This is a genomic window from Pseudomonas sp. zfem001, from assembly GCF_032621725.1.
Classification (GTDB): domain Bacteria; phylum Pseudomonadota; class Gammaproteobacteria; order Pseudomonadales; family Pseudomonadaceae; genus Aquipseudomonas; species Aquipseudomonas sediminis.
Genome location: NZ_JAVYJI010000003.1, coordinates 1 through 111,371, shown reverse-complemented (window position 1 = coordinate 111,371; position 111,371 = coordinate 1). Strand labels below are relative to the sequence as shown.

The window sequence follows — 111,371 nt, the reverse complement described above, 5'->3', positions numbered from 1 at the left end:
CCAAACGACTCGATCACCTTGCCCGCCGCACCGGTGCCGGTATGGCCCTCGAGCAGTACCACGCGGGTCGAGGCGACGTTCAGGCACAGGCGCAGCAATGTAGTGATGAGGATCACCGTGGGGAACAGGGAAAAATCCAGCGGGCTCTTCGACGACACGCTGACCAACAGCACCAGGATGGCCATGGCGATGTTGAAGGTGAACAGGGCATCGAGCAGCACGGGTGGCAGCGGCAGGATGACCATGGCCAGGATCGACAGGATCAGCACCGGAATACCGATACGGCCGCTGCGGAAGGTGGGCGCGAGTTGCTGCAGTAGGTTCATGAATCAGCCCCTGTTGGCCAAGCTGTCGGGAATCGGGAGGTTGCTCGCCAGTTCTGGCTTGCTTCTGCGCCCCTGGCGCCAGGCCTTGAGCTGCAGGATGTAGGTCAGCACATGGGCCACGGCGGTATACAGCGGGGCAGGGATCTGCTGGTTGATCTGGGTGGTGAAGTAGATGGCGCGTGCCAGCGGTGGGATTTCCACCACCTCGAGCTCATGCTTCTTGGCCATCTGGCGCATGTACAGGGCGGTTTCATCGACGCCCTTGGCCAACACGAACGGCGCCGCGGCCTTCTTGGTGTCGTACTTGAGTGCCACGGCGTAGTGCGTCGGGTTGACGATGACCACGTCGGCGTTCTTGATCACCTTGCTGATCTGCCGTTGCAGCATCTGCCGTTGCAGCTGCTTGATGCGCGCCTTGACCTCGGGACGACCCTCCTGGTTCTTGTGCTCTTCCTTGCGCTCCTGCTTGGTCATGCGCATCTTCTTGAGGAAGAAGTAGCGCTGCAGCGGGATGTCGATGAAGGAAAACACCACGAAGATCAGCATCAGGCACAGGGTCAGGTTGAAGGTCAGATTCAGGGCTGCCGAGATCGCCTCGAACACGCTGCTGCGCTGCAGGGCGATCAGGTCCGGCAGGGCCGCGCGTACCAGGACATAGCCGACACCGAGCAGCACCAGCACCTTGAGGATCGACTTGAGCAATTCACTCCAGTTCTGCGCCGAGAAGATTCTTCCCAGACCAGTGATGGGATTGAGCTTGCTGAATTTCGGCGCAAAATTTTTCGCGGAAAACACCCAGCCGCCCGGTATCAACGACAGCGTCACCACCAGCACGGAGGTGAGTAGCAGGGGAGACAGCAGCTTGATGAACACCAGCATGTTGTAGCCAAGCAGGGTGTCCAGATCATCCAGGCCGATCTCGCTGTGGCCGAACTGGATGTATGACAGGCGGAAGCTGTCATTGAGCCCTTCGAGGAACAGCCCGGCGCTGAACTTGAGAATGAACAGCGTGGCGATCAGCGAGATGGTGGTCGACAGGTCCTTGGAGCGCGCAACCTGGCCGTCATCCTTGCTCTTTTTCAGTTTGTGCGCGGAGGCTTCTTCCGTTTTTTCCTGGCCGCTGTTCTGCTCAGACATCGCCGCCCTCGCGCAGAATCACGCCGATGCCGTTGAGCAGCTCGCGGGTCAGGTGCAGGTAGCTGTCGGGCAGGTTGGGCAAGGTCAGATAGATGCACAGCAGGCCCATCAGAATGCTGATGGGAAAGCCCAGGGAGAACAGGTTCATGGCCGGCGAAATGCGGTTGAGCAGGCCGAAGCAGAACTGCACCAGAGTCAGGCAGAACACCAGGGGCAAGGTGACCAGCACGGCTGCTGCCAGCACCCAGGCGAAGGCCTGCACGAAGCTCTGCGCGCCCAGGTAATGCAGGCCGTTGCCGACCGGCCAGAACAGGAAGCTCTGATACAGCACGCTGACGGTGACCAGGTGCCCGTCGATGGCGAAGAACAGCAGCACCAGCAGGATGAAGTACAGCTGGTAGATGATCGAAGACGACGACACGCCATTCACCGGGTCGTTGTAGCGCGCCATGCTCATGCCCATCTGCGTCGACACCACTTCACCGACCAGCATGAAGATGGTGAACACCAGTTGCAGGGTCAGCCCCAGCAGCACGCCGAAAGCGATCTGCTCCAGTGCTGTCATCAGCCCCTTCAGTGACAGCGGGTCGATTTCGGGCATGTCCGGCAGCGCTGCGCCAAGGGCGATGGTCAAGGCCAGAGCGAGGAGAATACGCACGCGTATCGACACCGCCTTGTGATTGAACAGCGGCGCCATGCTGAGCAGGGCAACGATGCGGCAGAACGGCCACCAGTAAGCCTGCAGGCTGGTCAGATACTGGCTGGCATGCAGCACGGGTTCGGACATGCTTCAGCCCACCAGATGACCGGCCTGCTTGAAGGTTTCGATGAACAGATCCCCCAATGTGCGCAGGATCCAGTGGCCGGCGAACAGCAGCATGGCCAGGGTGATCAGCAGGCGCGGGAGGAAGCTGAGCATCTGCTCGTTGATCTGCGTCGCTGCCTGGAAAATGCTCACCAGCAGGCCGCCGAGCAGGCTCGGTACCACCAGTACGCAGACGATGATGCCGGTGATGTAGACCGCATGAGCCACCAGCTCGGCGGCGTGTTCGGGCGTGAGCATCGCGAAGCCTCGCTAATAGGGCTGAATGCTGGTGGTGAGGGTGCCGACCAGCAGCGTCCAGCCATCGACCAGGACGAAGATCATCAATTTGAACGGCAGCGAGATCATCATCGGCGAGAGCATCATCATGCCCATCGCCATCAGTACGCTGGCCACCACCAGGTCGATCACCAGAAAGGGTACGAAGATCATGAAGCCGAGTTGAAAGGCGGTTTTCAGCTCGCTGAGCACGAAGGCTGGCAGCAGCAGGGAGAAGTCCAGCTGGGCCAGATCCTCGGGCAGCTCTTCGCCGGCCAGGGCGACCAGGGTTTCCAGTGAGTTCTTGCTGGTCTGCGCCAGCATGAACTGGCTGATGATGCGTTTGCCTTCGCCCAGGCCCTGTTCGAGGCTGATCTGGTCGGCCTCGAAAGGCACGTAGGCCTCGGTGTACATCTCTTGCCACACCGGGCGCATCACCAGCAGGGTCAGGCACAGGGCGATGCCGATCAGCACCGGGTTGGGCGGGCTTTGCTGCAGGCCGATGGCCTGGCGCAGGATGGCCAGGACGATGATGAAGCGGGTGAAGCAGGTCATCATCATCAACATCGCCGGCAGGAAGCCCAGCAGCGTCATGATCAGCAGGATCTGCAGCTTGACGCTCAGGGTCTGGCCGTCTTCGCTGTCGTTGAAGTTGAACAGGGTGATGTCGCCGCCGGCCGCCTGGGCCAGCAACGGGCAGCACAGGGCTGCCAGCAGCAGGCCGGATTGCAGCAGACGGCGCAGCATCACACGCCCAGCCCGCTGAGGCCGCTGCCCGACAACTCGACGATGCGCAGGCCGTAGTTGCCGTTCATCACCACCACCTCGGCCTTGGCGAACAGCGCGCCGTTGACCTTCACGTCCAGCGGCTCGCCGGCCAGCTTGTCGAGGGCGATCACGCTGCCGGCATCGACGTCCATCAGCTCCTTGAGGGTGATCTCGGTGGAGGCCACTTCCAGGGTGACGTTGACCGGGATTTTGCCGAAGAAGCTCAGGTCCTGCTGCGGCAGGCTGGCCGGGGTTGGCTCCGGAGCAGAGTCGCTGACGGTCTCATCGAGATTGAGGCCGGCGTCGTTGATCAGGCTGTCGAAATCGTTATCGGAAATGGGGCTGCTCATGGGGTCTTCACGCTCTCAAGAGAAGTCAGGAACAAGGAGCCGTCGTCTTCGAAGATGGCGCCGCGAAACAGCTTCTGCTGGTTGATCTGTACATCGCAGCGCTCCAGCAGGCGCATCGGCAGGGTGTCGCCGGGACGCAGGGCAAGCACTTGCGACAGAGGCATTTGCAGGCTGGCTACCACGCAGTCCAGGCGCACTGGTAACTGGCGAATCTGGTTGAGCGAGTTGCCGCCCTGAGTCATCGGTGCCGGGGACGTAAGGCGACTGGTCAGCTCATCCGCCAGTTGCGTATCCAGGTAGATGAAGATCGATGCCTGGCTGCCGGTGATGTGGCTGGTGAAGTGGAACTCCGCCACGTACTCCCAAGCTGCCTCTTCATAAGTGTTGTCGTAAGGCTCGAGCTTGCCGAAGGTCTGGCCGGCGAGAATCGAGCGGGCGAACAACTGGGTCACGTCCAGACCCAGACGCGTGCGCATACGTTGCTCAGAGGTGCTCACCGGCGGCGCTTCATGGTTGGGCAGGCAGGTGCCGCCGTAGTAACACTCCAGCGCTTCGGTCAGCAGGGCGCGGTCCATGGCGAAACCGACCTTGCCCAGCGTCGAGCGATAGAGGCACTCGGCATCTTTATTCACCTGTTCGTGAACATCGACTCGCAGCAGTTCAAGGTTGATCCGATAGTTACGTAGAAAGTAGTCACTGATAATTCGCGGGTACTTACTGGAGAGCTCGCGAATATAGTGGGGAATCTTGTGGTAATGCCGGCCAAGTTTCTGCGGTTTCAACCGGGTCAGACTGTCGGCGGGCACGCCATGAAGGACTTTTTTAATCCCGGTCATGTTGTGGGCTGTATTCCTGGTTGTAACTGCGCGTGCACCATCAAGTGCATTCGATGGGCGTGCAGAGGACGTTTTGATATGCCGGCGGGCTTAGGCAGCAGTGCCTTGGCCATGGCGTCGAATTCATCCGGGAAAAGCGCGCAGGCCCGTGATGACTAGGACAAGTCTAGGCCGAGGGAGGGCGAGAAATTAAATCAATAGATATCAAATGCTGTTTTTGATAGCGGCTTGCCGGTGTTGATAGGAAATAACAACAAGTAATTCGGCGAATTTCTGTGCGCTTGTTAACGTTCGCGCTGTGATCCGTTGCGCGTATATAGGGAGTGCAGACAAGTACTGCCTAAGTTGACCAGTACAAGCGACGGAAAGTTTCGAAAGATTAAGGGGCCAGGTGAAAAAAATCTGCCATCTACTTGGCAGTTTTAGACGCAGGGTCGAATGCCGCCGCCGGGCTCATGAAAGACATCGGGTGATTTACCTTGAAGCATTCAACTCAAACGGTAAGTTACGCCTGCGACGAGTTGTTCAATGAACAACTGGGGCAGCAACATATAGTCGTGATCGGTCAGGCCGATGCGGCCAGCGAGCGCCTGTTGACCGGTGGTTTGCTGCGCCAGGGTTTTCAGGTATGCCGCTTCGCCAGCTGTCTCGAACTGGACCCGCGGGCACTGGAAAGCGCCAGCCTGGTGCTGGTGTTCGTCAGCAGTCTGGCGGGCAACACCCTTTATGCACAGGTAGGCGCCATCCTGCGTCAGGTTGGCCGCGTCGGTGTAGTGCCAGTCGTGGAATATGCTGACCAGGAGAAGGCTGCCGCGTTGCTTGAACTCGGCTGTGTCGACTATCTCCTGGCACCGTTCAGCGAAGCCCAGCTCAGTGCGCTGCTGCGCCGTCAGGAATCGGCCAGCGCTGGCGAAGAAGGATTCGTTTCCTGCTCGCAGGCTGGGCGCCGTTTGCTGGCCATGGCCCAACGGGTGGCCATGACTCGCGCGCCCATTCTGATCACCGGCGAGACCGGCACCGGCAAGGAGCTGATGGCGCGCTACATTCACCGCTTTTCCGCGCAGGATGATGCGCCCTTCATTGCCGTGAACTGCGCGGCGATCCCCGAGCAGATGCTCGAATCCATTCTCTTCGGCCATGAAAAGGGTGCCTTCACCGGCGCAGTTAGCGCTCAGCCAGGCAAGTTCGAACTAGCCAATGGCGGCACGCTGTTGCTCGACGAGATCGGTGAACTGCCGCTGGGCCTGCAGGCCAAGCTGTTGCGCGTGTTGCAGGAGCAACGCGTCGAGCGTCTGGGCGGGCGCCGTGAAATCGCCCTGGACGTGCGCATCATCGCCGCGACCAACCGTGATCTGCAGCAGGAAGTGGCCGAGGGCCGTTTCCGCGCCGACCTGATGTTCCGTCTCGATGTCCTGCCGCTGCACATCAGCCCGCTGCGTGAGCGCAAGGAGGACGTGCTGGCCTTGGCGCGTCGCTTCATTCGCCAGTACGCGCCGCAGGACGCGCGCCACGAACTGCTCACTGAAGATGCCTGCCGCGTGCTGCTGGCGCATGACTGGCCGGGCAATGTACGCGAGCTGGAGAACTGCCTGCAGCGTGCGCTGATTCTGCGCAATGGTCTGTACATCCAGGCTCAGGACCTGGGCCTCAGCGTCCCCGTGAGCAGCGCGGCAGAACAGGCGCCGCGTCTGCAGCCGCAGGTGCTCGAGGGCGGCAAGGCAGCCTTGCGCGCGAGCGGCAAGTGGGCTGAGTACCAACATGTGATCGACACCATCCGCCGTTTCGGCGGGCACAAGACCAAGGCCGCCGAAAGCCTTGGCATGACCCCGCGCGCACTGCGCTATCGCCTCAACGCCATGCGCGAGCAGGGCGTTCAGATTCCCGTCTAGGAGAAGCAAAGGATGAATTCGATTAGCCAGGTGCAGCAAGACTTGCTGGGCCGTATGGAGCAGCTGAAGAACCTCAGCGAAGCGATGCCGATCAAGCCGGCGCAAGCCTTTGCCGCGCAGCCTGGCGAGCCTGGGTTTGCTGCTGCTTTCGACAATGCGGTACGCGCAGTGGACGCGCAGCAGCATCGTTCAGGCGAGTTGATGGCCGCCGTGGACAGCGGGCAGAGCGATGACCTGGTTGGGGCCATGATCGAGAGCCAGAAAGCCAGTGTGTCGTTCAGCGCGTTGATGCAGGTGCGCAACAAGCTATCCAGCGCGTTCGACGACATCATGAAGATGCCGCTGTAAGCGGATCGGGGGCTGACGCGTGCTGCAGACCATAAGAAGCAAGCTGCCTGAACAGGGGCTGAAACTCGATCCACGCATGACTCTGATCGGCCTCGCGCTGATCGCCGCCTTGCTGGCGGTTGGTGTGGTTTTCTACCTCTGGCGTGACCAGGGTTCGTTCCGCCCATTGTATGGCAGCGGCGAAGCCTATCCGGCCGCCGAGGTGATGCAGGTGCTCGACGGTGATGCGATCAGCTACCGCCTGCATCCGCAGAGCGGTCAGGTGCTGGTGCGCGAGGACCAGCTTGGCCGCGCGCGCATGTTGCTGGCGGCCAAGGGCGTGCAGGTCAAGGTACCGGCCGGCTATGAGCTGTTCGACAAGGATGAGCCGCTGGGCACCAGTCAGTTCGTCCAGGATGTGCGCCTCAAGCGCAGCCTGGAGGGCGAGCTGGCGCGTACGGTGATGGCGCTCAAAGGCGTGGAGGGAGCGCGGGTACACCTGGCGCTGCAGGAGAGCAGCTCTTTCGTGGTCGGCAAGCGTGAGCCGGGCAAGGCTTCGGTGATGCTGCAGCTGGCGCCTGGCTACAAGCTGGCGCCGGAACAGGTCAGCGCCATCGTCAATCTGGTGGCTGGTAGCGTGCCGCAGCTCGATGCCGGCAATGTCCAGGTAGTCGACCAGTACGGTGCACTGCTGTCGCGCGGCATCGACACGCTGGGTGGCCCGGTGCAGAACTGGCAGGTGGTCGACGACTACCAGAGCAAGGCCGTGGCCAACGCCGAGGCGGTGCTGGCGCCGGTGCTCGGCGGCGGTAACTACCGTATCAGCGTGTCCGCCGATATCGACTTCAGTCAGAAGGAAGAGACTTTCCAGTCCTACGGCGAGACGCCGCGCCTGCGCAATGAAGTGCTGCGCGACGAGAGCGTGCTCGACCAGTTGGCTCTCGGCGTCCCTGGCTCGCTGGCTAACCGGCCGCCGCAGCCTGCGCCGGAGCCGCCTGCCGATCAGGCGCAGGCGGGGGCTCAGACCGAAAATGGCAACCAGGCAGCGACCTCGCTGCGCAAGGAGTCCAATCGCCAGCTGGATTACGACCAGAGCGTCACTCACGTCAAACACGCGCCCTTCAGCCTGCGTCAGCAGAGCATCGCCGTGGTGCTCAATGCCGCCGTGGCGCCAGAGGGTGGCTGGACACCCGAGGCGCGCGAGGAGCTTGCGGCCATGGTCAAGAGTGCCGTGGGCTTCAATCAGGCGCGCGGTGATCTGCTGACGCTGAGCGTCTTCCCCTTCACCGATGCCGGTATCGGCGGTGTCGGCGGCGAACTGCTGCCCTGGTGGGAAAACGCCAAGGTGCACGATCTGGCCAAGCTCGGCGTGTTCGCCCTGATCAGCCTGCTGCTGTTGCTGATGGTGGTGCGCCCGGCGGTGCGCAGCCTGAGCCAGCGCAGCCAGCCTGGTGCGCCTGTCGCGCTCGACGGCGACGACCAGCTGGCGCTGCACGCCGAGCGCGCAGCCGAACGCCTGCTGGCGCGTGTTGGCGACGATGCACCGGGCGCTACCGTGCTCGGCGAACTCAACCCTTTGTCGGAGATTCGCCTGCCGGCGCCCGGCTCAGGCCTGGAGCTACAGATCGAACACCTGCAGATGCTGGCCAAGAACGATCCCGAGCGTGTCTCGGAAGTCATCAAACAGTGGATAGGGCGTAATGAACGAGACCTCAACCCAGCCTGACGGCCGCGGCGGCTCCACCGCCAAGGAAATGCGCCTGCGCGTGCAGAAGCGCTCGCTGAGTACCTCCGAGCAGGCCGCCATTCTCATGCTGAGCATGGGTGACGAGATTTCTGCCGGCGTGCTCAGGCACTTCTCACGCGAGGAGATCGTCAGCATCAGCCAGGCGATGGCACGCCTGTCCAACGTCAAGCAACCGATGGTTTCCGACGTCATCGGCCGCTTCTTCGAGGACTACAAGGAGCAGAGCAGCATCAAGGGCGCCTCGCGTGGCTACCTCGACGGCATGCTCAGCAAGGCGCTGGGCAGCGAAATCACCCGCTCGCTGCTCGACAGCATCTATGGCGAGGAAATCCGCGCCAAGATGGCCAAGATGGAGTGGCTCGACCCCAAGCAGTTCGCCGCGCTGATCGCCAAGGAGCACGCGCAGATGCAGGCGGTGTTCCTCGCCTTTCTACCGCCCGGCATGGCCAGCGAGGTGCTCGAATGCATGCCCAAGGAGCGTCAGGACGAGCTGCTCTATCGCATCGCCAACCTCAACGAGGTCAACAGCGACGTCATCGCCGAGCTGGAGCAGTTGATCGAGCGCAGCCTGGCCGTGCTCAGCACCCAGGGTTCGCAGGTACGCGGGGTCAAGCAGGCGGCGGACATCATGAACCGCTTCAAGGGTGATCGCGGGCAGATGTTCGAGCTGCTGCGCGCCCATGACGATCAACTGGTCGAGCGTATCGAGGATGAAATGTACGACTTCTTCATCCTCTCGCGGCAGAACCAGGACGTGCTGCAGGCGCTGCTCGAAGCCGTGCCGCTGGAAGAGTGGGTGGTCGCCCTCAAGGGTGCCGAGCCCGAACTGGTGCGTGCCATCACCGGTGCCATGCCCAAGCGCCAGGCGCAGCAGATGGAGTCGATCAACCGCCGCCAGGGCCCGGTGCCGTTGAGCCGCGTCGAGCAGGTGCGCAAGGACATCATGGCCGTGGTCCGCGAAATGTCGGCCAGTGGCGAGCTGCAGGTGCAGCTGTTCCGCGAACAGACGGTGGAATGAGATGACGGTCAAGGTGATCAGCGGCGACGCCCGCCCGTGGCGCGCCTATCGTTTTCCCCCGCGCAGCAGCCAACCCGCAATGGATTGGAGCGGCGATGCCGCTGGCCTGCAGCGGGCCATGGCCGACGGCTTTCAGCAGGGCATCGAGAAGGGCTATCAGGACGGCTTGCAGCAGGGCGAGGAGGCCGGGCGTCAGGCTGGCTTCGAGCAGGGCCGCGACGAAGGGCTGAAGCTCGGGCGAGACGAGGGTCGCAATGAGGGACGCCGTGAGTTCGAGCTGGCCGCGCAGCCGCTGCAGCAGATCAGCGAGAAGGTCGAGCAGTACCTTGGCGAGCTGGAGCACAAGCGTCGTCAGGAATTGCTGGAGCTGGTGAAGAAGGTTTCGCAACAGGTGATCCGCTGCGAACTCACGCTGCACCCGACCCAGTTGCTGGCACTGGTCGAGGAGGCGCTGACCAGCATGCCGGGCGAGCCCGAAGACGTGCAGGTATTGCTCAGCCCTGAAGAATACGCGCGGATCAAGGCGCTGGCGCCGGAGCGTGCGGCGAACTGGAAGTTGGTGGCCGACGAGCGTCTGGCGCTGGGCGAGTGCCGTGTGGTCACGCCGCAGGCCGAGGCCGACGTGGGGTGCCAGCAGCGCCTGGACGCCTGCATCGACACCCTGGCCGAACATCTGCACCTGACAGAAGCCTGAGCGGGAGCAGAACCTGATGCTCGACTACAAACTCGACGAAGCGCTGCGCTCGCTCGATGGCGTGCAACTAGCCAAGGTCGCCGGGCGTCTGGTGCGGGTCTCGGGCATGCTGCTGGAGAGCCTCGGCTGCCAGCGCAGTACCGGTCAGCGCTGTCGCGTCGAGCAGGCCGACGGCAGCCTGCTGGATGCGCAGGTGGTCGGCTTCAACCGTGATATCACCTACCTGATGCCGTTCAAGAAGCCGGTCGGCCTGGCCGCCGGCTCGCGGGTGTTCCCGGCCAAGGACGAAGCGCTGTTGCAGATCGACGAGTCCTGGTTAGGGCGCGTGGTCAACGGACTCGGCGAGCCGCTGGACGAGCGCGGCAAGCTCAGCGGGCGCGACCCATTGCCGATCGAACTGCCCAGGGTCAACCCGCTCCGACGGCGTCCGGTTGAGGCCGCGCTGGATGTCGGTGTGCGCGCCATCAATGGCCTGCTGACCCTCGGCAAAGGCCAGCGCGTCGGCCTGTTCGCCGGCTCCGGGGTGGGCAAGAGCGTACTGCTGGGGATGATCACCCGGCAGACCAAGGCCGACGTGGTGGTGGTCGGGTTGATCGGCGAGCGTGGGCGTGAGGTGCAGGAGTTCATCCTGCATTCCCTCGGCGAAGAAGGACTGCGCAAGGCCGTGGTGGTGGTGGCGCCAGCCAACGAATCACCGCTGATGCGTCTGAAGGCCACCGAGCTGTGCCACAGCATCGCCGCCTATTTTCGCGATCAGGGCCAGGACGTGCTGCTGCTGGTCGACTCGCTGACTCGCTATGCCATGGCTCAGCGCGAGATCGCCCTGGCCCTCGGTGAGCCGCCAGCCACCAAGGGCTATCCGCCCTCGGTATTCGGCATGCTGCCGGAGTTGGTGGAAAGCGCTGGCAATGGCGAGAGCGGCAGCGGCAGCCTCAGTGCCATCTATACCGTGCTGGCCGAAGGCGACGACCATCAGGACCCGATCGTCGATTGCGCGCGGGCGATTCTCGACGGCCATATCGTGCTCTCAAGGCGCCTTGCCGATGTTGGCCATTATCCGGCTATCGACATTTCCGCTTCGGTCAGCCGTTGCATGAGCCAGGTCGGTGAAGCGGCACATTTGGCGGCTGGGCGACAGTTCAAGGAGTTCTACAGCACCTTCGAGAAGATCAAGGAGCTGATCCCGCTCGGCGGCTACACGCCGGGCATGGATGCCAAGACTGACCGCGCCGTGCAACTTGCGCCCAGTCTCGAGCGCTTTCTGCGTCAGGAGGTCGGCAGCGGCGCCGAGCTCGGCGCCAGCATCGCCACCTTGCAGAGCATCATCAAATGAAAGAACAGCTGGAAGTGCTTGGTCGTCTGGCCAGCCTGCGTGGCAACCGCGTGCAGCAGATGCTCGGGCGGGTCAGCTATCAGCAGAACCTGTGTCAGCGTTATCGCAACAACATCACCGGGCTCAGTCGCTTGTGCGGTTTCAGCGTACCCATGACCACGCCGCTGCAGCGCGACAACCAGCAGCGCTACAAGGCGACGCTGTACAAGATGGTCGAACTGCAGCGCCGCGAGCTGGCGCTGGCCGAGGAGAACCTGACGCGTATTCAGGGCGAGCTGCTGGCGGCGATGCGCAGCGAGAAGGTCATCACCCAGTTTCTCGAGGGCAAGATGGGCGAGTGGCAGGATATGCTTGCCCGTCAGGAGCAGAAGATCCAGGATGGCCTGGCCGCGCAGGCCTGGTGGCGAGCCCAGGTCGGTTAATTTTGCACGACGCGTTTAAGTTCTTGTCGCGCCCGGTCGCTCTTAGGCCATAACACCACGCGAGTTGGATTCGAATCATGGAAATCAGCAGGCATCTCAAGCCCAGCCTTAACCCGGCCAGCGACGCTCCGGCACAGGTACAGAGCGCCCGTGCGCAGTCGAGCGGCAATGCCCGTGCGAGTGTCAGCCAGGAGCCGAGTCTGGAGCAGCTGCAAGACGCCTTGCGCAGCCTCCCCGAAGTCGACCTGGACAAGGTTGCCCAGCTCAAGGCGGCGCTGGCCCGTGGCGAACTGAGCAGCGATCCGGCCGCGCTGGCCGGCAGCATGCTGACCTATCACAGCGGTAGCGATGCGTGACCACCGCGCGTGAGCAACAGCTGCTGCTGGTCGTCGAGCAGGACCTGGAACAGGACTGCGCCGACTACCTGGTTCTGCGCGGGTTGATGCAGGAGCTGTATCAGCAGTTGCTCAAGCGCGACAGCCAGCAGATCGATCTGCTCAACGAGCAGATCCTGCCGCTGGTCGACCAGGCCAAGGCCCGCGCCGCACGCCGCAGCAAGGTACTGACTGCCTTTGCGCTGGGTAGCGGTCATAGCGCCATGCAGAAGTTGCTGGCGCGTTATCCCCAGAGCCAGCGCAATCACCTTGCTCACACCTGGGAGCAGCTCGGCCAACTGGCCGGCCAGTGCAAGCGCCTCAACGAGCGCAACGGCAAGCTGCTAGCCATGCACCACGAGATTCTCGAACAGCTGCTCGGCGAGCCGGGCTCGGCGCAGTTGTACGCGCCGCAGCCGTATTGAGTTGCGGCTAACGCCCCTCCCACATGGGCGATTGCCAGCATCTGAGTCGAGGGCTGCACTGTGGGAGGCCGCTTCAGCGGCGACTGCCTTCGTGTGCAAAAAGCGACTATCGCGCCGTGCTAGACTCGCGCGCTTCCGATCTGTAGTGACTTCTTGCCGTGCCTCACGCCGCTCTCGCCCATCCGCCGCGCTGGCTCACCAATGCCCAGTTGCATCCGCAGCCTTGTGCCGGTGTGCGCGACTGGCTGTTCAACGAGGATTCGCTGACCCGGCGCCTGACCGCGCTATCCGACGACGGCTTCTCGGTGACGCCGCTGCAGGAAGGCTGGCAGCGCCTGCGCAGCGATGAGTGCGCGCTGCTCGGCGTAGCCGACGGCAGCCAGGGCTGGGTGCGCGAGGTCTACCTGCGTGGCCACGGGCAAGCCTGGGTATTCGCCCGCAGCGTTGCCGCGCGCAGTGCGCTGGAAGGTTCCGGCTTGAATCTGGCCGAGCTGGGTAGTCGTTCGCTGGGCGAGCTGCTGTTCAGTGACCGGGCCTTCGATCGCGGGGAGTTGCAGGCTTGCCGCTATCCGGCGGCCTGGCTGCCGCAGGAGGTGCGCGAAGAGCGCCTGTGGGCACGGCGCTCGTGCTTCAGCCGGGGGCCGTTGGGGGTGCTGGTAGCAGAGGTGTTCCTGCCGGACTTCTGGCGGGCGGCGGGCATCGAGGCCTAGCGTTCGCATTAGCATTGTCTACTCAGGCTAATCCCTGTTGTTTGTCAGGCACATGGCGTACTGCTTCGCGAGTACGCCCTACACGCTGCATGGATGCAGGAGGTAGAGCGACGCAGGAAGCCAAAGCCGCGTAGGCTCTACGCGTTGAACCGCTTGTGGCGGTAAAGCGCCTCCCACACACGCTTCCTCGTATAATCTGCGCAACCTGCACGGAGAAGCTTCGATGTACACCCGCCTGCTGCAATCGACCACCCGCCTGCACCCGCGCGCCTGGGATTTCATTCAGTTGATGCGCCTGGACAAGCCCATCGGCATTTATCTGCTGCTGTGGCCGACCTTGTGGGCGCTGTGGGTGGCGGCCGAAGGCGTGCCGAGCGCGAAGAACCTGTTCATTTTCGTCGTCGGCGTGATCCTCATGCGGGCCGCCGGTTGCGTGATAAACGACTACGCCGACCGCAACTTCGACGGCCACGTCAGCCGTACCAAAGCGCGCCCTCTGGCCAGCGGCAAGGTCAAGCCGCGCGAGGCGCTGGTGCTGTTCGCCGTGCTGGTGGCGATGAGCTTCGTGCTGGTGTTGTTCACCAATGCCACCACCATCTGGCTGTCATTCGGCGGCCTGGCCCTGGCGGCCTGCTACCCCTTCATGAAGCGCTACACCTTCTACCCGCAGGTGGTGCTCGGCGCGGCCTTCTCCTGGGGCATGCCGATGGCCTTCACCGCTGAGACCGGCAGCCTGCCGCCGGAGGCCTGGCTGCTGTACATCGCCAACCTGCTGTGGACCGTGGCCTACGACACATACTACGCCATGGCCGACCGTGAGGACGACCTGAAGATCGGGGTGAAATCCACGGCCATCCTGTTCGGTGATGCAGACCGCCTGATCATCGCCATCCTGCAGGGGCTGGCGTTGCTCTGCCTGCTGCTGGCTGGCGCGCGCTTCGAGCTGGGCCTGTACTTCCACCTCGGTTTGCTGGTGGCCGCCGCCTGCTTCGCCTGGGAGTTCCACGTGACCCGCCGTCGCGAGCCATTGGTGTGCTTCAACGCCTTCCTGCACAACCACTGGGCGGGGCTGGCGATCTTCGTCGGGATCGTGCTGGATTACGCGTTGCGTTAAGTGCTGCCGCGCATCTGTCATATCGCTGCAATAATTCCGTTATCTAATGCGCGCAGACAGTTGAACGAACCGAGGCAGGACCATGGTTGGCAAGAATATCCTGATCGTCGATGACGAAGCACCGATCCGCGAGATGATTGCGGTGGCCCTGGAGATGGCCGGTTACGAGTGCCTGGAGGCGGAAAATACCCAGCAGGCCCACGCCGTGATCGTCGACCGCAAACCCGATCTGATCCTGCTCGACTGGATGCTACCCGGCACCAGTGGCATCGAGTTGGCGCGCCGGCTCAAGCGCGACGAGCTGACCAGCGATATCCCGATCATCATGCTCACCGCCAAGGGCGAAGAGGACAACAAGATCCAGGGTCTGGAAGTCGGCGCCGACGACTACATCACCAAGCCCTTCTCGCCGCGTGAACTGGTGGCCCGCCTCAAGGCCGTGCTGCGCCGTGCCGGCCCAAGTGATGGCGAGGCGCCGATCGAGGTTGGTGGCCTGCTGCTCGACCCGATCAGCCACCGCGTGACCATCGACGGCAAACCTGCCGAGATGGGCCCGACCGAATACCGTCTGCTGCAGTTCTTCATGACCCATCAGGAGCGCGCCTACACCCGTGGTCAACTGCTCGATCAGGTCTGGGGCGGCAACGTCTACGTCGAGGAGCGCACCGTCGACGTGCATATTCGTCGCCTGCGCAAGGCGCTCGGTGATGCCTACGAAAACCTGGTACAAACCGTGCGCGGGACTGGGTATCGTTTCTCCACCAAAGGTTGATCGCTGACGCGGTGCTTCTGCGCACTCGCTTTTCTGACAAGGATGCGCTCCATCGTGAATCAAAACTGGCGTGGCGCCGTGGTGCGTCGGCTGTTGCTGTTGATCTGTGCCTGCCTGCTGCTGGGCTTCATCACCGGCCAGTACGCCTGGGTGTTGGCTGGCGGCCTGGCCATTCATCTCGGCTGGACCCTCAGCCAGTTGCTGCGCCTGCACAAATGGCTGCGCGAGCACAAACCCGACGAACCGCCGCCGGATGGCTACGGCCTGTGGGGTGAGGTGTTCGACAGCATCTACCACCTGCAACGACGCAACCAGAAGGCGCGCGGTCGCCTGCAGGCGGTGATCGACCGGGTGCAGGAGTCCACTGCTGCCCTCAAGGACGCTGTGCTGATGCTCGACAGCCATGGCAACCTGGAATGGTGGAACCGTGCAGCGGAAACGCTGCTGGGCCTGAAAACCCCGCAGGACAGTGGCCAGCAATTGGCCAACCTGGTGCGCGACCCGCGTTTCAAGGAGTACTTCGAGCGTGGCAATTATGCCGATGCGTTGGAGATTCCTTCTCCGATCAACGATCGCCGCCGCTTGCAGTTCCATATCACCCGCTACGGTAATCGCGAGCATCTGCTGCTGGTGCGTGATGTCACCCGCCTGTATCAGCTGGAACAGATGCGCAAGGACTTCGTCGCCAACGTCTCCCACGAGCTGCGCACGCCGCTGACGGTGATCGCCGGTTATCTGGAGACGCTTCTGGACAACGTCGAAGCGATCAATCCGCGCTGGTTACGCGCATTGCAGCAGATGCAGCAACAGGGCGCGCGCATGCAGACCCTGCTCAACGATCTGCTCCTGCTAGCCAAGCTGGAGGCCACCGACTACCCGTCGGACAATCAGCCCGTGGCGGCTGACCTGATGCTGCTCTCGATCAAGAACGATGCCCAGGCATTATCGGGTGAGCACCAGCATCGCATCACCCTGGAGGCTGATCCGCACCTGAAGCTCAAAGGTAGTGAGGCAGAGCTGCGTAGCGCCTTCTCCAATCTGGTGTTCAATGCAGTGAAGTACACCCCGGCCGGTGGCGACATCCGCATTCGCTGGTGGGGCGACGAGCAGGGTGCACACCTGTCGGTCAGTGATACCGGCATGGGCATCGAGGCCAAGCACGTGCCGCGGTTGACCGAACGCTTCTATCGCGTCGATTCGAGCCGCGCCAGCAACACGGGGGGCACTGGTCTCGGCCTGGCCATCGTCAAGCATGTGCTGCTGCGTCACCGTGGCAACCTGGAGATCAGCAGTGTCCCTGGCAAGGGCAGCACCTTCACCTGCCATTTCGCCCCAGCGCAGGTGGTGCAGCGCACGCGCTGAGTGCTTGCATTCGACGCGGCGAAGCTCCAACCTCTAGCGATCTTTGGCCAATCCGAACCTTCATGGACCCCTCCACGAGTCTCCCCGCTTCTGCCTACTTCGCCGATTTCGGCCTCATGCTGTTCGCCCTGTTTCTGGTTCTGCTCAACGGCTTTTTCGTCGCCGCGGAGTTCGCCATCGTGCGTCTGCGCGCTACCAAGGTCGATGCCCTGGCCGAGGCCCACGGCTGGCGCGGGCATATTCTGCGCACCGTACACAACCAGATGGACGCCTACCTCTCGGCCTGTCAGTTGGGGATCACCTTGGCGTCGCTGGGCCTTGGCTGGGTCGGTGAGCCGGCCTTCGCCGAGCTGCTGACGCCGCTGCTGGTAGCCGTTGGCGTGGAGTCACCCAAGCTGATTCACGGCATCGCCTTCTTCACTGCGTTCTCGATCATTTCCTACCTGCACATCGTCATCGGCGAGCTGGCGCCCAAGTCCTGGGCGATTCGCAAACCGGAACTGCTGTCGTTGTGGACGGCCGCGCCGCTGTACGCCTTCTATTGGCTGATGTACCCAGCGATCTTCGTGCTCAACGCCAGCGCCAACGCCATTCTGCGTATCGCCGGGCAGGGTGAGCCGGGGCCGCACCATGAGCATCACTACAGCCGTGAAGAGCTCAAGCTGATCCTGCACTCCAGCCGTGCCACCAGCGACAACGACCAGGATTTGCGCGTGCTGGCTTCGGCGGTCGAGCTGGGCGAGCTGGAGGTGGTGGACTGGGCCAACTCGCGTGAAGACCTGATCTTCCTCGAGCTCAATGCCAGCCTGGATCAGGTGTTCACCACCTTCCGCCGCCACAAGTACAGCCGCTACCCGATCTTCGACGAGAGCAAGGGCGAGTTCGTCGGTGTGCTGCACATCAAGGACCTGCTGTTGCACCTGTCACTGCTGGAGATGTTGCCGTCGGCGCTCAAGCTGGCGGATCTGATGCACCCGCTCGAGCGCGTCAGCCGGCACATGCCGCTGTCGCAATTGCTCGAGCAGTTCCGCCAGGGCGGTGCGCACTTCGCCCTGGTCGAAGAGGCCGACGGCAAGGTGATCGGCTACCTGACCATGGAAGATGTGCTCGAAGCGCTGGTTGGCGATATTCAGGACGAACACCGCAAGGCCGAGCGCGGCATTCTTGCCTACCAGCCGGGCAAGCTGCTGGTGCGCGGCGACACGCCGCTGGCCAAGGTCGAGCGCCTGCTCGGCGTCGACCTCGACCATATCGAGGCCGAGACCCTCGCCGGGTTGATCTACGAGACGCTCAAGCGCATGCCTGATGAAGAGGAAGTGCTGGAAACCGATGGCCTGCGCATCATCGTCAAGAAGATGAAGGGCCCCAAGGTGGTCCTTGCCAAGGTGGTCAAGCTGGACTGAGTCCGCAAGGCGCCAACTGAAGGCGCCTCTCTCGGCGAAGAGGGTCAAAACGGACTGTCTATCCGGTCAACATTTCTCCCTCCGATCCAGGCCTGTTCAGGGCTTGTTCAGTTTCGAGACCGCTCGTCAGGTTTGCCGAATGACTCCCTGCATCGCAAGTCTAGGTACTTGCGTCCCACCTCCCGGTGAGCGGCGTTATCCACTCATTGCCAAGGAAATCGTCATGCAGCTGTCCAGCATAACCCCCAAAGCAACACTCGCCCTGTGCCTGGCGGGCGCCTCGCAGGCCTATGCAGACTCGGTCACCGACCCAATCTCGACCTTCGGTGTCATCGCTTCGCACAACCAGTACAAGCTCACCGTGGACGATGAAAGCGACAAGGAGCGCCTCAACCAGGGCGGCCTGTTCTACCACTTCGGTAACAAGCTGACCGGGCAGGAGGGCTTCATCTACCAGGCGGGGATCGAAGGCCAATACCGTGACAAGGACGATGTGGAATACAAGTCCGCACGCGCCGACATCGACCTCGGTCTGCGTGCCGCGCTGAGCACCAACAACTACGTCGACGTGATCGTCGGTGGCGGCTACGACTGGGGCCGTATCGAGCAGGACAACGTCGGCCCGCTCGACAGCAACGTCAAGCTGACCAGCAAGTCGCCCTTCGCCAAGGCTGGCCTCGGCTACAACTACCTGACGCCGGACTACACCCTGCGCCTGGAAGTGGGTGCGCGCTATTCCATCAACTCCGAAGCGCGCCTGAAGGTCGATGGCGACAGCGACTCCGTGGACCTCAAGGACAAGGTCAATCCCTACGGCGAGCTGACCGTGCTGTGGAACAAGGGCATCAATAGCCTGCCGATCAGCACCAGCCTGTACTACACCCAGACCCGCTATGAGCTCGACAGCAACAGTGCTGTTGCAGAGCGCAGCAAGCTCAAGCAGGAGCAAGTCGGCCTGCGTGTAGGCCTGGCGTTCTAAGCGCCTCCTGGACCGCCTGCTCTGCCAGGCGGTCCACCCTGATTGCCGCATTGCATCTTTCCCCTAACCTGCGAATGGCTGACTTAACCTCATCTGGCCAGCGCGTACCTGATCCAGTAGGGTGTCATCCCGCTATCTGGAGCGGCGGCCGGTGGGTCGTCGCGTCGTTTTCATCGTGAGGAAAGAGCGCATGAGTGCACCCGTCGTCATCATCGGCACCGGCCTGGCCGGCTACAACCTGGCCAAGGAGTGGCGCAAGCTAGACACCCAAACGCCTCTGCTGCTGATCACCGCTGACGATGGCCGTTCCTACTCCAAACCGATGCTGTCCACCGGTTTCGGCAAGAACAAGGATGCCGACGGCCTGGCCATGGCCGAGGCGGGCGCCATGGCTGAGCAGCTCAACGCGGAAATTCGCACCCATACCCGTATCACCGGAATCGACCCCGGCCACAAACGCTTGTGGATCGGTGAGGAAGCCGTGCCTTACCGCGACCTGGTACTGGCCTGGGGCGCCGAGCCTATTCGCGTCCCGGTAGAGGGTGATGCCCAGGATGCACTGTTCCCGATCAATGACCTGGAAGACTACGCGCGCTTTCGCAGCGCCGTGGCCGGCAAGCGTCGGGTATTGATCCTCGGCGCCGGGCTGATTGGTTGCGAGTTTGCCAACGACCTCAGTGCCGGCGGCTATGAGGTAGAGCTGCTGGCACCCTGCGAGCAGGTGATGCCCGGTCTGTTGCATTCGGCGGTGGCCTCTGCCGTACAAGCCGGTCTGGAGGGGCTGGGCGTACGTTTCCATCTCGGCCCGGTGCTGGCGAGTCTCGACCGCCAGGGGGATGCGTTGCAAGCCTCGCTGTCCGACGGCAGCCTGATCCAGTGCGATGCAGTGGTCTCGGCCGTCGGTCTGCGCCCGCGCACCGCGCTCGCTGCGGCAGCCGGTCTCGACATCAATCGTGGGGTGATGGTTGACCGCCAGCTGCGCACCTCGCACGCCAACATCTATGCCCTGGGTGACTGCGCCGAGGTCGATGGTCTCAACCTGCTCTACGTCATGCCGCTGATGGCGTGTGCCCGGGCCCTGGCCAAGACCCTGGCTGGTGAGCCCACGGCGGTCAGCTACGGACCGATGCCGGTGACGGTAAAGACCCCGGCATGCCCGTTGGTGGTCTCGCCACCGCCGCGTGGCAGCCAGGGCGAATGGACGGTCGAAGGCACCGGCAGCGACATCAAGGCGCTCTGCCGCGAGGCCTCTGGGGCGCTGCTTGGCTATGCGCTGACCGGCGCCGCGGTGCAGGAGAAACTGGCACTGAACAAGGAATTACCAGCGCTACTGGCATGATTGCCTGTCGTTCTGTCGGATACGCCACGAAATTGCCTGGTTAAAGTGGCGGGCGACACTGGCGCAGTGCGATGCGGCATGCCATTCTCCCAAGGGTCTGCCGCAGCGCAGAGCTGTTGCGGCGCCTTGGGCGCTGTTCTGGAAGGACAGCACGGACACAACAACAAAAAACCGTCAAAGAGGCAATTATGCGTAAACCGGAACTCGCCGCCGCCATCGCCGAAAAGGCTGATCTGACCAAGGATCAGGCCAATCGTGTACTCAACGCCGTACTGGAAGAAATCACCGGCGCACTGAACCGCAAGGACAGTGTGACCCTGGTTGGCTTCGGTACTTTCGTCCAACGCCACCGTGGCGCCCGTACTGGTAAGAACCCGCAGACCGGTCAACCGGTGAAGATCAAGGCCAGCAACACCGTCGCCTTCAAACCGGGCAAGTCCCTGAAAGACGCGGTCAACTGAGCCCGTTACCCGGAGCCGCTCGGCTCCGGGTTCCCTTGCGCAGCCACGCTGCGAAATTGGCAGATACAGCCATGCTTTAGATGGGCTGTAGTCCTGCAAGAAAACCACTACAATGCGCGGCCATCATCTTCGATCACGAGAGCCTGTGCATGAAATTCCGTTTTCTTCTGTGGATGCTGGGCCGCCTGATGGCCAAGGCCAGTCGTGAAAATCCGGCGTTCCGCCAGCAGCTCGAAGGTCGCGATATGGTCTTCCAACTGCACACCCTGGACGGCAAGGTCGCACGCCACTTTATCGTGGCTGGGCAACGTGTCACCAGCAAGCGCGGTACCGGCAAGGACCCCGCGTTCGCCATCGGTTTCAAGGATGGCGCCTACGGCTTCGCAACCATGACCGCGAAGAACAAGCAGCTGGCCTTCATGCAGGGCATCCAGAACAAGGACATCCAGATCCAGGGCAACCCGGCGCTGGTCATGTGGTTCCAGGGCCTGACCAAGTACTTGGTGCCGAAGAAGAAGACCGAGGCGCCGAAAAAGGCCGCCTGATCAGCACTGATGCGCGTCGCAGCTGGCCGCGACGCCACGCTTTGGTTAGGCTTCCAGGCACGTTCCTGTGGAAAGCCTGACCATGCGTCTTTTCCTGTTACCTCTGCTGTTGCTGGCCGCCACCACCGCACGGGCCGAGTCGGCGTCTGCCAAAACCCTGTTACCGCTGTTCGAACTCGCCGGTATCCATCTGCTCTGCGAGCAGAGCGCGCCGTTGGTGCAGCGTGGCCAGGATGAAGCCGAACAGAAGCGCATCGCTCAGTTGTTCGATGGTGAGGTTTTTTGTCTGGACCTGGCCAAACGCGTCGGGGCCCGCTTCGATGCCGTGCAGGGTGAGCAGGCTCGCGAGCGCCTCGATAGCCCGCTGGCGCAGCGCTTCACCGCTGCCGAGCGTGCCGTCGGTGACCAGCCCGAAGGCCTGGCTGAATACCGTCAGCGCCTGCAGGAACAGCCGCCACGAGGTGCGCGTCTTGACCTGGTCAAGCGTCTCGATGCGGCTGCGCGTACAACCGAACTGGCCAGCCTGCTGCGTTATGAGGTCGGCAAGACCCAGGCATTGTTGGCACTAAAGGCGCGGGGCGAGAATCTCAGCGAGGCCGAACTGCAGGCGCAGACGCAAAAGCAGGCGGATGCCATCCGCCAGTCCAGCGAGCAGGCGGTGGAAACCTTCATGTTCTATGCCTACCGGCAGATGCCCAGCGATCAACTCGCCGAGTATGCGGCGCTCTACGAGCATTCCAGTGTCAGCCAACTGCTCGCCATCAGCCTGGAAGTGGTGCCGCAGCTGTTCGCCGAGCGTCGGGAGAAGCTGCGCAAGACGGCGGGCAAGTTGTAAGGCTGCGTTGGCCGCTCGGCGCGAGCGAGCAGCCCATCCTCGAGGGTTAGAGAATTAGCAGCCGCTCATTGCGGCTGCTGATACTGCGCTGCCAGCTCACGCAAGGCGACCTCGGCGCTGAGCACCTTGCTCACTGCGTCCTCGGCTTTTTCCCGGCTCAGCCCCAGGGCCTCGAACAGCTCATCAGGAATCTCGCTCTGCGGCCCGGCACCGATACCCCGGTTGCGCAGCAGGCTGACGGCCAGGCACACCAGGTTGGGGAAGGCCGCGCTGTCGCCGGCATAAGATGGGTCGTGCTGAAAGCGCAGGGCGCTGGATAGCTCTTCCGGCATATCCCAATGGCGCATCAGCCAGGCACCGATCTGCTCGCGAGTGATGCCCAGCAGGTGCTGCTCGATGTACCCGGCAGACAGGTGCGGGTTGACCTCCAGGTGGCGGCAGATCAGCGAGAAGTGCGGTGGGAAGACGTGCGCGAGCACCAGATAACCGAAGTTGTGCAGCAAGCCGGCCAGGTAGGTCAGGCCGGCTTCAGGGCGCTGCGCGCGCGGCATGGCGCGGGTCAGGCCTTCGATCACTGCAGCGGTATAGATCGCTTGCTGCCAGTAGGGTGTGGCGTGCTGCGGCTGATCCTTGGGCAGGCTCAGGGTTTTGCCCAATGCCAGGCCGAGAGCCAGGTTGATCACCAGGTCGAAGCCCAGCACGCGGACGATGGCGTCTTCCACCGAGCGAATCTTGCCGGGCGCGGCGTAGTAGGGCGAGGCCGCCCAGCTGACTACCTGGGCTGCCAGCGCGGGATCGGTCTCGACCACGCCGGTGATGTCATCCACGGTGGCGTTGGGGTCGACGCGCAGCTTGATGATCTTCTGTGCGGTTTCCGGCAGCGGCGGAATCTCGATGGTTTCTTCCAGGCGCTGTTGGATGCGGCGTGCGGTAAAGGCCTGCACGGCTTGGGTGATTTCCGCGCGGTCATCATGCGGGCGATCGAGGTTCGGTCTGATCGCACTGACCGGCTCACCGAAACGCGCGGCGCTGGCCTTGCTCAGCAGCGCCTTGAAGGCTTCGGTGGGGATTTCCAGCAATACGCCAGGCTGGCCGGACTCGATCAGCAGGCTGGGCACCTGCAGCAGGCGTTCTTCGTACAGGCAGGGCGAGCTGGTCAGCGGCGGCAAGCCGGGCAGGGCGGCCAGATTGTGCTTGCCGAGCATGCGCTCCAGGCGCTCCGGTTTGACCGCGGTGAGCTGGCGCCCAGTCAGTTCGGCCAGGCGCGACAGATCGAGCATGTGGCTGCGCGGGTAGAGCACCAGCAGGGCACCGATGGCATCGTCCACCAGCACGGCCTGCAGGCGTGCCTCGCTTGGCTGACCCGGTCGCTCCGCGCATACCTGGTAGGGTACGGCGAGTTTCTCCAGCAGTTGCACAATCACGGCGGGTGCTTGTGCAGTGGCGTTGGCGGCGAGGGCGGCTTCAGTCATATCGATATCCAGCGTTGGCGCATGTGCCCCGGAGTATAACCAGCGAGGATTTGCGCAAAGGTTCGTGGCGACGGTTGTCCTGTGAACAGGTTCACACTTGACCGTATTGCTGGCCGTGACGCAACCAGCGCTCCAACAATGGAGCCACATGTTGTGGCCAATGTTCCAAAAGTGCCTGCGCGGCATCGCGTACGGCGGGTAGCAGGTCGGCATCGCGCATCAGGTCGGCGACCTTGAACTGCAGCAGACCGGTCTGCCGGGTGCCGAGCATTTCACCAGGGCCGCGCAGCTCGAGGTCCTTCTCGGCGATGATGAAACCGTCGGTGGTCTCGCGCATTATCGCCAGGCGCTCGCGGCCAAGCTGCGACAACGGCGCATGGTAGAGCAACACGCAATGACTGGCGGCGCTACCCCGACCGACTCGGCCGCGTAGCTGGTGCAACTGGGCCAGGCCGAGGCGTTCGGGGTTCTCGATGATCATCAGGCTGGCGTTGGGCACATCGACGCCGACCTCGATCACTGTGGTGGCCACCAGCAACTGCAGCTTGCCCTGCTTGAACTCATCCATCACCGCGGCCTTCTCGGCCGGTTTCATGCGCCCGTGGATCAGCCCGACGCGCAGCTCGCCCAGTGCCGCGGAAAGCTCCTCGAAGCTGGTTTCGGCGGCCTGGCAGGTAAGTTCTTCGGATTCTTCGATCAGGGTGCATACCCAGTACGCCTGGCGCCCCTGCTGGCAGGCATTGCGTACGCGCTCGACCACCTCGATGCGACGGCTGTCGGCGATCACCAGAGTGTTGACCGGTGTACGCCCTGGCGGCAGTTCGTCGAGGATCGAAGTGTCGAGGTCGGCATAGGCGCTCATCGCCAGGGTGCGAGGGATGGGCGTGGCAGTCATGATCAACTGGTGCGGGCTGAGGCGTCCGTCGATGCCTTTCTGGCGTAGGGCCAGGCGTTGCTGCACACCGAAGCGGTGCTGCTCGTCGATGATCACCAGGGCCAGGCGCTTGAACTTCACTTCGTCCTGGAACAGGGCATGGGTGCCGACCACCATCGGACAGCCGCCGGCAATCTGCTCCAGAGCGGCGGCGCGGGCTTTACCCTTGAGCTTGCCGGCCAGCCAGGCGACTTCCAGGCCAAGCGGTGCCAGCCATTTGCTGAAGTTGAGAAAGTGCTGCTCGGCGAGGATTTCGGTCGGCGCCATCAGAGCCACCTGATAGCCGGCCTCCAGTGCCTGCAGCGCAGCCAGTGCCGCGACCACCGTCTTGCCGGCGCCGACATCACCCTGCACCAGGCGCAGCATCGGTTCGCTCTGCGCGAGGTCGTAGGCGATCTCGGCGCCAACGCGCTGCTGCGCGCCGGTGGGGGCGAAGCCGAGGTTGGCGAGGTACTGTTGCGGCAGCTTCGTTGCCGGCGGCAACGCCGGTGCCTGTTGCGCGCGTACCTGTTCACGCAGGCGCTGCAGGGACAACTGGTGAGTCAGCAACTCTTCGAAGGCAAGGCGGTGTTGCGCCCAGTGACGGCCCTCGGCGAGCTCTTCGACATCGGCGTCCGGCGGCGGCCGGTGCAGGTAGCGGATGGCCTCGTCCAGCGGCGCCAGGCGATAGTCGCGGGCCAATTCCTCGGGCAGCCAGTCTGGCAGGCTGCGCGGGCCGAGACGCGCGAGTGCCTGCTGGCTGAGCTGGCGCAGGCGCTGTTGGGTCAAACCTTCGGTGGTCGGGTAGATGGGCGTCAGGCTCTGCTCCACCGGGGCCGGTTCGTCGCCGCTCTGTGCGCGGTACTCCGGGTGGTAGATTTCCAGGCCGGTGGCGCCGGGGCGCACTTCACCGTAGCAGCGCAGGGCGGTGCCGCGCTTGAGGCCGTCCTTCTGCGCCTGGCTGAAGTGAAAGAAGCGCAGGCTCAGCGTGCCGCTGCCGTCCTGCAGGCGTACCAGCAGGCTGCGCCGCCGGCCCATGACCACATCGGCGCCGGCAACGATGCCCTCGACCACCGCATCCTGCCCCGGGCGCAGTGCGCCGATGGGGGTGATGCGGGTGCGATCCTGGTAGCGCAGCGGCAGGTGGAACAGCACATCCTGCAGGTTTTCCAGGCCGACCTTGGCCAGTTTCTCGGCCAGGGCGGCGCCTACGCCTTTGAGCGCGGTGACGGAAACCGCTGCCAGCTCGCCCACTGTTGGCCTCAGACTGCCTTGGTCTGCGGACTGCGGGCGACCGAGCAGAGGCGGATGGAGTCGGCCAGCACTTCAATGGCGTTGGGTCGCGGGAAGCTGGCGCGCCAGGCGATGGCCACGGTACGGAACGGCACCGGCGCGCTGAGAGGACGGACTTCGATCACGCCGGGTGCATAGTGGTGGCTGTCGACTGCCGAGAACGGCAGGATCGATACGCCAAGGCCGGAGGCGACCATGTGGCGGATGGTCTCCAGCGAGCTGGACTCCACGGTGGTGTGCTTGCCGTGGTCATCACCGCCTTTGCGCAGGGTCGGGCAGGCCTCCAGTACCTGGTCGCGGAAGCAGTGGCCTTCGCCGAGCAGCAGCAGACTCTTGTCGTTGAGCAGCTTGGTGTCGATGGTCTCCATCGCCGCCCATGGGTGGCCGGTCGGCAGCAGGGCGTAGAACGGCTCGTCGTACAAAGGCTTGGTCAATACATCGGCCTCGTGGAACGGCAGGGCGATGATGATGGCGTCGAGTTCACCGGTGCGCAGCTTGTCGCGCAGGATATGGGTGAAGTTTTCCTCGATGTACAGCGGCATGTCCGGGGCGACCCGGTGCAGCTGCGGAATCAGATGCGGGAACAGATAAGGGCCGACGGTGTAGATGGCGCCGATTTTCAGCGGTGCGGTCAGCTGGTTCTTGCCGGCCTGGGCCAGCTCGCGAATACCCTGCGCCTGCTCCAGCACCTTCTGTGCCTGGGTGACGATGCCTTCACCGACCGGGGTCAGCCGCACGGCGCTCTTGCTGCGCTCGAAGATCAGCACGCCAAGCTCGTCCTCCAGCTTTTTCACGCCCACCGACAGGGTCGGTTGGCTGACATGGCAGCGCTCGGCGGCGCGGCCGAAATGCTGTTCCTGGGCGAGGGTGACGATGTACCGCAGTTCGGTGAGGGTCATAGTGTTTATCCATTAAATTGCCGACAAGCATAGCCTTTGCAAACAGATGAACCAACCGGGCTAATAGACTGTTGCAAAACTATCTCGCCTTTGGCGTCTGCATCCTCCTATCACCAGCCCCATGCGCTGCGCTGACGGCTGCAAACGGCCTGTTACACTGCGCCGTCGCCTAGATGTCATGGAGAAAAGCATGTCGGGAAGCAACAGCCTGCTGATTGCCGGGTGCGGGGATGTCGGTACCCGCCTTGGTCTGCGTATGGCCGAACAAGGCTGGTGCGTGCTGGGCATGCGCCGCAACGTTGCCGCGCTGCCAGCAGCCATCGAGCCGCTGGTGGGCGACCTGCATGCCGATGTCTGTCCACCGGATTGGCCGCAGGGGCCGTTGGATTACCTGGTGTATTGCGCGGCGGCCATCCAGCACGACGAAGCGGGCTATCGCGCCGCTTATGTCGATGGCCTGCGCCGTGTGCTGGGCTGGCTGGCGCAGCATGGCCAGCGACCACGGCGCATCCTGTTCGCCTCCAGCAGCGGGGTGTATGGGCAGCAGGAGGGCGAATGGATCGACGAAGATTCTCCGGCCGAGGCCCAGAGTTTCTCTGCGGTGATCATGCGTGAGGCCGAGCGCGTTGCGCTGGACAGTGGCCTGCCGGCGACCACGGTACGCTTGACCGGTCTTTATGGTCCCGGCCGTGAGTGGTTGCTGAGCCAGGTGCGCGGTGGCTATCGCGTTAGCGAGACGCCGCCGCTGTACGGCAACCGCATTCATGTCGATGATGCAGCGGGGCTGCTCGCAACGCTGCTACAGGCCGACGCCGCTGGCGTGCCCTTGGCCGATTGCTACCTGGGCGTCGATGACGAGCCGGCGCCACTACACGAAGTAGTCGCTTGGCTGCGTGAGCAACTGGGCGTGAGCCATTGGAGTGACGAGCAGCGCGTGCGCCGCGCCGGCAGCAAGCGTTGCAGCAATGCCCGCGCTCGCGCGCTGGGTTGGACGCCGCAGTATCCCAGTTACCGTGAGGGCTATGCGGCGATTCTGCGGGACCAATGAAAAGTCAGGCCTGCACTGATCAGCGGCGCTTGAGCAACCAGCGCTGCGGGCCGGGCTGGTACTCGGGCATTTCGTCGAACTGGGCACGGTTCTGTGCTTCGAAGATGCGCAGCTGATTGCCTTCATGCACGAATAGCCAGGGGCTACCCTGGTCGCCAGCCTGCAGCCAGAGGCTGTCATGTTCGCCGCTCATGGCCGCGCAGTCGCCCGCCAGACACAGGGCGAAGCGTTCGGCGCCGGGCAGGCCCTGCACCTGGCCGTCGCTGTTGAAGCGCACCAGGCCGCCCTGACCCAAACCTTCTTCGATCAGCCACTCGCCGCCCAGGTAGTCGCGGTACAACGCCTGTTCAAAGCTGCTGCCCAGGGCCTTGGATTCGCTGGGGTTGTCGACGCGGGTAAAGTGCTGCTCGGGCCAGTAACCGCTGGCGATCTGTACCAGCTCGCCATTCTGTACCGCCAGTTGTTCCTTGTAGTCGCCGTAGAAGGTGACTTGCCAACGGCCCTCGCCGGCGCTCTGCAATTTGCCCTCGGCCAGCTCGAAGCCATTGCTGTAGCTGGCTTGCTGACGGTCGGGGGCGATGTGCCATTCGAGGTTGGGACCATAGGCGAGCAGGGCTTCGCGCAGGCGACCGCTTTCGCGGGCGGCATCGATGGCTGCCTGGTTGATCCAGGTTCCGCTCGGGTCGTTGTTGGGCTTACCGGCACAGCCGGCCAGCAGGGCCGCGCAGAGCAGCAGGGGAAGCAGACGCATGGCGATCTCCATGCTGGGAGAGGAGGGAAGAGCGGGGCCTCAGGCCCCGCTGCGGCGCTTATTCCAGAACCAGAATAGCGTCCATTTCCACCAGCGAACCACGCGGCAGAGCGGCAACGCCGATGGCGGCACGAGCCGGGTAGGGTTGTTCGAAATAGCGGCCCATGATCTCGTTGACCTTGGCGAAGTGCGAGAGGTCGGTGAGGAAGATGTTCAGCTTGACGATGTCCTTGAACGAACCACCGGCGGCTTCGGCAACGGCCTTGAGGTTCTCGAACACCTGCACGGTCTGTGCTTCGAAGCCTTCGACCAGCTCCATGCTCACCGGGTCCAATGGGATCTGGCCGGACATGTAAACGGTGTTGCCGGCCTTGATGGCCTGGGAGTAAGTGCCGATGGCGGCTGGGGCCTTGTCGCTGGTGATGACGGTCTTGCTCATGAATCGCTCCTTGTGAGAACTGGCTGGGTCGAGCGCCCAGCCTACAGACTGGAAACAGGGGAATTGTGTCAGGCGCGTACTCGGGTGATACGCATCACGCCCTTGAGCGCGCGCAGTTTCTTGATCACACGGGCCAGGTGCACGCGGTCATGTACGCTGACCACTAGTTGCACGACGCTGATCCGGCCATCGCGTTCGTCCATGCTGATCTTCTCGATGTTGCCATCGGCCGCGTTGACGCTGCCGGCCAGCAACGCGATCAGGCCGCGCTGGTGCTCCAGCTCGACGCGCAGCTCGACGTTGAATTCGCCGGTGACATCCTTGGCCCAGTTGAGCTGGATGCATTTTTCCGGATTGTGGCGGATGTCGACGATGTTCCGGCAGCTCTCCATGTGCACCACCATGCCCTTGCCGGCAGAAAGGTAGCCGACGATGGGGTCTCCGGGAATCGGCGTGCAGCACTTGGCGTAGCTCATCACCAGGCCTTCGGTGCCGCGAATCGCCAGCGGGCCTTCGCTGCTCGGCAGGGTCTCGTCGCCGCTCTCGGCCAGCAGACGGCGGGCGACGACATAGGCCATGCGGTTGCCCAGGCCGATGTCTTCGAGCAGGTCCTCGATGACCTCCTGGCGGTATTCGCCCAGCACTGTCTGAATGCGCTCGGGGGAAATCTTCTCCAGGTGCGTGTCGAAGCTGGCCAGCACCTTGTTCAGCAGGCGTTCGCCGAGGTTGATGGATTCGGAGCGGCGCTGCTGCTTGAGGGCGTGACGGATGTGCGTGCGCGCCTTGCCGGTGACCACGAAGTTGAGCCAGGCCGGATTCGGGCGAGCGCCCGGTGCAGTGACGATTTCCACCGTCGAGCCGCTTTCCAGCGCTTGCGATAGCGGCGCCAGGCGACGATTGATGCGACAGGCGATGCAGGTGTTGCCGACGTCGGTGTGCACTGCATAGGCGAAGTCGACCGCGGTGGAACCTTTGGGCAGCTCCATGATGCGGCCCTTGGGCGAGAACACGTAGACCTCGTCCGGAAACAGGTCGATCTTCACGCTCTCGATAAATTCCAGGGAATTACCCGCTCTCTGCTGGAGTTCGAGTACACCCTTGACCCATTGCCGCGCGCGGGCGTGGTTGCCCTTTGGTACTTCGTCCTCGTTGGACTTGTACAGCCAGTGCGCGGCGATGCCGTTGTTGGCCATCTCCTCCATCTCGCGGGTGCGGATCTGGATCTCGATGGGCACGCCGTGCATGCCGAATAGCGTGGTGTGCAGCGACTGGTAGCCGTTGGCCTTGGGAATCGCGATGTAATCCTTGAAGCGTCCGGGCAAGGGTTTATACAAGTTGTGCACGGCGCCGAGCACGCGGTAGCAGGTGTCGACCTTGTCGACGATGATGCGGAAGGCGTAGACGTCCATGATCTCGTTGAACGCCTTACGTTTGCCGCGCATCTTCTGGTAGATGCTGTAGAGGTGCTTCTCGCGGCCGATCACTTCGCCCTCCATGCCTTCGCGTTGCAGGCACATCTGGATCGATTCCTCGATCTTGGCGACGATTTCCTTGCGGTTGCCCCGAGCGCGGCGCACAGCGGCGCGAATACGCTCGGAGCGCATCGGGTGCATGGCCTTGAAGCCCAGGTCCTCGAACTCCACGCGCATGTTGTGCATGCCCAGGCGGTTGGCGATGGGGGCGTAGATCTCCAGGGTTTCCTTGGCGATGCGCCGGCTCTTCTCGTGCGGCATGGCATCGAGGGTGCGCATGTTGTGCAGGCGGTCGGCGAGCTTGACCAGAATCACGCGGATGTCGCGGGCCATGGCCATGGCCATCTTCTGGAAGTTCTCGGCCTGCGCCTCGGCCTTGGTCTCGAAGTTCATCTGGGTCAGTTTGCTGACCCCGTCGACCAGTTCGGCCACGGTTTCGCCGAACTGCGCGTTGAGCGCTTCCTTGGCGATGCCGGTGTCTTCGATGACGTCGTGCAGCATGGCGGCCATCAGGCTCTGATGATCCATGTGCATTTCGGCGAGGATGCTGGCCACGGCCAGCGGATGGGTCACGTAGGCTTCGCCACTGCGGCGGCGTTGGCCATCGTGCGCCTGTTCGGCGTAGAAGTAGGCTCGGCGAACCAAGTTGACCTGGTCATGGCCGAGGTAGGCCGAAAGTCGGTCGGCGAGAGCGTCTATGCCAGCCATGGGAGACTCTCCCGTTGGCAGCTGTGGCTCTGCGCCGCGCGACTTCGACCCGGCATCATCGACTTACAGAGGCTCGTTGGCCTCTTCCTCGAAGGCAGCGAACAGCGGTTCTTCTTCGACGATGTCTTCCTGGGCGACGACTTCATAGTCCACCAGGCCGGCAGCGATTTCGCGCAGGGCAACTACGGTTGGCTTGTCGTTTTCCCAAGCCACTTTCGGCTCTTTGCCGCCGGTGGCCAGCTGGCGCGAACGCTTGGTCGCGAGCATGACCAGTTCGAAGCGGTTATCAACGTTGTCCAGGCAATCTTCGACGGTAACGCGAGCCATGGTGTTCCTCGTAACGTGTGCGGATAAGCTTGGCCCGAGCGGGCGAGCGGACTGGATAGTCTAAAAAATCACCAGCGACAATGGAAGCGCTGTTTTACGCCAGCAGTTCGCTGAGCAGGCCGGCATGGCGCTGCTGTTGCTGAGTTTGCGACAACTGGTTGCTGCGGAAGATGGCTTTCAGGTCGCTCAGGGCGTGGTTGAAGTCGTCGTTGATCACCAGATAGTCGTACTCGACGTAGTGGCTCATTTCGCTGACTGCTTCGCGCATGCGCCGCTCGATGATCTCGCCGCTGTCCTGGCCGCGGTTGGTCAGGCGGTGGCGCAGCGCTTCCTGGGTCGGCGGCAGGATGAAGATGGACTTGGCCTGCGGCATCAGCTTGCGTACCTGCTGCGCCCCTTGCCAGTCGATCTCCAGGATCAGATCGAAGCCTTCGGCCAGGGTCTGCTCGACCCAGGTCTGCGAGGTGCCGTAGAAGTTGTCGAACACCTGTGCGTGCTCGAGGAACTCGCTGCGTTCGATCATGGAATTGAACTGCGCGTGGTCAACGAAGTGGTAGTTGACCCCGTCCTGCTCGCCGGGACGCATGGCACGGGTGGTGTGCGAGACCGAGACGCGAATCTGCGCCCCGCTGTCGATCAGGGCCTTGACCAGGCTGGTCTTGCCGGCGCCGGAGGGTGCGGAAACGATGTAGAGGGTGCCGGTGGTGGTGGCCATGAATACGATCCTGGGAAAACGATGAACGAAAGATAGCAGCCGTCTGGCTGGCGTTACTCGATATTCTGAACCTGCTCGCGCATCTGCTCGATCAGGACTTTCAAATTGACCGCAGCCTGCGTGCTGCGCGGATCGAACGCCTTGGAACCGAGGGTGTTGGCCTCGCGGTTGAGCTCCTGCATCAGGAAGTCCAGGCGCCGCCCGGCAGCGCCGCCCGCCTTGAGCACGCGGCGCACTTCGCTGACGTGAGTGCTGAGGCGATCCAGCTCTTCGGCCACGTCACTTTTCTGCGCCAGTAGTACCAGCTCCTGCTCCAGACGTTGCGGATCGAGTTCGGCCTGCATTTCAGCGAAGCGGGTTTCGATCTTCTGGCGCTGGCCGGCTAGCATCTGCGGCACCAGTTCGCGCAGAGCGGCGACCTCGTCGAGGATGCTGTCGAGGCGCTCGTTGAGCAGCTTGGCCAGCTCGGCACCTTCGCGGGCGCGGCCGGCCTTGAGTTCGCCCAGCGCCTGGTTGAACAGCTGCAGAGCTGCGGCGTTGAGGGCTTGCGGGTCTGCCGAGTCGGCCACCAGCACGCCGGGCCAGGCCAGCACTTCCAGCGGGTTGAGCGGAGCCGGTTGCTGGATCAGCGCAGCGACCTGCTCAGCGGCAGTGATCAGCTGGCGAGCGCGTACGCTGTCGACCTGCAGTTGCTTGCCGGCACTTTCTTCCGCGAAGCGCAGGGTGCATTCCACCTTGCCGCGCGACAGACCCTGGCGCAGCGCTTCGCGCACCGCGCCTTCGAGGTCGCGGAAGGCTTCCGGCAAGCGCAGGTGCGGCTCGAGATAGCGATGATTGACCGAGCGCAACTCCCAGCTCAGGGTGCCGTGGGCGGTTGCCTGCTCGTTGCGGGCAAAGGCCGTCATGCTATGAACCATGGGATACCTCGTGGAAGTCGGCTCGAAAAACGCAAGATTGTAGCGCAGTGAATCGACCCTACCCAATTCGGCATGTCGCCGCAGTCGCCCGACCTCTATAATGCGCACTGTTTTCACTTAATGAAGTAGGTATCGCTCGATGAAACGTCCCAGTGGCCGCGCCGCCGATCAGTTGCGCTCGATTCGCATCACCCGCAACTACACCAAGCACGCCGAGGGCTCTGTGCTCGTGGAGTTCGGCGATACCAAGGTGATCTGCACCGTCAGTGTCGAATCCGGCGTGCCGCGTTTCCTCAAGGGCCAGGGCCAGGGCTGGCTGACCGCCGAGTACGGCATGCTGCCGCGTGCCACTGGTGAGCGTAACCAGCGTGAGGCCAGCCGCGGCAAGCAGGGCGGACGTACCCTGGAAATCCAGCGCCTGATCGGCCGTTCGCTGCGCGCAGCACTGGACATGACCAAGCTGGGCGAGAACACCCTGTATGTCGACTGCGACGTGATCCAGGCTGACGGTGGCACTCGTACTGCCTCCATCACCGGCTCCATGGTGGCGCTGCTCGATGCCCTGAAAGTGCTGAAGAAGCGTGGCGCGCTGAAGGGCGAGCCGCTCAAGCAGATGATCGCAGCAGTGTCGGTTGGCATCTATCAGGGCGAGCCGGTGCTGGATCTGGACTACCTGGAGGACTCAGCCGCCGAAACCGATCTCAACGTGGTAATGACCAATGCCGGCGGCTTCATCGAAGTGCAGGGCACTGCCGAAGGCGCGCCGTTCCAGCCTGACGAATTCAATGCCATGCTGGCACTGGCACAGAAGGGCATGAACGAGATCTTTGAACTGCAGAAGGCCGCTCTGGTCGACTGAAACCCGTAACGAGCAAGGAGCACCAGGATGAATGACGATATGCAAAACCCGCTGCCGACGCCCAGTCAGGAAGCGCGTCAGTGGGCCATGTTCTGTCACTTCGCCGCGTTTCTCGGCCTGGTGTTCCCTTTCGGTAATCTGCTCGGCCCGCTGATCGTCTGGCAGATCAAGAAGGATTTCGACCCCTTCGTCGATGCGCAGGGCAAGGAAGCGCTGAACTTCCAGATCAGCGTGGCGCTGGCCGCTGTGGTCTGCTTCATCCTGATGGTGGTGGTGATCGGCTTCCCGCTGCTGATGCTGCTGGGTCTGGCCGCGTTGGTGCTGACCATCATCGCCGGTATCAAGGCCAATGAAGGGCAGAACTATCGCTACCCGTTCAGCTGGCGGCTGATCAAGTAATTCAATGGAGTTGGACGGCCGGGGGTGACCTCCGCCATGTCAGGGAAGGATAGTTTGATGAACGTGCGAATGTTGATGCCGGCTCTGTTTCTGACAGTGCTAGTCGGCTGCGGTGATGCTGCTCGGACGCTGGCCGAGCAGACGAAACTGCAGGCTTTGAGGATCGAAGCTGCGCAATTGCACGACGCGGGGCAGTCGCGGCAGGCGATTGCCAAGTTCGAAAAGGTAGTCGATAGCCCGATCGCAACGGATGCGGAGAAGGCTCATGCGCTTCGCTTCATCTCGCTGGGCTATTACGAGCTGAATGAATTTCCGCGTTCAGGCGAGTACGCGGCCAAGGCTGCTGCCTACTACCCGCAGGGTTCCTACGATTACCTGGTGAACATGGCCGACGCCGACCTCATGCAGGGGCGCGTACCTGAAGCCGCTGCCAAACTGGAGCAGGCGCAGGCCATGGAACCACGTGGTCTGGCGGCCAATAACGTACTGGGTCTGCTTTATCTGGGCGACAACGGTGAGCAGTATGCCGATTATCCCAGGGCGCTTGCCTATAATCGTGCGGCTTTCGAGATCGAGCCGGGGCGTATTACCGAGATCGCCTTGGTGCGTAACTACCTGGCTCTGCATGAATATGAGCAGGCGCATGTTCATCTGCTCGATCTGAGCCGACGCTATGCCGATGACATGCTTATACGCGACCTGCTGGAGCAGGCTGAGAATGGTCTGAAGCAGGATCGCGAGTGACAAGAAAAAGCCGGCGATAAGCCGGCTTTTTCGTATCCGTCGTTCAGATGCTGAGAATCCAGTCGTAATCGACGATCAGCGGCGCATGCTGAGAGAAGCGCGGCTGGCGCGGCAAGCGGGCGCTACGCACGCTGCGGCGCATGCCCGGCGTGAGCAGCTGGTAGTCGAAGCGATAGCCCAGGTTGAGCATCTCGGCCTGCTCGTTATCCGGCCACCAGCTGAACTGGTCGCCTTCACGGCTGACTTCGCGCAGGGCATCGACATAACCCATGTTGCCAACCACCTCATCCATCCAGGCGCGTTCGGGCGCCAGGAAGCCTGGTGATTGCTGGCAGTCGCGCCAGTTCTTCACATCCATCTTCTGGTGCGCTACATGCAGCGAGCCGCAGTATATGTACTCGCGACGCTTGCGCCGTTGCTTGTCCAGATAATGGGTGAAGTCATCCATGAACTTGAATTTCTGATTCAAGCTCTCGTCACCGTCCCGCCCGCTTGGCAGCAGCAGGGTGGCGATACTTACCTTGTCGAAATCGGCCTGCAGGTAGCGCCCGTAGCGATCGGCCATCTCGAAGCCGAGGCCGCTGATCACCGCCTTGGGTTGCAATCGCGAGTAGAGCGCCACGCCACCTTGGCTGGGCACTTCACCGTCGCATGCATAGAGGAAATAACCATCCAACTGGAAGGCTTGGTCGTCCATTTCAAAGGCGGAGGCACGGGTGTCTTGCAGGCAGATCACGTCGGCATTCTGGGCTTGCAGCCAGCTGAGCAGACCTCGCTCGGCCGCAGCCTGAATACCATTCACGTTCACACTGATGATCCGCATAAATGGCCCCCAAAAACACGTGCGTGTATGATACCCGAGCTCACCAGCATTAGCTAAATTCCTAGCCAAATCCGTGCCGTCCGGGACTTTTCATGCAAGCGTACCAGCGCGATTTCATTCGTTTTGCCATCGAGCGCGGGGTTCTGCGTTTTGGCCAGTTCACCCTCAAGTCCGGGCGCACCAGCCCCTATTTCTTCAACGCCGGCCTGTTCGACAGCGGTCTGGCGTTGGCGCAGCTGGGACGTTTCTACGCGGCAGCCATCGTCGACAGCGGTATCGACTTCGATGTGTTGTTCGGCCCGGCCTACAAGGGCATTCCGTTGGCAGCGACCACTGCCGTGGCACTGGCCGAACATCATCAGCGCGATCTGCCCTGGTGCTTCAATCGCAAGGAAGCCAAGGATCATGGCGAAGGCGGTACCCTGGTCGGTGCGCCACTCAAGGGCCGTGTGCTGATCGTCGATGACGTGATCACCGCCGGTACCGCGATCCGCGAAGTGATGCAGATCATCCAGGGCCAAGGCGCACAGGCTGCCGGCACCTTGATCGCGCTGAACCGCCAGGAGCGGGGTCAGGGCGAGCTGTCCGCCATCCAGGAAGTCGAACGCGATTTCGGCATGCCCGTAGTGAGCATCGTGTCACTCGAACAGGTACTGGAATATCTGGCAGGGGATGCTGAACTGAAGCAATATCTGCCGGCTGTCGAAACCTATCGCGCCGAGTACGGAATCTAGCCCTAGCACAAGGTAGTCCTGATGCCTGCACCGTTCCTGACCCGCTGTACGCTGCTCTGTAGCTTGCTACTGCCGCTGTCTGGAGTGGCTGCCGAGCTGTATCGCTACGTTGATGACAAGGGCGTGACGGTGCTCAGTCGCCAGGGTGTGCCGCCCGAGTTCATCGGCAAGGGTTATGAGGTACTTAATGACCAGGGCCGTGTCGTGCGAGTGATCGCGCCGGCCCCAACGCCTGAAGAGTTCGCCCGTATGCAGGCGGACAAGGCTCGCGCCAGCAGTGATGCCCAGCTGCTGCGGCTGTACGCCAATCTCGATGATGTCGACCGTGCTCGCGAACGCAAGCTGGCCGAGCTCGACAGCGTCACCAGCGTCGCTCGCGGCAACCTGCAGTCTGTGCGTACCCAGCAAGCCAACCTGCAGAGCCAGGCCGCCGACCACGAGCGTGCCGGGCGCCAGGTCCCGGAGCACTTGCTAGCGCAGATCAATAACCTCAAGGAAGAGCAGCAGCGTCTGCAGCGCGATATCGCCCGCTACAAGGAAATCCGCACTCAAGCCGAGGCTGGTTTCAGCGCTGATCGCGCGCGCTTGGCCGAGTTGTTTGGCGAACCGCAGAAAAAACCTTAGGGCTTTTGGAGGCTCTGGGGTAGTCGTATGACCCTCTCCCGGAGGGAGAGGGTCATCAGAAGGCCGCGTAACGGCCGTTTTTTAAGGGCGCTTGCGGTTGCTGATCATGGTGCCGTTGCCGATATCGGTGAAGATTTCCAGCAGAACGGCATTCGGCACGCGGCCATCGATGATGTGCGAGCTGGTCACGCCACCTTGCACAGCTTCCAGAGCGCATTTGATCTTGGGCAGCATGCCGCCATATATGGTGCCGTCGGCGATAAGCTCGTTGACCTGCTCGGTGGTCAGGCCGGTGAGTACCTGGCCCTGTTTGTCCATCAGGCCGGCGATATTGGTCAGCAGCATCAGCTTCTCGGCTTTCAGCGCTTCGGCCACCTTGCCGGCTACCAGGTCGGCGTTGATGTTGTAGGACTCACCGCTCGGGCCGACGCCGATGGGGGCGATGACCGGGATGAAATCGCCCTTGACCAACATGTTCAGCAGGTCGGTGTTAACCCCGGTGACCTCGCCGACATGACCGATATCGATGATTTCCGGTTGGGTCATTTCAGGCGTCTGCCGGCTGACCGTGAGCTTCTTGGCGCGGATCAGGCCGGCATCTTTACCGGTCAGGCCGATGGCGCTGCCGCCATGCTGGTTGATCAGGTTGACGATGCTCTTGTTGACCTGCCCGCCCAGCACCATTTCCACCACATCCATGGTGGCGGTGTCGGTCACGCGCATGCCGTCGATGAAGTGACTCTCGATGGACAGGCGTTTGAGCAGATCACCGATCTGCGGCCCACCACCATGCACCACCACCGGGTTGATGCCGACAGCCTTCATCAGCACGATGTCGCGGGCGAAGCCCTGCTTGAGCTCCTCGCTTTCCATGGCGTTGCCGCCGTACTTGATCACCAGGGTCTTGCCGACGAAGCGGCGGATATAGGGCAGGGCTTCGGACAGTACCTTGGCAACTTGGGCAGCGGCGTCACGCTCGAGGGTCATGCAGGGGCTCCTGAAACAAATCGGTCAAAAGGGCAGTTGCAGGTCGGGGGCGACCTTGAGCAGTTGCGCGCGGAACACGTCCTGGATGCGCTCCAGCTCTTCCTGGGTGTCGGCCTCGAAGCGCAGCACCAGCACTGGTGTGGTGTTGGAGGCGCGGATCAGGCCCCAGCCCTTGGGATAGTCGACACGGACACCGTCGATGCTGGTGATGTTCGCTTCGCCCCATTGGCCTTCACGCTGCAGGCGCTCGATCATGCCGAACTTGGTCTGCTCGGTTACCTTGATGTTGATTTCCGGCGTGGAAATATCGCTGGGGAAGGCACTGAACACCTGCTCGGCGTTGCGTTTTTCCAGGCTGAGAATTTCCAGCAGACGGGCAGCGCTGTAGATGCCATCGTCGAAACCGTACCAGCGCTCCTTGAAGAAGATGTGACCGCTCATCTCGCCGGCCAGCAGGGCGCCGGTTTCCTTCATTTTCTTCTTGATCAGCGAGTGGCCGGTCTTCCACATCACCGGGCGACCACCGTAGCCGCTGATCAGCGGGGTCAGGCGACGGGTGCATTTGACGTCGAAGATGATGTCGGCGCCAGGGTTACGCGAGACCACGTCCTTGGCGAACAGCATCAGCAGGCGGTCGGGGTAGACAATATTGCCGGTGTTGGTCACCACGCCGACACGGTCGCCGTCGCCGTCGAAGGCCAGGCCCAGGTCGGCGTTTTCGGATTTGACGCGGGCGATCAGGTCGACCAGGTTCTCCGGCTTGCCCGGGTCCGGGTGGTGGTTGGGGAAGGTGCCGTCTACTTCGCAGAACAGCGGAATCATGCTGCAGCCCAGGGCTTCGATCAGTTGCGGGGCGATCACGCCAGCGGCGCCGTTGCCGCAGTCCACCACCACCTTGAGCGGCTTGGCCAGGGCGATGTCGTCACGGATGGTCTTGAAGTAGCGCGGCAGCACGTCGACCTGCTGCACGCTGCCGACGCCTGTGGCCAGGTCGTTGTTGTCCAGGCGGGTCTTCAGAGCGAGGATCTGCTCGTTGGCCAGGGTGTCGCCAGCGATGATGATCTTGAAACCGTTGTAGTCCGGTGGGTTGTGGCTGCCGGTGAGCATCACGGCCGAACGGCCTTCCAGAACGTTGGCGGCGAAGTACACCACCGGGGTCGGCACCATGCCGATATCGGTGACTTCGCAGCCGCAGTCGAGCAGACCTTGTACCAGTTGCTGCAGCAGTTCGGGGCCGGAGAGGCGGCCGTCACGGCCGACGATGACCTTGGGCTCGCCCTGAGCCAGGCTCTGCGAGCCGATGGCGCGGCCGATCCAGTAGGCGTATTCGGCTGTCAGGGTGTCGCCCACCACGCCACGGATGTCGTAGGCGCGGAAAATGTCGGCGGGAAGTTTCGGGGCGCTTTGGCTCGTGCTCATTGCGGGGCTCTGCTCCAGTCCCAGGAGATCCTGGTCTTCATCGAGAATGTCGATATCGAGGATATCGGTGTCCTGAAACAGCGGGTCGACCAACTCGGCTGGCTTGGCTGCCGGCTGAGCGGCGGGGGCCGCGGCTGTTCCTTTAGTGGGGGTGCTGCTGCCTTCAGGGCTACTGCGGCGCGGCAATCGCGCCAGGCTTTGAGCCAGCGCATCGAGCGCCGGAATTCTGAGGCTGAAGGCTTTGACGTTCTTACCCGCAGAGAGTTCTTTGATCATTTGCCCAAGCTGCTGGGCGTCGAGATTGACGCGCCGCTGCAGCGCGCCCTGAACCAGGATCATGCCGATCAGGGCTCCGCCCACTGCAAGCAGGAACGCGAGGCCGAGCATTGCCGGAGCAATACTGCCTTGAGTCAGGCTGGGGCCGGGGGTGAAGCTGATCTTCCAGTAAGGGTTACCGGTAGAGAAGGTCTGCGCAGCGGCAGCGTCGCCTGCCTGGCCGCGCTGTAGGAGCACCTGTGCCGGCGTGTTGGCGAACTGCTGCACCAGTTGCACCTGGCCATACTCGGCAGGTAGCGCCGGCACAGCTGCGAGTACGCGCTGCAGGTCGAAGGCCAGCAGCAGCGTACCCTGGGCCGGCTGGCTCTCACTCAGGCGTAGCGCCACGGCGCTATAGGCCAGCCAGCGCTCACCCACACGATAGGCTTCGATGGCGGCTTGCTGTCCGCTTTCAGTGCGGCGCAGCATATCCAGACCGGCGAAGTTCATCGGCGCGGCACGGGAGGTGTTCTGTACCGCTTCGCCGCGGCGATTAAGGTGGGCATCGATCACGTCGTCCCAGTAGCCCAGGCGCCGTTCGGCTTCGCTGACCCGCAGGTTGTCGCCGCTCTGCAGTGCTTGCAACAGCTCAGGGTTGCGAGCCGCGGCGAGGCTGTCGGCATGCAATTGCTTGAGCGCCTGCTGCACGGCAGCGGCCTGGCTGGTGCCGATGGCCTGCACCAGCTCTGTCTGGCGTGCCTGGCTGCTGCTGTTGTCGGCAAACCACAACAACGCGGCGCCTGCGGCCCCGCCGATCAGGGCAGCCAGCAGGCCGGGTAGCAGTACGCCCAGCGAGGGGTTCGCCGTTTTGCCCTTGGGCTTGCTCGGCACCAGGCTGGCAGCCGTGTCGGCTTCCTTGGCAGTACGCTTGAAGAGTTTCACGTGGGTGCTCCTCGGCGGGTCGTCCTGTGGGGTGTGAATCAGTGGCTACCGGAGTGGCCGAAGCCGCCAGCACCACGTTGGGTCTCGTCGAACTGCTCGACCAGCTCGAAATGCGCCTGCACCACCGGTACCAGCACCAACTGCGCGATGCGCTCGCCGATGGCGATGGTGAACGGCGTCTGGCCGCGGTTCCAGCACGACACCATCAGCTCGCCCTGATAGTCCGAGTCGATCAGGCCGACCAGGTTGCCGAGCACGATGCCGTGTTTGTGGCCCAGGCCCGAACGCGGCAGGATCATCGCCGCCAGGCCTGGATCGCCGATGTAGATCGACAGGCCGGTGGGAATCAGCACGGTCTGGCCTGGCTCGAGGACGATCTCTTCCTTGAGCATGGCGCGCAGGTCGAGGCCGGCGGAGCCTGGCGTGGCGTATTGCGGCAGCGGGAATTCCTGGCCGAGGCGAGGATCGAGGATCTTGGCTTGCAGAGCGTGCATGGTCAGTTCTTGTTCAGTCGTTCGGCGATAAGGGTGATCAACTGGCGGGCGATCTTGCCCTTGCTGGTCTGGGCGAAGCTGGTTGGCTGCAGCCCACGGTCGATCACGGTGATGGCGTTCTCTTCACTATTGAAGCCGATGCTGGGGTTGGCCACATCATTGGCGACGATCAGATCGAGATTCTTGTCGCGCAGCTTGCGCGAGGCGTATTCCAGCAGGTTCTCGGTCTCGGCGGCGAAACCCACGCTGAACGGGCGATCCTCGCGGCCTGCGATGGTGGCGAGAATATCCGGGTTGCGCACCATTTGCAGGAGCATCCCTTCGCCGCTGGTGGGGTCTTTCTTCAATTTGTGCTGCGCGACCACTTCCGGGCGGTAGTCGGCCACCGCGGCGGCGGCGATCAGCACGTCGCAGGGCATGGCGGCTTCGCAGGCCGCGAGCATGTCGCGGGCGCTGACCACGTCGATGCGGCTGACCCGATCCGGCGTTGGCAGGTGCACCGGGCCGCTGACCAGGGTCACGCGGGCACCGGCTTCGGCGGCGGCCTCGGCCAGGGCGAAGCCCATCTTGCCGGAGCTGTGGTTGGTGATGTAGCGCACCGGGTCGATGTTTTCCTGGGTCGGGCCGGCGGTGATCAATATGTGCAGGCCGTCCAGTGCCTGGCGCTGGAAGCAGTCGGCGGCCAATTGGGCGAGATCGGTGGGTTCGAGCATACGGCCGAGGCCAACATCACCGCAGGCCTGGCTGCCGGAGGCCGGGCCGAACAGGCGCATGCCGCGATTTTGCAGCAGTTCGAGGTTGGCCTGGGTGGCTGCGTCGCGCCACATGGCCTGGTTCATCGCCGGAGCCAGGGCAATCGGCGCATCGGTAGCCAGCACCAGCGTGGTCAGCAGGTCGTTGGCCACGCCCTGGGCCAGGCGCGCGATGAGGTCGGCGGTGGCTGGCGCGATGAGGATCAGATCGGCCCAGCGCGCCAGCTCGATATGGCCCATCGCGGCTTCGGCGGCGGGGTCGAGCAGGTCGAGGTGCACAGGGTGGCCGGACAGGGCCTGCAGGGTCAGCGGGGTGATGAACTCGCGCCCGCCCTGGGTCATCACCACACGGACTTCGGCACCTTGATCCTTGAGTCGGCGAACCAGTTCGGCGCTCTTGTAGGCAGCAATACCGCCCCCGACGCCGACGATGATGCGTTTGCGATACAGCCGCTGCATAGGCTTGCCTTTTATAAACCGGTGGATGTGCGCCACGTGACCAACGCCTCCCCAGGCCGGCCCCGTGTAAAAAGATGGGCTACGATAGCACAGCGCCCGCAGCGGAACAGCGGGCGCCTGGCTAGATGAGGCACCTCTGAAAAACGTAGGCGAGGCAGCCAGCACAAGGCAAAAACAAGCGAAAAAGCGGAGTTTACGTGCTGTAAATGAGCATTTTGAGCTTGTTTTTAACGCAGTGATGGCAACGCAGGTAGTTTTTAGAGGTGCCGTACAGGGAGGTGTACATGAGCATTCGTGACTGGCCCGCGGCAGAGCGCCCGCGGGAGAAATTGCTGGAGCAGGGCGCGGCGTCGCTGACCGACGCCGAACTGTTGGCGATCTTTCTGCGTACCGGAGTGACCGGCAAGAGTGCGGTGGACTTGGCGCGCTACCTGCTGAGCGAGTTCGGCAGCCTGAGAGCGCTACTCGAAGCCGATCTGGCTGGTTTCAGCCAACACCTTGGTCTGGGGCCGGCCAAGTACGCACAGCTACAGGCAGTGCTAGAGATGTCGCGGCGCCATCTGGCCGAACGCCTGCGTCGTGATTCAGCGCTGGAAAGCCCGCAAGCCGTGCGCGATTACCTCAAGGCGCAGCTGCGTCACGAACCGCACGAAGTATTCGGCTGCTTGTTCCTCGATGCCAAGCATCGGGTGTTGGCGTTCGAGGTGCTGTTTCGCGGCAGTATCGACAGTGCCAGCGTTTATCCCAGGCAGGTGGTCAAGCGGGCGCTGGCCAACAATGCCGCCGCCGTCATCCTCACCCATAACCACCCATCGGGCGTGTCGGAACCCAGTCAGGCCGACCGCGTGCTGACTCAGCGGCTCAAGGATGCTCTGGCGCTGGTCGAAGTGCGCGTGCTCGACCACTTCATCGTTGGCGATGGCGATCCGCTGTCGATGGCCGAGCTGGGCTGGATGTAGCTGGTTCGGCTGTAGGGTGGGCTTCAGCCCACCACGATGGCGCCTTATGGTGTGATCTGCACCGAGGCGAAATCCTGTCGGCCGAACGGGCTGACCTTGTAACCCTGCACCTTCTCGCTGAGCAGCGCGAAGGCGGTGGGGTGGGCCAGCGGCAGCCACAGCGCCTGCTCCTGAATGATCTGCTGCGCCTGGTGATAGAGGCGGCTGCGCTCGCTCTGGTCGCTGCTGGTTTTGCCATCAGCGATCAGCTTGTCCAGCGCCTCATCGCAAAAACGGGCGAAGTTCAGACCTGACTCGACCGAAGCGCAGGAAAACTGCGGAGTGAGGAAGTTGTCCGGGTCGCCGTTGTCGCCTGCCCAGCCCATGAATAGCAGGTCGTGTTCGCCGGCCTTGGCGCGGCGGATCAGTTCGCCCCACTCGATCACGCGTATTTCAGCGTCGATGCCGACCTTGGCCAGGTCTGCCTGCAGCAGTTGCGCGCCGAGGCTCGGGTTGGGGTTGAGCAGGCTGCCGCTGGGGCGCGTCCAGATGGTGGTCTTGAAGCCGTCAGCCAGGCCTGCTTCGGCCAGTAAGGCGCGTGCTTTTGCAGGCTCGTGCGCGTAGCCGGGCAGTTCGCTGGCGTAACTCCAGGTGTTCGGTGGGTAGGGGCCGTTGGCGGGCTCGGCGCTGCCTTCGAACACGGCCTTGACGTAGCTGGCCTTATCGAACGCCAGGTTGATCGCCTGGCGCACCTGCGGCTTGTCCAGCGGCGCATGCTGACTGTTGATGCCGACGAAGGCGGTCATGAAGGCGGCGGTCTGTGCGCTTTTCAGCTTGGTGTCGCCAGCGATGGCCTGCACGTCCTGCGGTTTCGGTGACAGGGCGATCTGGCATTCGCCGCGGCGCAGCTTCTGCAGGCGCACGTTGCTATCCGGGGTGATGGCGAAGATCACTCGGTCCACGCCCGGCTTGCCAGCGAAGTAGTCCGGGTTGGCGCGGTAGCGCACCACGGCATCCTTCTGGAAACGCTCGAAGACGAACGGACCGCTGCCCACCGGCGCGCTATTGAGCTTCTGCGGGGTGCCGGCGGCCATCAGCTTGTCGGCGTATTCGGCGGAATAGATCGAGGCGAAGCCCATGCTCAGGGTGGCGAGGAAGGTGGCGTCGCGGCGATTCAGGGTAATGCGCACGCTGTGGGCATCCGGCGCCTCGACCTTGGCGATCAGGCTGGGCCACTGCATCGACTGGGCGTGTGGGTAACCGCTGGCGGCCACCGCATGCCAGGGGTGCTGCTCGTCGAGCATGCGCTGGAAGCTGAACAGCACGTCCTGAGAATCGAGGTGGCGGCTGGGCGTGAAGTCGGCGCTGTGGTGAAATTGCACGTCGTCGCGCAGCGTGAAGTCGTAGACCAGGCCGTCGGCGGAGATCGACCAGCTGCGCGCCAGGCTCGGCAGTAGCTTGCCTTGCTCGGCGTCGAATTCGACCAGGCGGTTCATCAGCATGTCTGCCGAGGCATTGGTAGTGGTCAGCGAGTTGTACTGCACCACGTCGAAACCCTCAGGGCTGGCTTCGGTGCATATGCTGAGGGTGGCAGCCTGGGTCAGGATCGGGGTGCACAGTAGAGCAGCGAGCAACAGGCGCATGGTGAGGTCCTCATTCCTGGCGTTGACGGCAAGCTTGCAACCCTAGTCGATTTGCCGGGCGCTGAATACCTGATCGAGGCGACGAGCGGTCAAATCTTGAGCAGGCCCCAACGGGCCGGCCCCCGGCGGGTCTGCTGACCCGGGATTGTGTTTTATCCTGCGGTTTTCCTTGTTGCTCCCAGGGCTTTCTGGTATAAAGCAGCGCTCTTTTCTAGGGGCCCGGTTCTTGCGCTATCCAGTGCGCCCGGTAAGACCCTCGAGAAACGCGGCGCCGAGCGCCAATGACATTGAGTTTAAGCGGCCAACCCATGCCGGGTTGGGCATGTGGTTTTAGAGGGCTGAGGCATGTCGAGAGTCTGTCAAGTTACCGGTAAGGGTCCGGTAACCGGGAACAACATTTCCCACGCAAACAACAAAACCCGTCGTCGTTTCCTGCCGAACCTGCAGCACCATCGCTTCTGGGTCGAGTCCGAGAAGCGCTTCGTGCGTCTGCGCGTATCTGCCAAAGGCATGCGTGTTATCGACAAGCGTGGCATCGATGTAGTGCTGTCCGAGCTGCGCGCTCGCGGCGAAAAGGTTTAAGGAGAGAGTCATGCGTGAACTGATCCGTTTGGTGTCCAGCGCCGGTACCGGCCACTTCTACACCACCGACAAGAACAAGCGCACCACCCCTGACAAGATCGAAATCAAGAAATTCGATCCGGTCGTACGCAAGCACGTGATGTACAAGGAAGCCAAGATCAAGTAATTGATCGGCTGCCTGACGAAGAAGCCCGCCTTTTGGCGGGCTTTTTTATGCCTGAGATTTTTGTCGTTGCGCAATTTCCAGGGCAGTCTGCCAATGCCGGCTGACTTCCCGTAAAGCCGCGGTTTAGACTGCGCCGTTACAATGGAGCTGACCTCTTTCTCAGGTTTGCACGGAATGCCGGCGCAAGCGCTCCCCCTTCGCTATCGTCCAGAGGCTCGCATGACCGCTTCAGCTCACCGTGTGGAAGTTCTGATCGCCGAGGCTGACCCCTGGACGTCCAACCTGTTGCAGCAGTTGGTGCTCGACGTGCGCAGTGATGCTCACGTGCTGCAGTTCAGCGATGGCCAGGCAGCACTGGCGCGCTGCAAACGTCGCCTGCCTGATCTGGTGATCGCTGATGGCGAGCTGCCGGGGCTCGATGGTCTGGAGTTGCTGCGACAACTGCGTCGGCATCCACGTACACCAGCGCTGCCGTTCGTACTGATCAGCGGCCGTCTGGATGCCAGCAGCGTGCGGGCCGCAAGGCCACTGGCGCCCAGTGCTTACCTGGGCAAACCCTTCAATGCTGAAAGCCTGCGTCAGCGTCTGCTGGCACTACTGCCCTCACCAGTGGCTACGGTAGTGGTGCGTCAGCCGCTGCTGGTCAGTGACCTGCGCGACTTTCTCGATACGGTGCGCGAAGAGGGGCAGGGTGCGCCGTTGCTCAGCGACGTGCGCAATGCCGTGAGCCAGGGGTTGCAGACCGGCGAGCAGGACCTCGGCGAGCTGGAGGCCGTGTTCGGCAGTGACCCGCAGATCACCGCGTTGCTGATCGCCGCCGCCAGTACCGCCGCGCAGCATCAGGGCGTGCCTTGTCATACCCTGGCCCAGGCACTGCATCGTTTGGGTGTGGCGCGCACGCTGAACCTGGTACTCGGCCTGGCGGTGCAGCGCAACGCCCAGTTGCGTGACCCGCGCCTGGCCGAACTGGCCAGCCACACCTGGCAACAGGCGCGGCGCAGTGCCGAGCTGGCGCGCTGGCTGGCGTTGGAACTGAAGCTGGATGCCGAGTTGTGTTACACCGCTGGCCTGCTGCACAACCTGGGGGAGCTGGCGCTGCTGCGCAGCCTGCAGGACTGGCAGGAATCTGGCGGTGAGTTGAGCGATGAGCAGATCGCCGATGCGATGCCGCGCCGCTCGGCGAGCTTCGGCTCGGCCTTGCGTATCCGCTGGCGTCTGCCCTTCGGTCTGCGCGAGTTGATCGCGGCGTTCTACGGCCTGGGCAGTGGCGTGTTCTCGCGTGAGGCACTGGTGCTCAACCTCAGCGGCTTGCTGCTGGCGCTACCGGCCAACGAAGCACCTGAAAGCCTGGTCGAGGCGCGTTGCGTGCGCATGTTGCGATTGGACCCGGCGCTGCTCGAGCGCTTGCCGGCGGCGCTCTATCAGGCCTCCTGAGTGCCGTGGCGACGCGCATCGTCGGCCAGTTGCCGCAAGGGCTGCGGGCGACCAACGAAGTAGCCCTGAGCGTAGTCGATACCCAGGCGGCGCAGGCAGTCCAGGCTGGCCTGGGTTTCGACGAACTCGGCGACGGTGAGCAGCCCTAGTTGTCCGGCGATCTGGCGCATGGAGCCGACCATGGCCTGGTTGATCGGGTCGTTCTCGATGCCACTGATGAAGCTGCCGTCGATCTTGAGAATATCCAGCGGCAGGTGACGCAGATAAGCGTAGGAAGCGAAGCCGCTGCCAAAGTCATCCAGGGCGACTTTCAGCCCCTTGCTGCGTAGCTCCTCGATCCACTGGGCGGAGACGCCCAGCTCACCCAGGGCGACCATTTCCGTCACCTCGATACACAGTTTGCCGGGCGGCAAGCCGTGGTACTGCAGTTCGTCCTGCAGCAGGCGATGGAAGGTGCAGTCGAGCAACGAGCTGGCGCTGAGGTTGACGTTGACCTGGGCCAGTTGCGCCAGGTGCCGTGGGTTGGCTGCCAGCCAGGCACACAAGTGCTGGACGACCCAGCGGTCGATGGCGCCGAGAAAATCGTAGCGCGCCGCCGCGTCGAGAAACTGCGCCGGGCTGATCCACTCGCCGCTCTGTGGGTCGCGGTAACGCAGCAGCACTTCATAGTGCAGGCCGCTGGCCGCGTTCTGCAGCGCCTGCACCGGTTGGAAGAACAGCTCGAAATGACCGCGCTCGGTGGCCTCGCGCAGGCGGGTGATCCACTGCAGTTGGCGTTGATGTTCGAGCAGGGCGCCGTCGGCCGGGTTGAACTGCTGCACACGGTTGCGGCCCTGATGCTTGGCCAACTGGCTGGCGCTGCTGGCCCAGTTCAGCGCGGTTTCCCAGTCGCGTACGCCGGAGCTGAGCGCGAGCATGCCGATACTGGCGTGCAGGCGGAAGGGCCGTCCTTGCCAGGTGAAAACGAACTGCTCGACGGCTCGGCGCAACTGCTCGGCCTGGCTCAGCGCGGCGTCGTCATCGACTTCACGCAGGAGAATAGCGAACTCGTCGCCGCCAACGCGGGCCAGCTCGGCATGGCGCGGTAGCTGATGCAGCAACTGGCCGGCCAGCTGTTTCAGCAACTGGTCGCCGGCCGAATGGCCGAACAGGTCGTTGACCTGCTTGAAGCGATCCAGCCCCAGCAGCAGCAGGTGGCTGAAGCGCCGTTTGGCTGCGCCGCTGAGGGTTTCCGAAAGCAGTCTTTCCAGCTCGCGACGATTCAGCAGGCCGGTCAGGGCATCGTGGGCGGCCAGCTGTTGCAGGCGTTCTTCCAGTGCTCGGCGCTCGCTGAGGTCGACCACGATGCCTTCGATGGACTCCTGATGCGGGCGCAGGTGCAGCGACAGGTAGACCCAGCGGGGGCGCTGCTCGAGGTCGTACAGCTGGCACTCGCAACTGACCGCGCCGGCCTGCACGTCAAGTTGCAGCAGCAGCCAGCGCCACTGGGTTTCCCCCACCAGGCTCTGCAGGGACAGCTGGCTGAGATCGTCCGGCAGGGTCTCGCTGCCAAGCAGGCGCGCCAGGCTCGGGTTGGCTTCCAGCAACTGGCCGTCGCGCTGGCAGCGGAAGATGCCTTCGCCGCTGTGGCGGAACAGCGCCTGGTACTGCTCCAGATTGTCGATGGCCTGCTCCTGGCTGCTCAGCAGCACGCGGCGTACGCGTTCCAGCTGCTTGTCGAGCAGGGCGCCGAACAGCAGCATGCTCAGCGCCGGCAGGTAGGCATACAGCGCATAGAAGCCGGCAGGCAGCGGAATCAGCCCGGCGCGGCTCAGCGGCACCAGCAGCATCAGCACCAGCGCCGCGCTCCAGCACACCAGATAGCCGGGCGCGTAGGGACGGCGCTGATGGACGCCAAGCACCATCAGCAGCAGTTGGTAAAGCCCGGTGGCCAGGGTCAGCAGGTTGAGGGTCTGATAGGCGTGGGGGTGGTCGACGAAGACGCCGCCGAGGCTGACCAGCAAGGTGGCCGCGAACAAGGCGTCGCGCAGCCAGCGCATACGGCCCAGGTGCAGGCCCAGGGCACTGGCGATGAACAGCGAGCTGAAGATCATCATCCCGGCAGTGGGCAGGTTGACCAGCAACTTGGGCAGCAGCGACCACTGCGGCCAGAGCAGGCCGGCCAGGTTGTACAGGCTGGCGTTGTACAGCGCCACGCACAACGAGGTGAGGCTGAAGTAGGCCAGTTGCGCTTCGCGCAGGGTGCTGTACTTGACCAGATAGAACAGCGCCAGGGCGAGCAGTGCACCGATCAGCAGGCCGCTCTGCAGCCAGCTGTAGGCGATCAGTTGTTGGCCCTGCGCGGCGCCGACTACCTGCAGCGGCAGGTTGATCGCCGAATGACTCTCTACGCGCAGCAGCAGGCTGTGAGGGCCTTCGCCCAGACGTGGCAGGTTGAGCAGGAACTGGGGGTAGGGCTCGCCACGCTGGGCGAACGGACGTTTTGCACCGCTGTACAGCGGGCCGAGCGGCGTGTCGCCGTCGAACAGCCAGATCTCCAGGTCATCGAGGAAGGTCTGGCCAATGATCAGTTGCAAGCGTTCTGCCGGCGGTGTCTGCAACTGCACGGCAAGCCACCAGGCGCTGCGGGTGTAGCCGATGCGCGCAGTGCCGTGCACCTCTTGGCCTTCCTCGCCTATGCGCTGCAATACTTCGCTGGCGGTCAAATGGCCGCTGGGGTCTTCCAGCAGCACACTGCGCTCGATGCTCACTGGCGATACCAGATCGGCGGCACTGAGCTTGAGCAACGGCAGCGCGCTATCCGCCCAGGCCGGTATGACGCAGGCCAGGCAGAGCAGCAACAGCAGTGAGCGAAACGGGCGGAGCATCCAGGGCGCCTCATGGCTACTACGAGGGCGCCGAAGTCCGATGGACACTGTTCTGTCTGAGGAGCGGTCGGGCGCATGTGGATTCTAGCCGACTACTGGCGTGATGATTGCGCTGCGAGTCTCATCCGTCTGGATCGCGCGACGAATGACGGCTTACAGCACGTCACAAGTTTCTTGCGGTCAACGGTTGCGGTTACGCGGGTGTAACGACACTCTCTTTGCCCGAGTGTGACTTTGCTGTGTCGTGGCAGGCGTCAGAGCCCGCAGAATGGTCTGCCCTGCTGCACGAGCATGAATTGGACTATCGAGCTTTCAAACGCTGTGCCGGCCAAGTGCCGAGCCAGTACCGCGACGGATGCAATTAACGCATGACCCAGTACGACCTGATTCTGGCCGGGGCCGGCCATGCCCACCTTGGTGTGTTGCGCCGCTGGGCGTTGGTGGAGCGCCCGCCAGGCCGTATCGCCTTGCTCAGCCCGGGCCCGGAAGCCTGGTACGCCGGCATGCTGCCGGGGCTGATCAGCGGCCGTTTCAGCCCGGCAGATTGCCGCGTGGAGCTGCAGCCACTGTGCCGCGCGGCCAAGGTAGACCTGATCGAGGGCGAGATCGCTGCGCTCGATGCCGATGCGCGCATCCTGCAACTCGGCGATGGTCGTAGCCTGCAGAGCGAGTGGTTGTCGCTCAACGTCGGTGCCGGTATGGCCATTCCTCCGCAGCAGGGCGATGGCATGCAGGTGCTGGCTGCCAGACCCATCGAGCGGCTGCTCGAAGGCTGGCAGCAGTGGCAGGCCGAGCCACGCCGCATGGCGATTCTCGGTGGTGGCGCTGGTGGGGTGGAACTGGCTCTGGCCCTGGCCGACAAGGTGCCGGCGCTGGCACTGTTCTGTGGCGGATCGTTGCTCGACGGGCTGGCCCCCGGGCTGCGCCTGCGCGCGCTGGGGCATCTGCGTCAGCGTGGCGTGCAGGTGCGCGAGCACTGCCCGATCGGCCGAATAGAGGATGACTGGCTGCTCAGCGGCGATGAACCGGTATGGCGCGGACGGCGCCTGCTGCTGGCCAGCGGTGCGCGTCCCTGGCCGTGGCTGACGGCGAGCCAGCTGGCCAGCGACGCCGCTGGATTCATCGCCATTCGCCCAACCCTGCAATGCGAATCCCACGCGCAGATATTCGCCGTCGGCGACAGCGCCAGCCTCGATGGTATGCGCCGCAGCGGCCGTTTCGCGGTGCGCCAGGCACCGGTACTGAGCTTCAACCTGCAGGCCGCGCTGCAGGGGCGCCCGCTGCGCCCGTATCGCGCGCAGTGGCAGAGCCTGGCTCTGCTCGCCACTGGCGACGGCGGGGCGCTGCTCGGCTGGCACGACTGGAGTGCCGGCGGGCAGTTGTACGGTCATTGCAAGGACTGGCTGGACCGGCGTTTCGTGAAACGCCATCGCATGGTGGGGTAGCTGGCCATGGAAGCCGAGGCGTAGTGGTCTTGCGGCCGTCCGCTAATGTCACCGGGTTAAGCGTCGATACAGTAGATGTGTTCCTGGCAAGGGTTGCTCTGGAGGCCTTTTCGATCAGCCTACCACGGGCCTGACCGTCTAAATTCATGGCAGTGTGCTACCAAAGTTTTATGGTGCTGGTGCTTCCAAGCTGCTCGAATCCCGGTCATGGTGCCCGACCTGCACACGCTTATTTTTCGTCGGGCCTGTCTTACGCGTAGCCTGCTGCCCAGGTTGCGTGGGATATTCAAGGAGAGAACCCGCCGTGACCCCGTCCGCCTACAGCGCCTCGCCGCGCACCAGAACAAGAACTCTGAGGTCGGTCATGCAAGCTGCCTTTGTCCGTTCACCTGTTGCCTGTCTTCTCCACGCCCTGGGGCTGGCTGCGTTGATGCTGGTCTACCAGCAGGTGCAGCTACCGCCCTATGTCAGCGTGTTGTCTTTCCTGCTGCTGGCGCTGTGGCCCTGGCTGGGACCATGGCAGCGCCGCGACGACGGTTTGCCCGCCACGCAGCAGGTCGCCAGCGCTGACTTCGTCGAGCTCAGCCGCGGGCTGTCGCGTCACACCTGTCACAACGCGCTGTCCGCAGCCAAGGTGGCCCATGCGGTCAAGCACCTGGCCAGTCGCCTGCAATCGCAACTGACGGCGGTGCAGCAGGTCAGCCAGGCTGCCGAGGCCATCACCCACACCGAGCAGGACAGCGCCGCCCGCGCCGAGCACACCTTGAGCGCGGCCCGACATGTGCGTGATGCCAGCGCTAACGGTCAGGCCGAACTCAATCAGGCCATCGAGCGCATGCAGCAACTCAGCGCGCAGACCCTGGCCAGCCGTGAGCTGATCGACGGTCTCGGCAGCCGTACCGAACAGATCGAACAGGTCACCCAGGTGATCCAGTCCATCGCCAGCCAGACCAACCTGCTGGCACTCAATGCGGCCATCGAGGCCGCGCGCGCCGGTGAGATGGGCCGGGGCTTTGCCGTGGTCGCCGACGAGGTGCGCAACCTCGCTGCGCGCACCGCCAGTGCCACCGAGGAAGTCAGCCAGATGATCGCCGACATTCGCCAGCAGAGTACGGCGGTGGTCGCGCATATCCAGCGTCAGAGCGTCGAGCTGGAGCAGGCGGCGCAGCAGATAGAAACGGCCGGCAGCCGTCTGCACGGTATTGCCGACCAGGCCGAGGAAGTCGAGCAGCAGGTGGCGCAGATCAGCGCCGGCACGGCGGACAACCACCAGCGTCTGGCCAGCCTGTCGGCTGCTGCGTTGCAATTGCAGGACGACGTGCAGGGCAGCGAAGGGCAGACGCGGCAACTGGCCGATGCTGCCGAACAGTTGGTTGGCCAGGCCGAGACGGTCAGCGAGCAGCTCGCCGAAGTGGGCCTGGATGATTACCACCAGCGCGCCTTTGACCTGGCCCGCGAAGGCGCAGCAGCGATCGCGGCGCAGTTCGAGCAGGACCTGCAGGTCGGTCGCATCAGCCACGATGATCTGTTCGACCGTCGCTACCAACCAATCGCCGGCACCCAGCCACAGAAGTACCGCACCCGCTTCGATCAGTACGCCGACCAGGTGCTGCCGGCGTTGCAGGAGCCCTTGCTCAAGCGCCATGAAGGGCTGGTCTTCGCCATCTCCACCACCCCGGAAGGCTACGTGGCGACCCATAACGCCGCGTTCAACCACCCGCCCAGCGGCGACCCGGCGGTGGATGCGACCCGCAGCCGCGGCAAGCGCCTGTTCAACGACCGCACCGGCATCCGCTGCGGCAGCCACAAGCAGGCGCTGCTGCTGCAGACCTACATGCGCGATACCGGCGAGCTGATGCACGACCTGTCGGTGCCGATCATGGTGCAGGGCAAGCATTGGGGCGGTTTGCGTCTGGGCTATCGACCGGAGCCTTAAGGTGCGCACGGCGCACCCTGCGGGGCGGTGTTGGTTCGTCAGTGGATTGTTTAGTCAGCGCACAACCAAGCGTATGAAAAACCCGATTTAACGCACCTCAAGCCCTGTGCGACGCTGCCAAACCATGATCTCCCTGGCCTGCCAAGTCCATGTTCCGCTGTACCGCGCTCCCGCGCGGCGGCGCTTGTTGGAGCGGTTAAACCCGCTGCTGACGATCATTCTCGCCTTCTGGGCGCTGTGGCATTGCCGCCACGCCCGCCCGCCGGACGCCGTCCCCGCCCGCTGAATACCGATGGCTGCGCCATGCCCGCAGCCGCTGCTATCACCTTGTCTGCCTGTGCAACCTGTTCACGAATCGAACGGGCCGTGCGGACACCGAGCGCCGAACTGGCGCAAGCGAGCGCAACATGACGACTTTCGCCCCTGTTCAGGAAGCTCAAGATTTCCTGGCCAACAATCCCGATATCGAGCTGATCGAGCTGTTCATTCTCGACGCAAATGGCGTTCCGCGCGGCAAGCTGCTGCACCGCGAGGAATTGCTGGCGCTGTACCAGAGCGGCCGGCCGCTGCCGAGCACCATGCTCGGCCTGTCCATCCAGGGCGAGGATGTCGAAGATTCCGGCCTGGTCTGGGAGGTGGGCGATATCGATTGCCGCGCCTATCCGCTGCCCGGCAGCCTGGTTCGCCTGCCCTGGCGGCAGATGCCCACCGCCGCCGTGCAGGTGTCGATGCACCCGACCGAAGGCCTGCCGGCCACGCCGGCCGATCCGCGTCAGTTGCTGATCCGCGTGATCGAGCAGCTCGAAGCCGAGGGGTATTACCCGGTGATGGCCTGCGAGCTGGAGTTCTATCTGCTCGACCAGAAGCGTGATGCCGAGGGGCGCCCACAGCCGGCGCTGGACGCCGACGGCGGTCGTCCACGGCAGACCCAGGTCTACGGCCTGCGCGAACTGGAACAGATCGAGCCCTTCCTGCGCGACCTCTATGCCGCCTGCAAGGCGCAGGGCATTCCCGCGCGCACGGCGATTTCCGAATACGCCCCCGGCCAGGTGGAGATCACCCTGGAGCATGGCCCGGTGCTGGCGGCGATGGATCAGGCGGTACGCTACAAGCGCCTGGTCAAGGGCGTGGCGCACCGCCACGGCATGCAGGCCTGCTTCATGGCCAAGCCGTTCGACCATCTGGCCGGCACCGGCATGCATATGCATGTGAGCCTGGCCGATGCGCAGGACAACAACCTGTTCGCCAGCGAAGATCCTGCCGGCACGCCGCTGCTGCGCCAGGCGGTTGGCGGCATGCTCGCCAGCCTGCTCGACTCGCTGCTGCTGTTCTGCCCCAACGCCAACTCCTACCGACGTTTCCAGGCCAACAGCTATGCGCCGCTGGCGCCAACCTGGGGTGTGGATAACCGTACCGTCAGCCTGCGCGTGCCGGGCGGGCCGGCCAATACCCGGCATGTCGAGCATCGTATCTGTGGCGCCGATGCCAACCCCTATCTCGCCGCGGCGGCGATTCTTGCCGGGATTCACCGTGGTATTCGTGATCGTCTCGACCCAGGCGCGCCGGTGGAAGGCAACGGTTATGCCCAGGCCAAGACTCTGCTGCCGACCGAGTGGCTGGCGTCGATCCAGGCACTGGAGCGCTCCAACTGGGCGCGTGATGCCTTTGGTGCCGAATTCCTCAAGGTCTTTCTCGCCGTCAAGCGTGCCGAGTATCGCCAGTTCATGGGGGAAGTCGGTGAGCAGGATTGGCGCTGGTATCTGAGCAACGCCTGATGGCCCTTATTTGAAATAGTCGCGGCTAAAGCCCCTCCCACAAAGTGCGGAGATTGTGGGCGCCCCCTGTGGGAGGGGCTTTAGCCGCGAAGACTGATTCATCGGTGCGCACAGCGCACCCTACGGCGGCATAGCCGCCCCAAGGACATGCAATGAACGCGATCAAGCAAACCGTCAAACCCGCCGCCGAGCGCGCGCCGTCTTACTACTCGGCGTCGCTCAACTTCGAGACCGACTACCCGACACTGCAGGGCAGCGTGACCGTCGACGTGGCCATCATCGGCGGCGGTTTCACCGGCATCACCACGGCGGTAGAACTGGCCGAGCGCGGCCTCAAGGTCGCCGTGGTGGAAACCAACAAGGTCGGCTGGGGTGCCAGCGGGCGCAACGGTGGTCAGGTCACCGGCAGCCTCTCCGGCGACGAGGCCATGCGCAAGCAGATGCGCAACACCCTCGGCGAGGAGGTGGATGACTTCATCTGGCACCTGCGCTGGCGCGGCCACGAGATCATCAAGAACCGCGTGGCCAAGTACGGCATCGACTGCGACCTCAAGCACGGCCATCTGCATACGGCGATGAAAGCCAGCCATATGGACGAGCTCAAGGCCACCTACGACGAAGCGCTGCGTCGCGGTATGGGCGGCGATGTCACCCTGCTCGATGCGGCTGGCGTGCGCGCTCAGCTGGGCAGCGAGCTGTACTGCGGCGCGCTGAAGAACACCCGCAACATGCACCTGCACCCGCTAAACCTGTGCCTCGGCGAAGCCAAGGCCGCCGAGAGCCTGGGCGCGCTGATCTTCGAGCATTCCGAGGTGCTGGATATCGTCCACGGCCCGCGTCCGGCGGTGGTCACCACGGGCGGGCGTATCGAGGCCAAGCAGGTGCTGCTGGCTGGTGACGTCTACCACAAGCTGGAGCGGCGCAAGCTCAAGGGCATGATCTTCCCGGCCATGGGTGGCATCGTCACCACCGCGCCGTTGGGCGAGTTGGCTCGCGAGATCAACCCGCAGGATCTGGCGGTATACGACTGTCGCTTCGTGCTCGACTACTACCGCCTGACCGGTGACGGTCGCCTGCTGTTCGGCGGCGGCGCCAACTACTCCGGGCGCGATTCGCGCGATATCGCCGGCGAGCTGCGCCCGTGCATCGAGAGCACCTTCCCGCAGCTCAAGGGCGTGCAGATCGACTTCCAGTGGAGCTGTGCCATGGGCATCGTGATGAACCGCATCCCGCAACTGGGCAAGCTCTCGAGCAATGTCTGGTATTGCCAGGGCTACTCCGGCCACGGCGTGGCCACCACTCACATCATGGGCGAGATCATGGCCAAGGCGATCACTGGTGATCTGGAGCAGTACGACACCTTCGCCGCCTGCAAGCACATCAAGGTGCCGCTGGGCGACCAGCTCGGCAACCCGATGCTGGCAGCCGGCATGTGGTACTACCAGATGCTGGAAAAGCTGCGCTGAAGCGCAGGGGATGACCCGGGCGGTAGCAATTGGCGGCAGTCGTGCTCCGCTCGGGTCATCGACTTAGAGATGATGGGAGTCATTTCTAGAGCGGCCTGGCGCTTACATCAGCTCTCTGCAGGCCGCGGGCGTTTGTAAGCCATACCAACAGAGCGCGGCGCTGTGTGAACGAAGCCAAATTGCGCGTACAGGTCTTGTGCTGGCCCATCCGCAATAAGGCTCACGTAGCCACTTTCCGGCACATGAGTTTCGATGAACTGCAGAATCTCGCCCATGATGCGCTTGCCGAGCCCTTTGCCCTGATGTTCCCTGAGAACGGCGATGTCCACGACTTGAAAGAAACAGCCTCCGTCACCGATCAAGCGGCCCATTCCAACGGGTTGGCCGTCATGCAGGATTTGCACGGCAAACAGGCTGTTAGGTAAGCCACGTGCGGCGGCCTCATCGGTCTTTGCGCTAAGGCCAGAGCCGACTCGAAGCGCTTGATAGACCTGAGCGGATGGCGTTTCCAACAGGCAGGAGTAAATGCTCAATGGGATCTCCGAACTAGAAAAAATCTTGTGGCGCCAGTTTGAACCTAATTAGAGAGTGGAGAAGGTTCATGGGGCAAATCGGATAACTCCAGTAACGCCTGTTTTTTTCTCGCGGTGACTATCGCCAATTCGCCGGTAGTCTCGGGTACTTGCCCTGATGCTATTTGGCGTAGGCGCTCGGCTCACGGGTGGCTTGTGCCGCCGTCTCGCGGTACTGCACTGCGATCAGGATGCCCGGACAGTGGTGCTGTCGCCGGACCTGATTCACGCTCGGCGATGAACGCTGCAGGCTTTGACCCGTCCGCGTTGAGCTGCAGGATGCGCTTGGGCCGGCCCTGCTCGTCGAAGAACACCTGGCCAAGGCCGGCGCTGTTCCACAGGCGTTCACCCGAGCGGCTGCGATCGGGGATCAGCGGAGTGACGCGCATGCGGCGGCGCTTGGTCAGCCAGTTGAGGGGCGACCAGGGCGCGTAGAGCCAGCGATTGAGGCGGTCGAACCAGTCCAGCAGGTCGGCCGGGAATTCGTTCTTGATGCCGCTGCTGGTGATCTGCCAGATGGTCGGGCTGGCGCGCCGGTGGCGGATGTTCACGCGGTAGACGAAGGAGTAGTGCACGTCGCCGGAGAGGATGACGAAATCTCTTGGCGTACGTGAATGGCGGAAGATGTTCATCATCACGCTGGCCGCGCCGCGGTGGGCCATCCAGTTTTCTGCGTCGACCATCAGCGGGTGGCCGGCGAGTGTGAAGAGTTTCTGGATGCCCTCGATCAGTTTCACGCCGAACATGGGCGCCGCTGAAACGATGATGCAGCTGGGGTGATCGAGCAGCGCCTGCTGGAAGTCGCACAGCGCCTCCCAGTCCATCAGCCCCGAGGGTTTCGACAGGTGCCCTTCGCTGCGCCAACGCCGTGTGCGGGTATCCAGTACCAGCAGCGCCGGCGTGCTCGGCAGCACGTAGTGCCACTGTTCGAAGCCCTGCAACTGGTCGATCAGTGCGTCCTGCGCCTTGGCCTGCAGATGGTCGTCCTGGCGCTGCTCAAGCAGTTCGCGAAAGGCCTGCAGCGGCTCCTCGAACACGTCCGGGTTATTGCCCCAGCCCTGGCACAGCAGGTAGGCGAGCAGGGCGTTGCCGATGATGCGTTTGGAGAACGGATGGCCATAAGCGGTCTGCTCCCAGCGGGCCGAGAGGTTCCAGTCATCGGTGACGTCGTGGTCGTCGAAGATCATCAACGTCGGCAGGTGGGCGAATACCCGCGCGACCTGGCCAAGATTCTGGCGGAACGCATCGATACGCTCGCGTTCGTTGGCGTAACGCTGCTGTTGTTCTTCATCCAGCGGCGGCTGCTTTTCGCTGATCAGTGTCCAGGGCACCGGCGACCAGACCAGCAGGTACATGGCGATCATCTCGGCGAAGGTCACCAGGTGGTTGTCGGCACTGTTGCTGGTAAAGACCGGCTTTTCCACACCGCCGAAGAACTTGTCGCGCAGGGTCTGGTTGCTCTTCACCGCGGGCAGCAGTTCGGCGCGCTGGTAGTAGCCGACCGGGTTGGCGTAGAGCGCCTGGCTGTCCTCGACCACCGCGCCTTCAAGAAACTCATCGAACAGGCCGAGGCGGGCGATCAGTTGGTGGATGGCGCACAGCAATGGGCCAGCGACATCGTCGACGTAGACCTGGTCGCCGCTCATCAGCAGCAGGGCCGGGCGCTGCTTGGCTTCGGGCTGACTTGCCAGCAGGCGGTCGGCGCAGAGCAGGCCGTCATCGGCAGCATGGTGTGGCTTGCGGCAGGAGCCATGGAGCAGGTGATCGACACGCGAGCGCAGGACGAAATCGGCATGCTCGGCGCCGTCATGCATCAGGTGCGGTGCCCAGTCGCGCATGCCTTGCGGATCATCGTCAGCGACGATCTGCAGGTCATAGGCGATGCGTACGTCTTGCGGCAGGGCCTGCGTAAGGGGCAGGTCGATCAGATGCAGCACGGCATGTCGGCCGAGCGGCAGTTGCTGGCAGTGTTCGTTCAGTGCATGTGTCTGCTGCGTCTGGCCTTCGGGCTGCAGCCACAGTTGCAGGCTCAGCTCGCGACTCGCCACCAGCCACAGTACCAGGCGGCCGGGCTCCAGGCGGCGCAGCAGCGGGCCGGCGAGCACATCGGGCAGCGGAGCGGAGGCATTGTCTGGCATCGGCACGGTACTTCCTGCGGATAAATGAACAGGGCTTGGACAGTGGCAGGACGCCAGCGGTTCAGGAGGCCAGCTGGCGCAGGTGCTCGATGTCGAGAATTTCGATTTCGCCGTAGGTCAGCTGCACCACGCCTTGTGCCTGCAGCTCCTTGAGGATCTGGTTGGTGGTCTGACGTGACAGCGAGAGCATCAGCGCCAGCTGTTCCTGGGCCAGGTGCAGCACCCGGCGGGGTTCGCTGTCACCGTAGTTTTCGGCGATCAGCAGCAGGCGTCGGGCCAGGCGCGGCGCGGCGGGCAGCAGGCTCATGTCTTCCAGGGCGAGGAAGGCCAGGCGCAGCTTGTGGCTCATCAGCAGGGCAAAGTCGCGCCAGTGTTGCGGCTGGTGTTCGAGCAGGGCGAGCAGCTCGGCCTGTGGCAACAGCAGCAGGGTGCTGGCGCTTTCGGTGAAGGCATCGTGGGTGCGCGGCAAACCATCGAACAGGGAAATCTCGCCGAACCAGTAAGGCGGCTCGACCAGTGTCAGCAGCGCCTCCTTGCCGTTCTCGCTGACCGCGCCGACGCGCACGGCGCCTTCGACCACCGCATACAGCCCGCTGGGTTTGTCGCCACGGCGAAACAGCCGCTGGCCGGCGTCCAGGCGCTGCACCTGGGCCATGTCCAGCAGACTCTGGCTCAGCGCTGCTGGCAAGGCGGCGAACCAGTGCCCCTGGTTCAGTTGGCTGAGGTAATGGCGGGGATCGGGCATTGCGGCTCCTGTGAGGTTGCGCGGCGATGTGGCCTTCCCTGCCATTGTCGGCTAGCCGACAGTGCGACGAGCCACGGCGAGGTGATCATGCTCGGGCCCGTTTCACACATGAGGACGATAACAATGAAAACCCTCGTCGATCACCTGGCGCAGTATGCCGCCTACCACCGCGACCGACGCAACATTGCCAGTCATTTCATCGGCATCCCGATGATCGTGCTGGCCGTCGCCGTGCTGCTGTCGCGGCCAGGTTTCGAAATCGCTGGCCTGTGGCTGGCGCCTGCCACGCTGACGGCGCTGGCTGCCGCCTTGTTCTATCTGCGTCTGGATACCCGCTTCGGCCTGCTCATGGCCTTACTGCTGGGGCTGTGCCTGTGGGCCGGTGCCAACCTGGCGGTCGCCTCCACGGCCTTGTGGCTGACGGCAGGCATTGGTCTGTTCGTGGTTGGCTGGGTGATCCAGTTCGTTGGCCATTACTACGAAGGGCGCAAGCCGGCGTTCGTCGATGACGTCATGGGGCTGATCGTTGGTCCGCTGTTCGTGGCCGCTGAACTGGCTTTCCTGCTCGGCCTGCGCAAGGAAGTCGAACATGCCGTGGTGGAGATCGCCGGCCCGACCTGCATCCGCGAGAAGAAGGCGCTGGCCTGAGCCCGCACTGCTGTTCGTAGCGGCTAAAGCCCCTCCCACAATTCCTAGAGGCCGTGGGAGGGGCTTTAGCCGCGAGCCTTTCTAGAACATCTCCATCCACTGCGCTGTCATCGAGCGAGCGTGGCGGTCCACGGTGATGGGGGCGAAGGGACGGCCGGAAACGCTCTGCAGGGCGTTGCTCTGGCTGTTCATGTCGGCCAGCGCGGCGCGCAGGTAACTCCAGCGTGTCTGCAGCTTGCTCACCTGTGGGTCGGATTGGTCCTTGAGTGCCTGCAGTTCACTGTCGATGGCCGGCAGCAGCAGGCGTTCGTCCTGGCCGAGGTAGGTGCCGGGTTGTTCCCGAGCGATCTCGAAGGTGCCCAGGTAGGAACGGCTGAGGTATTGCACGCTGAGGTACTCGACCTTGGCCGCCAGTTCGCTCTGGCCTTCGGCGCTCGGCAGGGCCCGGGCTGCGCTGAGAAAATCGCGCAGGGCACGGCTTAGGTCTTCGGGGAAGCGCCAGGGCACGTTCTCGTCACCGGGGCCATAGGAAACACCGTTGCGCAATTGGGTAACGAGTGCCTGATGGGCGCTGGTGAGTTCGGCGCTGCCCTGCGGCAGGCTCTGCATGGCACCGGCCAGAGCGGCCAGGTCGGCTTCCAGGCGCTGCTGATGGGTCTTCTGGAAGCCTTCGCCACGTAACAGCATCAGGCTGCTGGTGGCGCGGCTGGCGTGTACCTGAATCTGTTCCTGCGGGCTGACGGCCTCGGCGAAGGCCATTGGCGAGAGCCCGACGAAAAGTCCGAGCGACCAGAAAAAAGCATGACGCAACAGTGCTTTACAGCGCATCCGGGGTGCTCCTTGTTATTGTTTTGAGCAGGTATGCATTGGCAGCGTCAACGACGCAGCGCCAAGACTACTGCGCCAAGCGTAGCGGAGCATGACCCGAAAGAGTGATTTCGTCGGAAATCGCTACCGTTCAGGGGCTTTTATTCAGATTGCGCAGGTACTCGGCAGTGAAGGCGTCGGCGGGGAAGAAGGTCTCCAGTGCCAGCTCAGCCAGGGTCACGTCATTCGGCGTGCCGAACACCGTGATGGTGCTGATCAGGCTGAGTACGCCTTGCTCGCTGTGCAGTTGCAGCGGCACCAGCACGGCCTCGCTCGGTGGCGCAGGGACTTCCGCCGGCGCTGGATAGCCGCGTAGCTCATCGAGCAGTCTGAACAGGGCTTCATCGCCGCTGATTTCCGCGTCGCGCTGCAGGCGCATCAGCAGGTGGGCGCGCCACAGCGCCAGGTTGGCGATGCGCGGTGCCAGGCCTTCGGGATGCAGTGACAGGCGCATCACGTTGAGCGGCGGGCCGAGCAGGAAATCCGGCATGCCGGCGAGAAAGGGGCTGACCGAGGCGTTGGCTGCCAGCAGATTCCACTGTCGGTCGATGGCCAGTGCCGGATAGGGCTCATGGGCCTTGAGCAACTGCTCAATGGCCTGGCGGGCTGGAGCCAGTGCCGGATCGCTCAGCTCGTGCTGGCTGTACAGCGGGGCGAAGCCGGCGGCACTGAGCAGGCGATTGCGCTCGCGCAGGGGGATATCCAACTGCTCGGCCAGGTGCAGCAGCATCTCGCGGCTGGGTTGGGCGCGTCCGGTTTCGACGAAGCTCAGGTGGCGGGTGGATATCTCCGCCTCGCAGGCGAGGTCGAGCTGGCTCAGGCGGCGCCGCTGGCGCCATTGGCGCAACAGGGCGCCGGCGGTCTGGGTAGTGTTCATGGTCAGCACGATAGTTCAGTCAGGTCATGTCGGCCATTACCTGGCAGGTAATCGACGCCCCGCGTGTTTCGGCGAAATCTGTAGGCCAGGCACCAGTCCGGTGCCCCTATGGAGGATTCGCCATGAACGCACTACAACCCACCCCGATGCTGCGCAACGCTCTCTTGCTCGATGGTCTGCTCAGCGGCGTCACTGGCCTGCTGCTGGTCCTGGCGGCCGGCTGGCTGGGCGCCTTCCTCGAACTGCCGCGCCTGCTGTTGCTGGTCGCCGGTAGCGCGCTGTTGCCCTTCGCCGCACTGCTGGTGTGGTTGTCCAACCGCGCCGAGATCAGCCGCCAGGCCATTTGGGCGGTGATCGCGGTCAACGCGCTGTGGGTGATCGACAGCTTGCTGCTACTGGTGATTGGCTGGGTGTCGCCGAACCTGTTCGGCTACGCCTTCGTCATTGCTCAGGCTTTGGCGGTCGGGCTGCTGGCCGAACTGCAATGGTTCGGCCTCAAGCACTCGCAGGCTGCCGTGGCCTGATGAGGCCGGCTCAGAGGCCGCGCAACGCCAGCTCGGCGCCGAGCAGCAACAGGCCGATGAAGAACCAGCGTTTGAAGCGCTCTGCGCTGATGCGCTTGCGCAACCACTGGCCGGCGGCCATGCCCAGCAGCGCGGGCAGCAGTGCGAGGGCCGATACACCCAGCACCGCCGGTTGCAGCAGTTCACCGCTGTGACCGAGCGCTGCCGCCAGGGCCAGGGTGGACACGCTGAAGGACAGCCCCAGGGCCTGAACCAGGTCGTCCTTCTCCAGGCCGATGGCCTGCAGGTAAGGCACGGCGGGAATCACGAACACGCCGGTAACTGCGGTAATCGCACCAGTTATGGCGCCGATCACCGGGCTTAGCCAGCCCTCCTTGGCCCGCTCCACGCGAAAGTGCACCTTGGCCAGGCCAAGCACTGCGTAGAGCACCAGGGCGGCGCCCAGCCAGCGTGTGGCGCCGGGCAGGTCGAGACTCTGCAGCAAGCCGGCGACCAGCAGCGTGCCGAAAAGAATCCCCAGCAGCATCGGCCACAGCCGGCGCAGCATCGGTAGCGGGCTGCGGCCGTCGCATAGCTGCCAGATGTTGGTCACCATCGATGGGATGATCAGCAGCGCGGCGGCCTGCAGTGGGGCCATCACCAGGCCGAGCAAACCCACGGCGATGGTCGGCAGGCCGAGGCCGACCACGCCCTTGACCATGCCGGCGAGCAGGAAGGTGACGAGGATAAGCGGCAAATGCTCGGTCATCGTCCCGCCCCCTGTTCGTGGATCGCCCGGCTGTCGGCAGGCGCCTCGTTGCGTTCCTGCATGCCGTAGTCGCGTAGTACCTGGGCCACGCGCAGACGATAGTGGCTGAAGACCTCCTCGCGTCCTGCCGTCTGTGCGCGTCGGTGTTCATCGCGCTGGCGCCAGGCCTGGACCGAGGCTTCGTCCTGCCAGAACGAAAGGGACAGAATCTTCCCCGGCTGGGTGAGGCTCTGGAAGCGCTCGATGGAAATGAAACCCGGCTGCTCGGCGAGCAGCGGGCGCAACTCGCCGGCGAGGTCGAGATAGTCCTGCTGCAGGCCTGGCTTGGCCTCAACTTCGAAGATCACGGCGAGCATCGGTTTCTCCCTGGCTGGCTCTGACGGACATTGCCTGCCAGTATCCACATTTACTGCACGCCATGTTTCGTCATAAGGTGAACGATGGAGTACGCACCGGGTTTCAGTTCGATCGCCGCCCTGCTCGCCGATGCCGGGCGTGCTGCCATGGTCTGGGCACTGATGGATGGCAGTGCGCGGCCGGCCGGTGAGCTGGCCTTGCTGGCGGGGCTGTCGCCGTCGTCGACCAGTGCGCACCTGGCGAAGCTGGTGGAAGGTGGCCTGTTGGCGCAGCAGCGCCATGGACGCAATCGCTACTACCGCCTGGCCGGGCCGGAGGTTGGGCAACTGGTCGAGGCGCTGGCCAGTGCTGCACTGGCTGCACAGCCTCGGCAAACTCGCGCTATACCAAGCTCGCGCGGCACGCCGCAGCCCATGCGTGAGGCGCGCACCTGCTACGACCATCTGGCCGGCGAACTGGCGGTCGGTGTGTTCGCGCGCATGCGTGCAGCTGACTGGCTGAGCGAGGAGGGCGGGGCACTGAAGCTGACGGTAACCGGTGAGCAGGGCCTGCAGGCGTTGGGTGTCGATCTGCAACAGGTCAACCGTCAGCGCCGCCAGCGTCTGTGCGCCTGCCCGGACTGGAGTGAGCGCAAGCCGCATCTCGGTGGTGCGCTGGGCGCGGCGTTGCTGAATCTGTGCGAAGGCGAGGGCTGGCTGCGGCGCAGCCAGGGTTCGCGTGCGCTACAGGTTTCACCGCAGGGACGCAGGGCGATCATGGCGATCGCGGCTTCGTAGCTTTGTAGGGTGGGGCGGGCGGCGATCCGCTTTAGCCCACCAATAAAGGTTGAGCTCTGTTTCGGTGGGCTGAAACCCACCCTACGCCCACCCTACGCTCGTCCTACTTACTAAGGCATGCCAATGCTTCACCGCGTAGGAGTTGCGCCCCGGGGCGCAACTCCTACAGGTGTGGCTTTAGGCTGAGGTGCTGACCGGCTTGCCGCCCTTGGGCTTGAAGTACAGGGTGGTGCCACGGGCGAGGTTGTCCAGGCTGACGTGATCCTTGGCCACCTCGGCCTCGATCAATTCGTCCTGGCCCTCGACCTTGAGGGTGATGCGGGTGATCGCGCCGAGCAGGCGGATGTCGCGCACTTCGCCGGCCTTGTGCTCCGGGCTCGGTTCGCTGGACAGGTCGACCTCGTGCGGGCGGAACAGCACGTGGTGGTCATTGCCGACGTAGAGGCGGTTGGCATCACCGAGGAAGTGGTAGACGAAATCGCTGGCCGGGTGCTCGTAGACCTCGGCCGGGGTGCCGATCTGCTCGATCACGCCCTTGTTCATCACCACGATGCGGTCGGCCACTTCCATGGCTTCTTCCTGGTCGTGGGTGACGAACACGCTGGTCAGGTGCACTTCTTCGTGCAGGCGTGCCAGCCAGCGGCGCAGCTCCTTGCGCACCTTGGCATCCAGTGCGCCGAAGGGTTCGTCGAGCAGCAGCACTTTCGGTTCTACCGCCAGGGCGCGGGCCAGGGCGATACGCTGGCGCTGGCCGCCGGACAGCTGTTCCGGGTAGCGGTCGCCGAGCCAGTCGAGCTGCACCAGGTTGAGCAGCTCGTGCACTTTTTGCTGGATCACCTCTTCGCTCGGGCGCTCGCGCTTGGGCTTCATGCGCAGGCCGAAGGCGACGTTGTCGAACACCGTCATGTGGCGGAACAGCGCGTAGTGCTGGAACACGAAGCCGACATTGCGATCACGCACGTCATGCTCGGACACGTCCTCGCCGTGGAAGCCGATGGTGCCGCTGTCCGGGGTTTCCAGGCCGGCAATGATGCGCAGCAGGGTGGTCTTGCCGCAGCCGGACGGGCCGAGCAGGGCGACCAGCTCGCCGCTCTGGATGCTCAGGTTGATCTCGTTCAGCGCCTTGAACTGGCCGAACTGCTTGTTGACGCCTTTGACTTCGATACTCATGGCTTACCCCTGGTGGTTCCGTGGGCCGGGCCGCTTTCAGGCGGCGCTACGGCTGTCAGTCTTCTCGGTTGGCTTGTAGCTGGCGGCTAAGACGCGCTTCGCTCCATTGGCGAAGCAGCAGCACCACCAGGGCCATGACGAGCAGCAGGATCGCCACGCTGAAGGCAGCGACGATGTTGTACTCGTTGTAGAGAATCTCGATGTGCAGCGGCAGGGTGTTGGTGTACCCGCGGATATGCCCGGAAACCACCGAAACTGCGCCGAATTCGCCCATCGCCCGCGCGGTGCACAGCACCACGCCGTAAATCAGCGCCCATTTTACGTTAGGCAGCGTGACATGCCAGAACATCTGCCAACCATTGGCACCGAGCAGTCGCGCGGCCTCTTCCTCGGTGGTGCCCTGTTCCTCCATCAGCGGGATCAGCTCGCGGGCGACGAAGGGGAAGGTGACGAAGATGGTCGCCAGGACGATGCCCGGTACGGCGTAGACGATCTGCAGGTTCTGCGAGTCGAGATACGGCGCGAGAAAACTCTGCGAGCCGAATAGCAGCACGTAGATCAAGCCGGCGACTACCGGTGACACCGAGAATGGCATGTCGATCAGGGTGATCAGGATGCTCTTGCCGCGGAACTCGAACTTGGTCACCGCCCAAGCGGCGGCAACGCCGAACACCAGGTTCAGTGGTACCGAGATGGCGGTGGCGAGCAAGGTCAGCTTGAGTGCGGAAATGGCATCCGGCTCGCTGATCGCTTGCCAGAAGAACTCCAGGCCACGGCTGAGGCCCTGGCTGAGCACCATGTACAGCGGTAGCAGCAGGATCACCGCGAACACCGCCCAGGCGATGACGATCAGGGCGATGGCGCCGGGGGAGCGACTGGCCGGACGCGCAGCCGCGTTCTTGCCGAGGGTTGCAAGGCTCATGACGGGCTCCTCAGAGTTGCGGCTGAATGCGGTGCTGCAGGATGTTGATCAGCAGCAGCAGGATGAACGAGACCACCAGCATGATCACGCCGATGGCGGTGGCGCCCGGGTAATCGTACTGATCCAGCTTGGAGACGATCAGCAGCGGCAGGATCTCGGTCTTCAGCGGGATGTTGCCGGCGATGAACACCACCGAGCCGTACTCACCGACACCGCGGGCGAAGGCCAGGGCGAAACCGGTCAACCAGGCCGGCAGCAGGCTTGGCAGCAGTACATGGCGGAACACCTGCAACGGCTTGGCACCCAGGCAGGCGGCGGCTTCTTCGACTTCCTTGGGGATGTCGGCCAGCACCGGCTGCAGCGTGCGCACCACGAAAGGCAGGGTGACGAACACCAGCGCCAGGGTGATGCCCAGCGGGGTATAGGCAATCTTGAACGGGAACAGCGAGCCGATCAGACCGTTGGGTGCGTACAGCGCGGTGAGCGCGATACCGGCCACGGCGGTGGGCAGGGCGAATGGCATGTCGACCATGGCATCGATGATGCGCCGGCCAGGAAAGGTGTAGCGCACCAGCACCCAGGCGATGATGGTGCCGAGAATACCGTTGAGTACGGCCGCGGCCAGGGCGGTGCCGAACGACAGTTTCAGCGAGAACTGCAACTGGCGGTTGTTGAGCAGGGCCCACCATTGCTCGCTGGTCAGCTGGAAGGAGAAGAGGAACATCGCACCCAGCGGAATCAGCACGATCAACGCCAGGTAGGTGAGGGTGTAGCCCAGAGTCAGCCCGAAGCCGGGTATGACCGAGGAAGTTCGACGAGACATGGGGTGTCCTTTGGCTCAGGTCCGCGACAAGAGCTGGTTAAAAGTCTGCTGCGTCTTGGCCATGCTGCGATGGAACTGGCTCTGGTTCGCGAGACTTTTAGCCGGCGCTAAACAAGGCTCTCCACCCCGGAGGGTGGAGAGCCTGAGCGATCAAACCGGGATTACTGGTTGATCTTGGTGAAGATCTGATCGAACACCGCGCCGTCACCGAAGTACTTCGGCTGGGCTTCTTTCCAGCCGCCGAAATCCTTGTCGATGGTGACCAGCTTGAGGTCCTGGAACTGGTCCTTGAACTCGGCGGCGACCTTCTCGTTGCGTGGGCGATAGAAGTTCTTCGCGGCGATGCGCTGGCCTTCTTCGCTGTACAGGTGCTCGAGGTAGGCTTCGGCCACGGCGCGGGTGCCTTTGCGGTCGACGTTGGCATCGACCACCGCAACCGGCGGTTCGGCGAGGATCGACAGCGACGGGGTGACGATCTCCAGTTGATCGCCGCCTTCTTCGGCCAGCGACAGGTAGGCCTCGTTTTCCCAGGCCAGCAGCACGTCACCCAGGCCACGCTGGACGAAGCTGATGGTCGAGCCGCGTGCGCCGGTATCCAGCACCGGGGCGTGACGGTACAGCTCGGTCACGAACTCCAGGGCCTTGTCTTCGCTGCCGAATTTCTCGCGGGCATAGGCCCAGGCGGCGAGGAAGTTCCAGCGTGCGCCGCCGGAGGTTTTCGGGTTCGGGGTGATGACTTCCACGCCGTCTTTGACCAGGTCATCCCAGTCCTTGATACCTTTCGGGTTGCCCTTGCGCACCAGGAACACGATGGTCGAGGTGTAGGGGGTACTGTTGTCCGGCAGGCGCGCCTGCCAGTTCGGGTCGATCAGTTGCTGGTTGAGGTTGATCGCGTCGATATCGCCGGACAGGGCCAGGGTCACCACGTCAGCACGCAGACCATCAATCACCGCACGGGCCTGCTTGCCCGAGCCACCGTGGGACTGCTGGATGGCGACGGCGGGGTTGCCCTTGGCTTGCCAGAATTTGTTGAAGGCGGCGTTGTACTCGACGTACAGCTCGCGGGTCGGGTCGTAGGACACGTTGAGCAGCGGCTGGGCGATGGCCGGGCCGGCGATCAGGGTGCTGGCCAGCGCGGCCAGGGCGAAACGACGAATGGACATGGTGCAGCTCCTAACTGTTGAATTCTTGTGTTGGCGTATTGGGTGTCAGGCGAGGCGAACTGTTTCTAGCCCTCTGGTGGTCCAGTCGGGCTGCATCATGAGGTCGGTGTTCTGTCAGCTGTTCTTGGTGTTCGGTTGTTGCAGGCGAATCTTTTCCTTGCGCTCGATCTGCACCACTTGGCCGTTGTGGACGGTGATTTCCACCGAGCCGAATTTCAGGCCATGCAGGGCGGTCTGGATCTCGCGCAGGATGCTGGCTTCATCCTGGCCTTCGAGGTTTCTCAGCGTCGCAGTCATTTCCAGGCTCCTTATGAATAGGTCGCCACGGCGGCGGGATGGAGTACCGACGCTGGCGTGGAGCGGATAGTAGAGAGGCTGAAATATTCTTAAAAATATTGTTTAAGAACATTTATATGCTTTTTAGAAATATAAGACGTCAGGTGTCTGCTTTGCCTTTATGGAATAAGTAAATAAATTCTTATTCTTTTTGTAATAGGTTTGCGCTGCCTAGACTGACGCCATTCGATTCAAGGAGCGCCGTCATGGCCAGCGAAGCAATCCGTTATCTGATCCTGCCGGGCTGGCAGGGCTCACCCGAGGAACACTGGCAAAGCCACTGGCAGCGCAGCCTGCCCAACAGTGCGCGGGTCGAACAGCAGGACTGGCTCAACCCGCAACGGAGCGATTGGGTCGCTGCCTTGAACCAGGCGATTGCCGCTGATCCGCGTCCGGTCATCCTCATCGCTCATAGTCTGGGTTGCGTGACGGTGGCGCACTGGGTGGCGCAGGCGCCGGTCGAGTTGCTGCGCCGCGTGCGCGGCGCGCTGCTGGTGGCGCCGGCCGATGTCGAGCGGCCAGGCTGCCCCGTACCGTTGCAGAACTTCGCGCCGATACCGCGTGATCTGCTGCCCTTTCCCAGCCTGCTGGTGGGCTCCGACAACGACGCGGCGGCCAGTGCCCTGCGTGCCATGGAACTGGCGCGGGCCTGGGGCAGCGAGGCAGCGATCCTGACCGGTGCCGGGCATATCAACGTGAAGTCCGGGCACCGTTACTGGGAGCAGGGCTTCGGTTATCTGTATCGCCTGCAGAACCGCATCGAACAGCAGTCGCGCTTGCGCGCCTGAGCCGGTCACCACGTCACACCATTTTCAGAGCGGGGTCGGGCCAGGCAGCCGCCCGCTCTTTTTTATCGTCTGCCAGCCATGGCGGCCACCCTTCGGGCCGTTGCGGAGCAGTTGCTCCAGGCAGTTTTTTTCGCATACAGGCTGCGCCGGTGAGGTGTGGCTCAGGAGCTGCACGTCATGAGTTTTCCACCAGGCTTTCCACCGCCATTGACCTTCGCCGATTCGGACAAGAGCCCACTGAGCATTCGGGCTAAGGCGCTGGTATTCGTTGACGCCCGTTCGCGTCAATTGCGCGAGCGCGCCGAGGCGCTGGCGGGTAACGGCCAGCCGTTGCTGATCCTTGGCGAGACCGGTACCGGTAAGGAGTTGCTGGCGCGCTATATCCATCGCCACAGTGAGCGTGCTGGCCTTTTCGTGGCAGTGAGCTGCGCGGCGATCAGCCCGCAATGGGGTGAGGCCGAGCTGTTCGGGCATGTTGGCGGCGCTCATGTCGGCGCCGCCAGCAGTCGCGCCGGCTGGTTTGGCTCGGCCAATGGCGGCACGCTCTACCTGGATGAAATCGCCGACCTTTCGCGCCCGTTGCAGAGCAAGCTGCTGTCCGCACTGGAAACCCGCGAGGTGTATCGCGTTGGCGCCAGCCAGGCGTTGCCGGTGGATGTACGCCTGGTGGCGGCGAGCAGCATTGAGCTATCCCGCGCGGTGGCCGCCGGCACTTTCGATGAGCGCTTGTACGCCTACCTGTGCGATGGCCAGCTGCCGTTCCCAGCCCTGCGTCAGCGCGTCGGCGATATCCTGCCGTTGGCTGAATACTTCCTCGGCATCCATGCCCTGCGCCTGGGTCTGGCCATTCCGTCGATCAGCCCGGCGGCGCAGGCGGTGCTGGAGGCGCACCGCTGGCCCGGCAATACCCGTGAGCTGGAGAACGTCATCCACTTCGCCCTGCTGTTAGCCGGCCACGCCGAAATCGGGCCGGAGCATCTGGAGCTGCCGGGTATTGCGTAATGAATGGATGAGGCCGATCTTCCTCGCGCTGCGCGTAGGAGCTATCAACCTACGCGTGGTCGGTGCGCGCGGCGCACCGTACGGGGTGTGACGGCTTCAGCGTAGGGTGCGCAATGCGCACCAGGGGCTCCGCGGTCGCACAGCCAGGAATTACGGCGCCAGCAGCGACACCGACTTGATCTGCGCCCACAGCGCCTGGCCGGCGTGAATGCCCAACTGATCGAAGGAGTAGCGGGTGATTCGCGCCAGCAGGCGCTGATCGCCGATGCGCAGGGTCAACAGCATCTGCGCGTCCAGCGCCTGCCAGCCATCGACCCGCACCGGCAGCAGGTTGAGCAGGCTGCTGCCTTCGGCACGTTGCAGGCTGAGACTGACGTCGCGCGCCTTGATCTTCACCCGTACCCGATGCCCGCTGGGCAGCGCTGCATGGGGTAGGCGCAGGCGGGCTTCGCTGCCGGGAACGTTCAGTTGCAGCAGATCGTAGGCGGCATCGTGGCCACAGACCTGGCCGTCGATCACCGCTTCGGCCTCGTCATCGCTGGCGAACGGCAGATCGGCGCGCAACAGGGTCTCCTTGAGCGGGCCGCTGGCGCGCACCTGGCCTTCGTCGAGCAGCACCAGATGGTCTGCCAGGCGCGCCACTTCGTCCGGGGCGTGGCTGACGTAGAGCACAGGGATGTCCAGCTCCTCGTGCAGGCGCTGCAGATACGGTAGGACTTCGTGCTTGCGCTTGAGGTCGAGCGAAGCCAGCGGCTCGTCCATCAGCAGCAGGCGCGGGCTGGTGACCAGCGCGCGGGCGATACCGACGCGCTGGCGTTCGCCACCGGACAGCGCCGAGGGCATGCGCTCGAGCAGGTGGCCGATGCCCAGCAACTGCAGCGCCTGCTCCAGCGCCACTTTGCGTTGCGAGGCAGGGATGCGCCGCTGACCGTATTCCAGATTCTTGCGCACGCTCAGGTGCGGGAACAGGTTGGCGTCCTGGAACACGTAGCCGATGGCGCGCTTGTGCGCGGGCAGGAAGAAACCGCGCTCGCTGTCCTGCCAGAGCTCACCGGCTACCTGCAGGTAGCCCTGCTGCGGGCGATCCAGCCCGGCGAAGCAGCGCAGGCAACTGGTCTTGCCCGAACCGGAGTGGCCGAACAGCGCACTGACGCCGCGCCCGGGCAGGTCGAGGTCGACATCCAGAGTGAAGCCCGGATGCTTGACCACGAAGCGCGCGCGAATGCGCCCGTCGTCGTGAACGGCAGGTGGTGGGGCTTTGCCGAAACCGAACATCACAGTGCCCTCATCCGGTTACTGCGCCCGCTGTACAGCGTGAGCAGAACGATGAAGGAGAACGCCACCATACCGCCAGCCAGCCAGTGCGCCTGGGCGTAGTTCATGGTTTCCACGTGGTTGTAGATCTGCACCGACACCACCTGCGTCTTGCCCGGGATATTGCCGCCGATCATCAGCACCACGCCGAACTCACCGACGGTATGGGCAAAGCTGAGAATGGCGGCGGTGATGAAGCCCGGGCGGGCCAGTGGCAGCACCACGCTGAAGAAGCTGTCCCAGGGGTTGGCGCGCAAGGTCGCGGCAGCCTCCAGCGGGCCGCGACCGATGGCCTCGAAGGCGTTCTGCAGCGGCTGCACGACGAAGGGCAACGAATAGAAGATCGAACCGATCACCAGGCCGGTGAACGTGAAGGTGAAGGTACCGAGACCGAGGCTCTGCGTCAGCTGACCGAAGAAACCATTGGGCCCCATGCTCACCAACAGGTAGAAACCGATCACCGTCGGCGGCAGCACCAGCGGCAGCGCCACCACCGCGCCGACCGGGCGCTTGAGCCAGGAGTCGGTGCGCGCCAGCCACAGGGCAATCGGCGTGCCGATGATCAGCAGCAGCACGGTGGTCAGTGAGGCCAGCTCCAGGGTCAGGAGGATGGCATCGAGGTCATTCTTGGACAGCGGCATGGGTGGGTTCCGGTGGCAGACGTAGAGCGGATGCAATCCGGGGCATGCTCAGACAGATGGCCCCGGATTTCATCCGGGCTACGGCAGTTTATAGCCGAACGATTCGATCACCTTGGCCGCTTCCGGGCCTTTCAGGTATTCGACCAGTGCCGCCGCTGCCGGATTGTTTGCGCCCTGCTTGAGAATCACCGCGTCCTGCTTGATCGGGTCATACATATCATCGGGCACGATCCAGGCCGAGCCGCTGGTGACTTTGCCGTCCTTGTACACCTGCGACAGGGCGACGAAGCCCAGCTCGGCGTTGCCGGTGGAGACGAACTGATGCGCCTGAGTGATGTTCTGGCCTTCGACCAGTTTACTTTTCACGGTCGCGGTCAGGCCCAGCTTGTCCAGCACCTGAGTTGCGGCCAGTCCGTAGGGGGCGGCCTTCGGATTGGCGATGGACAGGTGCTTGAATTGCCCGGCTTTCAGCGCCGCGTCAGTACCATCGAGGTAGCTGGCATCGGCCGACCACAGCACCAGGCTGCCGATGGCGTAGGTGAAACGCGAGCCAGGTACGGTGTCACCTTCGCTTTCCAGCTTGGCCGGGGTGCTGTCGTCGGCGCTGAGGAATACATCGAAGGGCGCGCCATTCTTGATCTGCGCATAGAACTGCCCGGTGGCGCCGAAGGACGCCACCAGCTTGTGCCCGGTGGCCTGCTCGAACGCTGGCGCGAGTGCCTGGATCGGCGCGGTGAAGTTGGCGGCGACAGCGACCTTGACCTCGTCGGCGATGGCGCCGCTGGTGAAGATCAGGCCGAGGGCGAGCAGGCTGTGCTTGAGCGGCTTGAGCATGGGGATTCCTTATCGTTATCGGGTTGTGATCGGGTGTTGGCTCGACCCTGGCGGCAGGTCTGAATGCGGCAATCCTACATCGTTATGTTTTTTTGTATATAGCGCTATTGAGGTCTGTTTCCGTGGACGATCTTCGTGCGCACCGCTGCGAAGTCGAGCGCCTGCTGCTCGATGGCGTGGCCGACGCCTCGATCATGCCGACGCTGATCAGCGGCAACACCAACGCGCCGTACATCATGTCGGCGAGAAGGCCGCCGACCTGATCCGCCAGGGCTGACCCTGGATCAGCCCGTCTTGCGCTTGCTCGCCGACAGGCGCGAGACGCCCAATAGCACCAGCGCCAGGCCGGCGATCTGGTACAGGCTGATGGCCTCGCCGAGCAGCGCCCAGGCGGCAAACATCGTCAGCACCGGGCCCAGGTTGCCGAACACCGCGGTATGGCTGGCGCCCATACGCTGGATGGCCAGCGCCATCCAGTAGATCGGCAGCACCGTCGACAGCAGCGCCATTAGCGCGCTGTAAAGCCATACCTGGTTCGGCAGGCTCGCCAGTTGCGTCGGCTCACCGCTGATGGCGTAGTGGATCAGCACCATGATCGCCGAGGAGCCGCCGGCCAGCCCGGCCAGGCGCATAGAGCCGACCCGTCGAATCACCACGCCGGTGCCCAGGTAATACAAGGCGTAGGTCACCGCGCTGGCGAACACCCAGGCGGCCCCCAGCAGAATCTGCTCGCTGTCGCCTTCCACGCGGATGTCATGCACCAGGGCGATGCCCAAGCCCAGGTAGCACAGGCCCATGGCCAGGAAGGTGCGCGGGCCCGGTCGCTCGCCCAGCGCCAGCATCTGCAACAGCAGCACCAGCGTCGGATAGGTGAACAGGATCAGCCGCTCCAGCCCGGCGCTGATGTACTGCAGGCCGTAGAAGTCGAACAGGCTCGACAGGTAGTAACCGAGCATCCCCAGCAGCAGAACGTGCGCCCAGTCCTTCGCTGACAGCCGCGCTTGCCCGGTGCCACGGCTCAGCCACAGCAGCCAGGCGAATAGCGGTAGGGCCAGACCCATGCGCAGACTCAATACGGTGATGGCGTCCACCGGCGCGGCGGCGTAGGCGAGTTTGACGAACACGGCTTTCAGGCTGAAGCCGGTGGCCGAGAGCACGGCGAATAGCACGCCGCTGTCCAGGCTGCGTCGGTACGAGGCGGTCAGAGCATTCATGAGCAGGGCTACGGCAGGGGAGTGAGCTGTTATTCTGAGTGGAATGCTACGCAGCCAGAATCGCAATTTCACGAAGATGGCTTTCTGTTTTGGAGAAGGCTTCATGCATTTCGACCTGCCCGACCTGCGCTTGATCGCGGCGATTGCTGCAACCGGCAGCCTGAGCAAGGCGGCGGCGACCTTCCCCGTCGCCGTGTCGGCGGCCAGCACCCGCCTGCGCCTGTTCGAAGAGCGCTGCGGGCTGACGCTGTTCGTGCGCAGCAGCGATGGCATGAGCCTGACCCCCGCCGGACGCCTGGTGCTGGAAGCCTGCCAGGGCGTGCTGAAGGAGGCCCGCCAGTTCAGCGAAACCCTGCAGGAACTCAACGGCGAGCGGCGCATCACCCTGCGCCTGGCAGCCTCCACGGTGGCCAACAGCACCTTCCTGCCGGCGGCGCTCGGGCCGTTCCTGGCCGACTACCCCGAGGTGGATCTGCAACTGGCCGAGTACAACAGCAAGGATGTGCTGCAGGCCGCGCGGGAAGGCAGCATCGACATCGGCGTGTACGACGGCAACCTGGCCACCGATGACCTGCTGTCGCTGCCATTTCGCAACGACCGCCTGGTGCTGCTGGTACCGCATGGCCATGCGTTGATCGAGCAGCGCCCGGCCTCGCTGCGCAATGCACTCAACTACCCTTTCGTCTGCCTGCCCGCCGAGCGCGCGATGCAGCGCTTCATCGAATACATGGCGGTGCGCAACGCCTTGCCGCTGAAGGTGCGCGTGCGCGCGCCGAGCTTCGACGCTATCGCCCAACTGGTGGCGCAGGGCGTTGGCGTGTCCATGCTGCCCGAGGTGGCCGCGACCCGCTTCGCCCAGGAACTGCCGGTGGCGGTGGTGATGCTGGAGGATGTCTGGGCTACCCGCGAGTTGCGTTTGTGCGTGCGCAGTTGGGAGGCACTGTCATCCCATGCGCGGCAACTGGTCAGCTACCTCTCGCCTGAGCGGCCATCCGGCGACAGTCTGGACGTATGACGTAGGAGCGGCTTCAGCCGCGATAGAACCGCTCGCCGCTAAAGCGCCTCCTACGGTGTGTGGCTTGAGCGGCTGTGCTCCGGTGTTGATACATGCAGTGTGGGAGGGGCTTCAGCCGCGACAATCGCCGCTCCAGAACCGCCCACCGCACATCACTTGAAGAACTGGCTGGGCGTGGTGCCGAACTGCTTCTTGAACATGGTGGTGAAGGCGCTGGGGCTGTCCTAGCCCTGCTCTCTGGCGATGGCGTAGGTCCGATGGACTACGGCGCGAGTGCGGTTCAGATTTTCCTAATCACCACCCTCGGCAAATGCTGGTTTCTCTGGTTTGTCAGCAGTGTGAAGCTTGGCTGAACACGTCATAGCAGAGTCGCCAGGCATGCCCACCCATACCCGTATCCGCATGTTCAACACCAAGCAGACCTACCCCAACCAGTCGCTCGACAACGACCTGTGCCAGGCCGTGCGTGCCGGCAACACCGTCTATGTGCGCGGTCAGGTCGGTACCGACTTCGAAGGCAATCTCGTTGGCCTTGGAGATCCGCAGGCGCAGGCCGAACAGGCGATGAAGAACGTCAAGCAATTGCTCGAGGAAGCGGGCTCGGACCTCTCCCATGTCGTCAAGACGACCACCTACATCATCGACCCGCGTTACCGCGAGGCCGTCTACAAGGAAGTCGGCAAATGGCTCAAGGGCGTCTTTCCGATCTCCACCGGGCTGGTCGTGTCAGCGCTCGCCCAGCCGCAGTGGCTGATGGAAATCGACGTAATTGCCGTTATCCCGGATGACTGGCCCGCAGCCTGACTCGTTAGCCCATTCGTAAATCGGAGCGCCCATGGCGACTGCACAGATCAAGACTCTCTATCCAACACCTGATACCGAGGCGGCAACAGCTCCTCGTAGCAATGTCGCGGTTCAGCTCGATGGTGTGTTGAAGCGCTTCGGCAATTCGATTGCCCTGCAGAAAGTGTCCCTGAAAATCCAGGAGGGCGAGTTCATCACCCTCCTGGGGCCATCCGGCTGTGGCAAGACCACGCTGTTGAACCTGATGGCGGGTTTTGCCGAGGCGGACAATGGCGAGATATTCATCGACGGCCAACTGGTTACCGAGACGCCGCCTTATCAGCGCGAGATCGGCATCGTGTTCCAGAACTACGCCCTGTTTCCGCATATGAACGTGGCTAAGAACGTTGGCTATGGTCTGCGCATGCGTGGCGTGGCAAAGGCCGAAATTGCCGAGCGTGTGGAGCAGGCCCTGGCGCTTGTGAAGTTGAGCGGTTATGGCGAGCGCAAGCCGCGTGAGCTGTCTGGTGGTCAGCAGCAGCGTGTCGCGCTGGCCCGTGCGTTGGTCATTCGACCCAAGGTGTTGTTGCTCGATGAGCCTTTCTCCGCGCTGGACAAGAACCTCAGGCTGTCGATGCAGATCGAGCTCAAGGACATCCAGCGCAAGCTGGGGGTAACCACGGTATTCGTGACCCATGATCAGGGTGAAGCCTTGAGCATGAGCGACCGAGTGGTGGTCATGTCGGCTGGGCATATCCGCCAGATCGGCACGCCAGATGCGATCTATCGCAACCCTGAAGATCCGTTCGTAGCCAGCTTCGTCGGCGATGCCAACATTTTGCCTGGTCGTTATCTGAGCCGTGACGACAGCGCCAGTGTAGGGCTGGGCGACGCTACCCTGCGCCTGCCTGTCACGCATGTCCATGGCCCGGTCGGCTCGCGTCTGGACGTCTACGCGCGGCCGGAGAACATCCGCCTGGTGCCGCTGGGCGCTGATGCCCTGCTCAGTGGCACGGTGGTCAATCATGTGTTCCAGGGCGATCACGTCGATATCCATCTGGATGTCCCGTCGCTGGGTAATACGCGCCTGTTCGTGCGCCAGTCCGGCCTGGAATCCCTCACCCGTTGGCCGGTTGGTGCGGTCAGTGGTTTGGCGTTCGACAACGAAGGCGTCTGCGCCTTCGCGGCTGAACCCCAGCCTACCCATTGAAATGGACAGTCTTGTGATTGCTGAAACGATGAACGCCGTGATTGCCCGCGAGCCGGGTGGTCCTGAAGTGCTCGATGGCGTGCTGCGCCAGTTACCTGCGGCGGGCGCCGGCGAGCTGCTGATCAAGGTTGCGGCTGCGGGGGTCAATCGCCCGGATCTGATGCAGCGCAGCGGAGCACCGTTGCCACCTGGCGCGCCCGATATTCTCGGGCTCGAAGCTGCAGGCACAGTGGTCGCGGTAGGCGAGGGCGTGAGCGGCTTTACTCCGGGTGACCGAGTCATGGCCCTGCTCAACGGTGGCGGCTATGCGCAATATTGCCTGGCTACGGCTGCGCATTGCTTGCCGGTGCCGGCCGAAATGGACCTGGAAGAGGCGGGCGGCGTGCCGGAGGCGGCCTTCACGGTATGGCACAACCTGTTCGAGCTAGGCCGCCTGCAAGCTGGCGAGGTGGTGCTGATTCATGGCGCAGCCAGTGGCGTCGGCACCTTTGCCATTCAGTGTGCCCATGCGGCAGGTGCCAAGGTGATTGGTACCGCAGGTGGGGCGCAGAAGGTGGAGGCACTGAAAGCGCTTGGCGTGTGGCGGGCCGTTGACCGCTACGAGGAGGATTTCGTCGAAGTGGTCGATCAGTGCACCGAGGGCCGTGGCGTCGACGTGGTGCTGGATAACGTCGGCGGCGACTACGTGGCGCGCAACCTGGCTGCGATGGCGGCGGGCGGGCGTCATATCAGTCTGTCGTTCATGCAGGGGGCGAAGATCGAGCTGGATCTGCTGCTGCTGATGCGCAAGAGCCTCAGCCTGACCTCATCGACCTTGCGGCCCAAGAGCAGCGCCGAGAAAGCGCGCCTGGCTACTGCCATCACCGAGCAGATGCTGCCCTGGCTGGCAGCAGGCAAGGTGCGTCCGCTGATTCATGCTCGCTTGTCCTTGCAGCAGGCGGCCGAAGCTCATCGCGTGCTGGAAGCGAACGAGAACATCGGCAAGGTGCTGCTGATCCCGGATTCGCTGTAACAGGATCGGCCGGCAACGTCGGCTTACGACAGGAACCCCCATGTACAAACTGTATTACGCCTCCACCTCCCCCTATGTGCGTAAGGTCATGGTCGTCGCCCACGTCCTGGGCCTGATTGAGCAAATCGAGAAGCTCGACTCGGCGGCTCATCCGATCCAGCGTGACGAGCGCATCGCGCGTTTCAACCCGCTGGCCAAGGTCCCGGCCCTGCAGACCCCCGACGGTGTGTCGCTGTACGACAGCCGGGTGATCTGCGAATACCTGAACGCCTCGGTCGACGGTGCCTTATTTCCCGCCAAAGGATCTGAGCGCTGGACCAGTCTGGTTCGTCAGGCACTGGGTGATGGTCTGCTCGATGCGGCGCTGCTGGCCCGTTACGAGGCCACCGCCCGACCTCCGGAAAAACACTGGTCCGCATGGGTCGAGGCCCAGTTGGGCAAGATCAACGCCGTCCTGGGTGAGATCGAAACTCAAGCTGCGCATTGGCGCAGCAAGCCGGATGACATCGGCTTGATCACCATTGGTTGCGCCCTGGGTTATCTGGACTTTCGTTTCGCCGAGTTCGACTGGCGCAGCGAGCACCCGGCCACTGCCAAGTGGTTCGCCGAATTTGAACAACACCCGGCCATGCTTGCCACCCGGCCGGTGGCCTGACCCAGGAGTGTCCATGTCGTACCGCGTATTTTTCCTCAATGGCCCGAACGCCAACCTCTATGGGCTGGACAAGAACGGCACCTATGGCAGCGAGAGCTTCGCCAGCATCGAGCAACGTTGCCAGGCCCATGCTGCGGAGCTGGGGCTGCAACTGGAGTTTCGCCAGAGCAACCATGAAGGTGTGCTGGTGGACTGGATTCAGGAGGCACGCCTGAGTGCCGACGCCATCATCATCAACGCTGCTGGACTGACTTACAGCTCGGTGCCGATTCTCGATGCACTGCTTGCTTTCGAGGGACCGATCATCGAGGTGCACATGAGCAATATCTGGAAGCGCGAGAGCTTTCGTCATCACTCCTATGTGTCCAAGGCTGCTACAGGTGTCATCGCTGGTCTGGGCGTGCGGGGCTATCGCCTGGCGTTGTCCAGCGTGGCTGAACTGCTGGAGGAACAGGCATGAGCCCGACATTGGTGTTCTACAGTCAGTTCGACAGTTTCGAGCAATGGCAGGCGTTGCTCGCACCCTTGCTTCCGGGGATACGCATCTGCCAGGAGCAGGATGTAGAGGATCCGGACAGCGTGCTCTATGCCCTTGCCTGGAAGCCACCGCAGGGCTTCTTCGCCCGTTACCGCAACCTGCAACTGCTGATAAACCTGGGCGCAGGTGTCGACTCGCTGGTCGGTCGAGACGATCTCCCAGCCATTCCGATTACCCGCCTGTCCGACCCGAACATGGGACGCATGATGGCCAGCTACGTGCTGTTCGCAGTCCTGCGCTATGCCCGTGATATCCCGGCTTTCGAACAGGCCCAGCGTGAGCGGCGCTGGCATTATCTGCACCCACGCCTGCCGCAAAGCGTGCGGGTCGGTGTACTCGGTCTAGGTGAACTGGGTGCCTATGCCGCCGCTGAGTTAGTGCGCCAGGGGTTCACTGTCAGTGGTTGGTCGCGCTCGGTCAAGCAGCTCGAAGGCGTGCGTTGCTACAGCGGCCTGGATTGCCTGGACAGCTTCATTGCGGGAAGTGAAATACTCGTTGTGATGCTGCCGCTGACCTCGGAGACTCGTGGCTTGCTGGATGCTCGCCGGCTCGCGCTGCTACCGCCTGGCAGTTGCTTCATCAATGTCTCGCGCGGGGCCGTGGTCGATCAGCAGGCGCTGACAGAGGCGCTGGGCAGTGGACGGATCGCCGAGGCGACCCTGGATGTCTTCGACCGCGAGCCATTGCCGCCCGAGGATCCGCTCTGGGGGATGACGAATGTGCTGATCACCCCGCATCTGGCCTCGGTGGCCATACCCGAGTCGGCGGCCAGGCAGATTGCCGACAACATCCTGCGTCTTCAGCGTGGCGAGGCAGTGCTGCATCAGGTCGACCCTGCGCGCGGCTACTAGGGTCTGCCAAGGCCTTGATCAGCTCACATCCTTGAGCATGCGCACCGAGTGCGGGTCGAAAAAACTCGGTGCCGCCATGCCTGGGATGTATTGATCGGAAATGAACATCCGGCAGCGTTCGGCGAAGGCGCTGACCACACGTGACAGTTGCGTGTTCCGGGTCACTGCGTAGCCCAGGCGCATGGGCCGGTGCTCACCGGCCAGGCGGACGCGGATCAAGCGCTTGCCATCCTGTGACAGGTTGGCCTTGGGGCGCACATTGGCGATGCTGTAGCCCACGCCATTGGCGACCATCGCCCGTACCACCTCGAGGTTGCTCGAGCGCATCACGATATTTGGCGTGACACCTGCCGGCATGAACAGGCCGAGGAAATACTCCCTGCTTACGGGGATGTCCAGTAGCACCATCGGGTAGGTTTCCAGATCGTCCAGCGTCACTGCCGGCAGGTTTGCCAGCGGATGATGCTCGCCGACCATCACATAGGGCGGCAACTGCGCCAGAGCCTGGAACTCAATGTCGTCACTGGCGGCCAGGTCATAGGTCAGAGCGATATCGATATCGGCATTGCGCAGTCTGCTCAGCAGCTCTTCATGGTTGCCTTCGTACTGGCTGATACGAACGCCGGGGAATGCGCGGCCAAAGCCGAATACCAGATCTGGCGTGATCATCGGTGCCAGCGACTCCAGGCAGCCGACCCGCAACGGACCGCGAATGCTGTTCAGCGACTCCGAGGCGATGGTGTACAGGTTGTTCACCTGATCGAGGATCTGCTTGGCCTCTTTCATCACCTGACGGCCGACCGCGGTCAGCGAAACCCCTTGGGCATGATGGCGGACGAACAGCTGCACACCCAGCTCTGACTCGATGTGACTGACTGCCGCAGAGATCGACGGTGACGATACATGGAGGCGTTCCGATGCCCCGAGCAGACTGCCGGCCTCGCCTGACGCGACGAAGTACTCCAGTTGTCGTTGGGTGATTCGACTAAGCATAAGAACTCTCTGAGCAATGGTTTGGCAGGTCCAGGCAGCGCCTTGGTCTGCGCTCACTAACGCAAGGTCCGTGCCGGTGGCCTGGGCAGTGGCAAGGCCGATTTCGCTGCCGAGCCACTGGCGGATGTGTCTGTGACAGGCCTGGAAGCTTGTCAGATCGCAGCTTGTGGCTGCATAGGAAATTCCTACGCAAGAGCACGGGTAAAGGTTGTTTTACCCGAATGAGCCCCCCCGCCATTATGAATTCACCACGTTATGCCTACCTGTGCCCCATTTCGGGGCGGCGCTGGCGCTAACCGATCCGCACGAAGATCAGACCGCGTCGCGATGTCCTTACAAGCCAGAACGCACGACCCATAACCGGAGCAGAAAAATGATGCGTAAAGCCCTTGCCTTGACCGTGCTGAGTGCCAGCTTGCTGGCGACCGCGAGCGCCAGTGCTGCAGAGAAGTTGGTTGTCAGCACTTGGGGCGGAAGTTTCCGTGACCTGATCGATCAGGCCATCGGCCGCGAATTCACCAAGCAGACCGGCGTCGAAGTCGAATACGTCACCGGCGGTACCATCGACCGCCTGAACAAGGCCAAGCTGGCCGGCACCGCCGAGAGCGACCTGACTTTCACCACCTCGCATGTCGGTTGGTTGTACGCCAATGACGGGTTGTTCGAAGACCTGGACATGAGCAAGATCCCCAACGCCAAGAACCTGGTGCATCAGGCGCAACTGAGCCCGAACCACATCGGCGTGTGGGGCTACGTCTATACCATCGGCTACCGTCCGGATCTGGTGCCGGAAGGCGAAACCTTCGAGACCTGGGCAGACCTGTGGCGGCCCGAGCTGAAGGCCACCCTGGCGCTGCCTGACTTCGATCCCAGCCATATCATCGCGGTGTCCGCCAAGCTGTCCGGGGCTGATGCCAGCACTTGGGAAAAAGGCCAGGACAAGCTCAAGGCGCTGGTGCCCAGCATCAAGTCGTTCTACACCAACGACGCCAACAGTCAGCAGCTCATCGCCACTGGTGAGACCCCGGTACAGGTGCTGCTGTCGATGAACGCTTATCACATGATCGAGGAAGGCGTGGACATCAAGCTGGCCATGCCCAAGGAAGGCGCGGTGCTGGGTGTTGATGCCATGGGCATCAACAAAGGCAGCAAGCACGCCGACCTTGCTTACACCTTCATGAACATCGCCCTGTCGCCGGAGGTACAGGCGAAGATTGCCGAGATCAACCGCGGCAGCCCGGTGGTCACCAATGCCACCGTCGACCCGGAAATCGCCAAGCTGCCGGGCATGCTGACCACGGCCGAGCAGTGGGATGCGACGCTGAATATCGACCCGAAACTGCGCGCGGAAAAAACCGCTGAATGGCGCAAGTGGTTCTCTGAGAACGTCATGGCGCATTGATCGCCAATCCAGGCGCGGGCGATGCCCGCGCCTTCTTTCTCTGAGTCCATTTGCGCGGCCACTGCATGTGGCCGCTTTCAACGGAAACGCCCATGACTCGTAATCCTGCGTTTGTCCGGTGGTTCGTGCTGCCATCGGCGCTGACCGCTCTTGGTCTGACGATCGCCATGCTGACCGTGCTGCAGTACAGCGTACGCGCATACATTCCAGGCTCGCTGGAGGTCGGTGGTTTTACCCTGGCCAACTTCCAGGGCATGCTCAAGAGCCTGTATGCCGATGCCTTTATCAACACGGTCGTCCTGAGCTTCAAGACCGCGCTGTTCGGTCTGTTGCTGAGTTACCCGCTGGCCTATGCGCTGGTGCGTACTCAGACCGCATGGCTGAAGTCCTGCATCCTGATCATCGCCATTACCCCGCTATTTCTCGGCGAGGTGGTCCGCACCTATTCCTGGATCATCGTCCTGGGCAACAGCGGCTTCCTCAACAGCCTGCTGATGGCGATGGGGCTGATCGACAAACCGCTGCAACTGATGTTCACCAACACCGGCGTGGTGCTGGCGCTGGTGCATGTGACCATGCCGATCATGGTGCTGATGCTCGCCACCGGCCTGTCCCACATCGACACCGCGTATGAGAAGGCGGCCACCAGTCTGGGGGCTGGCCCGATCAACACGTTCCTGACCATCACCCTGCCGCTTTCCCTGCCGGGTATCGTCGCCAGCGTCACCACTGCTTTTGCCTGGACCTTCAGTGCCTTCGCCACACCGCAGCTGATCGGTGGCGGCAAGGTCAGCACGGTAGCCACGCTGGTCTACCAACTGGGTTTCTCCTCGCTGAACTTCCCGTTCGCCGCGGCCTTGAGCGTCGCCGGTCTAATCATGACCCTGTTGCTGCTGGTTGCCCTGAAACGCATGAGCCGCTCGCTGCAGCGCGTTGGAGAACACTGAGATGACGCGTTCCAATCACGATAAATGGCTGGGATACGCGGGCCGACTGCTGGTCGCGCTGATCCTGATGTTCGTGCTGCTGCCGACGGTGGTGGTGTTCATCTCCTCGTTCAGCAGCACCTCGGTGTTGTTCTTCCCGCCCAAGGGCTGGTCGCTGCGCTGGTTCGAGCGGGCGCTGAATTACAGCGACTTCAAGAACGGCTTCTATGCCGGGCTGATCGTCACAGCCTGGGCCTCGACTCTGGCGGTGGTGATCGGTACGACCCTTGCCATCGCCATCAATCGCTACGAGTTTCGCTTCAAGAGCCTGCTCGAAGGCGTGCTGATGTCGCCGCTGTTCATTCCGCATTTCACCATCGGTCTCGGCCTGCTGATGCTGGTGGCGCAGCTCGACCTGAGCCGTGGTTATGCCCTGGTGATCTTCTGTCACGTGGTGCTGGTGCTGCCCTTCGTGCTGCGCAGCCTCTACGTGTCGTTGCACAACCTGGAGCAGCGGATCGAACTGGCGGCAGCGAGCCTGGGTGCCTCACCGCTACGTGTCGTCTGGACCATCACCGTGCCGCTGATGTTGCCTGGCTTGTTCGGTGGCTGGCTATTCGCCGCGATCCTGTCGTTCAACGAGTTCACCGCCTCGTTGTTCGTCACCACGCAGGCAACGCAGACGCTGCCCGTGGCCATGTACAACTACGTGCGTGAATTTGCCGATCCGACCCTGGCGGCGCTGTCGGTGATCTACATCGCCACGACGGCCACGCTGCTGACCCTGGCTAACCGTTTTCTCGGCCTGGGACGCGTGCTCAATGTCGAGTCGCCACGCTGACCGTCGCTCGGGTGGGCTTGTACAGCCCGCCTCGGATCACGGTGCAATCAATCACCAACAGGACCCACGCAGACCATGACCTTCTCCATCACTGGCCGTTGCGCCAAGACCGGGCAACTGGGTATCGCCATCAGTTCGTCGAGTATCGCGGTGGGTGCCCGCTGCCCCTGGTTGCGTCCAGGCGTGGGTGCGGTTTCCACGCAGAACGTCACTCTGCCGGCTCTGGGTGATCGGGCACTGGAGCAACTCGCGCTTGGCTGCTCGCCGGAACAGGCGCGTGACTTGGCATTGGCCAGTGACGAGTACCGCCAGTACCGCCAGTTGGCGCTGATCGACCATCAGGGGCGTACCGCACATTTCAGTGGTAGCGAGACCCTGGGTTGCCACCATGCCATCTCCGGAGAGCAATGTGTCGGTGCCGGTAACCTGCTGGCCAATCAGGCGGTCATCGAGGCCCTGGTGCGTGGTTTCGAAACCAGTGAAGGCTTCCTGGCCGAGCGCCTGCTCAGTGCGATGCAGGCCGCCATGGCCGCAGGCGGTGAGGCAGGGCCGGTGCATTCGGCCGCGCTGATCGTGGTTGGGGAACAGGCATGGCCCATCGTCGACCTGCGCGTCGACTGGGCCGACGAGGACCCGATTGGCGCGCTGGAGCAGTTGTGGCATGCCTATCAGCCGCAGATGCAGGACTACATCACGCGCGCGCTCGATCCGACCAAAGCGCCTAGCTATGGGGTTCCCGGAGACGAGTGAATGAACAGCAAAGAGCTACTGGCCACCCTGGTTTCGTTCGACACCACGAGCCGTGAATCCAATCTGCAACTGATCGCCTTCGTGCATGACTACCTGGCGCAGTTGAACGTCTCCAGCGAGCTGATCTTCAACGAAGAGCGAAGCAAGGCCAATCTCTTCGCCACCATCGGACCGGCCGACGTGCCCGGTATCGTCTTGTCCGGGCATACCGATGTCGTACCGGTAGATGGTCAGGCCTGGTCGGTGCCACCGTTCCAGTTGAGCGAGCGTGACGGCAAGCTCTATGGCCGTGGTACCGCGGATATGAAGGGCTATATCGCCAGCGTCTTGGCGGCCGTGCCGGGCTTTCTCGCGCAGCCACTGCGCCTGCCCATTCATATTGCGCTGTCCTACGACGAAGAGGTCGGTTGCCTGGGCGTTCGCGACCTGATCGCGCGCCTGGCCGAACGGCCCTGCAAGCCGCGCTTGTGCATCATTGGCGAGCCGACCCAGTTGCAACCGGTGCTCGGTCACAAGGGCAAGTTGGCGATGCGTTGCGACGTGCACGGTGCGGCCTGCCATTCCGCCTATGCCCCGCAAGGGGTCAATGCCATCGAATATGCCGCCGAACTGATCGGCGAGCTTGGTCGTATCGGTCAGCAGCTGCGGGCGCCAGAGTTGTGCGATGCGCGCTTCGACCCGCCCTTCAGCACCGTGCAGACAGGCGTGATCAACGGTGGCAAGGCGTTGAACATCGTGCCGGCGGAGTGTCGCTTCGACTTCGAGGTGCGTGCACTGCCGGACACCGATCCACAGGCTGTCGCGCATCAGTTGCAGCGCTACGCGCAACAGGAAGTACTGCCAAGAATGCGCGCGGTGGCGGCGGACAGCGACATTCGCTTTGCCGAGCTCTCTACCTATCCAGGGCTCACCACGGATGCGCAGAGTGACGCGGCGCAGCTGATCGCGGATATCTGTGGTTCGGACGCCTTCACCACGGTTGCCTTCGGTACAGAAGGTGGCCTGTTCGACAGCATTGGCATCGCCACCGTGGTTTGTGGGCCGGGCAGTATGGATCAGGGGCATAAGCCCGATGAGTTCATCCATGTCACACAACTTGAGGCATGCGACGCCATGCTCGAACGGCTGACCCACATGTTTCGCGAGTGATTTAACCGCGTTGAAGTTGAACTTAGCGGTGACCCGTTCGGCTGCCTGAAATAAATAAGGTCGCGCAATAAAGACGGGTGATTTTAGCGGCGCGATTCATTTTTTCTGAAGCGCTGCATTTAAAAAGCGTGATTCTCAAAATTTTCAGATTTACGCAGACTTATTACGGTCGTTGAATGCTTTGTATGGGCGCCTGTACTTCTTCGACCTACTGTTGGCGGCGAACGCCAACAACACTTAACAGGCTCGACGCCATTTAGGAAATACGCAAATGTCAGTTGAAAAAATCAACACGTTGGTGATCGGCGCCGGCCAGGCCGGTATTGCCATGAGTGAACATCTCTCACTGATGGATGTGCCCCATATCGTGCTGGAGCGCAGCCGCATTGCCGAGCGCTGGCGCTCGGAGCGCTGGGACTCTCTGGTGGCCAATGGTCCGGCCTGGCATGACCGTTTTCCTAGCATGCAGTTCGACAATATCTCGCCCGAAGCCTTCCCGCCGAAAGAGCGCATGGCGAAGTACTTCGAGGATTATGCCGCGATGCTCAAGGCCCCGATTCGTACAGGGGTGGAAGTGCTGCAGGTGGAGCGCCTGGTGGCACGTCCTGGCTTCAAGGTCACCACCTCGGAAGGCATGATCGAGGCGGCCAATGTGGTGGCGGCAACCGGCCCGTTCCAGAAGCCCACTTTCCCGCAGATCGTGCCGCAAAGTGCCAAGGTTCAGCAGTTGCACTCATCGCTGTACAAGAACCCCGGGCAGTTGGCTGATGGCGCTGTGCTGGTCGTCGGTGCCGGCGCCTCGGGCTCGCAGATCGCCGAAGAACTGCAGCGCGCCGGCAAGCGTGTCTATCTCTCGGTCGGTGAGCATTACCGGCCGCCGCGTTCCTACCGCAGCCGTGACTATTGCTGGTGGCTGGGTGCGCTGGGCCTGTGGGATGAGGTCAAGATCCGCCCGAAGAAAGAGCATGTCGCCTTCGCCGTCAGTGGCTACGAAGGTGGCAAGACTGTGGATTTCCGCCGCCTTGCTCATTCCGGCATCACCCTGGTAGGTCTGACCAAGGCCTGGAATGACGGTGTTGTGGAGTTCCAAGAAGGCCTGGCGAAGAACATCGCAGATGGTGATCAGGCTTATTTCGATGTACTGCGCGAAGCCGATGCCTACATCGAGCAGAACGGTCTGCCATTCCCGCCCGAGCCAGAGGCCTGGAACCTGCTCGAGGACCCCGAGTGCATCAAGAATCCGATTCTTCAACTGGATCTGGAGCAGGCCGGCATCACCACCATCATCTGGGCGACGGGCTTCAAGTTCGATTTCAGTTGGCTGAAAGTCAACGCCTTCGACGACAAGGGCATGCCATTCCATAAACGCGGTATTTCGGCAGAAAGTGGTATTTACTTTGTCGGCTTACCGAACTTGGTCAATCGCGCCTCGTCCTTCATTTATGGTGTTTGGCATGATGCCAAGTACATTGCCGACCATATTGTCTTGCAAAACGCCTATATGGCTTACGACAAGGCCTGACAAGTGTTTACGCACTGCCGAAGTTATTGATTTCGGCAGTTTCAATTGTGCACGGTATACATATACAGGCATGGCATGGCTGAAATTACTTGCGTAGAAGATATGCGCCGCCTGGCGAGAAAACGGGTGCCGCGCATGTTTTACGATTATGTCGATGGCGGCTCGTGGAGCGAATATACCTACCGGGCCAACGAGGCGGATTTTCAGCGTATCGAGTTCCGCCAGCGGGTGGCCTGCGATATCACCCATCGCGACACTGCCAGCAGCATGGTCGGCGTACCTGTCAGCATGCCGGTGGCCATCGCCCCAACAGGCTTGACCGGCATGCAGCATGCCGATGGCGAGATTCTCGCCGCGCGAGCGGCCAAGCAGTTCGGTATTCCCTTCACCCTGTCCACCATGAGCATTTGCTCACTCGAAGCGGTTGCTGAGGCGACCGGGCGTCACCCGTTCTGGTTTCAGCTCTACGTCATGCGCGACCGTTCATTCGTCGAGAGCCTTATCGCCCGAGCCGAGGCGGCCAACTGTTCGGCACTGGTGGTGACGATGGATTTGCAGGTCTTCGGCCAGCGCCACAAGGACAAGAAAAACGGCCTGTCGATGCCGCCCAAACCGACCCTGCGCAATATCGTCAACATGCTCAGCAAACCGCGCTGGTGCCTGGCCATGCTGGGTACGCCACATCGTCAGTTCGGCAACATCGTCGGTCATGCCAAGGGGGTTGGCAGCATCCAGTCGCTGGTGGAGTGGACGCGCGAGCAATTCGACCCAACGCTGTCCTGGCAGGACATCGAATGGATACGCAAACGCTGGCAGGGCAAGCTCATCATCAAAGGCATTCAGCACCCCGATGACGCGCGCCTGGCGGTGGGCTGCGGCGCCGATGCCGTGGTGGTGTCCAACCACGGCGGGCGTCAGTTGGATGGTGCCTCTTCATCGATCACGACGTTGGCGGAGATCGTCGATGCCGTCGGCGGACAGACGGAAGTGCACTTCGATAGCGGTATCCGTAGCGGTCAGGATGTGCTCAAGGCCATCGCATTGGGGGCCAAAGGCACCTATATCGGGCGAGCCATGCTTTATGGGCTGGGCGCTCTTGGAGAGCAGGGCGTCAGCAAGACCTTGCACATCATCCGGGAAGAGCTCGACCTATCCATGGCGTTCTGTGGACAGACGAATGTACAGGGCATAACCCCCGACATCCTGCGCATGAAGTCTTGAGTGCTTTTGCCCGGCTTACTTGAAGAACTGGCTGGGCGTGGTGCCGAACTGCTTCTTGAACATGGTGGTGAAGGCGCTGGGGCTGTCGTAGCCCAGCTCCCCGGCGATGTCGATGATCTTCTCGCCCAGGGCGATGCGCTCCAGGGCCAGCAGCAGGCGCGCCTGCTGGCGCCACTGGCCGAAGGTCATGCCGGTACCTTTCTGAAACAGGCGCTGAATGGTCTTCTCGTCCAGACCCAGGCGGATGCTCCAGTCGGCCAGCGTTGAGGCATCGCCGGGGTCGGCCTGCAGTGTCGTGCAGATTGACTGAATGCGCGGATCGGCTGGTTGCGGCAGGTGCAGTGGCAGGGTCGGCAGGATACGCAGCTCATCGAGGATCAGACGCATCACCCGTGCCTCGCGCGAGTCGTCGGCGTAGGGCTGGGTGATGTCCACGGCGGCGCGGATCAGCTCGCCCAGCAGCGGCGAGATGGCCACGGCGCGGCACTCGGTGGGCATGTCCGGCAGGCTGTCGGGGCGCACGAAGACGCTGCGCATCCGCACGCTACCGATGCAGCGGATCGCGTGCACCTGGCCGCAGGGCATCCAGATGCCGCGGCTCGGCGGCACCGTCCACTGATTCATCGCCGAGGTCACTACCATCACTCCGGAGATGGCGTAGATCAACTGGTGCTTGTTGCGGTGCGAGTGCGGCTCGATGACGGCGTTGACCGGGTAATCGGTGGCGCTGCTGCTGACCAGCCAGGGTGATGCGTCGATCTCGGCCAGTAATTTATCGGCTAAGCGCATAAGGCTGCCTTTTTTGCGAGGGTTGTTTCCCGATCTTCGTGAGACAGGCGGTTGAGCGCAGCCTAGCATAGCGCCGTTCCTCATCTCGTTCGGAAGCTTCAAGCATGTCCAGCAGCCCTGCCGCTACCTCCCTGGCCGGCGCGTCGCCCGTCAGCCAGGCCAGCCCTCTGGTGATGCGCGTGATCGGCGCCTGCGCCCTGGCGCACCTGATCAACGATCTGATCCAGGCGGTGTTACCCGCCATCTACCCAATGCTCAAGCTCAACTACGGCCTGAGCTTCGCGCAGATCGGCCTGATCACCCTGACCTTCCAGCTCACTGCCTCGCTGCTGCAGCCCTGGGTGGGCTACCACACCGACCGCCATCCCAAGCCCTGGCTGCTGCCGGCCGGCTCGCTGTGCACCCTGGTCGGCATCCTCATGCTGGCCTTCGTCGGCAGCTTCCCGGCGATCCTCCTGGCCTCGGCGCTGGTGGGCATCGGCTCCTCGACCTTCCACCCCGAGGCGTCGCGTATCGCCCGTCTGGCTTCGGGCGGGCGCTATGGGCTGGCACAGTCCACCTTCCAGGTCGGTGGCAATGCCGGCACCGCCTTCGGCCCGCTGCTGGCGGCGGCCATCATCATTCCCTACGGCCAGGGCAACGTCGCCTGGTTCGGCCTGTTCGCCGCCTTCGCCATCGTCGTGTTGTACGGCTTGAGCCGCTGGTATCGCCACCACCTGACGCTGTTCAAGCTCAAGCAGGGCGGCGTGGCCACCCACGGTCTGTCAACAGGGCGTGTGAAGTTCGCCTTGCTGATCCTGGCGCTGCTGGTGTTCTCCAAGTACTTCTACATGGCCAGCTTCACCAGCTACTTCACCTTCTTCCTGATCGAGAAGTTCGACCTGTCGGTGGCCAGCTCGCAGCTCTACCTGTTCCTGTTCCTCGGCGCGGTGGCTGCCGGTACCTTCTTCGGCGGGCCGATCGGCGACCGCATCGGGCGCAAGCAGGTGATCTGGTTCTCCATCCTTGGCGTGGCGCCGTTCTCCCTGCTGCTACCGCACGTCGACCTGTTCTGGACGGGCGTGCTGAGCATGGTGATCGGTTTCATCCTGGCCTCGGCGTTCTCCGCCATCGTGGTCTTCGCCCAGGAGCTGATGCCGGGCAACGTCGGTATGATCGCCGGGCTGTTCTTCGGCCTGATGTTCGGCTTCGGCGGCATCGGCGGGGCGCTGCTCGGTTACCTGGCGGACATCCACGGCATCGAGGAGGTGTTCCTGATCTGCTCGTTCCTGCCGTTGCTGGGCATCCTCACGGCATTGCTGCCGTCGCTCAAAAAGCACTGACTGCCCGAAGAGGAACGAGTGCAGGGACAGCGGATGTCGCAATGCCGGGCCGGTTCTTTCAGGTGCGATACAGCTTGAGGCTCTCGACCCGCGCCCGGTAGGCGCCGAGGCGCTCCTTGAGCTGATCCTTGTGGTCGCTGGCCACGCAGTGCAGCAGCACGTTCAGAGCGCTGGTCAGGCCGCCGGTGGATTCTAGGATCAAGCCGGTCTTGGTCTTCATGGTGACGATGTATGGCGTGTCGATATGTTTGGCGATGCCGTATTCGTCGGTGAACACCACCAGGTCGGCGTTCTGCTTCAGGCAGTTGTTGGCGAAGGCGATGCCGGCGTCGGCGTAGGGCGCGATGTCGATGAGGATCACGCAGCAGCGCTGGTTGTGGCTGTCCAGCCACTGGCCGAGCACACCACTGTAGAGATCGAGAAATTCCACGCCCGAGCGCACCAGGGCCAGGCGGTTGGCGAAGTCCTCGGCCAGTCCGCGAATGGTCTGGAAGCCGCAGACGAACACGCGTTCGGCGTCCCCCACGCGCGCCACGATGTCGCGCCAGTGCTGGCTGCCGAGCAGTTCGGCGAAGGCACGCAGGGCTTCGATTTCCTCGTTGAGGTGGGCCACCAGGTCTTCCGGTTGCTCGACCCGCTCGATCAGCGCCGGGTTGAGCAGCGATTGCACGCGCACTTCGTCGCGCAGCTCGTCCTTGAGGCTTTTCAGTCCCTTGTAGCCCAGCCGGCGCAGGAAGCGGCTGACGGTGTTGGGGCTGACCCCGCTCTTGGCCGCCAGGCTTGCGCCGTTCTCGAAAGCGAGGGTTTCCAGGTTGGCCTGGATGTAGACCCACAGGGTGCGCTCGGCCGGCGTCAGCTTGCCTTCCAGGTGTTGCATCTTGCCATCGAGCATGTCCGATTCCCCTGCCATGCCAAAACGTTCTGACATTTAAATGTCAGAGTATTGATCTTTGGAATAAATATATTCTACTCTGCAGCCGTAACGCAAAGAGCTGTCGATTGGCCGCTGTTTGGGTGAGAGAGCCAGCAGAAGTCTTTCCACCTCGCAGTCGACGCTCGCGCTTCCTGCCGCAACAAGCAAATGTCGCGCCCTGCGCGGCCACAACAGTGGAGAACAGGAACATGCCCATACTGCGTCATCTCGCCCTGTGCGTCGCGCTTGGCAGCGGCCTCGTCACCGGCGCCGCCCAGGCCGCCGAAGAATTGCGCCTATACAACTGGGGCGACTACATCAACCCCGAGGTGCTGACCCGCTTCACCGCCGAGACCGGCATCAAGGTGTCGCTCGACACCTACGGCAGCAACGAAGAGATGCTGGCCAAGCTGCAGGCCGGTGCCAAGGGCTACGACATCGTATTCCCCTCGGTACACATGCACGACACCATGGCCGCCCTCGGCCTGCTGGAGAAGACTGACGTCAACCAGGATGCCGCCTTCGCCAATATCGACCCGGCCTTCCTGCGCTCGAAATCCGACCCCAAGGGTGAGTACTGCATGCCCTACGCCTGGGGCACGGTGGGCATCTTCTACAACAAGAACAAGGTCTCCAAACCGATCGAGAGCTGGGATGACTTCTTCGCCGAGGCCAAGGCCGGCAAGAAGGTGATCATGCTCGACGACATGCGCGAGACCCTCGGCGTCGGCCTGATCAAGGACGGCAAGTCGGTCAACAGCACCGAACCAGCCGAGCTCAAGCAGGCCGCCGACTGGCTGATCGAGCGCAAGCCGCTGATCGCCGCCTTCACCTACGACAGTGTGCCGATGGTGCAATCCGGCGACGCCGCCGCCTCGCACTATTTCGTCGGCGCCATGATGTACGTGAAGCAGGACCCGCAGAACCTCGCCTACGTCATCCCCAAGGAAGGCGCGACGATGTACCAGGAGGACATGTGCGTGCTCAAGAGCGCGCCGAACAAGGCCAACGCCAAGCGCTTCATGAGCTTCTTCCTGCAGCCGGAGATCGCCGCGCTGAACACCGCGCAGCAGATGAACGGCACGCCGAACAAGGAAGCGCTGAAGTTGCTGCCCGCCGAGCTGCGTGACAACCCGCAGGTCAACCCGCCGGCCGAGGTGATGGCCAAGCTGCAGATCTTCGAAGATATCGGCAAGGGTCTGAAGCAGTACGACCGGGTGTGGACGCGCGTGCGTACCGCCAACTGAGTCAGCTTGTGCAGTTAGGTCGCGGCTGAAGCCCCTCCCACGGATTGCAGGTTCCCTGTGGGAGGGGCTTCAGCCGCGATCACTCCGATATCGATGGAGTCCTCCATGACCGCTTTCACCAAAACTGCGCCGGTGGTCGAGATCCGTGGCGCGGTGAAGCACTACCGTGCGCCGGAAGGGCACTTGGTGCGTGCACTCGACGGCCTCGACCTGGCTGTCGGCAGCAATGAGTTCGTCACCCTGCTGGGGCCGTCCGGCTGCGGCAAGACCACCTTGCTGCGTACCATCAGCGGCTTTGAGCAACTCGATGGCGGCGAGCTGCTGATCCAGGGCCAGTCGATGAACCTCGTACCGCCACACCGCCGCCCGGTGCACACGGTATTCCAGAGCTACGCGCTGTTTCCGCACATGAGCATCGGCGACAACGTCGGCTATGCGCTGGATGTGCGCGGCGTCGGCAAGACCGAGAAACGCCAGCGCGTCGGCGAGGCGCTGGAGATGGTCGGCCTGGCCGGCATGGAGCGGCGCAAGCCCGGCCAGCTGTCCGGCGGTCAGCAGCAACGTGTGGCGCTGGCCCGCGCCATCGTCGATCGCCCGGCCCTGCTGCTGCTCGACGAGCCGCTGTCGGCGCTCGACCGCCAACTGCGCCAGGCCATGCAGCGCGAGTTGAAGAACCTCCAGCATACGCTGGGCATCGCCTTCGTCTTCGTCACTCACGATCAGGAAGAAGCGCTGACCATGAGCGACCGCATCGTCGTGCTCAATGGCGGTCATATCCAGCAGATCGGCGCTCCCGCGGAGATCTACCACCGCCCGGCCAACGCCTTCGTCGCCGGTTTCATCGGCGAGAGCAACCTGTTCGACGTGCACGTCGGCTCGGTCAATGACGGCATCGCCTACTTGCTCGACAGCCAGGGCGACCTGTTGCAGGCACGCCACCCCGACCTGCGTCTCGGCCAGAGCGCCCAGCTCATGCTGCGCCCCGAACAATTCCATCTGCAGTGCCCCGGCGAAGGTTTCGTCGCGCTGGAAGGGCGCCTGGAACAACTGCTGTTCATCGGCAAGGACTTCGAGTTGCTGCTGCGTACCGCGCACGGTCGCCTGGTCAAGGCGGTGCTGCGTGACGCCGCGCCGCAACGCCTGCGCGCGGGCGACAACGTGCAGCTCTGGTACGGGCTTACGGCCGCGCACCTGATCCCCGGAGGTGCCTGATGCCATTGCGCGAGCGCTTGCGCCTGGTCGGCCTGCTGACCCCGGTGACGCTGATCATCGGTGTGTTCTTCCTTGCCCCGCTGACCATCATGGCCGTCTACAGCCTGCTCGAACCGGGGCTCTACGGCGGCGTCGAGTGGAGCTTCTACCCGGACAACTTCGGTCGCGTGCTGGGCTGGGCCGATGGCGTCAACGAGGAATTCGATCCGGTCTACCTGGAAATCATCCTGCGCTCGTTCAAGCTGGCCGCGCTGACCGTGCTGGCGACCCTGGCGCTGTGCTACCCGGCAGCCTTCTGGGTGGCGCGCCAGCCGGAGCGGATGCGCAACTTCTGCCTGTTCCTGATCACCCTGCCGTTCTTCACCAGCCTGATCGTGCGCCTCTACGCCTGGCTGCTGATCCTGCGTCCCAGCGGCGTGATCAACACCGCGCTGGCGGCGCTGGGCTTCTACAACCCGGTGGAGCTGATCTACACCGAGACGGCAGTGCTGATCGGCATGACCTACATCTTCATCCCGTTCATGTTCATGCCCGTCTACGCCAGCGTCGAGAAGCTCGACAAGCGCCTTCTGGAAGCCTCGGCCGACCTCGGTGCGAGCCGCTGGCAGAGTTTCTGGAAAGTGATTTTCCCGCTGACCCTGCCGGGCATCGCCGCCGGCTCGATCATCGTCTTCATCCCCAGCCTGGGTAACTTCATCGTGCCGTCGCTGCTCGGCGGCGCGCGCGTGCTGATGATCGGCAGCCTGGTCGAGCAGCAGTTCCTCGCAGCGCGCAACTGGCCGTTCGGCGCCGCCCTGGCGATGCTGCTGATGGCTGCAGTGCTGGTGTGCCTGGTGCTCTACGTGCTGGTGCAAGGGCGCAACAGCGCACAGGAGGCCAGCCGATGACCACCCTGCTCGCCAACCTCGGGCGCCGTCTGTTGGGCGGCTACAGCCTGGCCTTCTTCGTCTTCCTGTACCTGCCGATCGGCCTGATCGTCGCCTACTCGTTCAACAGCAACCCGATCAACATGATGATCTGGGACGGCTTCAGTCTCGACTGGTATCGCTCGCTGTTCGGCCTGTCCACCAACCTCAGCGAGAACGCGCTGTACGTCGAATCCACCGACCAGTTGCTGGCTGCGTTGCGCACCAGCCTGGTGGTGGCGCTGACCACCACGGCGATCTCTACCGTGATCGGCACACTCACCGCGCTGGCGATTGCGCGCTATCGCTTCCGTCTGCAGAAGTTCTACCGGGTGCTGCTGTTCATGCCGATGCTGATGCCCGACATCGTGCTCGGCATCGCCCTGCTGATCTTCTTCGTCGGTGTCGGCATGCCGCTGGGTAAGGGCTCGATCATCATCGGCCATTGCACCTTCCTGATCAGTTATGTGTTCCTGATCGTCAGCGCACGTCTGGCCGGCATGGACACGCGCCTGGAAGAGGCCTCGGCCGATCTTGGCGCGTCACCGTGGACGACCTTCCGGCGGGTGACCCTGCCGCAGATCCTGCCCGGCGTGGTCGGTGGCGCGCTGCTGGCGTTCATCATCTCGATGGACGATCTGGTGATCACCTACTTCATCGCCGGGGTGGACTCCACCACGCTGCCGGTCTTCATCTACGGCATGATCCGCCGCGGCATCAAGCCAGAGATCAACGCCATCGCCACCCTGCTGCTGATTGCCTCGCTGCTGATCGCCGCCCTCGGCCTGTACCTGCGCAATCGCAAGCCCGCCACTTCCCAGGATGACTCCCATGGCTAAACCTCGCGCCCGCGAACTCGGCCTGCCGCTGCCCGGCACCCCCGGCCCGTACAACGCCATCACCGACGTGCCCGGCGTGCTGGTCGGCTACCGCACCCTCGATGGCGTGGCCGACAACGGCCGGCGCATCCAGACCGGCGTCACCGCCATCCTGCCGCGTGGCCGCGATAGCGAGCCGCAGCCAGTGTGGGCGGGCTTCCATGCGCTCAACGGCAATGGCGAGATGACCGGCACGCACTGGATCGAACACGGCGGCTACTTCGTCGGCCCGCTGTGCATCACCAACTCGCACAGCGTCGGTATCGTTCACCATGCCGCCGCGCGCTGGACGATCCGCCAGTACGCCGATTCCTGGCAGCGCGAGCACCTGTGGGCGATGCCGGTGGTGGCCGAGACCTACGACGGGGTGATCAACGACATCAACGGCCAGCACGTCAGCGAGGCCGATGCCCTGGCCGCGTTGGACGCTGCAAAAGGCGGGGCCATCGCCGAGGGCAACGTCGGCGGCGGCAACGGCATGATCTGCTACGGCTACAAGGGCGGCACCGGCAGTGCCTCGCGCCTTGTCGAGATCGACGGCCAGACCTACACCCTCGGCGCCCTGGTGCAGGCCAACCATGGCCAGCGCGCCTGGCTCAAGGTCTGTGGCGTGCCGGTCGGCGAGCGCCTGGAAGATGAACTGCCAGTCGGGCTGGAGCGCGAGCGCGGCTCGATCATCGTCATCCTCGCCACCGACGCGCCGCTGCTGCCGCACCAGCTCAAGCGTCTGGCCCAGCGCGCCGGCCTCGGCATCGCCCTGGCCGGCACGCCGGGTGGCAACAACTCCGGCGACATCTTCCTGGCATTCAGCGTGGCCAACCCACGGCCTTTGCCGCAGGTGTCGCCGACGCGCCTGAACCTCGACTACCTCAACGACGAGTGCTTCGACGCGCTGTACCTGGCCGCCGTGCAGGCCACCGACGAGGCGGTGCTCAATGCCATGCTGGCTGCCGAGGATTCGCCGATGCAGAAGCCCGAAGGGATGTGCCGGGCCATCGATGGCGAGCGTTTGCGCCAGCTGGTCACCGGGTAGGGTGCGCCGTGCGCACCGCCGGTTGCTGGCGTGATTCGGGAAAAGAATGGCGTGTGGATTTTTCGCCGTGTTTATATCCCGGCTTCATCGAATCCACCCGCAATGAAGGACGCCCATGATCAGCTGCTACCTGCGCTATATCGTCGATCCCTACAAACTCAAGGAATTCGAGCACTATGCGAAGCTGTGGATTCCGTTGGTAGAGCGCTTCGGCGGCACGCACCACGGTTATTTCCTGCCGTCCGAGGGCGCCAACGACGTGGCCCTGGCGCTGTTCAGCTTCCCCGGCCTGGCCGAGTACGAGCGCTATCGTCAGGACTCTTTCGCCGACGCGGAGTGCCAGGCGGCCTTCCGCTACGCTGAAGAGACGCGCTGCATCCTCAGCTACGAGCGCAGCTTTTTCCGGCCAGTATTCGACTAGAGCGACGCATGCCTGTGGTGGTGAGCTAAGCGACTCGTCGCCACACGCTGGCCAGCCAGGGCTGCTGGTCGCGTGGCAGGCCGGCGGGGCGGTAGTAGTGTTCCAGCTCGACGAAACCGGCCGCCGTGAGCCGCGCGCGCCAGCGTTCCAGGTCGTGGTAGCTGCCGTAGCGCGGGCCGTTCCAGCCTTCCTGATTCTCGCCGCGCGGGTTGGAGCTGAACAGCACGCCGCCTGGTTTCAGCGCTGCCTGCAACTGGCTGAGCACGCGCGGCAGCTCCTGATCGGGCACATGGAACAGGCTGGCGTTGGCGAAGATGCCATCGAAGTGGCCGGCCGGCAGATCCAGCTCCAGAAAACTTTGCTGCCAGACCTCGCAGCCGCTGTCGGCGCGCGCCATGGTGACGAACTCTGCGCAGCCATCGAGGCCGATGGCGGTATGGCCGAGGCCGCTGAAGGTGCGCAGATCACGCCCCGGACCACAGCCAAAATCGAGGATGCGCCAGGGCTTTTCGCCCTCGATATGACGCAGCAGCGCGGCGATGTTCTGGCTCACGTCATGGTCGCGCGTGCCCTCGCGAAAGTCCTCGGCGCTGCTTTGGTAGTGGGCCAGGGTGAGGGCGCTGATCTGCGTGAGTTCGTCGGGGCTCAGGGGCATCGCGATGTTCCGGCAAAAGTAGGCATTAGACCCGCTCGGGGGACCGGTGGCTAGCGAGACGGCTTATGCCTCCTGGCCGTTAATGAACCACCGCTGCGCTTTAATAGTCACATTTCCTGAGGGGTGTAAATCGGCTGGCTGCAGCCGGGCGCCCACAATCAAGGAGATAACGCGATGGTTACGCACTACAAAGTCTCTGGCCACCTTGCCTGTGGTTCTCATGGTGAAAAACTGCCTTCCACCACCGAGCTGGGCAAGGTCAAATGCCGCAATTGCCGCAAGACCGAAGTCTTCACCGAAGCTCGTCGTAATGCCCGTAACGCTGCGCGCCGGGCCGCCCGCCGTGAGAAGGCCGCGCGTGCCGTCAATGACTGGCGCACCTCCTGGGAAGCGCGCCTGACAGCCTTGCCGGGCCGCCAGCGCCTGCCGCGCGGTTTCGGCGACCAGGCATTCGTCTAGCCTGGATACTGGCGGGCAGGATGACCTCCCGCATCCGCCCGCGCTACCAATGACTGTAGGCGCCGCGCCCCACGGCGAATGGATCATGCGACTCGATAATGCGCTATGAGCGCTCGTCTCGCGCCGGGGCAGCGCTCCTACAGTCATCACCCACGGTTCACTTCTACGAACGCTCCACGTTTCCTTGGGTTCGATCCGTGCAACAGGCTGTTCACGCGTTTGCCCCGCAGTAGCGCCTTGACGTAGATTGGCCGGCTCACCTCGACCGGCACTAGCCGGTCATGCCTCGAGGTTTCTGCCGTGTCCGCTGCCCCCGTTTCCGTCTACCGGCTTCCCGGTTTCCTGCCGTTTCTCATTGCCCGCATCGTGGTGGTGTTCGCCGTACAGATTCAGGCCATCGTCGTGGCCTGGCAGGTTTACGACCTGACGCGCGACCCGCTGTCGCTGGCCTATGTCGGCCTGGTTCAGTTCATTCCCATGCTGGTGCTGTTGATGCCGGCCGGCGATCTGATCGACCGTTACGATCGTAAGCTGATCCTGATGCTCAGCTGGCTAGTCGAGGGCGTGTGCGCCGGGGCGCTGTTATGGTTGTCGCTGAGTGGGGCGCCGGTCGCCTGGTACTACGCCGTGCTGGTGCTGTACGGCTGTGGCCGCGCCTTTACCGGGCCGGCGTTGTCGAGCCTGCTGCCGCAGATCGTGCCGCGCGAGCGCCTGGCTGCGGCCATCGCCGCTAATAGCATGATCATGCGCGGCGCTACCATTTCCGGCCCGGTGATCGGTGGTGGTCTGTACGCCATCGGTGGCGGTGGGCTGACCTACTCGGTGTGTCTGGCCTGCTTCCTCGCCGGCACCGCCCTTATGTTGCGGGTGCCCGTGCGCTATGCGGAAAAGATGCAGGCACTGGAAGCTACCGCTTGGGCGCGTTTTACCGCGGGCATCCACTTCATCCGCACGCGGCCGATCATCCTCGGCACCATCTCGCTGGACCTTTTCGCCGTGCTGCTCGGCGGCGTGATCGCGCTGCTGCCTATCTACGCCCAGGAGGTGTTGGAAGTTGGGCCGACAGGCCTCGGTCTGCTGCGCAGTGCCATGGCCATCGGTGAGGTGTCGGTCGGGTTGTACCTGAGCATGAAGCCGTTCAACCGCCATGTTGGGCTGGTGATGTTCGGCGCGGTGGCCCTGTTCGGTGTGGCCAACCTGGTGTTCGCCCTGTCCAGCCTGTTCTGGTTGTCGTTCGCCGCGCTGGTGGTGGCCGGCGGCGCGGACATGGTGAGCATGTACATCCGTTCCTCGCTGGTGCAGTTCTCCACACCGGACACCATGCGTGGTCGTGTAAATGCGGTGAACATGCTGTTCATCGGCTCTTCCAACGAGCTCGGCGAATTCCGCGCCGGCACCAGCGCTGCCTGGTTCGGCGTGGTGCCGGCAGCGCTGATCGGTTGCGCCTGCACCCTGACCGTGACTGGCGGCTGGATGCTTGGCTTCAAGAGCCTGCGCAAGGTCGACCGCTTCGAGGATGCCTCGCCGAGCAAGACGGCCTGACGTAGGGCGTCCCGGTACGCCCTACGCGCTGCCCTAGACGCGGCCGCGTAATGAGGCGAACCCCGACTACCCCAACCGCAGCAACGGCCTGAGCTTCAAGCCAAGCAGGGTGCCAACCAGGCAGAACAGGCCGAACACCCAGCCCGACGCCGCGCCGGCCATCACCCCGGACAGCAGCGTGCCCACCGTGCAGCCCAACGCCAGCAGGCTGCCCCAGCCCAGTAGTACGCCGCCGATCAGGCCGCGTAGCCAATCACGTGGTGCACCGCCGCTGGGGCGGAAATCGCCTGCGGCCAGGGCGCTGGCCCAGGCCGCGCTGACCAGGCCGATGACGAACAGGCCGTTGTTCGACAGCAGGGTTTCCTTGATCACCGTGGCGCAGCCGGAAAAGCCATCGAGTCCCTCCAGGCGTTCGGGTAGCCAGCCCAGGCTATCGGCGCTGGTGCGCGCCAGGCTGCCCAGCTCGGCCGTCACCCCCAGCGGTGCGACGCGAAAGTAGGCCAGCACCGCCAGCCCACCGATCAACACGCCGCCGACCCAGGTCGGCCAGCGTGCGCCGAACAGCAGCGACCATAGCCCCTTTGCCCCGGAAGCTGTGCCCGCCTGGCGATAACGCAGCAGCCAGGCGGCAAGCGCGCCAAGCAGGATCAGTTGCAAGAGCAGCGAACCGCCGTAACCGAGCTTGCCCGGCAACCACAGCACCGGCGCCTCCTGCAGGGCGGCCAGGTACAGCGGATTCCAGCTGAGAAAACCCAGGGCGAAGCCAAGCAGGGCGCCGGCGAGTGCAGCCAGTGAGGCGAAGTTGCCTTCACCGAGGCGGTACAGGTGCGCACTGATGCACGAGCCGGAAATCGCCATGCCGATGCCGAACACCGTGGCGGCCAGGGCCAGCACCCAGCTCAGCGGGCCGATATGGGCATCCGGTGGTAGCCGCCCGCCGCTGGGGTCGGGCAGGAAGGCGCCGAACACCGCGTGATAACCAATGCTGCCTACCGCCAGAGCGGCGAGCAGGCCGAGCAGGCCGTCCGGCACACGGCGTTCGACGAAGTCGCGCGTCACGCAGAAGAAGCAGAAGCGTGAACGCTGTAGAAACAGACCGAACAGCGCGCCACTGGCCAGCGAATAGCCGAAGGCGCGGCCCTGGTTACTGCCATCGGACAGTTGCCAGATGAAGGCGAGCAGGGCGAGAGCGAGCAGGCCCGCCAGGGTGATGGGCAGCACTGCGCGAGTGGAGACGATACTGGCGGTCATAGGTTGTCCTTTCCGACCGTGATGACGAAAGCTGCCCCGGCGTTTCGGCCGGAGCCGCGTTTTGCGTGACTGACATTTTTTTTGTAGGAGCGGCTTCAGCCGCGAAATTCGCGGATGAATCCGCTCATGCAGGAAGCATCAGCCTTGGGGGATGACCTCGCGTTGGTGGTGAATCGCTGACGCGTGATTCACCACCGCGCCGAGTGTTCGCTTATTTGCCGCCCCAGACGGTGCCGGCCACGTTCACCACCGGTACGCCCACGGCATTGCCGTATTCGGTCCAGGAACCGTCGTAGTTGCGCACGTCGTAGCCGAGGATTTTCTTCAGGGCGAACCAGGTATGGCTGGAGCGCTCGCCGATGCGGCAGTAAGTGATGATCGGCTTGCTGCCGTCGATGCCCACCGCGCCGTAGACCTTCTTCAGCTCATCAGCCGATTTGAAGGTGCCATCAGCAGCGACCGCCTGGCCCCAGGGCACGTTCACTGCGCCCGGTACATGGCCGGCGCGCACGGCCAGCTCCTGCACGCCTTGCGGAGCGAAGACCTTGCCGTTGTATTCGTCAGCCGAGCGGATATCCACCAGTTGCGTGTCGCTGCGCTTCTCGGCGGCTGCGAGCACGTCCGGGAGGAACGCGCGCAGATCCTTGTTGGCTGCCTTCACGGTCACGTTACCGGCACTCGGTGTGCTGGCGCGGCTGTCCAGCTGACGGCCTTCGGCTTCCCACTTGGCGCGGCCACCGTCGAGCAGTTTGACGTTGTCGACGCCATACACGTCGAACACCCAGGCGCCCCAGGCAGCGAACCAGTTGTTGTTGTCACCGTAGATGATCGTGGTGCTGTCGTTATTCACCCCGGCCTTGCGCAGCAGTTGCTGGAAGGCTTCCTGGCTGGCGATATCGCGGCGTACCGGGTCGACCAGGTCACTGTGCCAGGCGAAGTTCGCCGCGCCGGGAATATGCCCGCGTTCGTAGACACCGGGCACCACACTGACTTCGATGATGCGTACCTTGGGATCTTTCAGGTTCTTTTCCAGCCAGTCGGTGCTGATCAGGTATTCGCTTGCGGCATGCGCCGTCACCGATTGCAGCAGAGCGGCGGCAAGCAATGCGCCGGCGCCGAATAGGGTCTTGATCTTCATTGTGTTGACCTCGTTGTCGTTGGCAGTTTTGCGGCTGATTAGCCTTTGTCGATGCGAGATATGGGTTTTCCATGCATGTTGGTTGTGGCTCTAACCTCCTTGTCAGCTGTACAGCGACGCTTGTGGGCCCTGACCGCTGAGCAGCCAGTGGCCGAGGTCGCGCACCTTGTAGTCGATGGGGTCGTGCAGGCTGTGCACGCGCACGTTGCGCCAGAAGCGGTCGAAGCCGTAGCGCGAGCTGGTAGCGCGGGCGCCCATGGCTTCGAAGATCTGGCTGGTAATCTCCAGCGCGGCGCGCACCGCCACCACCTTGGCCTCGCTGATGGCCAGCGCCACTTCGGCACGTTCGGCGGCGGTCAGCGCCGGTTTTTCCCAGGCGGTTTGCAGGCGCTGGGCGGCGTGCTCGGCGAGGGGCAGGGCGCTGCGGTAGCGCAGCCATAGCTCACCGTAGCGCTGCTGGATAAATGGATCGTCGCTGGCATTGGCCACGCCCGATGCTGGCCAGGCGCGGCTCTGCTCGCGGGTGTAACGCAGCGCTGCGTCCAGCGCGCCCTGGGCGTTGCCCAGGTAGAGCTGGGTGAGGATCAGTTGCGACAGGCAGGCGCGCAGCGTGGTGCGTGGGCTGGGGCCGACCGGGCCGAGCAGCTCGCTGGCGTCGACGAATACCTGCTCGAACTGCACCGTGCCGCTGTCGGTCTGGCGTTGGCCGAAGCCGTCCCAGTCGCTGTTCACCGCCAGCCCCTCGCGTTGGCTGGGCAGCACGATGAACACGCGATCCTCCGGGTTCTTGCCGCGCGGTGCGCTGACCACCAGCGCGTCGGCGCCGAGGGCACCGGAGCAGAACGACTTGCTGCCATTGAGCTCGTAATGCTCTTCGCGTGTGCTGAGTTTGAGGCCGGTGTCGCGACCGTTGGTGGCGTTGCCCCAGAACCAGCGCTCCTGCACCGTGCGCGTCAGCCAGTGGCGCTGCTGATCTGGGTTGCCGAACAGCTGGATGGTCGCCACCTGCAGGTGCTGGAAGGCGAACAGGTGGGCCAGCGAGCTGTCCACCGCCGCCAGGTAGCGCACGATGCGGTAGATCTCCGGCCAGACCACGCCCTGGCCGCCGTGCTGCTGCGGCACGGCCAGGGTCAGCAGACCGCTGTCGCGCAACAGTTCGCGTTCGGCCTGGGCGCTGCCACCAGCACGATCACGCTCCACCGCGCTGGCTGCCAGGCGCCGGGCCAGGCGTTCGACCTTGGCCGTGCGGCTGCCGAAATCGACGGGGAACAGGTGCGCGGCGAACAGCGGCTCGTCACGGAGGCTGGGGTGCAGACGGGCTTCGGCACTCATTGCGGGCTCCAGATACTGACTTCGCGGGCATCCACCGAGGTCGGTAGCAGGCTGGCGCTGTAGAAGGCATCGGCGATCTTCTGCTGCTCGGCGAGGCTGTCCGGCTGCACCAGGCGCACCTGATAGCTGCGTTTGGCGTTCGCCTTCTCGACGATGGCTGGGTCGAGGTTGCCCCACAGCGGACCAAGGATTTCGGCCGCCTGGCGTGGGTTGGCGCGCAGCCAGTCGCCAGTCTTCACCAGCTCGGCAAACACGGTCTGCAGCACCTGCGGGTGGCTCTTGGCAAATTTGGCGCTGGTCAGGTAGTAGCGTTGGTAATCGGCCAGGCCCTTGCCGTCGGCGAGGATGCGCGTCGGCAACTGCTGCTGCGCGCCGCTGAGGAAGGGCTCCCAGGTGACCCAGGCGTCCACCTTGCGGTTCTCGAAGGCAGCGCGGCCGTCGGCAGGGGTCAGGTAGGCGGGTTCGATGTCGCTGAATTTCAGGCCAGCCTTGTTCAGCGCGGCGATCAGCAGGTAGTGCACGCCGGCTGCCTTGGTCACGGCGACCTTCTTGCCTTTGAGGTCGGTCAGGGTTTTGATCGGCGAATCCTCGCGCACGATGATCGCCTGCGCGCTGGGGGAGGGCGCTTCCTGGGCGAAATAGGCGAGGTCGGCGCCGGCGGCCTGGGCGAACACCGGCACGGTGTCGGCGACATCGGCGGACAGGTCGATATTGCCAACGTTGAGCGCCTCCAGCAGCGGTTGGCCGTTGGGGAATTCGTGCCAGCTGACGCTGATGTCCTGATCGGCCAGGGCTTTTTCCAGAGTGCCCTGGCTCTTCAGCAGACTGATCAGCGTGGAGGATTTCTGGTAGCCGATGCGCAGCTGCTCGGCGGCTTCGGTGAGCGGAGCGACGAGCAGACCGATGGCCAGCGAGGCGGCGATCAGTGTGCTGCGTTTGGAATGGGTCTTGGACATGGCGGCTCTCGATACGAACACGTGCCGGCCATGGGGTGCGGCGGATCACGCGTACTTCAGTGTTTAGAAAAAGAAGTCCGGTGATCCGGTGAAGAGAAGCTAGTCGATATAAAAAGCAGTTGTTAAATAATTTTTAGGAATTAGCTAAGGCCAGTTTGTCAGGCGCGGCGGGGGCCTGTGCGGGCGGGCGAAGCAAGCCGTCAGAAGTGGCTCGCAGGATTCGCGGATGAATCGGCTCCTACGGACCGAGTTGCATCGGGATCAGGCGTATATTCCTTTTAGTTACTACAAGGTGGAAAATAATTCTTTTTAGGGATTAACGCGTATTTCGTAGATTAGCCACCAGCCGACAGCGGACCACCGCATCGGGCCCGAATCAGGGGCTCTTATGCCAATCCGCCGAGACCAGCGCCATGTCCGCTGTCCTGCCGAGCCCCTGTGCAGTGCCAAACCTAAAACAGCACATACAGCACCTGGAGCATCGAGCATGAACAAGTCCAATCTGGCGCTGGCCGTCGCCCTGGCCGCTCTGGCCACCGAAGCGACTGCCGCTGGTTTCATCGAAGACAGCAAGGCCAGCATCGGCCTGCGCAATTTCTATTACGACCTGAACAACAAGAACACCGCCAACAACAACGGCGAGGCGCAAGAGTGGGGGCAGGGTTTCATCTTCAATTACAGTTCCGGTTTCACCCAGGGCACCGTCGGCTTCGGCCTCGATGCCATCGGCCTGCTTGGCGTGAAGCTGGACTCCGGCGGCACCGCAAGCAAGGCCGGCCGTGATCGCACCCCAGGCCAGCTGTTCCCGCTGGAGCGCGACGGCAGCGCCGTGGACGACTACAGCAAGGCCGGCGTGACCGCCAAGGTGCGCCTGTCCAAGACCGAGGCGCGTATCGGCACCCTGCTGCCGAAGCTGCCGGTGGTGACCTTCAACGACGGCCGCCTGCTGCCGCAGACTTTCGAAGGCGGGCAGATCACCTCCAACGAGATCGACGGCCTGACCCTGACCGCGGGCCAGCTGGAAAGCACCAAGACCCGTAGCTCCACCGACGACATCTCTCTGCGTATCGCCGGCGCCACCGGTGACGCCGACACCAACAAGTTCTACTTCGCCGGTGGTGACTACAAGCTGACCAAGGACCTGACGCTGCAGTACTACTACGGCAACCTGGAAGACTTCTACAAACAGCACTTCCTCGGCCTAGTGCACAACTGGGCGATTGGCCCGGGTTCGCTGAAGACCGACCTGCGTTACTTCGACAGCAACTCCGACGGCAAGAACGGCAGCGCCTCCGGACGTGCCGATGGCTACCGCAGCGCCGGCTACTGGCGTGCTGGCGACAGTAGCACCGGCGAGGTCGACAACCAGACCTGGAGCGCGCTGTTCACCTACACTCTGGGCAGCCACTTCGCCAGCCTGGGCTACCAGCAGGTCGAAGGCGACAGCGCCTTCCCGTTCCTCAACCAGGGCGGCGGCAGCTCGTCCTACCTGATCACCGACCGCCAGATCGGCAAGTTCCAGAACGCCGGCGAGCGCACCTGGCTGGCCGAATACGGCTATGACTTCACCAAACTCGGCGTGCCGGGTCTGAAGGCCAGCGTCGCCTACCTCAAGGGCGACAACGTCGACTCCGCCAACGGTGACCTGAAAGAGTGGGAGCGCGACTTCCGCCTCGACTACACCCTGCAGGACGGCCCGCTGAAAGGCCTCGGCGTGTCCTGGCGCAATGCGACCCAGCGCGGCAACGTCGCCACCGATGCCGACGAAAACCGCCTGATCCTGAGTTACACCCTGACCCTGCTGTAACCCCAGTTGTGACATCTCCTGACCGGCCCGCCAACGGGCCGGAAGGCCATCCATCCATGAGGAGATGACCATGAAAAAGAATGCCTTGCGCGTTGGCCTGGCGGCGCTGTTCGCCGCCTGGTTGCCAGCCGCCGTACATGCCGCACCACCGAAAGAAGTCCGCCTGGACTACGCCTACTACGCCCCCACCAGCCTGGTGCTCAAGCAACAGGGCCTGCTGGAAAAAGCCCTCGCGCCGCAGGGCATCGCCGTCAAATGGACATTCAGCCAGGGCAGCAACCGCTCGCTGGAATACCTCAACGGCGGTAGCACAGATTTCGCCTCCACTGCCGGCCTGGCCGCCGTGCTCAGCCGCGCCAACGGCGCGCCGATCAACACCGTCTACGTTGCCAGTCGTCCGGAGTGGACAGCGCTGGTGGTGCCCAAGGACTCGCCCGTCCAGTCGCTGGCCGACCTCAAGGGTAAAAAGGTCGCCGCCACCAAGGGCACCGACCCTTTCCTGTTCCTCCTGCAAAGCCTGCAGAAGGCCGGGCTGGACAAGAACGACGTGGAGATCGTCCACCTGCAACACCCAGACGGTCGCGTCGCTCTGGAGCGCGGCGACGTGCAGGCCTGGGCCGGGCTCGACCCGCTGATGGCCGCCAGCGAGCTGCAGGCCGGTTCGCGCCTGCTGTACCGCAACCGCGACTTCAACAGCTACAGCGTGCTCAGCGTCACCGAAAAGTTCGCCAAGGAGCAGCCGGAGCTGATCAAACAGGTGATCGCCGCCTACGAACAGGCGCGCCAGTGGGCCATCGCCAACCCCGATGCCCTGGCCCAGTTGCTCGCCGACGAAGCCAAACTGCCGCTGGAAGTGGCCAAGCTGCAACTGTCGCGCACCGACTTCAGCAATCCGCAGCCGGGCGCCGAACACATCAAGGCGCTGAAAGCCTCTGCCCCCATCCTGCTCGACGAGCAACTGGTGCGTCCGGGTACCGACGTAGCTCAGGTGGTCGACCAACTGATCCAGCCGCAACTGGCCGCTCAGGTGATCGGCAGCAACGTGGCCAAGGCGGGGAACTGACCGATGGGCGCGCTCAATCTCGTCATCGGTCGCTGGGCTGAACGGCTTCCAGGCTGGCGGCCGGCACTGACCGACCTGCGTGGTTGGGTGGTGCCCCTGCTGATTCTGGCTCTGCTGGAAACCCTGGTGCGCAGCGGCGCATTGCCCGCGCACCAGATGCCTGCGCCGAGCCAGGTGGCGCAAACGCTGTACCTGCTGGCGCAGAGCGGCGAACTGTGGCGGCATCTGAACGCCAGCCTGCTGCGCGTCGGCGCCGGCTTTGCCATCGGCGCCGCGCTGGCCATCGTCATCGGCACCTGGGTGGGCCTCAGCCGCCGCGCCGAAGCCTATCTGGAACCGACCTTCCAGGCTCTGCGGGCGATTCCCAGTCTGGCCTGGGTACCGTTGCTGCTGCTCTGGCTGGGCATCGACGAAACGCCGAAGATCGTGCTGATCGCCCTCGGCGCCTTCTTCCCGGTGTACCTGGCGCTGCTCGCCGGCATCCGCAACATCGACCGCAAACTGGTGGAAGTGGGCCGGCTCTACGGCCTGTCGCCGCTGGCGCTGGTGCGCCGCATTCTGCTGCCCGCTGCGCTGCCGAGCCTGTTCACCGGCCTGCGCGGCGCGCTCAGCCTGAGCTGGATGTTCCTCGTCGCCGCCGAACTGATCGCCGCCACCCGTGGCCTCGGCTACCTGCTCAGCGACGGCCGGGAAACCTCGCGGCCGGATCTGGTGATCGCCGCGATCCTGCTGCTGGCGCTGCTCGGCAAACTCAGCGACAGCCTGCTCAAGGCTTGGGAAACCCGCGCCCTGCGCTGGCGCGACAGCTATCAGGGCGGGGAGGACGGAGCATGAGTGCGCTGCTGAAACTGCAGAATATCCACAAGGCCTTCGCTGACGTGCGCGTGCTCGAAGACGTCAGCCTGAGCCTGGCCGCTGGCGAAGTGGTCAGCCTGCTCGGCCCCTCCGGCTGCGGCAAGAGCACCCTGCTGCGCATCGCCGCCGGGCTGGATCAGGATTATCAGGGCGGGTTGGAACTCAACCCGCTGCTCAACTTCGGGCGTGGCAGCGGCATCGGCGTGGTGTTCCAGGAGCCCCGGCTGATGCCCTGGCTGAGCGTGGCGCAGAACGTTGGCTTCGCCGATGGTTGGGTGGCGGATAATAAATGGGTTGAACAATTGCTCCGTGACGTCGGCCTGCACGGGCGAGGCGAGTCGCTGCCCAAACAGCTTTCCGGTGGCCAGGCCCAGCGCGTGGCCATTGCCCGTGCGCTGTACGGCAAACCGCAGGTGCTGCTACTGGATGAGCCCTTCAGCGCGGTGGACGCCTTCACCCGCATGAAACTGCAGGATCTGGTGGTGGAGCTGGCCGCCCGCTACGAGATCGCCGTGCTGCTGGTCACCCATGACCTCGACGAAGCCTTCTACCTCAGCGACCGCGTGCTGATCCTCGGCGGTACACCAAGCCGCCTGCAACGCGAACTGGCCGTCCCCCTGTCCCGCCCCCGCGACCGCCGCTCGGCGGAGTTGGCCTACTTGCGCGGTGAAGCGCTGACGGAGCTGTACCAGTCGCACGTGCTGTAAACGAACTCTTCAAGGTGGAGTACTTTTTCGGGCCGTCAGGCCCGATTTTTTTGCCTGCGCCGCACGCGCAGGCTTTTGTAGCCCGGATGAAATCCGGGGGCTTCGTCAGGACGAGGCGTCAAAGGTTATGGCGGGCATGAAACCGAACGTTTCATTCGGCTGAAGGCGCTCCAACCAGGCTATTTGCTGACGTAGGGCGGCCTCGCTCGCGAAGCGAGCAGCCCGCCAGGCCGTGCCGAGACCTGCGTCCAACACATCATCGGCGTACTGCTTCCGAGCGGCCGGCGTCCCGGTACACCCTACGCGCTGACGTGTTGATTTCGCCCTGCCGGGCGAGCAACCGTGTTCAGCGTCAAGCCACTTGAGGCCTGAAATGAGCCTGATCACGGAGCATCGCATTGAGGATGGTAAGCAATTTCCGCATGCAGGCGACGACCGCTACTTTGCCTGGTTTCCCCTGTTCCTTAAGTCGCCGGTAGAAGCTGTACACGACCTCGTTGTGGCTGCGAATGGCCGACAGCGTAGCCATGTAGAGCACCTTCCTGACTTCGGATCGTCCACCCCAGACTCGCCGGGTACCTCGGTAGTAGCCGCTGTCCCGATTGAATGGCGCCA

113 protein-coding genes and 1 pseudogene (1 of these 114 running past the window's edge) are annotated in these 111,371 nt (G+C 63.4%); 66 read left to right on the top strand and 48 right to left on the bottom strand.

Annotated elements, in window-relative coordinates; genetic code table 11:
* The 7 genes in view from flhA to RTH74_RS12640 are tightly spaced (at most 12 nt apart) and all read right to left on the bottom strand, a layout consistent with a single transcriptional unit that may run on beyond the window.
* A protein-coding gene (gene flhA / locus RTH74_RS12670) for a flagellar biosynthesis protein FlhA (RefSeq protein ID WP_179543587.1) crosses the window boundary here: on the bottom strand, positions 1–326 show its start. The gene continues 1,771 nt to the left of window position 1, outside the view; the window shows 326 of its 2,097 coding nt (coding positions 1–326); the start codon lies at positions 324–326; its stop codon lies beyond the left edge, outside the window.
* A gap of 3 nt (positions 327–329) precedes the next feature.
* The gene (gene flhB / locus RTH74_RS12665) at positions 330–1,463 is read right to left on the bottom strand and encodes a flagellar biosynthesis protein FlhB (protein WP_316914895.1); all 1,134 of its coding nucleotides are present in this window, start codon (positions 1,461–1,463) and stop codon (positions 330–332) included.
* A complete protein-coding gene (gene fliR / locus RTH74_RS12660; RefSeq protein WP_316914894.1) occupies positions 1,456–2,250 on the bottom strand; it encodes a flagellar biosynthetic protein FliR in 795 nt (264 codons plus the stop codon). Before fliR ends, flhB begins: the two co-directional genes overlap by 8 nt.
* 3 nt (positions 2,251–2,253) lie before the next feature.
* Entirely contained in the window at positions 2,254–2,526 is a 273-nt protein-coding gene (locus tag RTH74_RS12655; RefSeq protein WP_017676096.1) for a flagellar biosynthetic protein FliQ, read from the bottom strand.
* Between the two features lie 12 nt (positions 2,527–2,538).
* Positions 2,539–3,291, bottom strand: coding sequence for a flagellar type III secretion system pore protein FliP (gene fliP / locus RTH74_RS12650; protein ID WP_099526741.1), 753 nt, complete (start codon positions 3,289–3,291; stop codon positions 2,539–2,541).
* A complete protein-coding gene (gene fliN / locus RTH74_RS12645) occupies positions 3,291–3,662 on the bottom strand; it encodes a flagellar motor switch protein FliN (protein WP_099526740.1) in 372 nt (123 codons plus the stop codon). Before fliN ends, fliP begins: the two co-directional genes overlap by 1 nt.
* Positions 3,659–4,498: a FliM/FliN family flagellar motor switch protein gene (locus tag RTH74_RS12640; protein ID WP_316914893.1), complete on the bottom strand. Its 840-nt coding sequence runs from the start codon at positions 4,496–4,498 to the stop codon at positions 3,659–3,661. The genes fliN and RTH74_RS12640 overlap by 4 nt, the downstream gene beginning before the upstream one ends.
* A gap of 479 nt (positions 4,499–4,977) precedes the next feature.
* On the opposite strand from RTH74_RS12640, the gene RTH74_RS12635 reads away from it, so the two are divergent.
* From RTH74_RS12635 to RTH74_RS12545, 19 genes are all read left to right on the top strand, one after another.
* On the top strand, positions 4,978–6,387 hold the full coding sequence (locus RTH74_RS12635) for a sigma-54 dependent transcriptional regulator (protein ID WP_316914892.1): 1,410 nt from the start codon (positions 4,978–4,980) through the stop codon (positions 6,385–6,387).
* Between the two features lie 12 nt (positions 6,388–6,399).
* Positions 6,400–6,735, top strand: a complete 336-nt coding sequence (fliE, locus tag RTH74_RS12630) for a flagellar hook-basal body complex protein FliE (RefSeq protein WP_316914891.1) — start codon at positions 6,400–6,402, stop codon at positions 6,733–6,735.
* A gap of 19 nt (positions 6,736–6,754) precedes the next feature.
* Positions 6,755–8,440: a flagellar basal-body MS-ring/collar protein FliF gene (fliF, locus tag RTH74_RS12625; RefSeq protein ID WP_316914890.1), complete on the top strand. Its 1,686-nt coding sequence runs from the start codon at positions 6,755–6,757 to the stop codon at positions 8,438–8,440.
* A complete protein-coding gene (locus RTH74_RS12620; RefSeq protein WP_045735559.1) occupies positions 8,415–9,479 on the top strand; it encodes a FliG C-terminal domain-containing protein in 1,065 nt (354 codons plus the stop codon). Before fliF ends, RTH74_RS12620 begins: the two co-directional genes overlap by 26 nt.
* Before the next feature lies 1 nt (position 9,480).
* Positions 9,481–10,173, top strand: coding sequence for a flagellar assembly protein FliH (gene fliH, locus RTH74_RS12615; protein ID WP_316914889.1), 693 nt, complete (start codon positions 9,481–9,483; stop codon positions 10,171–10,173).
* A 16-nt stretch (positions 10,174–10,189) separates the two neighbouring features.
* Positions 10,190–11,506: a flagellar protein export ATPase FliI gene (gene fliI / locus RTH74_RS12610; protein ID WP_099526735.1), complete on the top strand. Its 1,317-nt coding sequence runs from the start codon at positions 10,190–10,192 to the stop codon at positions 11,504–11,506.
* Entirely contained in the window at positions 11,503–11,928 is a 426-nt protein-coding gene (locus tag RTH74_RS12605) for a flagellar FliJ family protein (RefSeq protein WP_316914888.1), read from the top strand. The genes fliI and RTH74_RS12605 overlap by 4 nt, the downstream gene beginning before the upstream one ends.
* A 77-nt stretch (positions 11,929–12,005) precedes the next feature.
* Positions 12,006–12,284: a flagellar biosynthesis anti-sigma factor FlgM gene (flgM, locus tag RTH74_RS12600; protein WP_021490727.1), complete on the top strand. Its 279-nt coding sequence runs from the start codon at positions 12,006–12,008 to the stop codon at positions 12,282–12,284.
* Entirely contained in the window at positions 12,281–12,727 is a 447-nt protein-coding gene (gene flgN / locus RTH74_RS12595) for a flagellar export chaperone FlgN (RefSeq protein ID WP_316914887.1), read from the top strand. The genes flgM and flgN overlap by 4 nt, the downstream gene beginning before the upstream one ends.
* A 158-nt stretch (positions 12,728–12,885) precedes the next feature.
* Positions 12,886–13,437 carry a chorismate--pyruvate lyase family protein gene (locus RTH74_RS12590; RefSeq protein ID WP_125836775.1) on the top strand — a complete coding sequence of 184 codons (552 nt, stop codon included), beginning with the start codon at positions 12,886–12,888 and terminating at the stop codon, positions 13,435–13,437.
* A 223-nt stretch (positions 13,438–13,660) separates the two neighbouring features.
* Positions 13,661–14,551, top strand: coding sequence for a 4-hydroxybenzoate octaprenyltransferase (gene ubiA, locus RTH74_RS12585; protein ID WP_316914886.1), 891 nt, complete (start codon positions 13,661–13,663; stop codon positions 14,549–14,551).
* Positions 14,552–14,633: 82 nt separating this feature from the next.
* Positions 14,634–15,323, top strand: coding sequence for a phosphate regulon transcriptional regulator PhoB (gene phoB / locus RTH74_RS12580; protein ID WP_024310067.1), 690 nt, complete (start codon positions 14,634–14,636; stop codon positions 15,321–15,323).
* A gap of 42 nt (positions 15,324–15,365) precedes the next feature.
* On the top strand, positions 15,366–16,685 hold the full coding sequence (phoR, locus tag RTH74_RS12575; RefSeq protein ID WP_279923025.1) for a phosphate regulon sensor histidine kinase PhoR: 1,320 nt from the start codon (positions 15,366–15,368) through the stop codon (positions 16,683–16,685).
* Between the two features lie 62 nt (positions 16,686–16,747).
* On the top strand, positions 16,748–18,088 hold the full coding sequence (locus RTH74_RS12570; RefSeq protein WP_099526729.1) for a hemolysin family protein: 1,341 nt from the start codon (positions 16,748–16,750) through the stop codon (positions 18,086–18,088).
* A 223-nt stretch (positions 18,089–18,311) separates the two neighbouring features.
* Positions 18,312–19,067 (top strand): outer membrane beta-barrel protein, encoded by a 756-nt coding sequence (locus RTH74_RS12565; protein ID WP_045735547.1) that lies wholly within the window; start codon positions 18,312–18,314, stop codon positions 19,065–19,067.
* Positions 19,068–19,257: 190 nt separating this feature from the next.
* The gene (locus tag RTH74_RS12560; protein ID WP_316914885.1) at positions 19,258–20,406 is read left to right on the top strand and encodes an FAD-dependent oxidoreductase; all 1,149 of its coding nucleotides are present in this window, start codon (positions 19,258–19,260) and stop codon (positions 20,404–20,406) included.
* Between the two features lie 188 nt (positions 20,407–20,594).
* Positions 20,595–20,867 carry an HU family DNA-binding protein gene (locus tag RTH74_RS12555; RefSeq protein WP_003242571.1) on the top strand — a complete coding sequence of 91 codons (273 nt, stop codon included), beginning with the start codon at positions 20,595–20,597 and terminating at the stop codon, positions 20,865–20,867.
* A gap of 149 nt (positions 20,868–21,016) precedes the next feature.
* Positions 21,017–21,412, top strand: coding sequence for a helicase (locus RTH74_RS12550; protein ID WP_316914884.1), 396 nt, complete (start codon positions 21,017–21,019; stop codon positions 21,410–21,412).
* An 82-nt stretch (positions 21,413–21,494) separates the two neighbouring features.
* A complete protein-coding gene (locus RTH74_RS12545) occupies positions 21,495–22,247 on the top strand; it encodes a hypothetical protein (protein WP_179543599.1) in 753 nt (250 codons plus the stop codon).
* 65 nt (positions 22,248–22,312) lie between these two features.
* Here the strand turns inward: RTH74_RS12545 and RTH74_RS12540 are convergent, their stop codons facing one another.
* The 3 genes from RTH74_RS12540 to RTH74_RS12530 all read right to left on the bottom strand — a co-directional run bounded on the left by RTH74_RS12540 (position 22,313) and on the right by RTH74_RS12530 (position 26,824).
* A complete protein-coding gene (locus RTH74_RS12540) occupies positions 22,313–23,719 on the bottom strand; it encodes an aminoacyl-tRNA deacylase and HDOD domain-containing protein (protein WP_099526725.1) in 1,407 nt (468 codons plus the stop codon).
* Positions 23,720–23,810: 91 nt separating this feature from the next.
* Complete coding sequence (recG, locus tag RTH74_RS12535) at positions 23,811–25,886, bottom strand: ATP-dependent DNA helicase RecG (protein ID WP_316914883.1); 2,076 nt, start codon at positions 25,884–25,886, stop codon at positions 23,811–23,813.
* Positions 25,887–25,894: 8 nt separating this feature from the next.
* Positions 25,895–26,824, bottom strand: coding sequence for a hydrogen peroxide-inducible genes activator (locus tag RTH74_RS12530; RefSeq protein ID WP_099526723.1), 930 nt, complete (start codon positions 26,822–26,824; stop codon positions 25,895–25,897).
* Between the two features lie 190 nt (positions 26,825–27,014).
* On the opposite strand from RTH74_RS12530, the gene RTH74_RS12525 reads away from it, so the two are divergent.
* Positions 27,015–27,872, top strand: a complete 858-nt coding sequence (locus tag RTH74_RS12525) for an NAD-dependent epimerase/dehydratase family protein (RefSeq protein WP_316914882.1) — start codon at positions 27,015–27,017, stop codon at positions 27,870–27,872.
* 19 nt (positions 27,873–27,891) lie between these two features.
* Here RTH74_RS12525 and RTH74_RS12520 read toward each other — a convergent pair whose 3' ends face one another.
* From RTH74_RS12520 to RTH74_RS12495, 6 genes are all read right to left on the bottom strand, one after another.
* Complete coding sequence (locus tag RTH74_RS12520) at positions 27,892–28,623, bottom strand: hypothetical protein (protein WP_125881271.1); 732 nt, start codon at positions 28,621–28,623, stop codon at positions 27,892–27,894.
* A 58-nt stretch (positions 28,624–28,681) separates the two neighbouring features.
* A complete protein-coding gene (locus RTH74_RS12515) occupies positions 28,682–29,062 on the bottom strand; it encodes a RidA family protein (RefSeq protein WP_106735135.1) in 381 nt (126 codons plus the stop codon).
* 68 nt (positions 29,063–29,130) lie between these two features.
* Entirely contained in the window at positions 29,131–31,242 is a 2,112-nt protein-coding gene (gene spoT / locus RTH74_RS12510) for a bifunctional GTP diphosphokinase/guanosine-3',5'-bis pyrophosphate 3'-pyrophosphohydrolase (RefSeq protein ID WP_099526717.1), read from the bottom strand.
* Positions 31,243–31,305: 63 nt separating this feature from the next.
* Positions 31,306–31,569, bottom strand: a complete 264-nt coding sequence (gene rpoZ / locus RTH74_RS12505; RefSeq protein ID WP_003242550.1) for a DNA-directed RNA polymerase subunit omega — start codon at positions 31,567–31,569, stop codon at positions 31,306–31,308.
* 94 nt (positions 31,570–31,663) lie between these two features.
* Entirely contained in the window at positions 31,664–32,284 is a 621-nt protein-coding gene (gene gmk / locus RTH74_RS12500) for a guanylate kinase (RefSeq protein WP_316914881.1), read from the bottom strand.
* A gap of 53 nt (positions 32,285–32,337) precedes the next feature.
* Positions 32,338–33,201 carry a YicC/YloC family endoribonuclease gene (locus tag RTH74_RS12495; RefSeq protein ID WP_316914880.1) on the bottom strand — a complete coding sequence of 288 codons (864 nt, stop codon included), beginning with the start codon at positions 33,199–33,201 and terminating at the stop codon, positions 32,338–32,340.
* A 139-nt stretch (positions 33,202–33,340) separates the two neighbouring features.
* Between RTH74_RS12495 and rph the strand changes: the two genes are divergently transcribed.
* From rph to RTH74_RS12480, 3 genes are read left to right on the top strand one after another with little or no spacing between them, the layout of a single operon-like run.
* Positions 33,341–34,060 (top strand): ribonuclease PH, encoded by a 720-nt coding sequence (rph, locus tag RTH74_RS12490; RefSeq protein ID WP_316914879.1) that lies wholly within the window; start codon positions 33,341–33,343, stop codon positions 34,058–34,060.
* 27 nt (positions 34,061–34,087) lie between these two features.
* On the top strand, positions 34,088–34,459 hold the full coding sequence (locus RTH74_RS12485) for a DUF4870 domain-containing protein (protein ID WP_041980405.1): 372 nt from the start codon (positions 34,088–34,090) through the stop codon (positions 34,457–34,459).
* Positions 34,460–34,483: 24 nt separating this feature from the next.
* Complete coding sequence (locus tag RTH74_RS12480) at positions 34,484–35,203, top strand: hypothetical protein (protein WP_316914878.1); 720 nt, start codon at positions 34,484–34,486, stop codon at positions 35,201–35,203.
* 43 nt (positions 35,204–35,246) lie between these two features.
* Here RTH74_RS12480 and RTH74_RS12475 read toward each other — a convergent pair whose 3' ends face one another.
* A complete protein-coding gene (locus tag RTH74_RS12475; RefSeq protein ID WP_061238319.1) occupies positions 35,247–36,026 on the bottom strand; it encodes an exodeoxyribonuclease III in 780 nt (259 codons plus the stop codon).
* 92 nt (positions 36,027–36,118) lie between these two features.
* On the opposite strand from RTH74_RS12475, the gene pyrE reads away from it, so the two are divergent.
* Both pyrE and RTH74_RS12465 read left to right on the top strand, forming a co-directional pair.
* Complete coding sequence (gene pyrE / locus RTH74_RS12470; protein ID WP_099526712.1) at positions 36,119–36,760, top strand: orotate phosphoribosyltransferase; 642 nt, start codon at positions 36,119–36,121, stop codon at positions 36,758–36,760.
* A gap of 21 nt (positions 36,761–36,781) precedes the next feature.
* Positions 36,782–37,384: a DUF4124 domain-containing protein gene (locus RTH74_RS12465; RefSeq protein ID WP_106735139.1), complete on the top strand. Its 603-nt coding sequence runs from the start codon at positions 36,782–36,784 to the stop codon at positions 37,382–37,384.
* Between the two features lie 81 nt (positions 37,385–37,465).
* Here RTH74_RS12465 and argB read toward each other — a convergent pair whose 3' ends face one another.
* The 4 genes from argB to coaBC form a co-directional block, all read right to left on the bottom strand.
* Positions 37,466–38,371, bottom strand: coding sequence for an acetylglutamate kinase (argB, locus tag RTH74_RS12460; protein ID WP_099526710.1), 906 nt, complete (start codon positions 38,369–38,371; stop codon positions 37,466–37,468).
* A gap of 24 nt (positions 38,372–38,395) precedes the next feature.
* On the bottom strand, positions 38,396–39,790 hold the full coding sequence (gene algC / locus RTH74_RS12455) for a phosphomannomutase/phosphoglucomutase (protein WP_316915087.1): 1,395 nt from the start codon (positions 39,788–39,790) through the stop codon (positions 38,396–38,398).
* A 1,235-nt stretch (positions 39,791–41,025) separates the two neighbouring features.
* Positions 41,026–41,481 (bottom strand): dUTP diphosphatase, encoded by a 456-nt coding sequence (gene dut / locus RTH74_RS12450; RefSeq protein ID WP_074682220.1) that lies wholly within the window; start codon positions 41,479–41,481, stop codon positions 41,026–41,028.
* Positions 41,482–41,483: 2 nt separating this feature from the next.
* Positions 41,484–42,692 carry a bifunctional phosphopantothenoylcysteine decarboxylase/phosphopantothenate--cysteine ligase CoaBC gene (coaBC, locus tag RTH74_RS12445; protein WP_316914877.1) on the bottom strand — a complete coding sequence of 403 codons (1,209 nt, stop codon included), beginning with the start codon at positions 42,690–42,692 and terminating at the stop codon, positions 41,484–41,486.
* A gap of 284 nt (positions 42,693–42,976) precedes the next feature.
* Between coaBC and radC the strand changes: the two genes are divergently transcribed.
* Complete coding sequence (gene radC, locus RTH74_RS12440; protein WP_256836069.1) at positions 42,977–43,651, top strand: RadC family protein; 675 nt, start codon at positions 42,977–42,979, stop codon at positions 43,649–43,651.
* Positions 43,652–43,695: 44 nt separating this feature from the next.
* On the opposite strand, the gene RTH74_RS12435 is transcribed toward radC, so the two are convergent.
* On the bottom strand, positions 43,696–45,273 hold the full coding sequence (locus RTH74_RS12435) for an ABC transporter substrate-binding protein (protein ID WP_316914876.1): 1,578 nt from the start codon (positions 45,271–45,273) through the stop codon (positions 43,696–43,698).
* Positions 45,274–45,618: 345 nt separating this feature from the next.
* Between RTH74_RS12435 and rpmB the strand changes: the two genes are divergently transcribed.
* From rpmB to RTH74_RS12420, 3 genes are all read left to right on the top strand, one after another.
* The gene (gene rpmB, locus RTH74_RS12430; RefSeq protein ID WP_016495372.1) at positions 45,619–45,855 is read left to right on the top strand and encodes a 50S ribosomal protein L28; all 237 of its coding nucleotides are present in this window, start codon (positions 45,619–45,621) and stop codon (positions 45,853–45,855) included.
* A 10-nt stretch (positions 45,856–45,865) separates the two neighbouring features.
* Positions 45,866–46,021, top strand: a complete 156-nt coding sequence (gene rpmG, locus RTH74_RS12425) for a 50S ribosomal protein L33 (RefSeq protein ID WP_003464575.1) — start codon at positions 45,866–45,868, stop codon at positions 46,019–46,021.
* 219 nt (positions 46,022–46,240) lie between these two features.
* Positions 46,241–47,455, top strand: coding sequence for an HDOD domain-containing protein (locus tag RTH74_RS12420; protein ID WP_316914875.1), 1,215 nt, complete (start codon positions 46,241–46,243; stop codon positions 47,453–47,455).
* Here the strand turns inward: RTH74_RS12420 and RTH74_RS12415 are convergent.
* Positions 47,443–50,322, bottom strand: a complete 2,880-nt coding sequence (locus tag RTH74_RS12415) for an EAL domain-containing protein (protein ID WP_316914874.1) — start codon at positions 50,320–50,322, stop codon at positions 47,443–47,445. The genes RTH74_RS12420 and RTH74_RS12415 overlap by 13 nt on opposite strands.
* Before the next feature lie 368 nt (positions 50,323–50,690).
* Here RTH74_RS12415 and RTH74_RS12410 point away from each other — a divergent pair, with 368 nt between their 5' ends.
* From RTH74_RS12410 to RTH74_RS12395, 4 genes are all read left to right on the top strand, one after another.
* The gene (locus RTH74_RS12410; RefSeq protein WP_099526704.1) at positions 50,691–51,767 is read left to right on the top strand and encodes an FAD-dependent oxidoreductase; all 1,077 of its coding nucleotides are present in this window, start codon (positions 50,691–50,693) and stop codon (positions 51,765–51,767) included.
* A 364-nt stretch (positions 51,768–52,131) separates the two neighbouring features.
* A complete protein-coding gene (locus RTH74_RS12405; RefSeq protein WP_316914873.1) occupies positions 52,132–53,703 on the top strand; it encodes a methyl-accepting chemotaxis protein in 1,572 nt (523 codons plus the stop codon).
* 407 nt (positions 53,704–54,110) lie between these two features.
* Positions 54,111–55,478 carry a glutamine synthetase family protein gene (locus RTH74_RS12400; RefSeq protein WP_316914872.1) on the top strand — a complete coding sequence of 456 codons (1,368 nt, stop codon included), beginning with the start codon at positions 54,111–54,113 and terminating at the stop codon, positions 55,476–55,478.
* 152 nt (positions 55,479–55,630) lie between these two features.
* Entirely contained in the window at positions 55,631–56,944 is a 1,314-nt protein-coding gene (locus RTH74_RS12395) for an FAD-binding oxidoreductase (protein ID WP_316914871.1), read from the top strand.
* Between the two features lie 107 nt (positions 56,945–57,051).
* On the opposite strand, the gene RTH74_RS12390 is transcribed toward RTH74_RS12395, so the two are convergent.
* The 3 genes from RTH74_RS12390 to RTH74_RS12380 form a co-directional block, all read right to left on the bottom strand.
* Positions 57,052–57,477 carry a GNAT family N-acetyltransferase gene (locus RTH74_RS12390; protein WP_316914870.1) on the bottom strand — a complete coding sequence of 142 codons (426 nt, stop codon included), beginning with the start codon at positions 57,475–57,477 and terminating at the stop codon, positions 57,052–57,054.
* A 182-nt stretch (positions 57,478–57,659) separates the two neighbouring features.
* Positions 57,660–59,654: an alkaline phosphatase family protein gene (locus RTH74_RS12385; protein WP_316914869.1), complete on the bottom strand. Its 1,995-nt coding sequence runs from the start codon at positions 59,652–59,654 to the stop codon at positions 57,660–57,662.
* Between the two features lie 61 nt (positions 59,655–59,715).
* Complete coding sequence (locus RTH74_RS12380; protein ID WP_316914868.1) at positions 59,716–60,399, bottom strand: Crp/Fnr family transcriptional regulator; 684 nt, start codon at positions 60,397–60,399, stop codon at positions 59,716–59,718.
* 123 nt (positions 60,400–60,522) lie between these two features.
* Here RTH74_RS12380 and RTH74_RS12375 point away from each other — a divergent pair, with 123 nt between their 5' ends.
* Positions 60,523–61,047 (top strand): Mpo1-like protein, encoded by a 525-nt coding sequence (locus tag RTH74_RS12375; RefSeq protein ID WP_316914867.1) that lies wholly within the window; start codon positions 60,523–60,525, stop codon positions 61,045–61,047.
* 81 nt (positions 61,048–61,128) lie between these two features.
* Here RTH74_RS12375 and RTH74_RS12370 read toward each other — a convergent pair whose 3' ends face one another.
* Complete coding sequence (locus RTH74_RS12370) at positions 61,129–61,875, bottom strand: hypothetical protein (protein WP_316914866.1); 747 nt, start codon at positions 61,873–61,875, stop codon at positions 61,129–61,131.
* 130 nt (positions 61,876–62,005) lie between these two features.
* The gene (locus RTH74_RS12365) at positions 62,006–62,791 is read right to left on the bottom strand and encodes a helix-turn-helix domain-containing protein (protein WP_099526695.1); all 786 of its coding nucleotides are present in this window, start codon (positions 62,789–62,791) and stop codon (positions 62,006–62,008) included.
* Positions 62,792–62,913: 122 nt separating this feature from the next.
* Between RTH74_RS12365 and RTH74_RS12360 the strand changes: the two genes are divergently transcribed.
* Complete coding sequence (locus tag RTH74_RS12360; RefSeq protein ID WP_125881290.1) at positions 62,914–63,315, top strand: hypothetical protein; 402 nt, start codon at positions 62,914–62,916, stop codon at positions 63,313–63,315.
* Between the two features lie 10 nt (positions 63,316–63,325).
* Here the strand turns inward: RTH74_RS12360 and RTH74_RS12355 are convergent, their stop codons facing one another.
* The gene (locus RTH74_RS12355; RefSeq protein ID WP_316914865.1) at positions 63,326–64,063 is read right to left on the bottom strand and encodes a sulfite exporter TauE/SafE family protein; all 738 of its coding nucleotides are present in this window, start codon (positions 64,061–64,063) and stop codon (positions 63,326–63,328) included.
* Positions 64,060–64,419, bottom strand: a complete 360-nt coding sequence (locus tag RTH74_RS12350) for an antibiotic biosynthesis monooxygenase (RefSeq protein WP_316914864.1) — start codon at positions 64,417–64,419, stop codon at positions 64,060–64,062. Before RTH74_RS12350 ends, RTH74_RS12355 begins: the two co-directional genes overlap by 4 nt.
* Positions 64,420–64,503: 84 nt before the next feature.
* On the opposite strand from RTH74_RS12350, the gene RTH74_RS12345 reads away from it, so the two are divergent.
* The gene (locus RTH74_RS12345) at positions 64,504–65,196 is read left to right on the top strand and encodes a metalloregulator ArsR/SmtB family transcription factor (RefSeq protein ID WP_316914863.1); all 693 of its coding nucleotides are present in this window, start codon (positions 64,504–64,506) and stop codon (positions 65,194–65,196) included.
* Positions 65,197–65,373: 177 nt separating this feature from the next.
* Here RTH74_RS12345 and RTH74_RS12340 read toward each other — a convergent pair whose 3' ends face one another.
* The 5 genes from RTH74_RS12340 to oscA form a co-directional block, all read right to left on the bottom strand.
* Positions 65,374–66,366 (bottom strand): sulfate/molybdate ABC transporter ATP-binding protein, encoded by a 993-nt coding sequence (locus tag RTH74_RS12340; protein WP_106735159.1) that lies wholly within the window; start codon positions 66,364–66,366, stop codon positions 65,374–65,376.
* Between the two features lie 55 nt (positions 66,367–66,421).
* A complete protein-coding gene (gene cysW / locus RTH74_RS12335; RefSeq protein WP_256836052.1) occupies positions 66,422–67,288 on the bottom strand; it encodes a sulfate ABC transporter permease subunit CysW in 867 nt (288 codons plus the stop codon).
* Positions 67,289–67,298: 10 nt separating this feature from the next.
* Positions 67,299–68,111, bottom strand: a complete 813-nt coding sequence (gene cysT / locus RTH74_RS12330; protein ID WP_316914862.1) for a sulfate ABC transporter permease subunit CysT — start codon at positions 68,109–68,111, stop codon at positions 67,299–67,301.
* Between the two features lie 161 nt (positions 68,112–68,272).
* Positions 68,273–69,274: a sulfate ABC transporter substrate-binding protein gene (locus RTH74_RS12325; RefSeq protein ID WP_099526691.1), complete on the bottom strand. Its 1,002-nt coding sequence runs from the start codon at positions 69,272–69,274 to the stop codon at positions 68,273–68,275.
* A gap of 114 nt (positions 69,275–69,388) precedes the next feature.
* Positions 69,389–69,571, bottom strand: a complete 183-nt coding sequence (gene oscA / locus RTH74_RS12320) for a sulfur starvation response protein OscA (RefSeq protein ID WP_036998842.1) — start codon at positions 69,569–69,571, stop codon at positions 69,389–69,391.
* 245 nt (positions 69,572–69,816) lie between these two features.
* Between oscA and RTH74_RS12315 the strand changes: the two genes are divergently transcribed.
* Together RTH74_RS12315 and RTH74_RS12310 are read left to right on the top strand one after the other, a co-directional pair.
* Entirely contained in the window at positions 69,817–70,398 is a 582-nt protein-coding gene (locus RTH74_RS12315) for an alpha/beta hydrolase (RefSeq protein ID WP_316914861.1), read from the top strand.
* 177 nt (positions 70,399–70,575) lie between these two features.
* Positions 70,576–71,400 carry a sigma 54-interacting transcriptional regulator gene (locus tag RTH74_RS12310; protein WP_316914860.1) on the top strand — a complete coding sequence of 275 codons (825 nt, stop codon included), beginning with the start codon at positions 70,576–70,578 and terminating at the stop codon, positions 71,398–71,400.
* 150 nt (positions 71,401–71,550) lie between these two features.
* Here RTH74_RS12310 and modC read toward each other — a convergent pair whose 3' ends face one another.
* The 3 genes from modC to modA all read right to left on the bottom strand — a co-directional run bounded on the left by modC (position 71,551) and on the right by modA (position 74,189).
* Entirely contained in the window at positions 71,551–72,675 is a 1,125-nt protein-coding gene (gene modC / locus RTH74_RS12305; RefSeq protein WP_316914859.1) for a molybdenum ABC transporter ATP-binding protein, read from the bottom strand.
* Positions 72,675–73,355, bottom strand: a complete 681-nt coding sequence (gene modB / locus RTH74_RS12300) for a molybdate ABC transporter permease subunit (protein ID WP_316914858.1) — start codon at positions 73,353–73,355, stop codon at positions 72,675–72,677. Before modB ends, modC begins: the two co-directional genes overlap by 1 nt.
* Before the next feature lie 78 nt (positions 73,356–73,433).
* The gene (modA, locus tag RTH74_RS12295) at positions 73,434–74,189 is read right to left on the bottom strand and encodes a molybdate ABC transporter substrate-binding protein (protein ID WP_316914857.1); all 756 of its coding nucleotides are present in this window, start codon (positions 74,187–74,189) and stop codon (positions 73,434–73,436) included.
* A 125-nt stretch (positions 74,190–74,314) separates the two neighbouring features.
* Here modA and RTH74_RS24250 point away from each other — a divergent pair.
* A pseudogene (locus tag RTH74_RS24250) lies at positions 74,315–74,466 on the top strand (hypothetical protein); the annotation flags it as partial.
* Between the two features lie 7 nt (positions 74,467–74,473).
* On the opposite strand, the gene RTH74_RS12285 reads toward RTH74_RS24250, so the two are convergent.
* On the bottom strand, positions 74,474–75,403 hold the full coding sequence (locus tag RTH74_RS12285) for a DMT family transporter (protein ID WP_316914856.1): 930 nt from the start codon (positions 75,401–75,403) through the stop codon (positions 74,474–74,476).
* A 103-nt stretch (positions 75,404–75,506) separates the two neighbouring features.
* On the opposite strand from RTH74_RS12285, the gene RTH74_RS12280 reads away from it, so the two are divergent.
* The 7 genes from RTH74_RS12280 (at position 75,507) to RTH74_RS12245 (ending at position 81,467) form a co-directional block, all read left to right on the top strand.
* On the top strand, positions 75,507–76,418 hold the full coding sequence (locus tag RTH74_RS12280; protein ID WP_316914855.1) for a LysR family transcriptional regulator: 912 nt from the start codon (positions 75,507–75,509) through the stop codon (positions 76,416–76,418).
* A 378-nt stretch (positions 76,419–76,796) separates the two neighbouring features.
* Positions 76,797–77,222 carry a RidA family protein gene (locus RTH74_RS12270; RefSeq protein WP_316914854.1) on the top strand — a complete coding sequence of 142 codons (426 nt, stop codon included), beginning with the start codon at positions 76,797–76,799 and terminating at the stop codon, positions 77,220–77,222.
* A gap of 31 nt (positions 77,223–77,253) precedes the next feature.
* The gene (locus RTH74_RS12265) at positions 77,254–78,411 is read left to right on the top strand and encodes an ABC transporter ATP-binding protein (RefSeq protein ID WP_316914853.1); all 1,158 of its coding nucleotides are present in this window, start codon (positions 77,254–77,256) and stop codon (positions 78,409–78,411) included.
* 13 nt (positions 78,412–78,424) lie between these two features.
* On the top strand, positions 78,425–79,423 hold the full coding sequence (locus tag RTH74_RS12260; RefSeq protein ID WP_316914852.1) for an NAD(P)H-quinone oxidoreductase: 999 nt from the start codon (positions 78,425–78,427) through the stop codon (positions 79,421–79,423).
* 40 nt (positions 79,424–79,463) lie between these two features.
* The gene (locus RTH74_RS12255) at positions 79,464–80,078 is read left to right on the top strand and encodes a glutathione S-transferase (protein WP_316914851.1); all 615 of its coding nucleotides are present in this window, start codon (positions 79,464–79,466) and stop codon (positions 80,076–80,078) included.
* Between the two features lie 13 nt (positions 80,079–80,091).
* A complete protein-coding gene (locus tag RTH74_RS12250) occupies positions 80,092–80,538 on the top strand; it encodes a 3-dehydroquinate dehydratase (RefSeq protein WP_280059240.1) in 447 nt (148 codons plus the stop codon).
* Positions 80,535–81,467 carry a glyoxylate/hydroxypyruvate reductase A gene (locus RTH74_RS12245; RefSeq protein WP_316914850.1) on the top strand — a complete coding sequence of 311 codons (933 nt, stop codon included), beginning with the start codon at positions 80,535–80,537 and terminating at the stop codon, positions 81,465–81,467. The genes RTH74_RS12250 and RTH74_RS12245 overlap by 4 nt, the downstream gene beginning before the upstream one ends.
* 18 nt (positions 81,468–81,485) lie before the next feature.
* Here the strand turns inward: RTH74_RS12245 and RTH74_RS12240 are convergent, their stop codons facing one another.
* The gene (locus tag RTH74_RS12240; protein WP_316914849.1) at positions 81,486–82,460 is read right to left on the bottom strand and encodes a LysR family transcriptional regulator; all 975 of its coding nucleotides are present in this window, start codon (positions 82,458–82,460) and stop codon (positions 81,486–81,488) included.
* A gap of 373 nt (positions 82,461–82,833) precedes the next feature.
* Between RTH74_RS12240 and RTH74_RS12235 the strand changes: the two genes are divergently transcribed.
* The 7 genes from RTH74_RS12235 to RTH74_RS12205 all read left to right on the top strand — a co-directional run bounded on the left by RTH74_RS12235 (position 82,834) and on the right by RTH74_RS12205 (position 90,271).
* Entirely contained in the window at positions 82,834–83,862 is a 1,029-nt protein-coding gene (locus RTH74_RS12235) for an ABC transporter substrate-binding protein (protein WP_280059237.1), read from the top strand.
* A 92-nt stretch (positions 83,863–83,954) separates the two neighbouring features.
* Positions 83,955–84,809: an ABC transporter permease gene (locus tag RTH74_RS12230; RefSeq protein ID WP_316914848.1), complete on the top strand. Its 855-nt coding sequence runs from the start codon at positions 83,955–83,957 to the stop codon at positions 84,807–84,809.
* 1 nt (position 84,810) lies between these two features.
* Entirely contained in the window at positions 84,811–85,629 is an 819-nt protein-coding gene (locus tag RTH74_RS12225; protein ID WP_280059235.1) for an ABC transporter permease, read from the top strand.
* A 75-nt stretch (positions 85,630–85,704) separates the two neighbouring features.
* Positions 85,705–86,379 (top strand): DUF1028 domain-containing protein, encoded by a 675-nt coding sequence (locus tag RTH74_RS12220; protein WP_316914847.1) that lies wholly within the window; start codon positions 85,705–85,707, stop codon positions 86,377–86,379.
* On the top strand, positions 86,380–87,528 hold the full coding sequence (gene argE, locus RTH74_RS12215) for an acetylornithine deacetylase (protein ID WP_316914846.1): 1,149 nt from the start codon (positions 86,380–86,382) through the stop codon (positions 87,526–87,528). It abuts the gene before it with no gap.
* Between the two features lie 271 nt (positions 87,529–87,799).
* On the top strand, positions 87,800–89,050 hold the full coding sequence (locus tag RTH74_RS12210) for an NAD(P)/FAD-dependent oxidoreductase (RefSeq protein WP_316914845.1): 1,251 nt from the start codon (positions 87,800–87,802) through the stop codon (positions 89,048–89,050).
* 75 nt (positions 89,051–89,125) lie between these two features.
* Positions 89,126–90,271, top strand: a complete 1,146-nt coding sequence (locus RTH74_RS12205) for an alpha-hydroxy acid oxidase (RefSeq protein ID WP_316914844.1) — start codon at positions 89,126–89,128, stop codon at positions 90,269–90,271.
* A 15-nt stretch (positions 90,272–90,286) separates the two neighbouring features.
* Here the strand turns inward: RTH74_RS12205 and RTH74_RS12200 are convergent, their stop codons facing one another.
* Positions 90,287–91,060: a helix-turn-helix transcriptional regulator gene (locus tag RTH74_RS12200; protein ID WP_316914843.1), complete on the bottom strand. Its 774-nt coding sequence runs from the start codon at positions 91,058–91,060 to the stop codon at positions 90,287–90,289.
* Between the two features lie 104 nt (positions 91,061–91,164).
* Here RTH74_RS12200 and RTH74_RS12195 point away from each other — a divergent pair, with 104 nt between their 5' ends.
* On the top strand, positions 91,165–92,382 hold the full coding sequence (locus RTH74_RS12195; protein ID WP_316914842.1) for an MFS transporter: 1,218 nt from the start codon (positions 91,165–91,167) through the stop codon (positions 92,380–92,382).
* Positions 92,383–92,440: 58 nt separating this feature from the next.
* Here the strand turns inward: RTH74_RS12195 and RTH74_RS12190 are convergent, their stop codons facing one another.
* Positions 92,441–93,310, bottom strand: a complete 870-nt coding sequence (locus RTH74_RS12190) for a MurR/RpiR family transcriptional regulator (protein ID WP_316914841.1) — start codon at positions 93,308–93,310, stop codon at positions 92,441–92,443.
* A 194-nt stretch (positions 93,311–93,504) separates the two neighbouring features.
* On the opposite strand from RTH74_RS12190, the gene RTH74_RS12185 reads away from it, so the two are divergent.
* From RTH74_RS12185 to RTH74_RS12160, 6 genes are all read left to right on the top strand, one after another.
* On the top strand, positions 93,505–94,542 hold the full coding sequence (locus RTH74_RS12185) for a spermidine/putrescine ABC transporter substrate-binding protein (RefSeq protein WP_316914840.1): 1,038 nt from the start codon (positions 93,505–93,507) through the stop codon (positions 94,540–94,542).
* 105 nt (positions 94,543–94,647) lie between these two features.
* Positions 94,648–95,754, top strand: a complete 1,107-nt coding sequence (locus RTH74_RS12180; protein WP_316914839.1) for an ABC transporter ATP-binding protein — start codon at positions 94,648–94,650, stop codon at positions 95,752–95,754.
* On the top strand, positions 95,754–96,641 hold the full coding sequence (locus tag RTH74_RS12175) for an ABC transporter permease (protein WP_316914838.1): 888 nt from the start codon (positions 95,754–95,756) through the stop codon (positions 96,639–96,641). The genes RTH74_RS12180 and RTH74_RS12175 overlap by 1 nt, the downstream gene beginning before the upstream one ends.
* On the top strand, positions 96,638–97,498 hold the full coding sequence (locus RTH74_RS12170) for an ABC transporter permease (protein WP_316914837.1): 861 nt from the start codon (positions 96,638–96,640) through the stop codon (positions 97,496–97,498). The genes RTH74_RS12175 and RTH74_RS12170 overlap by 4 nt, the downstream gene beginning before the upstream one ends.
* Positions 97,491–98,570: a P1 family peptidase gene (locus tag RTH74_RS12165; protein WP_316914836.1), complete on the top strand. Its 1,080-nt coding sequence runs from the start codon at positions 97,491–97,493 to the stop codon at positions 98,568–98,570. The genes RTH74_RS12170 and RTH74_RS12165 overlap by 8 nt, the downstream gene beginning before the upstream one ends.
* 115 nt (positions 98,571–98,685) lie before the next feature.
* On the top strand, positions 98,686–98,991 hold the full coding sequence (locus tag RTH74_RS12160; protein WP_316914835.1) for an NIPSNAP family protein: 306 nt from the start codon (positions 98,686–98,688) through the stop codon (positions 98,989–98,991).
* Positions 98,992–99,016: 25 nt separating this feature from the next.
* Here RTH74_RS12160 and RTH74_RS12155 read toward each other — a convergent pair whose 3' ends face one another.
* Positions 99,017–99,646, bottom strand: coding sequence for a class I SAM-dependent methyltransferase (locus tag RTH74_RS12155; RefSeq protein WP_017676025.1), 630 nt, complete (start codon positions 99,644–99,646; stop codon positions 99,017–99,019).
* Between the two features lie 174 nt (positions 99,647–99,820).
* Here RTH74_RS12155 and RTH74_RS12150 point away from each other — a divergent pair, with 174 nt between their 5' ends.
* A complete protein-coding gene (locus RTH74_RS12150) occupies positions 99,821–100,105 on the top strand; it encodes a hypothetical protein (protein ID WP_041980354.1) in 285 nt (94 codons plus the stop codon).
* A gap of 300 nt (positions 100,106–100,405) precedes the next feature.
* Positions 100,406–101,647 carry an MFS transporter gene (locus RTH74_RS12145; protein WP_316914834.1) on the top strand — a complete coding sequence of 414 codons (1,242 nt, stop codon included), beginning with the start codon at positions 100,406–100,408 and terminating at the stop codon, positions 101,645–101,647.
* A gap of 66 nt (positions 101,648–101,713) precedes the next feature.
* On the opposite strand, the gene RTH74_RS12140 is transcribed toward RTH74_RS12145, so the two are convergent.
* From RTH74_RS12140 to RTH74_RS12125, 4 genes are all read right to left on the bottom strand, one after another.
* Positions 101,714–102,898 carry a YeeE/YedE family protein gene (locus tag RTH74_RS12140; protein ID WP_316914833.1) on the bottom strand — a complete coding sequence of 395 codons (1,185 nt, stop codon included), beginning with the start codon at positions 102,896–102,898 and terminating at the stop codon, positions 101,714–101,716.
* Between the two features lie 211 nt (positions 102,899–103,109).
* The gene (locus tag RTH74_RS12135) at positions 103,110–104,036 is read right to left on the bottom strand and encodes a sulfurtransferase (RefSeq protein ID WP_316914832.1); all 927 of its coding nucleotides are present in this window, start codon (positions 104,034–104,036) and stop codon (positions 103,110–103,112) included.
* 102 nt (positions 104,037–104,138) lie between these two features.
* Positions 104,139–105,368 (bottom strand): acyl-CoA dehydrogenase family protein, encoded by a 1,230-nt coding sequence (locus tag RTH74_RS12130; RefSeq protein WP_316914831.1) that lies wholly within the window; start codon positions 105,366–105,368, stop codon positions 104,139–104,141.
* On the bottom strand, positions 105,365–106,324 hold the full coding sequence (locus RTH74_RS12125; RefSeq protein ID WP_316914830.1) for an aliphatic sulfonate ABC transporter substrate-binding protein: 960 nt from the start codon (positions 106,322–106,324) through the stop codon (positions 105,365–105,367). The genes RTH74_RS12130 and RTH74_RS12125 overlap by 4 nt, the downstream gene beginning before the upstream one ends.
* A gap of 487 nt (positions 106,325–106,811) precedes the next feature.
* Here RTH74_RS12125 and RTH74_RS12120 point away from each other — a divergent pair, with 487 nt between their 5' ends.
* The 4 genes from RTH74_RS12120 (at position 106,812) to RTH74_RS12105 (ending at position 110,756) form a co-directional block, all read left to right on the top strand.
* Positions 106,812–108,131, top strand: a complete 1,320-nt coding sequence (locus tag RTH74_RS12120; protein ID WP_316914829.1) for an OprD family porin — start codon at positions 106,812–106,814, stop codon at positions 108,129–108,131.
* Between the two features lie 70 nt (positions 108,132–108,201).
* Positions 108,202–109,194: an aliphatic sulfonate ABC transporter substrate-binding protein gene (locus RTH74_RS12115; RefSeq protein ID WP_055985316.1), complete on the top strand. Its 993-nt coding sequence runs from the start codon at positions 108,202–108,204 to the stop codon at positions 109,192–109,194.
* Positions 109,195–109,197: 3 nt separating this feature from the next.
* The gene (locus RTH74_RS12110; protein ID WP_316914828.1) at positions 109,198–110,028 is read left to right on the top strand and encodes an ABC transporter permease; all 831 of its coding nucleotides are present in this window, start codon (positions 109,198–109,200) and stop codon (positions 110,026–110,028) included.
* Positions 110,025–110,756, top strand: coding sequence for an ABC transporter ATP-binding protein (locus RTH74_RS12105; RefSeq protein ID WP_316914827.1), 732 nt, complete (start codon positions 110,025–110,027; stop codon positions 110,754–110,756). The genes RTH74_RS12110 and RTH74_RS12105 overlap by 4 nt, the downstream gene beginning before the upstream one ends.
* A 352-nt stretch (positions 110,757–111,108) precedes the next feature.
* On the opposite strand, the gene RTH74_RS12100 is transcribed toward RTH74_RS12105, so the two are convergent.
* Positions 111,109–111,371: transposase (locus RTH74_RS12100; RefSeq protein WP_316914826.1), on the bottom strand; the 263-nt coding region annotated here is incomplete at its 5' end.

Coding starts and splice junctions, on each gene's coding strand:
- RTH74_RS12555 (WP_003242571.1), top strand. CDS start 20,595: ATGCGTAAACCGGAACTCGCCGCCGCCATCGCCGAAAAGGCTGATCTG.
- RTH74_RS12235 (WP_280059237.1), top strand. CDS start 82,834: ATGATGCGTAAAGCCCTTGCCTTGACCGTGCTGAGTGCCAGCTTGCTG.
- RTH74_RS12355 (WP_316914865.1), bottom strand. CDS start 64,063: ATGACCGAGCATTTGCCGCTTATCCTCGTCACCTTCCTGCTCGCCGGC.
- RTH74_RS12285 (WP_316914856.1), bottom strand. CDS start 75,403: ATGAATGCTCTGACCGCCTCGTACCGACGCAGCCTGGACAGCGGCGTG.
- RTH74_RS12250 (WP_280059240.1), top strand. CDS start 80,092: ATGTCGTACCGCGTATTTTTCCTCAATGGCCCGAACGCCAACCTCTAT.
- RTH74_RS12385 (WP_316914869.1), bottom strand. CDS start 59,654: ATGCCAGACAATGCCTCCGCTCCGCTGCCCGATGTGCTCGCCGGCCCG.
- pyrE (WP_099526712.1), top strand. CDS start 36,119: ATGCAAGCGTACCAGCGCGATTTCATTCGTTTTGCCATCGAGCGCGGG.
- modA (WP_316914857.1), bottom strand. CDS start 74,189: ATGCTCAAGCCGCTCAAGCACAGCCTGCTCGCCCTCGGCCTGATCTTC.
- dut (WP_074682220.1), bottom strand. CDS start 41,481: ATGCACGCTCTGCAAGCCAAGATCCTCGATCCTCGCCTCGGCCAGGAA.
- RTH74_RS12175 (WP_316914838.1), top strand. CDS start 95,754: ATGCCATTGCGCGAGCGCTTGCGCCTGGTCGGCCTGCTGACCCCGGTG.
- RTH74_RS12620 (WP_045735559.1), top strand. CDS start 8,415: ATGAACGAGACCTCAACCCAGCCTGACGGCCGCGGCGGCTCCACCGCC.
- RTH74_RS12265 (WP_316914853.1), top strand. CDS start 77,254: ATGGCGACTGCACAGATCAAGACTCTCTATCCAACACCTGATACCGAG.
- rpoZ (WP_003242550.1), bottom strand. CDS start 31,569: ATGGCTCGCGTTACCGTCGAAGATTGCCTGGACAACGTTGATAACCGC.
- RTH74_RS12160 (WP_316914835.1), top strand. CDS start 98,686: ATGATCAGCTGCTACCTGCGCTATATCGTCGATCCCTACAAACTCAAG.
- RTH74_RS12495 (WP_316914880.1), bottom strand. CDS start 33,201: ATGGTTCATAGCATGACGGCCTTTGCCCGCAACGAGCAGGCAACCGCC.
- RTH74_RS12520 (WP_125881271.1), bottom strand. CDS start 28,623: ATGCGTCTGCTTCCCCTGCTGCTCTGCGCGGCCCTGCTGGCCGGCTGT.
- coaBC (WP_316914877.1), bottom strand. CDS start 42,692: ATGCAGCGGCTGTATCGCAAACGCATCATCGTCGGCGTCGGGGGCGGT.
- fliR (WP_316914894.1), bottom strand. CDS start 2,250: ATGTCCGAACCCGTGCTGCATGCCAGCCAGTATCTGACCAGCCTGCAG.
- RTH74_RS12560 (WP_316914885.1), top strand. CDS start 19,258: ATGAGTGCACCCGTCGTCATCATCGGCACCGGCCTGGCCGGCTACAAC.
- fliN (WP_099526740.1), bottom strand. CDS start 3,662: ATGAGCAGCCCCATTTCCGATAACGATTTCGACAGCCTGATCAACGAC.
- RTH74_RS12185 (WP_316914840.1), top strand. CDS start 93,505: ATGCCCATACTGCGTCATCTCGCCCTGTGCGTCGCGCTTGGCAGCGGC.
- RTH74_RS12350 (WP_316914864.1), bottom strand. CDS start 64,419: ATGCTCGCCGTGATCTTCGAAGTTGAGGCCAAGCCAGGCCTGCAGCAG.
- RTH74_RS12475 (WP_061238319.1), bottom strand. CDS start 36,026: ATGCGGATCATCAGTGTGAACGTGAATGGTATTCAGGCTGCGGCCGAG.
- fliI (WP_099526735.1), top strand. CDS start 10,190: ATGCTCGACTACAAACTCGACGAAGCGCTGCGCTCGCTCGATGGCGTG.
- RTH74_RS12435 (WP_316914876.1), bottom strand. CDS start 45,273: ATGCGCCTGTTGCTCGCTGCTCTACTGTGCACCCCGATCCTGACCCAG.
- phoB (WP_024310067.1), top strand. CDS start 14,634: ATGGTTGGCAAGAATATCCTGATCGTCGATGACGAAGCACCGATCCGC.
- fliP (WP_099526741.1), bottom strand. CDS start 3,291: ATGCTGCGCCGTCTGCTGCAATCCGGCCTGCTGCTGGCAGCCCTGTGC.
- RTH74_RS12395 (WP_316914871.1), top strand. CDS start 55,631: ATGAACGCGATCAAGCAAACCGTCAAACCCGCCGCCGAGCGCGCGCCG.
- RTH74_RS12130 (WP_316914831.1), bottom strand. CDS start 105,368: ATGAGTGCCGAAGCCCGTCTGCACCCCAGCCTCCGTGACGAGCCGCTG.
- RTH74_RS12190 (WP_316914841.1), bottom strand. CDS start 93,310: ATGTCAGAACGTTTTGGCATGGCAGGGGAATCGGACATGCTCGATGGC.
- RTH74_RS12485 (WP_041980405.1), top strand. CDS start 34,088: ATGAATGACGATATGCAAAACCCGCTGCCGACGCCCAGTCAGGAAGCG.
- RTH74_RS12605 (WP_316914888.1), top strand. CDS start 11,503: ATGAAAGAACAGCTGGAAGTGCTTGGTCGTCTGGCCAGCCTGCGTGGC.
- RTH74_RS12405 (WP_316914873.1), top strand. CDS start 52,132: ATGCAAGCTGCCTTTGTCCGTTCACCTGTTGCCTGTCTTCTCCACGCC.
- cysW (WP_256836052.1), bottom strand. CDS start 67,288: ATGAGCCTTGCAACCCTCGGCAAGAACGCGGCTGCGCGTCCGGCCAGT.
- RTH74_RS12565 (WP_045735547.1), top strand. CDS start 18,312: ATGCAGCTGTCCAGCATAACCCCCAAAGCAACACTCGCCCTGTGCCTG.
- RTH74_RS12525 (WP_316914882.1), top strand. CDS start 27,015: ATGTCGGGAAGCAACAGCCTGCTGATTGCCGGGTGCGGGGATGTCGGT.
- flgM (WP_021490727.1), top strand. CDS start 12,006: ATGGAAATCAGCAGGCATCTCAAGCCCAGCCTTAACCCGGCCAGCGAC.
- fliE (WP_316914891.1), top strand. CDS start 6,400: ATGAATTCGATTAGCCAGGTGCAGCAAGACTTGCTGGGCCGTATGGAG.
- RTH74_RS12400 (WP_316914872.1), top strand. CDS start 54,111: ATGACGACTTTCGCCCCTGTTCAGGAAGCTCAAGATTTCCTGGCCAAC.
- RTH74_RS12240 (WP_316914849.1), bottom strand. CDS start 82,460: ATGCTTAGTCGAATCACCCAACGACAACTGGAGTACTTCGTCGCGTCA.
- ubiA (WP_316914886.1), top strand. CDS start 13,661: ATGTACACCCGCCTGCTGCAATCGACCACCCGCCTGCACCCGCGCGCC.
- RTH74_RS12220 (WP_316914847.1), top strand. CDS start 85,705: ATGACCTTCTCCATCACTGGCCGTTGCGCCAAGACCGGGCAACTGGGT.
- RTH74_RS12135 (WP_316914832.1), bottom strand. CDS start 104,036: ATGAAGATCAAGACCCTATTCGGCGCCGGCGCATTGCTTGCCGCCGCT.
- rph (WP_316914879.1), top strand. CDS start 33,341: ATGAAACGTCCCAGTGGCCGCGCCGCCGATCAGTTGCGCTCGATTCGC.
- RTH74_RS12225 (WP_280059235.1), top strand. CDS start 84,811: ATGACGCGTTCCAATCACGATAAATGGCTGGGATACGCGGGCCGACTG.
- RTH74_RS12375 (WP_316914867.1), top strand. CDS start 60,523: ATGAAAACCCTCGTCGATCACCTGGCGCAGTATGCCGCCTACCACCGC.
- RTH74_RS12530 (WP_099526723.1), bottom strand. CDS start 26,824: ATGACCCTCACCGAACTGCGGTACATCGTCACCCTCGCCCAGGAACAG.
- RTH74_RS12155 (WP_017676025.1), bottom strand. CDS start 99,646: ATGCCCCTGAGCCCCGACGAACTCACGCAGATCAGCGCCCTCACCCTG.
- argE (WP_316914846.1), top strand. CDS start 86,380: ATGAACAGCAAAGAGCTACTGGCCACCCTGGTTTCGTTCGACACCACG.
- RTH74_RS12515 (WP_106735135.1), bottom strand. CDS start 29,062: ATGAGCAAGACCGTCATCACCAGCGACAAGGCCCCAGCCGCCATCGGC.
- RTH74_RS12150 (WP_041980354.1), top strand. CDS start 99,821: ATGGTTACGCACTACAAAGTCTCTGGCCACCTTGCCTGTGGTTCTCAT.
- RTH74_RS12230 (WP_316914848.1), top strand. CDS start 83,955: ATGACTCGTAATCCTGCGTTTGTCCGGTGGTTCGTGCTGCCATCGGCG.
- RTH74_RS12310 (WP_316914860.1), top strand. CDS start 70,576: ATGAGTTTTCCACCAGGCTTTCCACCGCCATTGACCTTCGCCGATTCG.
- RTH74_RS12180 (WP_316914839.1), top strand. CDS start 94,648: ATGACCGCTTTCACCAAAACTGCGCCGGTGGTCGAGATCCGTGGCGCG.
- RTH74_RS12640 (WP_316914893.1), bottom strand. CDS start 4,498: ATGACCGGGATTAAAAAAGTCCTTCATGGCGTGCCCGCCGACAGTCTG.
- RTH74_RS12465 (WP_106735139.1), top strand. CDS start 36,782: ATGCCTGCACCGTTCCTGACCCGCTGTACGCTGCTCTGTAGCTTGCTA.
- RTH74_RS12245 (WP_316914850.1), top strand. CDS start 80,535: ATGAGCCCGACATTGGTGTTCTACAGTCAGTTCGACAGTTTCGAGCAA.
- RTH74_RS12365 (WP_099526695.1), bottom strand. CDS start 62,791: ATGAACACTACCCAGACCGCCGGCGCCCTGTTGCGCCAATGGCGCCAG.
- argB (WP_099526710.1), bottom strand. CDS start 38,371: ATGACCCTCGAGCGTGACGCCGCTGCCCAAGTTGCCAAGGTACTGTCC.
- RTH74_RS12120 (WP_316914829.1), top strand. CDS start 106,812: ATGAACAAGTCCAATCTGGCGCTGGCCGTCGCCCTGGCCGCTCTGGCC.
- phoR (WP_279923025.1), top strand. CDS start 15,366: ATGCGCTCCATCGTGAATCAAAACTGGCGTGGCGCCGTGGTGCGTCGG.
- flhB (WP_316914895.1), bottom strand. CDS start 1,463: ATGTCTGAGCAGAACAGCGGCCAGGAAAAAACGGAAGAAGCCTCCGCG.
- RTH74_RS12105 (WP_316914827.1), top strand. CDS start 110,025: ATGAGTGCGCTGCTGAAACTGCAGAATATCCACAAGGCCTTCGCTGAC.
- RTH74_RS12125 (WP_316914830.1), bottom strand. CDS start 106,324: ATGTCCAAGACCCATTCCAAACGCAGCACACTGATCGCCGCCTCGCTG.
- RTH74_RS12315 (WP_316914861.1), top strand. CDS start 69,817: ATGGCCAGCGAAGCAATCCGTTATCTGATCCTGCCGGGCTGGCAGGGC.
- RTH74_RS12115 (WP_055985316.1), top strand. CDS start 108,202: ATGAAAAAGAATGCCTTGCGCGTTGGCCTGGCGGCGCTGTTCGCCGCC.
- RTH74_RS12570 (WP_099526729.1), top strand. CDS start 16,748: ATGGACCCCTCCACGAGTCTCCCCGCTTCTGCCTACTTCGCCGATTTC.
- RTH74_RS12325 (WP_099526691.1), bottom strand. CDS start 69,274: ATGTCCATTCGTCGTTTCGCCCTGGCCGCGCTGGCCAGCACCCTGATC.
- RTH74_RS12140 (WP_316914833.1), bottom strand. CDS start 102,898: ATGACCGCCAGTATCGTCTCCACTCGCGCAGTGCTGCCCATCACCCTG.
- RTH74_RS12195 (WP_316914842.1), top strand. CDS start 91,165: ATGTCCAGCAGCCCTGCCGCTACCTCCCTGGCCGGCGCGTCGCCCGTC.
- rpmG (WP_003464575.1), top strand. CDS start 45,866: ATGCGTGAACTGATCCGTTTGGTGTCCAGCGCCGGTACCGGCCACTTC.
- oscA (WP_036998842.1), bottom strand. CDS start 69,571: ATGACTGCGACGCTGAGAAACCTCGAAGGCCAGGATGAAGCCAGCATC.
- modB (WP_316914858.1), bottom strand. CDS start 73,355: ATGCCGCTGTCCAAGAATGACCTCGATGCCATCCTCCTGACCCTGGAG.
- RTH74_RS12540 (WP_099526725.1), bottom strand. CDS start 23,719: ATGACTGAAGCCGCCCTCGCCGCCAACGCCACTGCACAAGCACCCGCC.
- RTH74_RS12340 (WP_106735159.1), bottom strand. CDS start 66,366: ATGAGTATCGAAGTCAAAGGCGTCAACAAGCAGTTCGGCCAGTTCAAG.
- RTH74_RS12210 (WP_316914845.1), top strand. CDS start 87,800: ATGTCAGTTGAAAAAATCAACACGTTGGTGATCGGCGCCGGCCAGGCC.
- RTH74_RS12420 (WP_316914875.1), top strand. CDS start 46,241: ATGACCGCTTCAGCTCACCGTGTGGAAGTTCTGATCGCCGAGGCTGAC.
- RTH74_RS12200 (WP_316914843.1), bottom strand. CDS start 91,060: ATGCGCTTAGCCGATAAATTACTGGCCGAGATCGACGCATCACCCTGG.
- algC (WP_316915087.1), bottom strand. CDS start 39,790: ATGAGCACGAGCCAAAGCGCCCCGAAACTTCCCGCCGACATTTTCCGC.
- RTH74_RS12270 (WP_316914854.1), top strand. CDS start 76,797: ATGCCCACCCATACCCGTATCCGCATGTTCAACACCAAGCAGACCTAC.
- RTH74_RS12545 (WP_179543599.1), top strand. CDS start 21,495: ATGCGTCTTTTCCTGTTACCTCTGCTGTTGCTGGCCGCCACCACCGCA.
- RTH74_RS12550 (WP_316914884.1), top strand. CDS start 21,017: ATGAAATTCCGTTTTCTTCTGTGGATGCTGGGCCGCCTGATGGCCAAG.
- modC (WP_316914859.1), bottom strand. CDS start 72,675: ATGTTCGGTTTCGGCAAAGCCCCACCACCTGCCGTTCACGACGACGGG.
- RTH74_RS12380 (WP_316914868.1), bottom strand. CDS start 60,399: ATGCCCGATCCCCGCCATTACCTCAGCCAACTGAACCAGGGGCACTGG.
- RTH74_RS12415 (WP_316914874.1), bottom strand. CDS start 50,322: ATGCTCCGCCCGTTTCGCTCACTGCTGTTGCTGCTCTGCCTGGCCTGC.
- RTH74_RS12280 (WP_316914855.1), top strand. CDS start 75,507: ATGCATTTCGACCTGCCCGACCTGCGCTTGATCGCGGCGATTGCTGCA.
- spoT (WP_099526717.1), bottom strand. CDS start 31,242: ATGGCTGGCATAGACGCTCTCGCCGACCGACTTTCGGCCTACCTCGGC.
- RTH74_RS12170 (WP_316914837.1), top strand. CDS start 96,638: ATGACCACCCTGCTCGCCAACCTCGGGCGCCGTCTGTTGGGCGGCTAC.
- RTH74_RS12370 (WP_316914866.1), bottom strand. CDS start 61,875: ATGCGCTGTAAAGCACTGTTGCGTCATGCTTTTTTCTGGTCGCTCGGA.
- RTH74_RS12410 (WP_099526704.1), top strand. CDS start 50,691: ATGACCCAGTACGACCTGATTCTGGCCGGGGCCGGCCATGCCCACCTT.
- RTH74_RS12360 (WP_125881290.1), top strand. CDS start 62,914: ATGAACGCACTACAACCCACCCCGATGCTGCGCAACGCTCTCTTGCTC.
- cysT (WP_316914862.1), bottom strand. CDS start 68,111: ATGTCTCGTCGAACTTCCTCGGTCATACCCGGCTTCGGGCTGACTCTG.
- RTH74_RS12345 (WP_316914863.1), top strand. CDS start 64,504: ATGGAGTACGCACCGGGTTTCAGTTCGATCGCCGCCCTGCTCGCCGAT.
- RTH74_RS12165 (WP_316914836.1), top strand. CDS start 97,491: ATGGCTAAACCTCGCGCCCGCGAACTCGGCCTGCCGCTGCCCGGCACC.
- RTH74_RS12655 (WP_017676096.1), bottom strand. CDS start 2,526: ATGCTCACGCCCGAACACGCCGCCGAGCTGGTGGCTCATGCGGTCTAC.
- radC (WP_256836069.1), top strand. CDS start 42,977: ATGAGCATTCGTGACTGGCCCGCGGCAGAGCGCCCGCGGGAGAAATTG.
- RTH74_RS12205 (WP_316914844.1), top strand. CDS start 89,126: ATGGCTGAAATTACTTGCGTAGAAGATATGCGCCGCCTGGCGAGAAAA.
- RTH74_RS12110 (WP_316914828.1), top strand. CDS start 109,198: ATGGGCGCGCTCAATCTCGTCATCGGTCGCTGGGCTGAACGGCTTCCA.
- fliH (WP_316914889.1), top strand. CDS start 9,481: ATGACGGTCAAGGTGATCAGCGGCGACGCCCGCCCGTGGCGCGCCTAT.
- RTH74_RS12255 (WP_316914851.1), top strand. CDS start 79,464: ATGTACAAACTGTATTACGCCTCCACCTCCCCCTATGTGCGTAAGGTC.
- rpmB (WP_016495372.1), top strand. CDS start 45,619: ATGTCGAGAGTCTGTCAAGTTACCGGTAAGGGTCCGGTAACCGGGAAC.
- gmk (WP_316914881.1), bottom strand. CDS start 32,284: ATGGCCACCACCACCGGCACCCTCTACATCGTTTCCGCACCCTCCGGC.